Origin of the sequence: Streptomyces cadmiisoli (genome assembly GCF_003261055.1) — a bacterium.
Classification (GTDB): Bacteria; Actinomycetota; Actinomycetes; order Streptomycetales; family Streptomycetaceae; genus Streptomyces; species Streptomyces cadmiisoli.
Genome location: NZ_CP030073.1, coordinates 2,184,602 through 2,299,521 on the forward strand (window position 1 = coordinate 2,184,602; position 114,920 = coordinate 2,299,521).

A 114,920-nucleotide genomic window follows, 5' to 3' on the forward strand; every position below is an offset into this window, starting at 1 on the left:
CCGCGTCCACCAACTGGAGCCGTACGCCGGGGAACCGGGCCAGCAGCGCGGCCACCGAGCAGCCGACCATGCCGCCGCCGACCACGGCGATCCGGTCGCCGATCAGGGGCGCCGCGTCCCAGAGCGCGTTGACGGCGGTCTCGACGGTGCCGGCGAGCACGGCGCGCGCGGCCGGCACGTTCTCCGGCAGCACGGTGACGGCCGCCGCGGGGACGACGTAGCGCGTCTGGTGCGGGTAGAGGCAGAACACGGTACGGCCGACCAGTTCCGCCGGGCCCTGCTCCACCAGACCGACGTTGAGGTAGCCGTACTTCACCGGACCGGGGAAGTCGCCCTCCTGGAACGGCGCCCGCATCGCCGTGTACTGGCTCTCGGGCACCTGGCCGCGGAAGACCAGTGTCTCCGTGCCGCGGCTGACCCCGGACCACAGGCTGCGGACCAGCACTTCGCCCTCGGCGGGGTCCGCGATCGGGACCTCCCGGATCTCGCCGCGGCCGGGTGCGCGGAGCCAGAAGGCGTGTGCGGTGCGGGACATCGGCGAGGTCCTCCTGAACGATCGGGAAGTTGTTCACGTACCGAGGGATGCACAGGCCGCGCACAGTACGCGGCGATGATCGACTCTGTCACACGGCCGGAGGGTGTTCGGTGGCCCTGAACAACACTTACGACGCGAGGCTGGTCCAGCAGGAGACCGCGGTGGGCGCGGGCGTGCAGGTCCTGCTGCTGGTCCTGCTCGGCACGGCGATCGGCATGGGACCGGCGGGCTGGCTCACCGGCCTGGCCTTCGCGATCGCCACCTGGGCGGTGCTCTCGCGGGCCCTGCACCGGTCCCGGCCGCGCTCCTTCGGCGCGGCGAACAGGGTCACCCTGGGCCGCGCGATACTCGTCGGCGGAGTGACCGCGCTGGTCGCCGACTCCTTCCAGAGCTCGCCGCCCGTCACCCTGTTCGTCGGACTGACGGCGGTGGCGCTCATCCTGGACGGCGTGGACGGCAAGGTGGCCCGGCGCACCGGCACGTCGTCGGCGCTCGGGGCGCGCTTCGACATGGAGGTCGACGCGTTCCTGATCCTGGTGCTGAGTGTGTACGTGTCGATGTCGCTGGGCCCGTGGGTGCTGCTGATCGGCGGGATGCGGTACGTCTTCGTCGCCGCCGCGCGGTTCCGGCCGTGGCTGAACGCGCCGCTGCCGCCGAGCACCGCCCGCAAGACGGTGGCCGCGGTGCAGGGGGTGTTCCTGCTGGTGGCGGGCGCGGACCTGCTCCCCCTGTGGGCGAACGCCGCGGTGGTCGCACTGGCGCTGGGCACACTGGTGTGGTCGTTCGGCCGGGATGTGCTGTGGCTGTGGCGGACGTCGCGGGACGGCCGGACGGCCGCGGCGACGTCCGAAGGGGCCTCGGCGGTATTGCCCGAGAGGGCTCCGAAGGCGGCTTCCGGGACGGCTCGCGAGGCGGCGGAGGACGTGCGCGCCGAGAAGTCCGGGCGGACGGGGCGCGTGCTGGAGCCGGTCGCCGGGTGACGCCCGGCCTCGCCGGGGCCACGCCGACGGCTTGAACGGCCTTCGTCTGAGCGCGACCTCAAGTGGGCAGACAGAGCGCAACAGGCCTGAGCTGACCGCCTCTAAAGTTCTGGCCACGGCTCACCCGTGCCCGCGACAGCGCGCAACGTCCCGATGAGGAGTCCCCGACATGGCCGACAGCACCGACAGACCGGAGACGGCGCCCCCACCGCCCCCGTTCCCTCCCGCGCCTCCTGCTGCTCACTGGCCGTACCCGCCCGCACCTCCTCGGCGGCGCGGCAGAGGCCTGCTCATAGCCGCCGCCGTCGTCGCCGCGCTTCTCGCCGGCGGCGGTGCGACCTGGTGGGTGCTGGCCGGCAAGGACGACGCCGACGCGAACGCCATGGACCACGTCGACGTCTCGGGCGGCAAACTCGTCGTGGACGACAGCGACTCCGGGCTCGGCGAGTACTGCGACGACACCGACGACTTCACGTACAACGACTGCGACACGGACACCGACGAGACCTTCGAGTTCGTGTACAAGATCACGAACAAGGGGGACGCCCCCGCCAACTACTCGGTCGTCGTCAACGCCTTCGACAAGGACGGCGACTTCGTCGCGCAGACCTTCATCGGGGTGACCCATCTGGAGCCCGGCAAGACGGACTCGGACAAGGGCGAGTTCAACGAGTACAGCACCCTCGAGGACGACCGTGACCTGTCCGACATCGAGACGGTGAAGACGGCGTACGTCGAACGCGTGGCTCTGGCCAACTGACGCAAGCGGAACGGGGCCCGGTGCGTGCGTCGCACCGGGCCCCGTTCGTCGCGCCTCGGCGGGTTCAGCGCGGAGCGGCGATCCGCAGGAAGCCGGTCCAGGCTTCGGGGCCGAACGCGAGCGTGGCCGCTTCGGGCTGCTTCGAATCCCTGACGAGGACGGCATCGGAGGCTGCGGCGACCTCGACGCACTCACCACCGTTGCCCGTGCTGTAGCTGCTCTTGATCCAAGCGGCCTCGGGCACAGCCGCCTTGCTGTGCTGCACGCTCATGTGTCTCCCATCAGATGCTCGATGAACGCCACTGACTCGCTCGGTGTCAGCGCCTGTGAGCGGAGGATGCCATAGCGCGCTTCAAGCGTGCGCACGTACGCAGCGTCGGTGTAGATGCGGCTGTGATTCTGTACTTCCGCGTACGCAAGGCGCTGCCCCTTGTTGGTGTCGATCAACGAGAAGGGGCCGCCCAATGCGGCGTTGTCCTCCCGGTCGATCGGCATGACCTGCACCTCCACGTTCCTAGACTGGCCGGTCACAAGGATTTGTTCCAGCGTCTCGCGCACAACTTTCGGACCACCGATCGGCCTGCGCAGCACTGCCTCCTCGATCACGAAGCTCAGCAAGGGAGCAGGCCGTCGGCACAAGATCTCCTGCCGCACCATGCGGGCCTCGAGCCGCTGCTCGATCACGTCGTCCTCCAGCAACGGCCGCTGCATATGGAAGACGGCACGCGCGTAGGCCTCTGTTTGCAGCAGACCGGGCACGGCGTACACCGCATATACGTTCAGCGCCGTGGCTCCCGCCTCCAGGCGAGCCATGTCCCGGAAGAACGCCGGATACTGAGCCCGCCCCACCTCCTCCTTGAGCGCCGTGAGGACCCCGCCGGCACGCAGCACCTCGTCCGCCTTCTCGATGAACCGGGCCTGGGGGATCCGTCTCCCCTGCTCGATGGACGCCACCGTGTCCGCCGAGTAGCCGAGCCGCTTGCCGAACTCGGCCCGTTCCAGTCCCGCCCGCGTCCGCAGCAGCTTCAACTGCCGCCCGAACGCGGTCACCACGCCCGTCCCGGGCTCGTCCTCCGGCCGCTGCTGCCGCCGCTCCGGCTCCTCGTCACCCACCACGGTCACCGCCTCGCCGCCTCCCCGCGTACCACCGCGTACAGTGCCCGCGCCCGCCCCGTACGAGGGGCCGACGTCAGCGCGTCACCACTGGTCACGCTATGCCACAGGACACCACCCTGAGTGCATGACCGCAGCACAATCACCCCTCACACTGCGCAGGTTCGCGATGCGCTTCAGCTCCACCCCGCGCGGCGCCCGCCTCGCCAGACGGCTGTGCGGGCACCGGCTCGACGCCTGGGGAGTCCCGTACGGCGGTGACACACACGGGGCCATCACCCTCGTCGTGTCGGAACTGTGCGCCAACGCCGTACGGCACGGGCACGTCGCCGGCCGCGACTTCCACCTGCTCCTCGTCGCCGACCCGGCCGCATGCACGGTCCGGATCGAAGTCGGTGACGCCCGCGGGGAACACGTCCCCCGCATCCCCGTCACCGCACAGGGGGACGGCGACGGCGGGCGCGGGCTGCTGCTCGTCGAGGCGCTGGCCGACCGCTGGGGCTGCTCGCCCCGGGAAGGAGGCGGACCGGGCAAGACCGTCTGGGCGGAGTGCGCCGCTCCCGGCCTCATCTGATCGCGGCATGCCGAGCCGTACGGCCGTGGTGGACGCGGACTCCCGCGTCCGCGCCCACCACGGGTTCCCCCGGAGAGCCGCCTACGCGGCCTTGCTCGCCCGGCCCTGGTGGTCGCGGACGATCTCCGCGTACCGGTGGCCGGAGCCCTTGATGGTGCGGACCTGGGTGGCGTAGTCGACGTGGACGAGGCCGAACCGCTTGTCGTAGCCGTACGCCCACTCGAAGTTGTCCAGCAGCGACCAGGCGAAGTAGCCCGCGAGCGGGGCCCCCTTGCGGGCCGCCGAGGCGCACGCCGCCAGGTGCTGCTCCAGGTAGGCGCGGCGCTCGGGGTCGTCGATCGTCCCGTCGGGGCGGACCACGTCCGGGAAGGAGGAGCCGTTCTCCGTGACGTACAGCCGGCGCGGGCCGTACTCCGAGGTCAGGCGCAGCAGCAGTTCCTCGATGCCGCTCGCGTCGATCTCCCAGTCCATGCCGGTGCGCGGCACGCCGTCGCGGCGGACGGTGCGGACGAACGGGGCCGGGGCGGAGGGATCGTCGGCGACGGTCTGCGGGAAGTAGTAGTTCAGGCCCAGCCAGTCCAGCCGGGCTCCGATGACGTGGGCGTCGCCCGGCTGCTCGGGGAGGTCGACGCGGTACACCTCGCGCATGTCCTGCGGGAAGCCCCGGCCGTGCACGGGGTCCAGCCACCAGCGGTTGGTGTGGCCGTCCATGCGGCGGGCCGCGGCCAGGTCCTCCGGCCGGTCGGTCGCGGCGTGGATCGTGGAGAGGTTGTTGACGATGCCGACCTGGGCGTGCGGCGCCGCGGCCTTGATCGCCTGCATCCCCAGGCCGTGGGCCAGGAGCAGATGGTAGGAGGCCCGGACCGCCGCCGTCAGGTCCGTCCAGCCGGGGGCCATCGTGCCTTCGAGGTGGCCGATCCAGGCCGAGCACAGGGGTTCGTTGAGCGTCGTCCAGTGCGTCACGCGGTCGCCGAGGCGCTCGGCCACCACGGCGGCGTACGCCGCGAAGTGCTCGGCCGTCTCCCGCTCCGGCCAGCCGCCGCGGTCCTGGAGCGCCTGCGGCAGGTCCCAGTGGTAGAGCGTGACCGACGGGGTGATGTCCGCTTCCAGCAGGGCGTCGACCAGTTCGTCGTAGAAGGCCAGGCCCTTGGCGTTGACCGCGCCGTCGCCGCCGGGGACGACGCGCGGCCAGGCGACGGACAGCCGGTAGGCGTTGGTGCCCAGGCGCCGCATCAGGGAGACGTCCTCACGCCAGCGGTGGTAGTGGTCGCAGGCGATGTCGCCGTTGTCGCCGTTCGCGATCCTGCCGGGGGTGTGCGAGAAGGTGTCCCAGATCGACGGCGAGCGGCCGTCCTCCGCCACGGCTCCCTCGATCTGGTAGGCCGCGGTGGCCGTGCCCCACAGAAAGTCGTGCGGGAGTGCGGCGAGGTCGATGGTCACGGAAGTCCCTTCGGATACGGATGCGTTGGTCACTTGACGGCTCCGGCCGTCAGACCGGCGACGAGGTAGCGCTGGAGCAGCAGGAAGCCCGCGACCACGGGGACGCTCACCACGAGCGAGGCGGCCATGATCTGGTTCCAGTACACGTCGTTGAGCGTGGAGTAGCCCTGGAGGCCGACCGCCAGGGTGCGGGTGGTCTCGTTGGTCATCACCGACGCGAACAGCACCTCGCCCCAGGCGGTCATGAACGCGTAGACGGCGACCGCGACGATGCCGGGGATCGCGGCCGGCACGACGACCTGGAACAGGGCGCGCAGCGGGCCGCAGCCGTCCACCAGCGCCGCCTCGTCCAGGTCGCGCGGCACCGAGTCGAAGTAGCCGATCAGCATCCAGATCGAGAACGGCAGGGAGAACGTGAGATAGGTGAGGATCAGGCCGCCCCGGGAGCCGAACAGGGCGATTCCGGTGGCGTTGCCGATGTTGACGTAGATGAGGAACAGGGGCAGCAGGAAGAGGATGCCGGGGAACATCTGCGTCGACAGCACGGTGACCGAGAAGACCCGCTTGCCGGGGAAGTCGTAGCGGCTGACCGCGTAGGCGGAGAAGACCGCGATCACCACCGAGCAGACCGTGGCCGCGCCGGCCACGATCAGGGAGTTCACGAAGTACTTCGCGAGCGGGACCGTCGACCAGATGTCGATGTACGGCCGGATCGTCAGCTCGCTGGGCAGCCAGCGGAACTTGCCGGTGACGTCCTGGAGCGGCTTCAGGGAGCTGGAGACCATCACGTACACCGGCAGCAGGACGAAACCGGTGAGCAGGGTCAGGAAGATCCGGCGGGTCCACAGGAAGGAGCGGGGGGCCGCCATCGGGGACCTATGCATGGGTGGACCTCCGGCCGCGCGACGTCAGCAGCAGGTACACGCCCGTCACCACGAGCAGGAACAGCAGCAGCAGTACCGACATGGCGGAGCCGGTGCCGAAGTTCCAGGTGACGAACGACGACTGGTAGATGTGGATGGAGATGAGGTCGGCCGCCGCCGGGGCCGCCTTGCCGAACAGGACGTACGGCGTGTTGAAGTCGTTGAAGGTCCACAGGAAGAGGACCAGGATCAGCACCTGGTTGACCGGGCGCAGCGACGGCAGGGTGATCCGGCGGATCTGCTGCCAGACGCCGGCGCCGTCCAGGGCCGCCGCCTCGTACAGGTCCTTGGGGATGTTCTGGAGGCCGGCCATGACGATCAGGAAGGCGAACGGCCAGCCCTTCCACACGGAGACGACGAGCAGGGCGACGAAGCTGTTGTCACCGATGAGCCAGAAGGAGGGCTTGTCGGTCAGGCCGAGCTGGTCGTGCAGGACGTGGTTCACCAGGCCGTTGTCGTGCTGGAACATGAACGCCCAGGTGATGACGGCGGCGTAGACCGGCAGCGCGTACGGGACCAGGAACAGCGCGCGCAGCAGGCCCCGGCCGCGGAAGGCGTCCTGCATGCAGATCGCGGCGGCGGTGCCGACGAACCAGCACAGGCCGACGGACAGCACGGTGAATCCGCAGGTGATCAGGAACGAGTCGAGCAGTGCCCGTCCGACGGGGGCGTCGAAGTCCACCGACATGCGGTAGTTGTCGATACCGGTCCACGGGGCCGTGCCCCAGTCCCGGATGTAGAACTGGGTGAGTTCCTTGAAGCTCATCACGATGCCGATGACCATCGGCACGAGATGGACGAGGAGTTCCAGGGCCAGGGCGGGCAGGAGCAGCAGGTAGGGCAGGCCGATCCGGCGGATCCGCCCGGTGCGGCGGCGGGGTCCGCGCGCCGCACCGGGGGAGCTCTTGCCGACCGTCCGCTCCTCGGGCCCGGCCGAGGCGGTCGTGGTGGTCATGGGGGTGTCCGTGCTCACTTCGTCGGCATCTGCTGCTGGGCCTTTTCGAGCTTCGCCTTCACCGACTCGGTGGTCACCGGCCGGCCTGCCGCGGCGTCGGCGAAGAGTTCCTTGACCGCCGTGCCGACGGCCGTCTCGAACTGGGACTCGTCGGGGACCTGGGGCAGCGCGGTGGCGCTGGCGGCGAGGGTGTCGCGCAGGACGGCGGTGGCCGCGGAGTTGAACGCCGGGTCGGACTGGGCGGCCTTGACCGGCGGGATGGAGCCGTAGGCCTTGTTGAGGATCTTCTGCTCGGCGTCGCCGGTCATGAACTTCACGAACTCGGTGGCGCCGTCGATGTTGTCGCTGTTCTTGAAGACCGCCATGTTGATGCCGGCGACCATGGAGTTGGTGCTGGCCCCGGTACCGGGCGCACCGGACTGGACGGGGGCGGGCGCGACACCCCAGTCGTCCTCCTTCATGCCCATCGACGCGAAGGTGGCCGAGGCGGTCTGCCAGAGCACCATCGCCGTCTTGCCCTTGGCGAAGTCGCTCAGCGACTGGTTCTGCGCGTACTCGGCGTTGCCCGGCGCGATGATCTTGTCCTTGGCCATCATGTCGACGTACTGCTTGACGGCCGCGACCGCCCCGTCGGACGTGAAGTCGGGCTTGCCGTCGGCGGTGAAGAAGTCGGCGTCGTGCTGCTTGCCGAGGACGAAGACCTGGTGGATGTTGTTCGACAGGTTCGAACCCTCGGCGCCGAGGCCCCACTTGCCGTCCTTGGCGATCTTCCGGCCGGTCTCGACCAGCTCGTCCCAGGTGGCCGGCGGCTCCGTGATGCCCGCGTCGGCGAACATCTTCTTGTTGTAGTAGAGCGCGTACGCCATCGAGTACAGCGGCACGGCGGCCGGGTCCTGGCCCTGGACGCCGGTCGAGCCGAGCGCGGACTCCACGAAACGGTCCTTGCCGCCGATCTTGCCCAGGTTCTTCTCGTCCCAGGGCAGCAGGGCGCCGGTCGCCTGGAGGGAGGCGCTCCAGGTGTTGCCGATGTTGAGCACGTCCGGCCCCTGGCCGGAGGTGGTGGCGGTGAGGATCCGGTTGAGCAGGTCGGACCAGGGCACGACCTCCAGCTCCACCTTGATGCCGGTCTCCTTCTCGAACTTGTCGAGCTCGGGCTGGAGGACCTTCTTGTCGACCTCGACGCTGGCGCCCTGGTTGGAGGCCCAGTAGGTCAGCGTCTTGGGCGAGTCGTTGGACCCGCCGCCCGAGGCGGAACCGCCTCCGCAGGCCGAGGCGGTGAGAGCGAGAGACAGGGTGACGGCGCCTACGGCCGCGGCTCGGATGCTGCGCATGGCTCCTGGTGTCCCTTCCGGGAGTCGAGAAGTCCGAGGACGGTCCGAAGGCGCGCGACGCCCGTTCGCGTTCACACCCCGAAAGCCCTCATGGCTTAATTTAGGACGTGAGTTAAACCTCAAGAGAAAGACCCGTCAAGATGTGCGGCACAGTCTCTTGGCGGGTGCGCCGGCTCGCGCGGCGACCGGACGACCGCGGTCGCCGGACGCACCGGCCATGACCTGGGGCGACGGTCCTCACACGGACGAGACGGGCCGCGACGGCGTTGTGCAACGGTTGGGTATCGGCCGGGAGTCGGGCCCTGGTCGGGACACACAACCTCTGTAGTCCCGCGACCGCGCCGCCCCGCCGGGCCGCGCGGGGAGACACGGGGGTGCGGGCCGCGCGGGGCGGGCCGGCGGCCTCCCCCGCCCGGTGCCGGTGCACCGGGCGGGGTCGGGCCGCTAGCGTTCCGCCGGCGCGGGCGCGTAGCCGGTGGGGCGGGCCGTGAAGGTGCCCCGGCCCTGGGTGCGGCTGCGCAACCGGGTCGCGTAGCCGAACAGTTCGGCCAGCGGCACGGTCGCGGTGACGACCGCCGCCCCCGCCCGCACCTCGGAGCCGCCGACCCTGCCGCGCCGCGCCGCGAGATCGCCGAGCACACCGCCCACGGCGTCCTCCGGCACGGTGACCGTGACCTCGACCACCGGTTCCAGGACCGCCATCGCGCAGGCGCGCAGGGCGCCTTGCAGCGCGAACCGGCCGGCCGTGCGGAACGCCATCTCGGACGAGTCCTTCACATGCGTCGACCCGTCGGTGAGCGTGACGCGCAGCCCGGTCACCGGGTGCCCGCCGGCCGGCCCTTCGGCCAGGGCGTCCCGGCAGCCGGCCTCGACCGCCCGGACGTACTCCTGCGGCACGCGCCCGCCGGTCACCACGGAGCGGAACGCGAAGCCGCCGGCGCCGGACTCGTCCGCGAGGGGTTCCACATCGACGACGACATGCGCGAACTGCCCCGCCCCGCCGTCCTGTTTGACATGCCGGTGGACGTGCCCGGACACACCGCGGACCACCGTCTCGCGGTACGTCACGGTCGGCCGGCCGACGTTCACGTCCAGACCGTGGGCCCGGCGGATCTTCTCCACCGCCACCTCCAGGTGCAGTTCGCCCATGCCGGACAGGACCGTCTGCGCGGTCTCGGGATCGGTCCGCACGACCAGCGACGGGTCCTCCTCCACCAGCCGCGCGAGCGCCGTCGCCAGCCGGTCCGTGTCGGTGGACCGTGCGGCCTCGACGGCCACGGTGACGACCGGGTCGGCCACGCTCGGCGGTTCGAGGACGAGCGGCGCGCGGGGCGCGCACAGGGTCGAACCGGCGCGGGTCGACTTCAGCCCGACGACGGCCACGATGTCACCGGCGACGGCCCGCTCCACCTGGGCGTGCCGGTCGGCCTGCACGCGCAGGATGCGGCCGATCCGCTCACTGCGCCGCGCGCCCGCGTCCCACACGGTGTCCCCCTTCTCGATCGTCCCCGCGTACAGCCTCAGGTAGGTCAGCCGGCCCGTCGGCGTGGCGTTCACCTTGAACGCCAGTGCTGCGAGCGGAGCCTCGGGGTCGGCGGCCCGCTCCTGCTCCTGGCCGTCGTGGCTGCCGCGCACCGCCGGTACGTCCAGCGGTGACGGCAGATACGACACGACGGCGTCGAGCAGCGGTTCGATCCCGCGGTTGCGGTAGGCCGAGCCGCACAGCACGACCACGCCGTCGCCGCTGCGGGTCAGGTCGCGCAGCGCCACGGTCAGAGTCGGGGCGGACAGGGCCGAGGCGGTGCAGAACTCCTCGAACGCGTCGGGGTGGAGCTCGGCGACCGCTTCCTCCAGGAGGCGGCGACGCCGGAGTGCCTCGTCGCGCAGGTCCGGCGGCACCGGTTCGACGGCGGGGCGCTCCGCGCCGTCGGCCCACACCAGCGCCCGCATGCCCACCAGGTCCACGACGCCGGTGAAGCCGTCCTCGCTGCCGATCGGCAACTGCACGACGAGCGGTGCCGGGTGCAGCCGCTCCCGGATCGAGCGGACGGCCGTGTCGAGGTCGGCGCCCGCGCGGTCCAGCTTGTTGACGAAGGCGATCCTCGGCACGCCGTGCCGGTCCGCCTGCCGCCACACGGACTCGCTCTGCGGCTCGACCCCGGCGACGGCGTCGAACACCGCGACCGCCCCGTCGAGCACCCGCAGGGAACGCTCCACCTCGTCGGCGAAGTCGACGTGCCCGGGGGTGTCGATCAGGTTGATCCGGTGCCCGTCCCAGTCGCAGCTGACGGCGGCGGCGAAGATGGTGATGCCGCGGTCGCGTTCCTGGGAGTCGAAGTCGGTGACGGTCGTGCCGTCGTGGACCTCGCCGCGGCGGTGGGTGGTCCCGGTCGCGTAGAGGATCCGTTCCGTCACGGTGGTCTTGCCGGCGTCGACGTGGGCGAGGATGCCGAGGTTGCGGACGGTGGTCAGTCGGTGAACGAGTGCGGTTCGCACGGCGCGTGGCCTTTCGTGTGCTGCGGTGAAAGGGCGTGCGCGATTCCCGGACGGAACGGGTGGGCGTGCGCGAGGCGTCGGTGGTGCGCCTGGCTCAGTCGTTCGTCACGGGTCTCCGGTACCGGCCGCGCAGCGGGCACCGGGCGGCCGGGGACACGAGGATCACCTCGTAGCGGGAGCGGGAGGCGACGACGGCGTTGCGGTCACGCACGGCCCGGCCCCCCTCACTCGACTCGCTGATCGGAATGACGCGAGTGTAGGGAACCGGGCCGGTGCGGGGCACGGCATTTTCCGGTGTGCCCGGCCGTCCCGGTCGTGCCGGGGGCATACGGGTCAGGCCGGGGGTGCGTACGGGGTGTAGAAGTGGGCGCGGACCCGCCGCAGCCACGCGTCGGCCGCCGCCTCGTCGGGGTGCTCGGGCAGCGCGCTGGGCGTCTCGTCGAAGGCGGCTTCGACGCGGCGCAGCAGCGACAGTGCGGCGTCGGGGTCGACCGCGACCCGTTCGCCGAACCGGTGGTGCTCGTCGGGGTCGTCGACCCGGATCGTCAGGCTGCCGGTGGCGTACAGCTCGTGGCCCTGGTGGCACAGCCGCTTGAGGTGGCGGGCGTGCTTGGCCGCGCGGCGGCGTCCCTCCGGCGACGGTGCACCGCTGCGCGACCGGAGCTTTCTGAACTGCTGGCCGGCGTAGCCGAGGTAGGCGGCGCGGACCCGGGACGCGCTCAGGAACGTGGAGCGGATGCCGATCAGCTCGTCGCCGAGCGGTGTGCGCACCTCGTACAGCTCGTCGGGCAGCCAGACGAGTTCCGTGACGGTCGGGTTGCCGCCGAGGGCGAGCCGGCACCACTTGGCCGCCTCGTGCAGGGTGCGGTCGGGTGCCGTGCTGACGTGGGACTCCTGCGGGCCGCGCAGACCGTGCAGGGTCTCGGTGGGCGCGGCGAACACGCCGAGCCGGTCCACGTCCGAGCCCTCCCGGGCCAGTCCGTACGCCGTGGAGCCGACGACGCCGGACAGCAGAACGTTCGTCACGGTCACGGAGGTCCCCCGGTGTTCGGCGCGGCGCCCCGGTGACAGGAGCGATGGCGGACCGTCATGATGCCGTGCGTCCCGTGCGCCCGGCCTGCCATTTTCGGGCCAGGGGCGCCTCGGTGCGGAAGTGGCGTCCGTCACCGGCGTGCCCCGTGGGTTCGTCGAGCGTTCACCACCGGATCACACGCAGGCCTTCAGGTGCGCCGGACATCGAACTAGCGTCCTGATGCGTCACAACCGAACAAAAGAGGTTTCGATGTCCGCACGACGTATCCTCGCCTGCCTGGCCATGGTGCCGGTGCTCGCGTTCCCGACCGCAGCCCACGCGACGACCGACGACGGTCCCGCGGACCGGCACCAGAAGACGCGCTTCGACCTCCAGGCGCACCGCGGCGGGCTCGGCATGACCACCGAGAGCACCCTGCAGGGCTTCGGCAAGGCGCTGCGGCTGGGCGTCACCACCCTGGAGCTGGACACGCAGGTCACCAAGGACCACAAGGTCGTCGTGACCCACGACCGTCAGGTCAGCGCCCAGAAGTGCCGGGACACGGCGCCGGTCGTCCCGGGCGACACGATGTACCCGTACGTCGGCAAGTACATCAAGGACCTGACGCTGGCGCAGATCCGCACGATGGACTGCGGCTACCAGCAGCTGCCCGGCCACCCTGAGCAGGAGCAGATCAAGGGCGCCCGGATGGTGGAGCTCAAGGAGGTCCTGAACCTCGTCAAGAGCTACCGCGCCAAGCAGGTCACCCTCAACATCGAGACGAAGGTCGAGGCGGGGGCGCCGGAGCAGACCGCGCCGCGCGAGCTGTTCGTCCGCCGGGTGTTCGAGGAGATCCGCGCCTCGGGCATCGAGCGCCAGGTCAGCATCCAGTCCTTCGACTGGGGCGCGCTGAAGGAGATGCACCGGCTCGCCCCGAAGTGGCCGCTCGTGGCGCTGACGAACTACGACTTCCTCCAGGTCGGCAAGCCCGGCGCCTCCCCGTGGCTCGGCGGCATCGACGCCGACGACTACGACGGCGACTTCGTGAAGGCCGCCGCGACGATCCCCGGTGTGAAGGCGCTCTCGCCCAACTACGGGTTCCCGCAGAACGGCACGATCGCCGACCCGGCCTTCCGCTTCTACCCGGACCGCAAGATGATCGCCGACGCGCACGCCCGGGGCCTGAAGGTCGTCCCGTGGACCTGTGACGACCCGGCGACGGTCGCGGCGCTCATGGACATGGGTGTCGACGGCATCATCACGAACTACCCGGACCGCGTCCGGGACCTCATGGCCGACCGCGGCATGCGGCTGCCCAAGCCGTACTTCCCGCGCCACTGACGCACACACGGACAAAGCCCCCGGCCGCACCCGGCCGGGGGCTTTGTCGTGGCCTATGAAAACGACTCGTGCGGGCCGGGCTTTTCGCCCGACCCGCACGAGTCGTTGTGATGTGGTGTCCGAGGGGGGACTTGAACCCCCACGCCCGATAAAGGGCACTAGCACCTCAAGCTAGCGCGTCTGCCATTCCGCCACCCGGACAAGGTGTCCGCCGCCTTGTGCGGGGGTGTTCCCCGCGGCGACAGGACAACAATACCAAGGTTTCGGAGCGCCCTTCACCTGCGTTTTCCGCCCTCCGGGGCGGCCTCACGACCCCCACGGGCGCACATACGGAGAGCGCATCTTTCGGCACTTTCCGTGTCCGCGCCGGCGGTCACGGCATGAGCTGGTACTCCGGGAAGTTCCCGGGCAGCCGCTCCCCCGTCGGGCCGTGCGTCACCGCGCGGACCAGAAGCTCGCCGCCGACGAACGCGCCGCGCCAGGACTCGCCGAAGCCGCCGAACAGTTCGTCGCGATCGCCGCGGGAGCGTGGTGTGCCGTGGCCGACCTTGAAGGCGCGGATCTGCGGGGCGAGCCGGTCGAAGGTCGCGCGGTCGTCGGTGGACAGCGTGGCGACGAGGGCACCGTTGGAGGCGTTCATGGCGGCCAGCAGTTCGGCCTCGGTGTCGACCAGGACGATGGTGTCGACCGGGCCGAACGGTTCGGCGTGGTGCAGCGGGGACGACGGCGGCGGGTTCAGGAGGGTGACCGGCTGGACGTACGCGGAGGTGTCCTGGCCGGGCAGGAAGCGCGCGTCGCTCAGCCTGCCGCGGTGCAGCGGGACGGCGCCGCGGTCGATCGCCTCGGCCACCTGGTCGTGCAGTTCCTTGGCCTTGGCGGCGTTGATCAACGGTCCGAAGTCCAGTGCCGGGCAGGGGTCGTCGCGCTTGGCGACCGCGAGCGGGTGCCCGACCCTGAGTGTGCGGACCGCGGGGAGGTAGGCCGTCAGGAACGCGTCGAACAGCTCGCGCTGGACGACGAAGCGCGGGTAGGCGGTGCAGCGCTGCTTGCCGTAGTCGAAGAGTTTGGGCACGACCGCGGTGAGCGCGTCCCAGTCCGTGAAGTTCCAGATGCCCCAGGTGTTGAGTCCCTCCTGTTCGAGGATGTGCCGCTTGCCGAGGTCGGCGACGGCGGTGGCCACCGCGGCCCCGGTGTCGCGGCCGCCGACGAAGGAGACGCAGCCGATCTCCGGCGCCCGCACCAGCGCCTGGGACAGCTCTCCCCCGCTGCCGCTGAGCAGGGTGACGGGGAGTCCCTCGCGGGCGGCGAGCGCCGCGGCCAGGGTCAGACAGGCGACACCGCCGTCGGTCGGGGTCTTGGCGATGACCGCGTTGCCGGCCAGGGCCTGCACCAGCATGGCGTGGACGAGCACGCTCATCGGGTAGTTCCAGCTGGCGACGTTGGAGACCGGGCCGTCCAGCGGGGCGCGGCCGGCGATCATCGGCTCGATGCCGTCGACGTACCAGCGCACCCCGTCGATGGCCCGGTCGACGTCCGCCTGGGCGAGGCGCCAGGGCTTGCCGATCTCCCAGACGAGCAGCAGCGCGAGGAGTTCACGGTGCTCGGTGAGGGCGTCGAGGGCGGCGGCGACACGGGCGCGGCGCTCGTCGAGCGGAATGTGCCGCCAGGCGCGGTGCTGGTCGAGCGAGGCGCGTACCGCCCGCTGGGCGGCGGCGGCGTCGAGTCGTGGCGGGCCCGCGATGGGGGCGCCGTCGACGGGTGAGGTGGCGGGCAGGGCCCGGCCGTCGGCCTGCCAGGCGCCGTTCCAGAGGTTGAGGACGCGGTCGTCCCGGAAGGCCTCGGGGGCGACGGCGAGGCAGCGCTGCCAGGCGTCGGCCCACGAGGTGCCCGTTTTCAGGGTGAGGGTCTGGGTGTTCGAGGTGAGGGTGGGTGCCATCGTCGGGCTCCGCTCTCGGTGCACGGTCGGGGCGGGAGGTGCATGGCTGGTCCCGGGCACGGCTCGCACCGCCGTGCGCGGAACGTCGTACGAAGGAGGACAGTAGGGGTCATAACAGGGCAGATTGGGATGGGGAGGAGCGGTGCCGGTGACGCGCGGTGGTCACCGGGTGGGGGGCCGCGACCGGGGTCATCCGGCTCGGCGCAGCGCCTCCATCACGAGCCGGGCCGTCTCGGTGGGCGTGCTGCCCACCCGGACCCCGACGGCCTCCAGTGCCTCCTTCTTCGCCTGTGCCGTCCCGGACGAACCGGAGACGATGGCGCCCGCGTGCCCCATGGTCTTGCCCTCGGGCGCGGTGAAGCCGGCGATGTAGCCGACGACCGGCTTGGTGACGTGGTCGCGGACGTACGCGGCGGCGCGTTCCTCCGCGTCGCCGCCGATCTCGCCGATCAGCACGATCAGCTCGGTGTCCGGGTCGGCCTCGAACGCGGTCAGGCAGTCGATGTGCGTCGTGCCCACGACGGGGTCGCCGCCGATGCCGACACAGGTCGAGAAGCCGATGTCCCGCAGTTCGTACATCAGCTGGTAGGTGAGCGTGCCGGACTTGGACACCAGGCCGATGGGGCCGGGCTTGGTGATGTCGGCCGGGATGATGCCGGCGTTGGACTGGCCGGGGGTGATCAGGCCGGGGCAGTTGGGGCCGATGACACGGGTGCCCCGGGCCCGGGCGTACGCCGTGAAGGCCACGGAGTCGTGCACCGGGATGCCCTCGGTGATGACGACCGCGAGGCCGATGCCGGCGTCGGCGGCCTCGACCACCGCCGCCCTGGCGAAGGCGGGCGGTACGAAGACGACCGTGACGTCCGCCCCGGTCGCCTCCATTCCCTCGTGGACGGTGCCGAAGACCGGCACGGCGCGGTCGTCGAAGTCGACGGTGCGGCCGGCCTTGCGCGGGTTGACGCCGCCGACGACGTTCGTGCCGGACGCCAGCATGCGCCGGGTGTGCTTCATGCCCTCGCCGCCCGTCATGCCCTGGACGAGGACCTTGCTCTCCTTGGTGAGGTGGATCGCCATGTCCGGTCTCCTTAGCCTGCGTTGGCGAGCTGGGCGGCCTTGCGTGCGGCGCCGTCCATGGTGGTGGCCTGCTGGACCAGCGGGTGCGCGAGCTCGTCGAGGATCGCGCGGCCGCGTACGGCGTTGTTGCCGTCGAGGCGGACGACCAGCGGTTTGGTCAACCGGACGGTGTCCAGCGCCTGCACGATGCCGTCGGCGACCGCGTCGCAGGCGGTGATGCCGCCGAAGACGTTGACGAACACCGACTTCACGGCCGGGTCGGAGAGGATGACGGACAGGCCGTCGGCCATGATCTGGGCGGAGGCCCCGCCGCCGATGTCGAGGAAGTTGGCGGGGCGGGCGCCGCTGCCGGCGACCACGTCGAGCGTCGACATGACGAGTCCGGCGCCGTTGCCGATGATGCCGACCTCGCCGTCCAGCTTGACGTAGTTGAGACCCTTCTCTGCGGCCCGGGCCTCCAGGGGGTCGTCGTGCTCGGCGCCCCCGGCGCCCCACCTCGCCTGCCGGAAGCTCGCGTTGTCGTCCAGGGTGACCTTGCCGTCCAGGGCCAGGATCCGGCCCTGTTCCGTCCGCACGAGCGGATTGACCTCGACGAGGAGGGCGTCCTCGCGGACCAGCACCTCCCACAGGCGGACCAGTACGTCGACGGTCTGCTGCGGCAGTCCGGCCGCCTCGGCGATCTCACCGGCCTTCGCCGAGGTGACCCCGACGGCCGGGTCGATGTGCACGCGCGCCACGGCCTCGGGCCGGGTGGCGGCGACCTCCTCGATGTCCATGCCGCCCTCGGCCGAGGCGATCGCGAGGAAGCGGCCGGCCGCGCGGTCCAGGACGTACGAGACGTAGAACTCGCTGTCGATCTCCACCGGTTCGGCGAGCATCACCCTGCCGACCCGGTGGCCCTTGATGTCCATACCGAGGATCTGTCGCGCTGTCAGTTCGGCGGCGGCCGGGTCGGCGGCGAGCTTCACGCCGCCGGCCTTGCCCCGGCCGCCGGTCTTGACCTGTGCCTTGACCACCACCCGGCCGCCGAGGCGGCGGGAGATCTCGCGCGCCTCCTTGGGCGAGTCGGTGACCTCCGCCCGCGGCACCGGGATGCCGTGGTCGTCGAAGAGTTCCCTTGCCTGGTGCTCGTACAGGTCCATCTCGGCTCCTGTCTGGAAAGTGCCGCACGCCCCCTGGACACCACCCACCGGATGCGGGATAACAAGCTTCATACAGTATTCGTCGACTGTATGCAATGTACTGCGAGAGCGTGCCAACCCCCGATGAAGGGACAGGACTTCGCCATGCCCGACGACACCCAGGACGTGATCTCCGGCGGTCACCTGGTCGCCAAGGCCCTCAAGGCCGAGGGGGTGGAACGCATCTACACCTTGTGCGGCGGCCACATCATCGACATCTACGACGGCTGCGTCGACGAGGGCATCGAAGTCGTCGACGTCCGTCACGAGCAGGTCGCCGCCCACGCCGCCGACGGTTACGCCCGCATCACCGGCAAGCCCGGATGCGCGGTCGTCACCGCCGGCCCGGGGACGACCGACGCCGTCACCGGAGTCGCCAACGCCTTCCGCGCCGAATCGCCGATGCTTCTGATCGGCGGCCAGGGCGCCCTCACCCAGCACAAGATGGGGTCCCTCCAGGACCTGCCGCACGTCGACATGATGACGCCGATCACCAAGTTCGCGGCGGCGGTGCCGGACACGGCCCGCGCCGCGGACATGGTGTCGATGGCGTTCCGCGAGTGCTACCACGGCGCGCCCGGACCCTCCTTCCTGGAGATCCCGCGCGACGTCCTCGACGCCAAGGTGCCGGTGGACAAGGCGCGGGTGCCGAGGGCCGGCGCCTACCGGGCCTCGACCCGCTCGGCCGGCGACCCCGAGGCGATCGAGAAGCTCGCCGACCTCCTCGTGCACGCCGAGAAGCCCGCGATCCTGCTGGGCAGCCAGGTGTGGACGACCCGCGGCACCGAGGCGGCCATCGAGCTGGTGCGCGGCCTCAACATCCCCGCGTACATGAACGGGGCCGGCCGCGGCACCCTCCCGCCGGGCGACCCGCACCACTTCCAGCTGTCGCGCCGGTACGCCTTCTCCAACGCCGACGTCATCGTCATCGTCGGCACGCCCTTCGACTTCCGGATGGGCTACGGCAAGCGGCTGTCGCCGGCCGCGACCGTCGTCCAGATCGACCTCGACTACCGGACCGTCGGCAAGAACCGCGACATCGACCTGGGGATCGTCGGCGACGCCGGGCTGGTGCTCAAGTCGGTGACCGAGGCGGCCTCCGGCCGGGTCAACGGCGGTGCGTCCCGGCGCAAGGAGTGGCTCGACGAACTGCGCGCCGCTGAGCAGACCGCGCTGGACAAGCGGCTGCCCCAGCTGCGCTCGGACGCCTCGCCGATCCACCCCTACCGGCTGGTCAGCGAGATCAACGACTTCCTCACCGAGGACTCGATCTACATCGGCGACGGCGGCGACATCGTCACCTTCTCCGGTCAGGTCGTACAGCCCAAGTCGCCCGGGCACTGGATGGACCCGGGCCCGCTGGGCACCCTCGGCGTCGGGGTCCCGTTCGTGCTCGCCGCCAAGCAGGCGCGGCCCGACAAGGAGGTCGTCGCCCTGTTCGGCGACGGCGCCTTCTCCCTGACCGGCTGGGACTTCGAGACCCTGGTGCGCTACGACCTGCCCTTCGTCGGCATCGTCGGCAACAACTCCTCGATGAACCAGATCCGCTACGGCCAGGCCGCCAAGTACGGCAAGGAGCGCGAGCGCATCGGCAACACCCTCGGCGACGTCCACTACGACAAGTTCGCGCAGATGCTGGGCGGTTACGGCGAGGAGGTCCGCGACCCCGCCGACATCGGCCCCGCGCTGCGGCGCGCCCGGGAGTCCGGGAAGCCGTCGCTGATCAACGTCTGGGTCGACCCGGACGCGTACGCCCCCGGAACCATGAACCAGACCATGTACAAGTGAGGTGATCCGGTGACCGCAAAGGCTCTCGAAGGCATCCGTGTCCTCGACATGACCCACGTCCAGTCCGGGCCCTCCGCGACCCAGCTGCTCGCCTGGCTCGGCGCGGACGTCGTCAAACTGGAGGCGCCGACCGGGGACATCACGCGCAAGCAACTGCGCGACCTCCCGGACGTCGACTCCCTCTACTTCACGATGCTCAACTGCAACAAGCGGAGCATCACCCTCAACACCAAGACCGAGCGCGGCAAGGAACTGCTGACCGAGCTGATCCGGCGTTCCGACGTGATGGTCGAGAACTTCGGACCGGGCGCGATCGACCGCATGGGCTTCACCTGGGACCGCATCCAGGAGATCAACCCGCGCGTCGTCTACGCCTCCATCAAGGGGTTCGGCGACGGCCCGTACACCAAGTTCAAGGCGTACGAGGTCGTCGCGCAGGCGATGGGCGGGTCGATGTCCACCACCGGCTTCGAGGACGGGCCGCCGCTGGCGACGGGCGCCCAGATCGGGGACTCGGGCACCGGTGTGCACGCCGTGGCGGGCATCCTCGCGGCGCTGTTCCAGCGGGAGCACACCGGGCGCGGGCAGCGGGTGAACGTGGCCATGCAGCACGCCGTGCTCAACCTGTGCCGGGTGAAGCTGCGCGACCAGCAGCGCCTGACGCACGGTCCCCTCGCCGAATATCCCAACGAGGACTTCGGCGACGAGGTTCCCCGGTCCGGCAACGCCTCCGGCGGCGGCCAGCCCGGCTGGGCGGTCAAGTGCGCCCCGGGCGGCCCCAACGACTACGTGTACGTCATCGTGCAGCCCGTCGGCTGGCAGCCCATCAGCGAGCTGATCGGCCGGCCCGAACTGGCCGACGACCCCGAGTGGGCGACGCCGGAGGCCCGGCTGCCGAAGCTGAACAAGATGTTCCAGCTCATCGAGGAGTGGTCCTCGACCCTGCCCAAGTGGGAGGTGCTGGAGCAGCTCAACGCCCACAACATCCCGTGCGGGCCGATCCTGTCCACCAAGGAGATCATCGAGGACGCCTCGCTGGCGGACAACGAGATGGTCGTCCGGGTGCCGCATCCGCAGCGCGGCGAGTTCGTGACCGTCGGCAGCCCGCTGAAGCTGTCCGACTCGCCGGTGGACGTGCAGAGTTCACCGCTGCTGGGCGAGCACAACGCAGAGGTCTACGTCGGTGAGCTCGGTCTCGGTGACGAGGAACTGCGCCTGCTCAAGTCGAACGGAGTGATCTGACGTGATGGCCGAAGACCGGACGCTGAGGGTGCGCACGCTCCTCGACGCGGTCCGGGCCGAGGGCCGGACGGCGCTGACCGCGCCCGAGGGCAAGGTGATCGCCGACGCGTACGGGATCGCCGTACCGGGTGAGGAACTGGCGCGGGACGTCGACGAGGCGGTGGCGTACGCGGCGCGCTTCGGCGGGCCCGTCGTGATGAAGATCGTCTCGCCGGACATCCTGCACAAGACCGACGCCGGCGGTGTCGTCGTCGGCGTCGAGGGCGCCGGCGACGTACGGGCCGCGTTCCACCGGATCATCGACAACGCGCGAGCGTACAACGCCGACGCCCGGATCGAGGGCGTCCAGGTGCAGGAACTCCTCCCCGAGGGGCAGGAGGTCATCGTCGGCGCGGTGACCGACCCGACGTTCGGGAAGGTGGTGGCCTTCGGGCTCGGCGGAGTGCTCGTCGAGGTCCTCAAGGACGTCACGTTCCGGCTCGCGCCGGTCGACGCGGACGAGGCGCTGTCGATGCTGGACTCGATCCGCTCGGCGGAGATCCTGCACGGGGTGCGCGGCGCGCCGGCCGTGGACCGCTGGGCCGTCGCCGAGCAGATCCGCCGGGTGTCCCAGCTCGTCACGGACTTCCCCGAGATCGCCGAGGTGGACCTCAACCCGGTGATCGCCACTCCGGAGGGGGCGGTCGCCGCGGACATCCGCGTGATCCTGTCCGACGCGCCGGTGAAACAACGCCGCCGCTACGGGCGCGACGAGATCCTCACCTCGATGCGGCGGCTGATGCAGCCGAGCTCCGTCGCGGTGATCGGCGCCTCCAACGAGCAGGGCAAGATCGGCAACTCGGTGATGCGCAACCTCGTCGACGGCGGCTTCTCCGGGGAGATCCACCCGGTGAACCCCAAGGCCGATGACATTCTGGGCCGCAAGGCGTACAAGAGTGTCACGGACGTTCCCGGTGAGGTGGATGTGGCCGTGTTCGCCATCCCCGCCAAGTTCGTGGCGGCGGCGCTGGAGGAGGTCGGACGCAAGAAGATCCCCAACGCCGTGCTGATCCCGTCCGGGTTCGCGGAGACCGGTGAGCACGCGCTCCAGGACGAGATCGTGGAGATAGCCGAACGGCACGGCGTGCGGCTGCTCGGGCCGAACATCTACGGCTACTACTCCACCTGGCAGGACCTGTGCGCCACGTTCTGCACGCCGTACGACGTCAAGGGCGGGGTCGCGCTGACCTCGCAGTCCGGCGGCATCGGGATGGCCATCCTGGGCTTCGCCCGGACCACGAAGACGGGCGTGTCGGCGATCGTCGGCCTCGGCAACAAGTCCGACCTGGACGAGGACGACCTGCTGACCTGGTTCGGCGAGGATCCGCACACCGAGTGCATCGCCATGCACCTGGAGGACCTCAAGGACGGGCGCGCCTTCGTGGAGGCGGCGCGCGAGACGGTGCCCAAGAAGCCCGTCGTCGTCCTGAAGGCGGGGCGTACGGCGGCCGGCGCGAAGGCCGCGGGCTCGCACACCGGGGCCCTCGCGGGCGACGACGCCGTGTACGACGACATCCTGCGGCAGGCCGGGGTCATCAGGGCACCCGGGCTGAACGACATGCTGGAGTACGCGCGCGCGTTGCCGGTACTTCCCGCACCCGGGGGTGACAACGTCGTGATCATCACCGGGGCCGGCGGCAGCGGTGTCCTGCTGTCCGACGCGGTGACCGACAACGGCCTGCGGCTGATGGAGATACCGCCGGACCTGGACGAGTCGTTCCGGAAGTTCATCCCGCCGTTCGGGGCCGCCGGCAACCCGGTGGACATCACCGGAGGGGAGCCGCCGTCGACGTACGAGGCGACCATCCGGCTCGGTCTGGAGGACCCGCGCATCCACGCGCTCGTCCTCGGCTACTGGCACACCATCGTCACCCCTCCCATGGTCTTCGCCGAGCTGACCGCGCGCGTGGTGGCGGAGTTCCGGGAGCGCGGGATCGAGAAGCCGGTGGTGGCGTCGCTCGCGGGCGACGTCGAGGTCGAGGAGGCCTGCCAGTACCTCTACGAGCGGGGGGTCGTGGCCTACCCCTACACGACGGAGCAGCCGGTGGCCGTGCTCGGTGCGAAGTACCGGTGGGCGCGGGCGGCAGGGCTGTTGGGGGGCGGCTCATGAGGTGAGCGAGGGAGGAGTCGGCCGACGGTGCGCGTCGGCCGGCTCCGGGACCCGTGCGCGCACGAAAGGCATTGGACAGGGGGCGCTGGCCAGAACTTTCGACGCAAGGGGTGCAAAACGACATGACAACGACCGATCTGCCAACATCGGTTGCCTATCGAGAGGTGACCGACAAGAACGGACGCGTCTACCGGGTCGGCGAGTCCGACATCGACATCATGGGGCGCAAGCGCAAGTGGATGGTGATCCTGCCCTGGGTGGGCATGATGGGCATCTCCTCCGCGGAGTATGCGTTCGCGTCCGCCGAAGAGACGATCCACCAGGCCCATCACTGGTCCGAGAGCAGCATCTTCTGGATGCTGTCCGTCTGGGTGTTCTTCCAGGCCGCGGTGGCCTTCCCGGCGGGACGGCTGCGTGAGACCGGCAAGCTGCCCGCGCGCTGGGCGATGATGCTGGGCGCGCTCGGCACGCTGATGGGCTATCTGTCACTGGCCTACGCACCGCACGTCATACTCGCCTTCATCGGCTTCGGTATGTTCAGCGGCATGGGCGCGGGCATGGTGTACGCCACCTGCGTCAACATGGTCGGCAAGTGGTATCCGGAGCGGAAGGGCGGCAAGACCGGCTTCGTCAACGGCGGTTTCGCCTACGGCTCGGTGCCCTTCGTCTTCGTCTTCTCGACCATGATGGACATCTCCAACTTCAAGGTCATCCTGGTCACGGTCGGCTGCTTCCTCGCGCTGACGGTTGCCGTCGCCGGCTTCTTCTTCCAGGACCCGCCGAAGAACTGGTGGCCCGCCGACATCGACCCGCTCAACCCGCCGGACGACCCTCGCGCACGCCGTTCCCTGGAGAGGAACCCGCCGGCCGTCCACCAGTACAGCCCCGTGGAGGCCTGGAGGACCGGCCGGGTGGCGCTCATGTGGTTCTGTCTCGCCTGCACCTCGGGCGTGAACATCTTCGGTATCGCCTTCCAGGTCGAGATCGGCGAGCACGCGGGATTCGCCGCCGGAATCGTGGCCACCGCCATGTCGCTCAAGGCGATCGTCAACGGCACGGGACGCGGCGTCATCGGCTGGCTCTCCGACCTGTACGGCCGCAAGCAGTGCCTGCTGTACGTCTGCGTCATCCTCGGCCTCGCCCAGTTCGGCATCATCTGGTCGGCCGAGATCAAGAACCTGCCGCTGTTCCTGATCTTCTCCGCGGTCTCCGGCTTCGGTGGCGGCGCCATCTTCCCGATGTTCGCGGCGATGACCGCGGACTACTTCGGGGAGAACAACAACGCGACCAACTACGGCATGGTGTACAGCTCCAAGCTGGTCTCCGGCCTCGGCTCCGGCATGGGAATCGTCGTCGTGACGGCCTGGGGCCTCAACGGCGCCTTCATACTGGCCGGCTGCATCTCGTTCTTCGCCGGCTTCGTGGCGCTGTTCCTCAGCCCGCCCGGACGGCCCAAGGACAAGCGCATCACCCCCAACCCGCAACCCCTGGGCGAGGAGACGGCCTGACATGACACGTGGCCCGCGAGGCCGCACGAAACGCCACGAACGGACCGGGCGGTCCTTCCCCCACCAGGGGAAGGACCGCCCGATTCGCGTGGTGGATCAGTGCCGCCGCTTGCGCAGCGCGGCCATGTTGTCGTAGCTGATCTTGGCCTCCCGCAGCGACTGCCCGGGGTCGGTGGCGCTCGGGGAGTTGTCGTCCTCGACCATCGGGTTGTGGTAGTTCCGCTCCCCGATCCGTGAGAAGAACGTCGTGTAGTCGATGACCCCGGTTCCGAAGGGCACCATCTCGTAGCCCATGCCGTTGGTCGTGCTGACGACGCCGTCCTTCGCGTGGAACAGCGGGTAGCGCTTGTTGTTGCGGGCGACCAGGCGGGCCGGGTCGAAGACGTTCTCGCGGGTGGAGCCGTCGTGGGCGGTGTAGGTGTGGAACTTGTACTGAGCGACGTGCGCCCAGAAGATGTCCATCTCCAGCCAGACGACCCTCGGGTCGGTGACCTTGAGGAAGTACTCCAGCTTCCGGATGCCCGAGCTGCGGGTCGGCCGGCCCTGGGAGTCCAGCGGGCCTCCGTCGAGCAGGAAGCCGTAGGCGCCGTCGTGGTTGTGGGTGTAGAGCTTGATGCCCTCGCGACGGGCGATCTCCCCGAGGGCGTTCCACTTGTCGGCGGCCACGTCCCAGTCGGCACGGTAGGAACTGCCGGTGGGGTCGCCGCCGGTGCCCATGTGGTCCATGCCGATGATGTTGGCGATCTCCAGGTGCTTCTTGAAGGTGTCCAGGTCCGCCGTCGACAGCGGCCAGGACGACGGTATGAAGCCGTGGTTGCCCTGGGCGCGCAGACCGTAGTCGTCGAGCCAGGCGCGCAGCAGCTTGGCGCCCTGCACGGATTCCAGGTCGGCGCCGCCGGGCGCGTTCGCGTGCTGGCGGTAACCCGCGAACTCCACCTGCCGGTAACCGTGGCGGGCCAGTTGCTTGAACACCTCGCGGAAGCCGGAGGGCAGGTCGGTGGAGAGCGGGTCGCGGGCGGTGGCGTCACGGACGGTGTAGAGGATGATGCCGCGCTTGTGCGGCGGGACGAGCACCTGCCCGCCGTGGCCGTGGTCGTGATCGTGGTCGTGGCCTCTGCCGCGGTCCTGCGCCAGGGCGGGGGCGGCGCCGAAGACCGGGGCCGCGACGGCTCCGGCCGCCACGGCGGTGCAGGTGCTGAGGAAGCTGCGCCGGCCCACACCGAGGGTGCGGCGCAGTCCCTCGTCGGGGGTGTCGGTGGTGGCGGCATCGGTGCGGGAAGGGGCGGAATGCTCCGGATACAGGGTCACGAATGGCCTGCCTTCTCGGTCGTGGTCGGTTCCGGCGCCACCGGGACCGGCCGTTGTCAGTGCCGTGTGTTTCACTCTCAGTGGTCGGATCTCGCAAGTGGTGCGTCAGCCGAGTCCGGCGAGCTGGAGCAGGAGTTGTTTCACATCGGTGGCCGCCACGCGGTCGCCGACGGCGCGGGGGGTGGAGCAGATGAGGAGCGGACCGTCGTCGTCGCTCGTGGGAAGGCGGCCGTGGCTGCCGCGAACAGGTGAGGGATCCAGAGGGACGACCGCCATGCGGTACCGCATACCGAGTTTCTTGCGGGCCAGAGCGGTCGCGGCCTTGACCTTGACGTAGGGGTCGAGGGGGTCCATGAAGAGTTCGACCGGGTCGTAGCCGGGTTTGCGGTGGATCTCGACGAGTTGCGCGAAGTCGGGCGCGCGGGCGTCGTCGAGCCAGTAGTAGTACGTGAACCAGGCGTCCGGCTCGGCCACGGCGACGAGTTCGCCCGAGCGCGGGTGGTCCAGGCCGTGGGCCTTCTTGCCCTCGTCGTCCAGGAGTTGCTCGATGCCGGGCAGCCCGTCCAGCGCGGCCCGGGTCGCGTCCATGTCCTCGGGGCGGCGCACATAGACGTGCGCGATCTGGTGGTCGGCGACCGCGAAGGCACGGGAGGCCATCGGGTCCAGGTACTCCATGCCGTCCTGGGTGTGCACCTCCAGCAGGCCCGCCCGGCGCAGCGCGCGGTTGATGTCGACCGGCCGGCTCACCGGGGTGATGCCGTACTCGGAGAGCACGACCACGGTGCGGCCCAGTGCCCGCGCGTCGTCCAGGAGCGGTGCGACGGCCGTGTCCAGGTCGGCGGCGGCCTTCCGGGAGCGCGGGTCGTCGGGGCCGAAGCGCTGCAGGTCGTAGTCGAGGTGGGGGAGGTAGCAGAGCGTCAGGTCGGGCTGCCGGGTGTGCAGGATGTGGCGGGTCGCGTCGATGATCCAGCGGCTGGAGACGAGATCGGCGCCCGGCCCCCAGAAGTGGAACAGCGGGAACGTGCCGAGTTTCTCGGTGAGTTCGTCGTGGAGGGCCGGCGGCCTGGTGTAGCAGTCGGGTTCCTTGCGGCCGTCGGCGTAGTAGACCGGACGGGGGGTGACGGTGTAGTCGGTGTCCGCGCCCATGGCGTACCACCAGCAGATGTTGGCGACGGTGTAGCCGGGGTGCGCGCGGCGGGCGGCGTCCCAGAGCTTGTCGCCCGCGACGAGGCCGTTGTGCTGGCGCCACAGCAGGACGTCGCCGAGTTCGCGGAAGTACCAGCCGTTGCCGACGATGCCGTGCTCCGCCGGGGTCGTGCCGGTCAGGAACGTGGACTGGGCGGCGCAGGTGACGGCCGGCAGGACGGTGCCGAGCGGAGCGTGCGAGCCGGACCGGCTCAGGGCCTTGAGGTGCGGCATGTGGTCGAGGAGCCGGGGGGTGAGTCCGACGACGTCGAGGACGAGCAGCGGCGTCGGACCGGTGCCGGGGGTGGTCCGCGCGGTGCCGGCGCTCATGGCAGCTCCTTCAGTCCGAGGTCGGTCAGCAGGTCCCGGGCGAGGGTGAGTTCGGCGGCGATGCCGTCGACGAGCTGGGCCCTGGCACGGGGCCGCAGCTCCGGCGGGAGCGCCTGCCAGGTGTACGTCTCCACCTCCAGGTGGTGGGTGAGCGGCCGGGGACCGCCGACCATCCGGGTCAGGGCGGCCTTCAGTACGGCGAGAGTGGAGGTGAGGGGCGCGGCGGGGGCCGCGTGCAGGGGGACGTGGAAGTGGGCGCGCCAGGGCGAGGCGTCGGGAAGCGCCTCGCCCCGGAGTGCCTCGCCCAGGTCGTCGGTGCCGCGCAGTCCGGCGGCGGTGGCGGTGCGGGTCTGGTGCAGGAAGCGGGGTTCGTCGAAGGCGGCGAGGGCCTCGCGGACCTCGGGCAGATGGGGGTGTTCGGCGTGCAGGGCGGCCGAGAGCTGGCTCTTGACTACGGGGACGCCCGCCCGGGTGAGGGCGTCCAGAGCGGTGTGCGGATCCTCGAAGGAGGTGGCGAGATGGCAGGTGTCGACACAGATGCCGATCCGGTCGTGACCGATCGCGGTCAGCGGGGCGATGGCGTCACCGGTGGTCTCCACGAGGCAGCCGGGTTCCGGTTCCAGGCCGACGCGGATGGACCGGCCGGTGAGGTCCCGCAGCGCGTCCAGGCGCTGGCCGAGGGTGCGCAGCGCGGTGTGCGCCGATTCGGCGCCGCGGGTGCGCCAGGCGAGGGGGAGGGTGGAGATGCTGCCCTCGGTCACGTCGTCGGGGAGGAGGCCGGCCAGCAGCCGGGCGAGTGCCGTGGTGTGGTCGAGGCGCTCGGGGTCGTCCCAGTCCGGCCTGTAGACGCGGTACTTCACCTCCTCGGCGCCGAAGCCCTCGTAGGGGAAGCCGTTGAGGGTGACGACCTCCAGACCGCGCGTGTCGAGTTCGGTGCGCAGACCGCGCAGCGCCGACGGGTCGGAGACCAAGGCGTGGGCGGCGTCCTTGGCGAGCCACAGGCCGATGCCGAGACGGTCGCGGCCGAGGCGGCGGCGGACCGGTTCGCAGTGGTCGCGGAGCTGGGCGAGGACTCCGTCCAGGGTCTCGGCGGGGTGGACGTTGGTGCAGTAGGCGAGATGGACGGTGGAGCCGTCGGGGTGGCGGAAGCGCATCGGTCACTCCCCGCCGCGCAGGATGGAGTTGCCCTCGTGGGTGGTGTCGGTGGTGTCGACCCGCAGGTTCAGCCGGCCGCTCAGCCCGTAGAAGGCGACGGGGTTGCGCCACAGCACCCGGTCGACGTCGTCCTCGGTGAAGCCCTCGGCCAGCATCAGGTCGGCGACCTTGCGGGTCTTGAGGGGATCGCTGCGGCCCCAGTCGGCGGCGGAGTTCACGAGGACCCGTTCGGGGCCGTGGGCCCGGAGGATCGCGACCATCCGCTCCTCGTCCATCTTGGTGTCCGGATAGACGGAGAAGCCCAACCAGCAGCCGCTGTCCTTGGCCTCCTTGACGGTGGTCTCGTTGAGGTGGTCCAGCAGGACGCGGTCCGGCGACAGAGCCGACTCGCGGACGACGTCGACGGTCCGCCGCAGTCCGGCGAGCTTGTCGCGGTGCGGGGTGTGCACGAGCGCGGGCAGCTCGTGCTCGGCGGCGAGCTGGAGCTGGGCGGCGAGGGCGGCGTCCTCGGCCGGGGTCATCGAGTCGTAGCCGATCTCACCTACCGCGACGACCTGGTCCTTGACGAGATACCGGGGCAGTTCGTCGAGGACCGGGAGGCAGCGCGGGTCGTTGGCCTCCTTGGGGTTCAGCGCGAGGGTGCAGTGGTGGGCGATGCCGTACTGGGCGGCGCGGAAGGGTTCCCAGCCGAGGAGCGAGTCGAAGTAGTCGAGGAAGGTGGTGGGCGAGGTGCGGGGCTGGCCGAGCCAGAAGGAGGGCTCGACGACGGCACGGACGCCGGCGGCGTACATCGCCTCGTAGTCGTCGGTGGTCCTGGACGTCATGTGGATGTGGGGGTCGAAGATGCGCATCAGGACTCCTTGCCGTGGGGGGTGCCCGTGCCGTGCGGTGGTGCGGCGGACTCGGTCAGGGCCAGGACGCGGTACAGGTCCTCGGGTACGGGACGGCCCGCGGCGCTGCGTTCGGCGGCGTAGTCGCCGAGCATGCGGGCCAGCTCGCCGTCCGCGCGGGCGCGCTCGCCGAGATCGCCGACCGCGTCGACGGAGACACCGGTGAACAGGCACTTCAGCACGGCGTGACGCCAGTTGTGCGGATCGAGGTGCCGGGCGGCGTAGGGGCCGACGGCGGCGGCGAGCAGCCGGGTGTCGTTGGTGCGCAGGGCGTCCTCGATCAGGGGGACGGCGTCCGGCCCCGGCACCAGGTGGGGCAGGGCGTGCAGGACGGCGCGGCGTTCGGCGGCGGTGCCCTGGCGGTAGACGCGGGTGAGTGCGTCGAGGTCGGCCTGCGCGGCGTGCAGGATCAGTACCCGGGCGGCGTCGGCGTGCTCGTCGCCGCAGCGGCGTCCGGCCTCGGCCAGGCGCAGTTCCCACGCGGAGATCGGGCCGTGTGCGCCGGGGTGTTCCCTCGCCTCGGTGAGGGCCCGGTCGAGCCAGTCGCGGGCCGGCCCGGCGAGCTGGGCCGCGACCTCGTCGCGGAGGGCGTCCGGCGGGATGCCGCCGGGGGTGGCCTCGGTGGTGTCGTGGCGGGTCAAGGGGTTCTCCCTTCCGGGGCGGCGGAGGGCTCGCCGGGGGGTGCGACGGGCGCGGCGGGGGGTGGGACCGGCCCGTCCGGTCGTGGGGAGGCGGGTGCCGCGGCGCCGCGCAGGAAGGGCAGGGAGCGTTCGGCGTGCTCGGGTCCCGCGTGGGAGTGGCGGGGCAGTTCGACGACCGTCAGGCCCTGGTAGCCGGTGGCGGCGAGGGCCTCGAGGACGGGCGGGAAGTCGATCTCTCCGTCTCCGAAGGGGAGGTGTTCGTGGACACCGCGGCGCATGTCCTCGATCTGCACGTGCCGCAGCCAGGGCGCCGCCTCGCGTACGCAGTCGGCGGGAGAGAGGGGTTCGAGGCACTGGCAGTGGCCGATGTCGAGGGTGAGTCCGAGGGCCTCGGGGTCGCCGAGTTCCCGGCGCAGGCGGTGGAAGCCGTCGAGCGTGCCGAGGAGATGTCCCGGTTCGGGTTCCACGGCGAGCGGGATGCCGGTGGCGGTCGCGGCGTCCAGGACGGGGGCGAGGCTCTCGGCGAGACGCTTCCACGCCGTGTCCTCGTCCGTGCCGGCCGGGAGGGTCCCGCTGAAGCAGTGCACGGCGTGCGCGCCGAGGTCGGCCGCGACCCGGACGGCGCGGATCAGCAGGGCCACGCGGCGGGCGCGGTCGCCGGCGTCGGGGTCCAGCAGGGAGGGTCCGTGCTTGCGGCGCGGGTCGAGCACGTACCGGGCTCCGGTCTCCACGGTGGCGGTCAGCCCGAGTTCGGCGAGGCGCTGCGCCACCTTGCGGGTGCGCGACGCCAGGTCGGGTGCGAGCGGGTCGAGGTGCATGTGGTCGAGGGTGAGTCCGACGCCGTCGTAGCCGAGGTCGGCGAGCAGGGCGAGGGCGTCGTCCAGCCGGAGGTCGGCGAGGCCGTTGGTGCCGTAGCCGAAGCGGAGCGGGAGCTGCGAGGGCGTGGTGTGCGGGGGCTCGGGTGCGGTGGGCCGGGGGCTCATGTGACGCTGACCTTCCTCGCGTACTTCCGTCCGATCGGGGCCAGCGCGGCGATGACGGCGGCGGTGACGCCGGCTCCGGCGCGGGCCGAGAGCGCCGCCTGGAGGGGGATGGTGGCGCGGATGCCGCCGCCGACGGCTCGCCGGGTGAGCGGGGGTGAGGGGTTGAGGGCGGCGTGGGTGTAGGGGCGGGCGGCGGTCACGGCGTAGGCGGTGGCGAGGGCGGCCCGCAGGGCGGTGTCGGCGGTGAACCGTGCCGGGGCGGTGCTCCCCGGACGCGGCACCGGGACGGGGCGGCTGCCGGGTCCGGCGGGGTCGGCGGCCGCCGGTGTCCGGGCCGGGGGCGTGCGGGTCGGGAGCGGGGGGCCCGCGCTGTCCGCCCGGTCCGCCGGGGGAAGGCGGCGGCGTGTCACCAGGCTGGTGAGGAGGGCGGTGGTGGCGAGGGCGACCAGGGGCGGCACGGACGTCCCGCCGGTGGTCTCCCGGCGGGAGACGAGGGTGACCGCCAGGGTGTGGGTGCCGAGGAGGGCGGCGGACGGCAGCGCCTCGCGGGTGCGGCCGGTGGTCGCCGCGGCGCCGAGGAGCAGGTCGAGACCGCGGGCGGCGGCCATGGCCACCGGTCCGGCGGGTGTGTGTTTCAGGGCGAGGTCGTACGCCCAGACGGTGGCCGCGAGGGGTGCGGCCACGGTGAGGGCGGGACGGCCGGCCCGGGCGGCGAGGACCAGTCCCGCGCCGGTGAGCGCGCAGGCCGCCGCGAGGGCGGACCCGGGCCGGACGCGGCCGGACGGGAGCGGGCGTTCGGGGCGCTCGGCGGCGTCCTCCTCGCGGTCCGCCCAGTCGTTGAGGACCATTCCGGCCTCGTAGAGGCACACGGAGGAGCCGATGGCGTACAAGGTGCGGGAGTTGGGCCGGGTGCCGGTGGCGGCGGCGCCGCTGAGGGTGTCGCCGGGGACGGTGAACAGGGCGGGCAGCCGCAGGAGTTCGGCCCAGGCGCGGGCCCGTCCCGCCCCCCGGGCGCCCCGGCCCCCGGCAGGTGGGGCCGGGACGCTTCGCGCCGTCACGACCGCTCGCCCGGCGCCGCGTCCCCCGGAGGCCGCGCCGTCGACGACGGCGCCCGCAGCCGCTCGCCGAACGCGACCAGCGCCGCGTACTGCTCCCCCAGGGCCGCCGGCCCGTCCCCCACCGGGTCCTTGAAGAAGAAGCCCAGGTCGGTCAGGGGGCCGCTGACACCGGCCTCGTGGGCGCGGGCGGTCAGCCGGGCCAGGTCCAGCACGAGGGGTGCCGCGAGGGCCGAGTCGCAGCCCTGCCAGATCGTCTGGAGGACCATGCGGGTGCCGAGGAAGCCGTCGAAGGCGATGTGGTCCCAGGCGGTCTTCCAGTCGCCGAGCGCCGGGACGTCGTCGATGTGGACCTCGCCCTCGGGAACGGTTCCGAGGGTGTCGGCCAGGACGCGTTCCTTGCCGGCGTTCTTCGCCGCCGCGGCGGCCGGGTCGGCGAGGGCCGCGCCGTCGCCGCCGCCGAGCAGGTTGGTGCCGGACCAGGCCCGTACGGTCAGCGCCCGCTGGGCGAACATCGGGCCCAGCACGGCCCGCAGCAGGGTCTGTCCGGTCTTGCCGTCCCGGCCGGCGTAGGGCAGGCCGCTCCGCTCCGCCTCGCTGGCGGCGGCGGTGTGGTGCATGCCCTCGGACGGGGTGAAGTTGACGTAGGGGCAGCCCGCGCGCAGGGCGGCCAGCGCGTACAGGGTGCTGGCCGGCAGCGGCGCGTCGGGCCCCTGGGAGGCGGGTTCGGTGGAGGCGACGTTCACCACCACGGCCCGCGCCAGTTCGTTGCGGTGCACGAAGTCGCGTATGTCGTCGGCGAAGGCCACGATCAGTTCGGCCTCGGTCCGGGTGTCGCCCGAAGTGGGGCCGCCGGGCCTGATCTCTCGGTCGGCGGCGGCGAGTTCGGCGCCGACGGCGGTGGCGACGCCGGGCGGGAGGACTCCGCCGGCGGTCAGGGTCTCGGCGCGTTTGGGCAGGGGGCAGTCGAGGGTGTCGTGGCCGCCGAAGACGAGGTCGGACAGCGCGGGCAGGCCGCTGCCGGTGAACGACGGGTGCTCGGTCACCATGCCGGTGGGCGGGTGCAGTCCCGCGGTGACGGCGGCGCACCCCGTGACGACGGTGGTGGCGACGGAGCCTCGGGCTCCGACCAGCCACACCCCCACACGCGGTCGGGAGAGGGACGCGGACATGGGCAGCCTCCTTGACGTGCGCGAACCCCGGGGGGAGGGACAGGACGGCGGGCGGGGGTCCGGCGTCCCCCGCCCGCCGCCGTTCAGTCGCCCGTGCCGGGCAGTTCCTTCAACTGGATGTTGCGGAAGGAGACCTGGTCGTCGGCGCCGTGGTTCTGCAGGCCGATGTGACCGTCGGTCAGGCTCCGCTGGGGGTCCTTGTTGGTGAAGTCGTTGATCTTGACTCCGTTGAGGAACACCTGGAGGCGTTCGCCCTGGACCTTGATCTCGTAGGAGTTCCACTGGCCGGGCGGCCGCAGAACCTGGTCACGGGCCTTGATGTTCGCCGACTTGAACGAGTAGACGGAGCCCGTGGTGCGGTCGGGCGCGTCCGTGGCGTCGATCTGGATCTCGTAGCCCTTGTTCACCGCGGACCAGGGGTCGTCGGAGGCCGGGAAGCCCACGAAGATCCCGGAGTTGTCGTCGCCCTGCATCTTCCAGTCGAGCTTGAGCGAGTACGACTTCAGCTCCTTGGCCTGGTACCAGAGCAGACCCATGCCGCCCTCGGACTCCAGGCTGCCGTCCTTGACGTTGAACTTGCCGGGGCCGGCCTGCTTCCAGCCGTCCAGGGTCTGGCCGTTGAAGATCTTCCGGTGGTCCTTGCTCGGCTTGCAGTCCGCCTTCACCTGGCCGGTGGCGTACTGCAGACCGCCGAGCAGGTGGGCCCGGAAGGCCTCCTCGGCGTAGGACTCCTTGGTGTGGCCGCCGCCGGTGTAGAAGGACCGGCCGCCGCCGTAGCTCTGGCACCAGGCGATCGGGTGGTCGCCCTTCATGGTGCCGCCCTGGTAGGTCGTCTCGTCCAGGGTGGCGAGGACCTTGGCCTGCTCACGCGGGTTGGTGCGGTAGTTGTACCACTCGTCGGTGCGCTCCCAGGTGTCGCCGAGGTGCGCGGTGGAGGGGTGGTCGTGGTCCTCGACGCGTACGGTGGCCTTCTGGATGGCCGGGTGCGAGTCGAAGTAGGCGCCGACGAGGCCGCCGTAGAACTCCCAGCCGTACTCGGTGTCGGCGGCGGCGTGGATGCCCAGGTATCCGCCGCCGTTCTTGACGTAGTTCTCGAACGCCGTCTGCTGGGCGGCGTTGAGCACGTCGCCGGTGGTGGACAGGAAGGCCACGGCGTCGTACTTGGCGAGGTTGGCCGTGGTGAACTGCCCGGCCTCCTCGGTCGCGTCGACGGTGATGCCGGCCGGGGCGCCGAGCTCCTTCAGGGCGGTGATGCCGGCCGGGATGGAGTCGTGCCGGAATCCGGCGGTCTTGGAGAAGACCAGGACCTTCTTGCCGCCCTTGAACGGCTCCTTGGAGAACTCGAAGTCGTCCACGTCGTACAGCGCGCCCTCGCCGCCCTTGAAGACCAGGTAGATCTCCGTGGTGCCCTTGGGCAGCGACCGCAGCGGCACGTCGACGTTCTGGAAGGTCTCCCAGCTGCCGGTCGGCGGGATGTGGGCCGAGCCGTGCAGCGGTCCGTCGGGCGAACCGGTGCGCAGCTCGATGAAGCCGCCCGCGCCGCCGGAGGAGACCCGTACGGTCATCTTCTTCTGCCCGTCGAACCGGTAGGGCGTGAAGGAGATCCAGTCGCCGTCGTTGATGTCGCCGACGGTCTTGCCGCCGTTGGCGGCGGCCTTGTCGTAGGTCCGGATGCCCGACTGGGTGGTGAAGTGCTCGGCCTGGCGGTGCAGCGGCTGGAGCACGGTGCGGGCGGTGCCGGTCAGGGTCTCCTGGCCGTTGGCCCCGCCGTCGGTGTAGCTGGCGCCGACGACGCCGTAGATGTTGGCGTTGGGGTCGTGACCGCCGTCACCGGGGGGCGGCGTCAGGGTGCCCTCGCAGCCCATCTCGCTGGTCAGCTCGTGGGCGTGGGAGTCGTGGCCGAGGCTGTAGGCGACCTTGACCTTGGAGCAGTCGACCGTCTCCTCGGGGTCGGTGACGGTCACCTTGAACGGGACGGGCTCGCCGAAGGCGGCCAGGGCGCCGTTGCCCGGGATGTCGATCTTCACCTTGGGTTCGGTGTTGCCGACCACGATCCGGACGCTGGCGTTGCCGGTGTTGCCCTCGGGGTCCTTGGCCGTGAAGGTCGCGGTGTAGGTGCCGACCTTCTTGTACTTGTGGGTGGGGGTGAGACCCTCGCCCGTGGTGCCGTCGCCGAAGTCCCAGCTGTAGGTCAGGTCCGGGGAGTCCGCGTCGGTGGCGGAGCCGGTGAACGCGACCTTCAGACCGGCCGCGCCGGACGTCTTGTCGGCCTTCACCTCGGCGATCGGGGAGAAGCCGTCCTCGGCGTACTCGATCCGGTACAGCGCGGAGTGCTCGTCGCCCTGGAACCAGGAGATGCCGTAGTCGAGGACGTAGAGCGCGCCGTCGGGGCCGAACTCCATGTCCATGATCTGGGTGCCGGTCCACGGGAAGTCGTTGATCTTCGCGACCGAGCCGTCCTCGTTCTGCTCGATCCGCTTGATCCAGCGCCGGCCGAACTCGCCGGCGAAGAAGTCGCCGTCGTAGGCCTCGGGGAACTTCACGCTGGAGTCGAGCTCGGCGTCGTAGCGGTAGACCGGGCCGCCCATCGGGGACTCGGAGCCGCTGCCGAACTCGGGCACGGAACCGCCGTCGTACGGGATCCAGGCGGCCTGCGCGGGCGGCAGGTCGACCAGGCCCGTGTTGTGCGGCGAGGTGTTCTTCGGGGCGGCGCAGTCGAACTTCTCGCCGGAGGTGCCGCTGGCGAAGTCGTAGTCCAGGTAGGCGTCGTTGTTCCCGGTGCAGAACGGCCAGCCGAAGTTGGCCGCCTCGGTGACCTTGGCGAACTCGACCTGACCCGCCGGGCCCCGGGTCGGGCTGGCGGAGCCCGCGTCGGGACCGTAGTCGCCGACATACACGATGCCGGTCTTGTCGTCGACGCTCATCCGGAACGGGTTGCGGAAGCCCATCGCGTAGATCTCGGGACGGGTCTTGTCCGTGCCCGGGGCGAAGAGGTTGCCCTCCGGGACGGTGTACGAGCCGTCCTCGGCGACCTTGATACGCAGGATCTTGCCGCGCAGGTCGTTGGTGTTGCCGGAGCTGCGGCGGGCGTCGAAGGCGGGGTTGCGGCCCTCGCGGTCGTCGATCGGCGTGTAGCCGTCGGAGGCGAAGGGGTTGGTGTCGTCGCCGGTCGACAGGTAGAGGTTGCCGTCCGCGTCGAAGTCGATGTCGCCGCCGACGTGGCAGCAGATGCCGCGGGAGGCCGCGACGTCGATGACCTTCTTCTCGCTCGCCGTGTCCAGTGTCCCGTTGGGGTTCAGGACGAAGCGGGAGAGGCGGTTGACGCCGTCGAACTTCTCGAAGTCGGCTGCGGTGCCGGTCTCCGGGGCGTCGCCCGCGGGGGTGTCGAGCGGCGGGGCGTAGTAGAGGTAGATCGCCCGGTTGTTCTCGAAGTCCGGGTCGATGCCGACGCCCTGCAGGCCCTCCTCGTCGTGGCTGTAGACGGGTATCTTGCCGGCGACCTTGGTGACGCCGCCCTGGTCGGTGAGGCGCAGTGTGCCGTCGCGCGAGGTGTGCAGCACGCTGCGGTCCGGGAGTACGGCGAGCGACATCGGCTCGCCCGTCTCGGGTTCGCCCTTGGCGAGCGGCACCTGCTGGAACTGCCCCTCGGCGACGGGCGGTTCGTCGTGCTCCGGGTGTCCGGGGTGGGCCCCGGCCACGGTCGCCGGGGTGCCCACGGCCAGCAGCAGGCCGGTGAACAGGGCGAGGGTGGTGCGTAGCCTGGGGCGTCTGGGTGTGCGGGCGCTTCTGAGACTGGTTCTGTGCACGAGGTCCCTCCGGGAACGGGGTGGGGCCGTACGGGATGGGTCGTAGACGTGCCGTGCGGGCGCCGGGGTGCGCCGTCACCCCGGAGGTGTCTGTCCTGAACACTTCAGGGACGGTAACCGCGTCCGTCCGCGGCCAACAGCCCTTGCGTCAGGATTGGTAGAACTTTCTCCCATCACAGGACAAAGCAGAATCCGGGCAGGTCGGAGGGGGGACCGGCGGTTGTTCCGGCCCCCGTCCCCGACCTGCTGCCGGGTGCGTGGTTCAGCTGTTGAACGCGGCGTCGAAGGACGCGCTGGGCGGCTCGAAGTCGTACGCCTTCAGACGGGTCAGCGCCTCGGGGGCACCCTGGAGCCGGTCCATGCCGGCGTCCTCCCACTCGACCGAAACGGGTCCCTGGTAGCCGATGGAGCGCAGCATCCTGAAGACGTCCTCCCAGGGGACGTCGCCGTGGCCGGCGGACACGAAGTCCCAGCCGCGCCGCGGGTCGCCCCAGGGCAGATGTGAACCGAGCCGGCCGTTGCGGCCGTCGAGGCGCTTGCGGGCCTCCTTGCAGTCGACGTGGTAGATGCGGTCACGGAAGTCCCACAGGAAGCCGACCGGGTCGAGGTCCTGCCAGACGAAGTGCGAGGGGTCGAAGTTCAGGCCGAAGGCCGGACGGTGGCCGACCGCCTCCAGCGCCCGCTGCGTGGTCCAGTAGTCGTAGGCGATCTCGCTCGGGTGGACCTCGTGCGCGAACCGCACGCCCTCGGCGTCGAAGACGTCCAGGATCGGGTTCCAGCGCTCGGCGAAGTCCTCGTAGCCGCGGTCGATCATCGACGCGGGGGCGGGCGGGAACATCGCGACCAGGTGCCAGATGGCGGAGCCGGTGAAGCCGATGACGGTGTCGACGCCGAACGCCGCGGCGGCACGCGCCGTGTCGGCGATCTCGGCGGCGGCCCGCTGCCGCACGCCCTCGGCGTCGCCGTCGCCCCAGATACGGGCCGGCAGGATCGCCTGGTGGCGCTCGTCGATGATGGCGTCGCAGACCGCCTGGCCCACCAGGTGGTTGGAGACGGCCCAGCACTTCAGACCGTACTTGTCCAGGAGCTGATGACGGGACTCGATGTACGACGGGTCCGCGAGCGCCTTGTCGACCTCGAAGTGGTCGCCCCAGCAGGCGAGTTCCAGTCCGTCGTAGCCGAAGTCGCGGGCCAGGCGGCAGACCTCTTCCAGCGGGAGGTCGGCCCACTGGCCGGTGAAGAGGGTGAAGTTGCGGGGCATGTCCGGGACTCCTCGGGGATCAGACCGCTATCGGGGTGTAGACGGAGTTCTTCTCGGCGCTCTCCTCGACCGCGGCGAGGACGCGCTGCACCTGCAGCCCGTCGGCGAAGGAGGGATCCGGCCGGCGGCCCTCGGCGACGGCGTGGACCAGGTCGCGGGCCTGGTGGACGAAGGTGTGCTCGTAGCCGAGGCCGTGGCCGGGCGGCCACCACGCCTCCACGTAGGGGTGGTCGGGTTCGGTGACGAGGATGCGGCGGAAACCGGCGTGCGTGTCGGGCTCGGTGCCGTCGTGGAACCACAGTTCGTTGAGGCGCTCCAGATCGAAGGCGAGCGAGCCGCGGGCACCGTTGAGCTCCAGGCGCAGGGCGTTCTTGCGTCCGGTGGCGTACCGGGTGGCCTCGAAGGAGGCGAGCGCGCCGGAGGCGAAGCGGCCGGTGAACAGGGCCGCGTCGTCGACGGTGACCTGCCCCGTGCCGGCGGCGGTGGCCGCGGACAGGCCCCGCGCGGCGCCGCCGGGCAGCGGGCGCTCCCGTACGAAGGTCTCGGTGAGCGCGGAGACCCCGGCGAGCGGCTCGCCCGCCAGGTACTGCGCCAGGTCCACGATGTGCGCCCCGAGGTCGCCGAGCGATCCGGAGCCGGCCAGTTCCCTGCGCAGCCGCCAGGTCAGCGGCGCCTGCGGGTCGACGAGCCAGTCCTGGAGGTAGCTGACCCGGACGTGCCGCAGGGTGCCGATCCTGCCGTCGGCGACCATCTGCCGGGCCAGCGCGGTGGCGGGCACACGCCGGTAGTTGAAGCCGACCATCGCGAGCTGACCGCGCTCGTACGCCGTCTCCGCGGCCGACGCCATCGCCTCGGCCTCCTCGACGGTGTTCGCGAGGGGCTTCTCGCACAGGACGTGCTTGCCGGCGGCCAGCGCGGCCAGCGCGATCTCCGCGTGGCTGTCGCCGGGGGTGCAGATGTCGACCAGGTCGACGTCGTCGCGGGCGATCAGGTCACGCCAGTCGGTCTCGGCCGCGGCCCAGCCGTGCCGGTCGGCGGCCGCCCGTACGGCGGCCGCGTCCCGCCCGCAGATCACGGCCAGCTCCGGGCGCAGGGGCAGGTCGAAGACACGGCCCGCGGTGCGCCAGCCCTGGGAGTGGGCGGCGCCCATGAAGGCGTAGCCGACCATGCCGACGCGCAGGGGCGGCCGTTGGGCCCCGGTGCTCTCCTCGACGCCCTCCGGCTGCTCGGGCTGTCCCATGATTGTCCTCCTCGTCGTCGTGGCGCGGTGGGGGGCTGTGGGCCCGGCCCGGTCGTGCCGGGCCGGACCCGTCGAGCGGAGCGCCTCACTCGAAACCGGTGGACATGTACTGGTCGACGTTCGCCTTGTCGACGACGGCCGAGTACAGGGTCAGCGACGCGGGGATCTCGAACTCGGCGAGGCCGCCGACGCCCTTGCCCTGGCCCAGCGCGCGGGCGAGGTCGATGGCGGACGCGGCCATCGTGGGCGGGTAGAGCACGGTCGCCTTCAGTACGCCGTCGTCCTGCTTGATGGCCTGGAAGGCGGACAGGGCGCCCGCGCCGCCGACCATCAGGAAGTCGTCCCGGCCGGCCTGCTCGATGGCGCGCAGCGCGCCGACGCCCTGGTCGTCGTCGTGGTTCCACAGGGCGTCGAAGTTGGACTGCGCCTGGAGGAGCTGGGCCATCTTGGCCTGTCCGGACTCGACGGTGAACTCGGCGGCCTGACGGGCCACCTTGCGGATGTTGGGGTAGTTCTTCAGGGCGTCGTCGAAGCCCTGGGTGCGCTGCTTGGTGAGCTCCAGGTTGTCGAGCCCGGCCAGTTCGATGACCCGGGCGTTCTGCTTGTCCTTGAGCCGCTCGCCGATGTAGTGGCCGGCGTTGAGCCCCATGCCGTAGTTGTCGCCGCCGATCCAGCAGCGGTACGCCTGCGGGGTGTTGAAGATGCGGTCCAGGTTGACCACCGGGATGCCCGCCCGCATGGCCTTCAGGCCGACCTGGGTGAGCGCCTTGCCGTCGGCGGGCAGGATGACCAGGACGTCGACCTTCTTGTTGATGAGGGTCTCGATCTGGCCGATCTGGGTGGCGGTGTCGTTGGAGCCCTCGGTGATCTCCAGCGTCACCTCCTCGTACCGCTCGGCGCGGCTCTTGGCGTTGGAGTTGATCGCGGCGAGCCAGCCGTGGTCGGCCTGCGGTCCGGCGAAGCCGATGGTGACCGGCTTGCCGGGCTTGTCGTCCGCGGCCGGCTGCGGGTCGGCGGCCTGCTCCTTCTCCTTCGGCTCGTTGCTCGTGCAACCTGCGAGGAGGGCACCGGCCGAGACGGCGGCGGTCCCGAACAGCAGTCCTCTGCGTGTGGGCAGTTGTGTCATGGCGGTGAACCCTTTCCTCAGGTCGTGCTCGCGGTACGGCGCTGGACCAGCACGGCGGCGACGATGATCGCGCCCTTGGCGATCTGCTGAACGTCGCTCTGCAGGTTGTTCAGGGCGAAGATGTTGGTGATCGTGGTGAAGATCAGGACGCCCAGCACGGAACCGACGATGGTGCCGCGGCCTCCGCTGAGCAGGGTGCCGCCGATGATCGCGGCGGCGATGGCGTCGAGCTCGTAGAGGTTGCCGTTGGTGTTCTGACCGGAGCCGGACAGGATGATCAGCAGGAAGGCGGCGATCCCGCAGCACAGCCCGGAGAGCAGGTACAGGTACAGCCGCTGGCGGCGTACGTCGATGCCCGCCAGCCGGGCCGCCTCCGAGTTGCCGCCGACGGCGACGGTGCGGCGGCCGAAGGTGGTGCGGTTCAGCAGCAGCCAGCCGATGATCGTGACGACCGCGAAGACCAGGACGAGCGGCGGGATGCCGAGCACGTACGCGTCGCGCTCACCGAGGTCGAGGACGCCGTCCACGGTGACGATCTGCGTGCTGCCGTCGGTGATCTGGAGCGCCAGGCCTCGCGCCGAGGCCAGCATGGCGAGGGTGGCGATGAACGGGACCATCCCGCCGTAGGCGATGAGCAGACCGTTGACCAGGCCGCAGCCGACGCCGACCAGCACCGCGGTGAACAGGATGCCGGCGAAGCCGTACTCCTGGGTGGCGACGGTGGTCGCCCACACCGAGGCGAGGGCGACGATCGCGCCGACGGAGAGGTCGATGCCGCCGGAGGTGATGACGAAGGTCATGCCGACCGTGACGACGCCGATCACGGAGGCCTGGGTCAGGACGAGTTGCAGGTTGCGGGTGTCGAGGAACTCGTCCGGTTTGGTGATGCCGCCGATGAGGACGAGCGCGGCGAGCACGCCGAGCAGGGACAGCGTGCGGACGTCGGCACGGAACAGCATGCCGCGCCAGGCAGGGGGTGTAACGGCCGACGGCACCTTGTCGGCGCTGTCCCGCGGCGGAGAGACGGGCTGCGTCATGTCGCCGGGCTTCCTTCCATCACGAGGTCGAGTACGCGGTGTTCGTCCAGCTCACGGGCGGGAGCGGTGTGTACGACACGGCCCTCCCGCAGCACCAGCACGCGGTCGGCGAGGCCGAGCACCTCGGGCACTTCGCTGGAGACCAGCAGAACGGCGAGGCCCTCGTCGGCGAGGCGCCGGACGACCGCGTACAGCTCGGCGCGGGCGCCGACGTCGACGCCGCGGGTGGGTTCGTCGAGCAGCAGGACGCGGCAGCCGCGCAGCAGCCAGCGGGCCAGCACGGCCTTCTGCTGGTTGCCGCCGGACAGGGTGCGGATCGGCACGGAGGGGTTGTCGGGGCGCAGCGACAGCTCCCGGGTCGCCGCCCGTGCCGCACCCAGCTCCGCGCCGCGGTCGATCCAGCCGGCCCGCGAGAAGCGGGACATGGAGGAGACCGAGACGTTGCGGGTGACCGACTCCAGCATCAGCAGGCCCTGGGCCTTGCGTTCTTCGGGGGCGAGCCCGAGTCCGGCGCGGACGGCGGCCCGTACGCTGCCGGGCTTCAACGCCTTGCCGCCGACGAGCACTTGACCCGCCGTGGGCCTGCGGGCGCCGTAGATGGTCTCCAGGATCTCGGAACGGCCGGAGCCGACGAGTCCCGCGAGGCCGACGATCTCGCCGGGCCGCACGGCCAGGTCGAGGGGCTCGAACTCGCCGGCCCGCGCCAGTCCCCGCACTTCGAGCAGCGGTTCCCCCTGCCCCGGCGAGACCGGCCGGTCCGGGAAGACGTACTCGACGTTGCGCCCCGTCATCAGCGCCACGACCTCGCGGGTCGGTGTCGACTTCGCGGGCAGCCCGCCCGCCACCGCCCGTCCGTCCTTGAGCACGGTGACCCGGTCGCCGATGCGGCGGATCTCCTCCAGGCGGTGCGAGATGTAGACGACGGCGACACCCTCGGAGGTGAGGTCCGTGACGATCCGGAAGAGGTTGTCGACCTCGTCGGGATCGAGGGCGGCGGACGGCTCGTCCATCACGATCAGCCGTACGTCGTGGGAGAGCGCCCGCGCCATGGAGACGATCTGCTGCTGGGCGGCCGACAGTTCGCCGACCAGCCGCGCGGGGTCGATCTCCGGGTGGCCGAGCCGCTTGAGCAGCTGCGCGGTGGTGGCCCTGGCCTCCTTGCGCCGTACGACGAAACCGGCGGACGTGGGTTCGTGGCCGAGGTGGACGTTCTCGGCCACGGACAGGTGCTCGACCAGGTCGAGCTCCTGGTAGATGGTGGCGACGCCGAGGCGCATGGCGGCGATCGGCGACCGCAGGGTGACCGGTTCGCCGCGCCAGCGGATCGTCCCGTCGTCGGGCTGGTGGGCGCCGGCCAGGACCTTGATGAGTGTGGACTTCCCGGCACCGTTCTGGCCGAGCAGGCAGTGCACTTCGCCGGCCTGGACGTCGAGGTCGACGCCGTCCAGGGCGCGGACGCCGGGGAACGACTTGGTGATGCCGGACATACTGAGCAGCGGTGCTTCTGGTGCCATGTGGGTTCCCCTCGGCGGACGTGCGGGCCGGTCTCAGGGTGATCTCGCGTGCCGGTGCGGCGTTTTCGGGCAGGGCGGGGCAGAGCGCGGTGCTGGTGGTGCGGTGCAGGTGCGGTGGTGCGCGGTACGTGCGTGCGGTGCGCGGTGCGTGCGGTGGTGCGCGGTGCTTGCGTTCGAAGCGCCGTACGTGTGGCGGTGGTGCGCGATGCGTGCCGGTGGTGCGCGGGACCTACTGCTTACGCGGGTGAGAACAGGTGGTCGCTGATCAGCCGGGCCGCACCGATGACTCCGGCGGTGGGGCCCAGCTCCCCCAGGACGATGGGCAGGTTGCCGGTCGCCAGGGGCAGCGACTGGCGGTAGACCTGGGTGCGGATCGCGGCGAGCAGGGTGTGGCCGAGGCCGGTCACCCCACCGCCGATCACCACCAGGCCGGGGTTGAAGAAGCTGACCAGGCCGGCGATGACCTGGCCGGTGCGGTTGCCGCCCTCACGGATCAGTTCGAGGGCGGTGGCGTCGCCCGCGGCGGCCGCGGCGGCGACGTCCACGGCGGTGAGGTCCCCATGGGTCTCGAGCCGCGTCGCGAGCTCCGGTGAGAGCCCCTGCTGGGCGGCCTCGACGGCGTCGCGGGCCAGCGCGGCGCCGCTGAAGTGGGCCTCCAGACAGCCCCGGTTGCCGCAGGCGCACGGCCTCCCGTCGGGCACGGCCTGGATGTGCCCGATGTCGCCCGCGGAACCGGTCGTGCCCCGGTGCACGGCACCGCCGACGACGATGCCGCAGCCGATACCGGTACCGATCTTGACGCAGAGGAAGTCGCCCACGGAACGGGCTACCCCCGCGTGCATCTCCCCCATAGCCATCAGGTTCACGTCGTTGTCGACCATGACCGGGCAGCCGAGTTCCTGGCTGAGCGCCTCCCGCACGGGGAAGCCGTCCCAGCCCGGCATGATCGGCGGCGCCACGGGGACGCCCTCGGGGAACCGGACCGGGCCCGGGACCCCGATGCCGGCGCCGTCGAAGCCCTCCGCGAGCCCCGACGCCCTCAGCTTGGCGGCCATGGCGAGGACCTGCTCGAAGACCGCGACCGGGCCTTCCCGCACCTCCATGGGCTGGGTGATGTGTCCGAGGATCTCCAACTCGGCGTTGGTGACCGCGACGTCGATGGAGGTCGCGCCGATGTCGACACCGAGGAAGCGCAGGTTCGGCGCGAGCCTGATGTTGTGCGAGCGCCGCCCACCGCGCGAGGCGGCGAGCCCGTCCGCGACGACCAGACCCGTCTCCAGGAGCCGGTCCACCTCCACGGCCAGCTTGGACCGCGACAGATCGACCTGGTCGCCCAGCTGGGCGCGGGAGTTGGGCCCGCCGTCACGCAACAGCTTCAGCAGTCTGGCCTGGTGAGCGTTAGCGGGTCGTGCCGTCATCCGTCTCACGAACCCCTCCCCGCCTCGAATCGGCCCTCGCTGTCCGGCTTTCGAGGGGAAAGTAGCAGCGGCTGCCGGAGGTGGGAAGAAGTCTCACAGGAATTCGTGCAGACTTTTTCCACTGACAGGACAAAGCGCTGGTCCAGGCCATGCCGATCCACCGTCCGACGGGCCGAACGGGGCTGAAAACGGCTGGTGTTGGCTACCCTGTTACCCCTGACGCACGTGCAAGGGGGAGCACGGATGACCCAGGAACCCGCACCGCAGGTCACACCGACCGCGGCCACCGGCGCTCAGGACGGCCGCGCGCGCAGCACCGAGCCCACCCGAAAGTGACGAACGGCCATGGCGACGGCCCGACGAATCCCCACGTACTTCAGCCACAGCTACCGTCGCGAGGACCGCGACGTGAACGAGTTCTTCTGGCGCACCTTCGACGCGCACCGCTTCGGGTTCACCGTCGATCCGCAGTCGGGCCCGCTCTCGACCTGTCACCTGGAGATGGTGATGCGGCGCAGCGCCTGCTTCGTCGCCGTGGCGACACTGCGCCCGGAGCAGCGGCGCTACAAGTGCTCCCCGTTCATCGCCTACGAGTACGACCTCGCGGTCCGGGCGCGCAAGCCGCGGCTGGTGTTCGTGGAGAAGGGCGTACCGGCGCATCTGTTCCCCGACTCCGACGAGCGGCTGGTGTTCGACCGGGAGGAGCTGGACACCTACGAGGGGTTCGGGCAGCCGATCCGCCGGCTCCTCCTCCAGTCGCAGGGATATTCGTCGGCGGGCGACCACCTGCTGGGCGAGGTGGGACTGGCCCTTCCGGACACCCCCGCTTACCGGCAGGCGGCACCGCTGCTGACGGAGACGCTGCGGAAGTTCGGCTACACGGCGAGCCGGGTGGACCTCGACGCCACCGATCCGGGGCGTATCCCCTTCCAGCTGGACCGCTTCGACTTCGTCGTGATCGACGTCGCCTCCCCGCGTGTCCCGCGCTGGCTCTATCCGATGATGTTCGGCCGCTTCGTCCCCACCCTCAACCTCATCCACGAGGCGGCGGGACGCGGTACCGGCCGGAGCACCCCCGACCTGGTCGTGGGTGAGTCGCTGCGGGACGCCACCGACTCCCGGCAGCCCGTGCTGTGGTGGACCGACCCGGCGAAGCTCGCGGTCGCGGTGGAACGGCAGTTGGAACGGTTCGACCTGCCGCGCCAGCAGTTCCGGTCCCTCGAAGAGGGCATCGGGTACATCAGGAGCACGGGGCGGGAGGAGGGCAGCATCTTCCTCAGTACGACGGGAGCGGACAACGAGCTGTCCCGCGAGGTCGGACGGGCGCTGAAGCTCCAGAACTTCACGTTCTTCCACTACGTGTACAACAACACGTTCCCGAAGGGCTCCAAGTGGCAGGACCGCCTGGAGGAGCAGTTGGCCGCGACCCAGGTGTTCGTCCCCCTGCTCAGCGAGTCCTACTGGCGCAGTGACTGGTGCCGGCTGGAGCTGGAGACCGCGCGTCGACTCAGTGACGAGGGGCAGCTGACGATCATCCCCTACTTCCTGGACGGAAGTTCCGGCGACTCGGTCCCCGAGCAGGGCACCGACATCACCGACCTGCCGCAGCACGACCGGGTGGCGCGGATCGTCGGTGACATGGACCGTCATCTGGCCCGGCGCCCGGCCGCGGACGACTCGGGGGTGCGGCCGTGACGGAACCCGGCGTCTGGGAGCCGAAACCCGTGGACACCAGCGGTGTCCGGCTCGGCCCGGATCTTCTCGCGCTCGTGGAGCGACTGGCGGAGAACGCACACGACCACTGGGGCATGCGCCGGCTGGCGGAGGGCTGGCGTCCCGGCCCGTCCCGGGACGACGCACTGCGGACGCATCCGCTGCTCGTCCCCTACGCCGACCTGCCGGAATCGGAGAAGGACTACGACAGGGAACTCGCCGTGGAGACCATCAAGGTCGTCCTCGGCCTGGGCTACCGCATCGTCGGACCGCCGTCGCAGGAGTAGCGCGCCGGCGGGAAGACCTCGGGCCGGCACGGAGGCCTTCCGCCGTATGAGGACGGGGGCGGACCGGGGCGGTCGGGGCCGGGCCGTCGGCGGCGGGGCGTCGTCCGGTCGTGCTACTTCGCGCGCTGGTGGTACGAGCGGCGTGTGTGCTCCGTGTGCTCCCGCATCAGCTGGGTGGCACGCTGCTCGTCCCGGTCCGTGATCGCGGCGATCAGGGCACGGTGCTCGATCCAGGACTGCTTGCCGCGCTGCCGGGCGATCGGCGTGTAGTACCAGCGCACCCTGCGGTCGACCTGGGCGGCGAGTTCGGCGAGGACCGCGTTGCCCGCGAGCTCCATGATCTTCGTGTGGAAGCGGGCGTTGAGCGCGACGGCGCCGTCCACGTCGTCGGCGGCCACCGCGCGCTCGCCCTCGGCGCACAGTTCCTCCAGGGCCGTGACGCCGGCGCTGGCCGCGTTGGCCGCGGCGAGCCGGGCGGCCTCGGCCTCCAGGAGCGTGCGGACCGTCAGGAGCTGGTCCGCCTCCTCCTCGGTCGGCTCGTGCACGAACGCGCCCTGGGCGGGGCGCAGATCGACCCACCCTTCCGTGTTCAGCCGTTGCAGCGCCTCGCGCACCGGCTGCCGGGAGACCCCGAGATGCCCGGCGAGTTCACTCTCGACCAGGTGCTGGCCGGGCTGGAGGGCGCGGGTGGTGATGAGTTCGAGCAGCGCCTCGTAGACCCGGTCCCGCAGCGGACCGGGCCGTTCGAGCTTGGGTACCGCCCCCTGCGGCAGTCCTGTCGACAACATCGGTCCCCTCCTAGGCAGGGCTGTCACAGCAGCTGTAAACAGCGGAGTCGTAAAGCCCCTGGAAAGACAGTATCAATTGCCTTTTGTCTACAGTCTACGGCGCACAGTGGCCAGCGGAACGGGGAGTTGACCTCGTCACACGCCGAAAGCCCCGCCGCCCGTCACGGACACCGGACCACGTGACCCGCGTAGGACAGGTTCCCGCCGAAGCCGAACAGCAGCACCGGGTCCCCGGTGGAGATCGCGCCCTTCTCCACCAGCTTGGAGAACGCGATCGGAATGCTGGCCGCGGAGGTGTTGCCGGACTCGGAGACGTCGCGGGCGACAATGGCGTTGACCGCGCCGAGCTTCTCGGCGAGCGGCTCGATGATGCGCAGGTTGGCCTGGTGCAGCACGACGGCGGCGAGGTCCTCGGGGGCGAAGCCGGCGCGTTCGCAGGCCTGCCGGGCCAGCGGCGGCAGCTGGGTGGTGGCCCAGCGGTAGACGCTCTGCCCCTCCTGGACGAACCGCGCGGGCTCGCCCTCGATGCGCACGGCGTGCCCCATCTCGGGCACGGAGCCCCAGAGCACCGGGCCCACGCCCGGCTCGTCCGCGGCCTCCACGACGGCGGCCCCCGCTCCGTCGCCCACGAGCACACAGGTCGAACGGTCCGACCAGTCGGTGACGTCGGACATCTTGTCGGCGCCGATGACCAGCGCCCGGGTGGCCGCGCCCGCGCGCACGGTGTGGTCCGCGGTGGCGAGGGCGTGCGTGAATCCGGCGCACACCACATTGACGTCCATCGCGGCGGGCCGCGGGATGCCGAGCCGGGCGGCGACCCGGGCGGCCATGTTCGGGGAGCGGTCGACGGCCGTCGACGTGGCGACGAGCACCAGGTCGATGTCGTCGGGCGCCAGCCCGGCCGAGGCGAGTGCCTTCGCCGCGGCGTGCGCGGCCAGCTCGTCCACCGGCTCGTCGGGGCCGGCGATGTGCCGGGTCCGGATGCCGACGCGGCTCCTGATCCACTCGTCGCTGGTGTCGACCATGCCCGCCAGTTCGGCGTTCGTCAGCACTCTGGCGGGCTGGTAGTGGCCTACGGCGGCGATCCGCGAGCCCTTCATGATGGTCCCCCTCCTTGCAGCGGTCAGCGGGGATCACCAGTCTGAACAGTGACTCGCGGGTACGCGGACAGGTGAGGCGACAGGATTGGGGCGTGGGTTTTGTCGGCTTCCATCAGGGCGGCGACCGCCTCCGCCCCGCCGGGACTCAGCCGGTGAACAACTGGGTGGCCTTCTGCACCAGTTCGTACACACCGTATCCCAGGGGAATACCCACCCACACCCAGGCGAAGGCGATCAGCGCCCGCCGGTCAGGCGGACTCTGGCTGCTGTCGTCGGACATCGTCGGCCTCCCTCTGAGCGGGGACGTGGTGGTGACGGGGATGGACGGGACGGACCAGCTCGTTGGCGACGAAGCCGACGACGAGCAGGCCGATCATGATGCCGAAGGACGTGCCGTACAGGGCCGCGCCGTGTTTGCCGGCCTCCTCCTGCCGGTCGGCGATCCAGTTGACGATCAGCGGACCGAGCACACCGGCGGTGGACCAGGCCGTGAGCAGCCGGCCGTGGATCGCGCCGACCTGATAGGTCCCGAAGAGGTCCTTCAGATAGGCCGGGACGGTCGCGAAACCGCCGCCGTAGAAGGAGAGGATCACCAGGGCGCACAGGATGAACAGCGGCTTGGACGAGTCGCCGAACAGGGCGATCAGCAGGTACATCAGGGCGCCCGCGCCCAGGTAGACGCGGTAGATGTTCTTGCGTCCGATCAGGTCGGACGTCGAGGACCAGCCGATGCGGCCCGCCATGTTCGCCGCGGAGAGCAGCGCGACGAAGCCCGCGGCGGCCGTCACCGACACCGGGGTGGAGGTGTCGGCGAAGAAGTCGGTGATCATCGGGGCGGCCTTCTCCAGGATGCCGATGCCCGCGGACACGTTCATGCAGAGCACGACCCACAGGCACCAGAACTGCGGGGTGCGTACCGCGCTGCGCGCCGACACCTGCACGCCCTCGCTCACGTCCGGCCCCGCCGCGACGGGCTTCGCGGTCCGCGGCACCCGGACGAGCAGCACACCGAGCAGCATGAAGACGGCGTACGTCAGTCCGTGCACGAGGAAGGCGAGCGCGATGCCGCAGCTGTCCGAGCCGAAGGACTCGAGCATCTGCGCCGACCAGGGCGAGGCGATGAGCGCGCCGCCGCCGAAGCCCATGATGGCGATGCCGGTGGCCATTCCGGGCCGGTCCGGGAACCATTTGATCAGGGTCGAGACGGGCGATATGTAGCCGATGCCGAGGCCGATCCCGCCGACGAAGCCGTAGCCGAGGACGATCAGCCAGTACTGCTCGGTCGCCGCGCCGAGGGCGGAGAGCAGGAAGCCGGACGAGAAGCACACCAGCGCCACGGTCATCGCCCAGCGCGGTCCGTTGCGCTCGACGAGCGTGCCGCCGAACGCGGCGGACAGACCGAGCATGACGATGCCGAGCTGGAAGGGCAGGGCGCTCTGGGTGCCGCTGAGCCCGAGCGCCGATTCGAGCGGGGGCTTGAACACGCTCCAGGCGTAGGCCTGGCCGATGGAGAGATGGACGGAAAGCGCTGCGGGCGGGACCAGCCAGCGGCTCCATCCCGGGGGTGCGACGGGGGGACTCATGATCCCGAACGGTAGGAACGCGGTCGGTGGTTGAGAAGCGGTCGGTCGACCGTATGCGGTGAGCGGTATCCAACGGGCGACGAACGGTCGCACCCCGGGACGGCGCCGCCCGGTCGTGCGGTCACCTCACTCGCGTGAGGGCCGTCGTGTCACCCCGCGGGGGCGGCAGGGGGACTCGCGCGGCCCGGTGCGCCCGCCGTCGGGCGCGGGGCCGGGCCCTGGGCGGCGGCGAGCACCGCGAGGACGGCCATGACCACCAGGACGAGGCCGACGACCAGGGCCACGGCACCGACCGTGGGGAAGTTCCACAGCAGCAGGGCGAGCACCCCGCCCCCGATGACGATGCCGTTCGTCCACGACCGGTGCGTGTCCAGCCACCGTCCCGCCGAGCCGGTGCGCAGCCCGGCGCGGGAGAGCGCCTGCCCGCCCGCGCCGGTGCCGCGCCGGGCCAGGTCGCGGGTGCCGCGGGCCACTCGGCTCGGGCCGTACAGGAACGCGGCCAGCGCCGTGATCACGGCGACGACCAGCAGGGTGCGCGTGCTGTCGCGCAGGAAGCGTACGAAGGTGTCGTAGATCGACGCGGCCGCGTCGGCTGGCAGCGTCGACGCCGGTACGGCGTCCAGGTAGAGGCGGCGCGCTACGGCCAGCGCGACGAGCAGCACCACCATCATCACGGCGACGCCGACGCCCGCGACCAGCAGCATCGTGCGGTGTGCGGGATTCGTCCACACGGCGAGGCCGGCGAGCAGGACGGTCAGCACGGGCAGCCAGGTGCCGACGATGTCCAGCAGCCGCATGCCCGCCTGCGCCTTGGACAGTTCGTCGCTTTGGAACAGGGTGATCTGCCGGTCCACGGACGGAATGGCGGAGGCCTTCTCGAAGCCCGCGTCGACCAGGCGCTGTTTGACCTGGTCGATCACGGTGCCGAGATCGAGTTTCACGGTGTCGCCCTCGGCGCGCAGGGCTCCCTTGTCGGACCCGGTGAGCACGTTCACCACCGCCGCGTGCGCGCGCCGGTTCGCGGCGTCCCAGGCCTGCGCGAAGAAGTCGCTGGTGATCACGCGGTTCACGATGCGGTGCACCACGTCCGTCACGGCGGCGCGCAGCGGCCCGGAGAGGGCCTGTGACTTGTCGACCACGGCCTGTGGTGCCCCCGCTTTGGCGAGCGCGTCGCCCAGCGACTTGGTCACCGCGTCGACGTCCACCTCGGCCACGACACGGTCGGTGAGCCGGTCGGTGACGGCGTTCTGCACCGACGGGTCCTTGGCCAGCGGGGCGACGGTCTGGACGTAGCGGTCGGTGTCGGTGACCTCTTCGTTCAGCCACACCGCCACCACGGACACCGGCGCCAGCAGCAGGGCGAGCAGCAGCAGGACGGAGGCGCCGGCGTAGCGCGTCCTGCGGTGGTGCACGGAGGCGGCCTTGCGCAGCCGCCGGTACTCGGCGCCCTCCTCGGCGGTCAGGACGACCGGGGGCTCCGCGTCGCCGCCGGAACCCGGGGGTGCGGGGGTGTTCATCGGGGCCATGCGGTCTCCTCGGTCGTTGACGGCGCACAGGCTCCGTGCGCGGCGCGCTCTCGTGCCGTGGCACCGGCGAGCGTTCCGGGAGGGTGCGGCAGAGCCCGTCGGCCCGGCCGCGCGGGCCGCGGCCGGCCGGGCGAAGGCGATCCGGCCCCCGTCCGGCCCGGACGATGCCGCGTACGGGCGCGGCGACCGGGTCGGAAGGGGGCCGGATCGGTCGGCGGGGCCGGCGCCACCACGCCCGCGACCAGTTCGCGCGCGCCGGCCCCGTCGGCACCCCACGTGTACAGCGTCGCCCTGCCTCCGCTGCCCCGCGTCACCCACGAGGGGTGATCCGCGGGCGGCAGGTCACGATGCGCGGGGTGGGGGGACGCGGGCGGCGGGCTCAGTGGGTGACCAGGATCTTGAACACGACGATCAGCAGTCCGAGCAGCAGGTTCACGGCGGCGGTGCCCGCCACCATGCCCGCGCTCGCCCCGGCCCGGCGGGCCGCGGCCACGGACCAGCCCACCTGGCCGGCCACCGCGACGGACAGCGCCAGCCACACCGTGCCGGCCAGGTCCAGCCCGAGCAGCGGGCTGACGGCCACCGCGACGGCGGGCGGGACCGCGGCGTTGACGATCGGCCACTCGTCCCGGCACACCTGCCAGACCACCCGGCGGTCCAGCGGCTGCTGTGCCAGACGTGTGCCGAACAGCTGGGCGTGCACGTGCGCGAACCAGAACACCACGCCGGTGACCAGCAGGAGCAGCACCAGTTGCAGGCGTGGGAACGAGCCGAGGCCGCCCGCCCCGATCACGACGGAGGCGGCCAGCATCGATCCGTAGACGCCGCCGGTGTAGTCGCTGCGCGCCCTGCGCTCGGTGGTTCCCGCCACGAGGTCCATGGCACCGGTCCGGCCGCGGCGGCACATCACCCCGTACGGGCGAGGACGCGGCGGCACCCGCGGGAGGGGTGCGCGGTCCTCCGGTCGCCGCCGCGGGGAGGAGGCACGCTCGTCCGGTCGCCGCAGTGGGAAGGGCGCGCGCTCCTCCGGTCGTCGCCGCGGGCCGGGATCGCGGGTTCGGGTGCTGCGCGGACCCTTGCTGACCCAACCTCCATACTGTAGACAATATTTCGTCGACATACTTCAACGGTCGCGGCCGTGCTCTCGGCCGCGACCGCCTCGTCCTTCGACCACCTCCGCGGTATCCCTCAAACCGAACGGAGTGTTTCCGTGAAAGTCGCAGTCCTCGGCGCCGGAGCGATCGGCGCCTATGTCGGTGCCGCGCTCCACCGCGCGGGCGCCGACGTGCACCTCATCGCCCGTGGACCGCATCTGGCGGCCATGAGGCGGCACGGAGTGCAGGTGCTCAGCCCGCGCGGCGACTTCACCGCGCACCCCCGTGCCACCGACGACCCGGCCGAGATCGGCCCGGTCGACTATGTGTTCCTGGGCCTGAAGGCCAACTCGTACGCGGCGTGCGGGCCGCTGATCGAGCCGCTGCTGCACGACACCACGGCGGTCGTGGCCGCCCAGAACGGCATCCCCTGGTGGTACTTCCACCGGCACGGCGGCCCCTACGACGGGCACCGCGTCGAAAGCGTGGACCCGGACGGCGCGGTCAGTGCGGTGCTCGCGCCCGAACGCGCCGTCGGCTGCGTCGTCTACGCGGCGACCGAGCTGGAGGGCCCGGGTGTGGTCCGGCACCTGGAAGGCACCCGGTTCTCCATCGGCGAGCCCGACCGCTCGGTGTCCGAGCGGTGCGTGGCGCTCAGTGAGGCCATGCAGGCCGGCGGTCTCAAGTGCCCGGTCGAACCCGACCTGCGCAACGACATCTGGCTGAAGCTGCTGGGCAACATCTCCTTCAACCCGATCAGCGCGCTGGCCCGGGCCACCATGCGGCAGATGTGTCTGCACGGCGGCACCCGGCGGGTCATCGAGATCATGATGACCGAGACGCTCGCCGTCGCCGCCGCGCTCGGCTGCGAGGTCGGCATCTCCATCGAACGACGTCTCGCGGGCGCCGAGAAGGTCGGCGACCACCGCACCTCCACGCTCCAGGACCTGGAGCGCGGCAAACCGCTGGAACTCGACGTACTGCTCGCCGCCGTCGTCGAGCTGGCGGACATCACCGGCGTGGACGTGCCCACCCTGCGCACCGTGCACGCCATCTCGGACCTGCTCGCGCTGAGGAGCGCCGCATGAGGAAACGCCAGCCGAAGACGTACACCCGGCTCACCCATCCGCTCGTCAGGGACTCGCGCGACGAACCCTTCCGCCGGGCCACCTGGGACGAGGCCCTCGACCGTGCCGCCCGGGGCCTGTCGGCGGCCCGCGGCGCGTTCGGCATGTTCTCCTGCGCCCGCGCCACCAACGAGATGAACTACGTGGCGCAGAAGTTCGCCCGGGTCGTGATGGGCACCAACAACGTCGACTCCTGCAACCGCACCTGTCACGCCCCGAGCGTCGCGGGCCTGTCCGCCGCGTTCGGCTCCGGCGGGGGCACCTCCTCGTACGAGGAGATCGAGCACACGGACGTCATCGTGATGTGGGGCTCCAACGCCCGCTTCGCGCACCCGATCTTCTTCCAGCACGTGCTGAAGGGGATCCACAACGGCGCCCGGATGTACGCCGTCGACCCGCGGCGCACCAGCACCGCCGAGTGGGCGGAGAGCTGGCTCGGCCTGAACGTCGGCACGGACATCCCGATGGCGCACGCGATCGGCCGCGAGATCATCCACGCGGGGCTGGCCAACGAGGCGTTCATCCAGCGGGCGACCAGCGGCTTCGAGGAGTACCGGCAGCTCGTCGAGCCCTGGACGCCGTCCCTCGCGGAGAAGGTGACCGGCGTGCCGGCCGCCGCGATCCGGGAGCTGGCGCACGCCTACGCCCGCGCCGAACGGGCCCAGCTGTGCTGGACGCTGGGCATCACCGAGCACCACAACGGCACCGACAACGTCCGCGCGCTGATCAATCTGTCCCTGCTGACGGGCCATGTCGGCCGCTTCGGTTCGGGGCTCCAGCCCCTGCGCGGCCAGAACAACGTGCAGGGCGGCGGCGACATGGGCGCCATCCCCAACCGGCTGCCCGGCTTCCAGGACATCCTCGACGCGGACACCCGGCTGAAGTTCGAGTCGGCCTGGGACACCGTCATCCAGCCGCACTACGGGATGAACCTCACCGAGATGTTCGAGGCGATGGAGGAGGGCACGCTCAGGGCCGTGTACTGCATCGGCGAGAACCCGGCGCAGTCGGAGGCGGACAGCGAGCAGGCGGTCCGCCGGATGCAGGCCCTCGACTTCCTCGTCGTGCAGGACATCTTCCTGACCAGGACGGCCGAACTGGCCGATGTCGTCCTGCCCGCCACCGCCGGCTGGGCGGAGACCGACGGCACCACCACCAACAGCGAACGCCGGGTCCAGCGGGTGCGCCGGGCGGTGACCCCGCCCGGCGAGGCGCGCGAGGACATCGACATCATCTGCGACCTCGCGGGCCGGCTCGGCCACGACTGGAAGTACACCGACGCCGAGGCGGTCTGGAACGAACTCCGGTCCATCTCGCCGGACCACTACGGGATGACCTACGAGCGCCTGGAGGAGCACCAGGGCATCCAGTGGCCCTGCCCGAGCACCGAGCGGCTCGAACCGTCCTATCTGCACGGCCGGCTGTGGCAGACCGACCCGGCCGCGCGCGGGCTCGCCGCGCCCTTCGGGCTGGTGCAGCACGATCCGCCCGTCGACCTCACCGACGAGGACTACCCGGTCCGGCTGACCACCGGGCGGCGCCTCGACTCGTACAACACCGGTGTGCAGAGCGGGAGTTTCGCCTCCCCGCTGCGGCGCGGCGAGTACGTCGAGCTGAGCCCGGAGGACGCCGAGCGGTACGGGGTCGCGGTGGGCGAGGAGGTCCAGGTGACCTCCCGGCGGGGATCGGTGGTCGCGCCGGTGTGGGTGGACCCGGCGCTGCGGCCCGGGCTGGCCTTCATGACCATGCACTTTCCCGACGAGGTGGACACCAACCAGCTGACGATCGAGGCGAACTGCCCGATCGCGGGGACGGCGGAGTTCAAGGCGTCGGCGATCCGGATCGAGAAGCTCCCCGTTGCGACCATCGTGAGGTGACGTAAGTGGACCTGCACTTCGGCGACAGCAAGCCGACGGACGAGGAGCGGGCGGCGGTCGACGCGCTGCTCGGGCCTCCGGAGTCCTCGTGGGAGGGCGCCGACCGCGACGAGATGCGGGCGGCCGATCTGCGCTGGGCGCGCGGTGGGCGGGAGGCCCGGGACCGCCGCGACCTGCTGTTGCCGGGGCTGCACGCGATCAACGACCGGATCGGCTGGATCAGCGAGGGCGCCCTCGACTACCTGTGCCGGCGGCTGACGGTGCCGCCGGCGGAGGCGTACGGAGTGGCCACCTTCTACGCCATGTTCTCGGTCCGGCCGCGGCCCGCGACCGTGCTCCATGTGTGCACCGACCTCGCCTGCGCGGCCGCCGGGGCGAGCGAGCTGTGTGCCGCCGTCGAGCAGCGGACGGGCCCGGGGATCCGGGTGGAGCGCAGCCCGTGCCTCGGCCTGTGCGAGCGCGCCCCGGCCGCGCTCGCGATCCGGGCCGGCGACCCGGTGCGCACCGCTGTGTCGGCGCCGGCCACCGCCGAGGCGGCCGTCCTCGCCGCGAGCGCGCCGGACTCCGCACCGGAGGAACCCCCGGCGGCGCTGGCCGTGCCCCAGGCCGGGTCACCGGAGCTGACGCTGCTGCGCCGGGTCGGCGTGGTCGACCCGGAGAGCCTGGACGACTACCGCGCGCACGGCGGTTACGCCGCGCTGCGCCGCGCGTTCGTGCTCGGCCCCGCCGCGGTCATCCGCGAGGTCACGGACTCGGGCCTGGTCGGGCGCGGCGGCGCCGCCTTCCCGACCGGGCGCAAGTGGCAGGCCACGGCCGCGCAGCCGGACCGTCCGCACTACCTGGTGTGCAACGCCGACGAGTCCGAACCGGGCACCTTCAAGGACCGCGTCATCATGGAGGGGGACCCGTACGCGCTGATCGAGGCCATGACCGTCGCGGGGTACGCGACCGGCGCGCACCGGGGCTACCTGTATCTGCGCGGCGAGTACCCGAGGGCCCTGCGGCTGCTGGAGAACGCGATCGGGCAGGCACGCGCGCGCGGTCTGCTCGGCGACGACGTGCTCGGCCAGGGCTACGCCTTCGACATCGAGATCCGGCGGGGCGCGGGCGCGTACATCTGCGGCGAGGAGACGGCCCTGTTCAACTCCATCGAGGGCTACCGGGGCGAGCCGCGCTCGAAGCCCCCGTTCCCCGTGGAGAAGGGGCTGTTCGGCAGACCCACCGCGGAGAACAACGTCGAGACGCTGGTCAACGTGCTGCCGATCCTGACGATGGGCGCCCAGGCGTACGCGGCGATCGGCACCGGGGGGTCCACCGGGCCGAAGCTGTTCTGCGTGTCGGGCAGTGTGGAGCGCCCCGGCATCTACGAGTTGCCGTTCGGCGCCACGCTCGGTGAGCTGCTGGAGCTGGCGGGGGTGCGCGACGGGCTGCGGGCGGTGCTCCTCGGCGGGGCGGCGGGCGGCTTCGTACGCCCCGACGAACTGGGCATCCCGCTCACCTTCGAGGGCACCCGCGAGGCCGGCACCACGCTGGGTTCGGGGGTCGTCATGGCCTTCGACGACACCGTTGCGCTGCCCCGTCTGCTGCTGCGCATCGCCGAGTTCTTCCGCGACGAGTCGTGCGGGCAGTGCGTGCCCTGCCGGGTCGGCACCGTACGCCAGGAGGAGGCGCTGCACCGGATCGTGGAGCGCACGGGCGCCGCGGCCGCGGACGACATCGCGCTGCTCAGGGAGGTGGGGCGGGCGATGCGGGACGCCTCGATCTGCGGTCTGGGACAGACCGCCTGGAACGCCGTGGAATCCGCAATCGACCGTCTGGGGGCGTACGAATGACCATGACACCGCTCGGGATCCCGCGCCGGCTGCTGGAGTGCACCGTGGACGGGGAGCCGGTACGGGCGCCGGAGGGCGCGACCGTCCTGGACGCCTGCCGGAGCGCGGGCAAGGACATCCCGACCCTCTGTCAGGGCGACACCCTGCGCCCCAAGAACGCCTGCCGGGTGTGCATGGTCGAGGTGGAGGGCGCCCGTACGCTCGTCCCGGCCTGCTCCCGCGAGGTCGAGCCCGGCATGGAGGTGCGCACCGACACCGAGCGCGCCCGGCACAGCCGCCGGCTGGTCCTCGAACTCCTCGCCTCCTCGGTCGACTTGTCGACGACGCCGCGCGCCGCCGAGTGGATCGAGGACTACGGGGCCGAACCGGACCGCTTCGGCCCGGACGCGGCCCGCCTGGGCGAGGAGCCGAGGATCGACAACGAGCTGTACGTGCGCGACTACGACAAGTGCATCCTGTGCTACAAGTGCGTCGACGCCTGCGGCGACCAGTGGCAGAACTCCTTCGCGATCTCCGTGGTGGGCCGCGGCTTCGACGCCCGGATCGCGGTCGAGCACGACGGCCCGCTCACCGACTCGGCGTGCGTCTACTGCGGGAACTGCATCGAGGTGTGCCCGACCGGGGCGCTGTCGTTCAAGTCGGAGTTCGACATGCGCGCGGCCGGCACCTGGGACGAGTCGCAGCAGACCGAGACGACCACGGTGTGCGCGTACTGCGGCGTGGGCTGCAACCTCACCCTGCACGTGCAGGACAATGAGATCGTGAAGGTCACCTCACCGCACGACAACCCGGTGACCCACGGCAATCTGTGCATCAAGGGCCGGTTCGGCTATCAGCACGTACAGAACCGGGACTGACCGGAACGAGGGACACGGGACATGGGACGAGTCACGGAACGACGCAGGGTGATCCGTGTCCGCGGCGGGGAGGTCTCCGCGCGCCCGGACACGCTCGTCGCCGAGGAACCCCTGGAGATCCGGCTCAACGGCAAGCCGCTCGCGATCACCATGCGCACCCCCGGCGACGACTTCGCGCTCGCCGCCGGGTTCCTGGTGAGCGAGGGCGTGCTGGCCGAGCGGCCGGATCTGCAGAACATCGTCTACTGCGCGGGAGCGACGGTGGACGGTTCGAACACCTACAACGTGGTGGACGTGCGGACCGCCCCGGGCGTCGTGATCCCCGACATCACGCTGGAGCGCAACGTCTACACGACCTCGTCCTGCGGCCTGTGCGGCAAGGCCAGCCTGGACGCGGTCCGTACGACGGCCCGCTGGCCGATCGCCGACACTCCCCCGGTCCGGGTGACACCCGAGCTGCTCGCCGGCCTCCCCGACCGGCTGCGTGCGGCCCAGCGGGTGTTCGACCGGACCGGGGGTCTGCACGCGGCGGCCCTGTTCGACGAGGACGGGGAGCTGCTCGACGTGCGGGAGGACGTCGGCCGGCACAACGCGGTCGACAAGCTGGTCGGGCGGGCGCTCCAGAACGGCGGCCTGCCGCTGTCCCGCGCGATCCTGCTGGTGTCCGGGCGCGCCTCGTTCGAGCTGGCGCAGAAGGCCGTGATGGCGGGCATCCCGGTACTGGCGGCGGTCTCGGCGCCCTCGTCGCTGGCCGTGGACCTGGCGGCGGAGACCGGGCTGACCCTGGTGGGGTTCCTGCGGGGCAGCTCCATGAACGTGTACGCGGGCGAGGACCGGATCGCTCTGCGGGCCGCGGCCGTCCAGGGCTGAAACGGTCCCCCGCGGCACGGCGGCGGGACCCCGAACGGCGGGGAGCGCCCCCTGCGCCGCAGGGGTCCCGCCTCAGGTCCGGGGCGTGCCGCCGGGCGGTGTTCCGGCCGCCCGGCTCACGCGCCCGTGCCGGAGATCCTGGCCAACAGGCCCATGAACTGCTCGCGTTCGGTCGCCGTGAGGGGGGCGAGGAGGGCGTCGTTCGCGTCGCAGGCCGCCTTCTCGCAGCGCTTGAGCAGCCGGGCGCCCCGCACGGTGAGGGACACGGCGTTCTTCCGGCGGTCCCGCGGGTCGGGTTCGCGCACGACGAGGTCGGCCGACTGGAGGTCGTCGAGGACGCCGACCAGATCCTTGGGGTCGAGGCGGATGCTCCGGCCGAGCTCCGCCTGCGCGACCGGTCCGAGGTCGCGGACGGCGGAGAGCGCCACGTGGTGCCACATCCTCAGGCCGTGTACGGCGAGCGCCTCTGTCACGAGTGCGCGCCCCCGGGCCGCGGCGCGGCCCAGGACCCAGCTGGGCAGCGCGTGAATCGCGGAGAGCGGTGCTTCGGCCATGTGGACAGCGTAGTGCGAATTTCGTTGGATTTCCCAATGAACTGACTTATCGTTGGATCTCCCAACGATCTGTGGAGGTCCGGCCCATGCGGCGCGCCCGGCACGACAGCTCCGACGACTCCTCACCCCCCGAGCGGGCACCCGTCCCGCGGCAGGCGTCCGAGGAGGACCGACGGCGCGCGCCGTGGGCCATCCGGCCCAGCCGACGGCCGCGCGGGACCACTCTTCCCGGGTCGCGCCCACCCAGCCCATGACGGTGCGTCAGACGATGAGGGCGGCCCGGCCGTGGAGGGCGCGCCCGAGCAAGGCCCCTGACGCCGCCTCAGCCGACACTTGAGCTGGTTCGTGCTGTCCTGCCCCCCTTTCTTGTGGTGTGTCGCTACGCTCAACTACCCTCTGTGACGCGTAGGTTCGGACGTGGGATGTCCAGATGTTCAGACAAACGAAGGGCGGGTCACCCCATGCCGTCGAGGCCTCGCGCACGCCTGAGAGCCATCCTCGCCACAGGCGTGGTCATGGCGGCCGCAGCCGTCCTGCCGCACTCCGCCCATGCCCAACTGGCGACCGCGGCCGCGGAGTTCGACCAGCAGGTGATCTTCAAGGTGTCGCAGGACCCCGGCTACGCCTGCTTCCGGATCCCGGCGATCGTGGAGACCACCCGGGGCACACTGCTCGCGTTCGCCGAGGGCCGTGTCCTCAACTGCGGCGACGCGGCCGACATCGACATCGTGATGAAGCGCTCCACCGACGGCGGCCGCACCTGGGGCCCGCTCCAGGTCATCAACGACGGAGCGGGTGACACCCACGGCAACCCGGCCCCGATGGTCGACCGGAGGACCGGCCGGATCCTGCTCGCGCAGACCTACAACACGGGGCGCTCGGACAGCGGGAGCTGCGAGGTCCCCTGCGACCGCAGGCCCCACCTCCAGCACAGCGACGACGACGGCCGCACCTGGTCCACGCCGCGCGACCTCAGCCCGCAGATCATGCCCCCGCACTGGAACTCCTGGTACGCGACCGGTCCCGTGCACGGCATCCAGCTCACCCGGGGCAGCCACGCGGGCCGGCTGGTCTTCGGCGTCAACACCGAGACCTGGGACGGCACCAGGGTGACCGGCAATCACGCCGCCCTGATCGTCAGCGACGACGGCGGCGGGACCTGGCGGGTCGGGGCCAACGACAGCTGGCCGATCGCGTTCGACGGCACCTTCCGGCAGAAGCCCTCCGAGGTGACGGTGGCCGAGCACACCGACGGATCGATCCTGGTCAGCGGGCGCGAGCAGGACGGCACCGACCTCGGCCACCACAGCCAGGCCGTCAGCCGCGACGGCGGCAACAGCTTCGCGGCCCCCTTCCGGCCCGTCCCCGACTTCTACGCCCCCCAGGTGCAGGGCGCCACGCTGCGGCTGGGCAACCGCCTGCTGCTGTCCTGCCCCGGCGACCCCGACCGCCGCCGGACGATGATGATCCGCTCCTCCTACGACGGCGGCCGCACCTGGGACAGCGTGGACCGGGGCACCGTCGTCAGCACGGACTGGTCGGGCTACTCCGACCTGGCCCCGATCGGCACCGGCGCGGTCGGCCTGCTCTACGAGGCCGGCACCGCCGACGCCCGCGACGAGATCCGCTTCGCCCGCTTCACGGAGGACTGGCTGCGCCCGCGCCGGGGCGCGGACCCGACCACCGCCGACCGCGCCCCGTTCGCCCGGCCCGCCGCGGTGCTCGGCGGCGCCGCCACCACGCCAGGTGTACTCGGCCGCGCGCTGGCCTTCGACGGCGCCGACGACGCCGTACGCCTGCCCTACCGCAGCCAACTCCCCCTCGACACCCGGGACTTCACCGCCTCCCTGTGGTTCCGCTACACCGCGCGGTCCGGTGAGCAGCCGCTGCTGTGGATGGGCGGCTCGGGCACCAGCCAGCCGCAGGTCTGGCTGCGCGGCGAACCCGCCGCCGACCGGGTGCGCGCGCTGATCACCACCCGGCAGGGCGCGACGAACGTCCACTCGGCGTCGGTGAGCACCGCCTCGGCCCACAACGACGGCGCGTGGCACCACCTGGCGCTGCGCCGGGGCGGCGGCCGGCTGACCCTGTTCCTCGACGGCACACCCGTCGGCAGGGCCGACGTGCCGGGGTCGGTCAGCCGCAACTCGCCGTTCGGTGTGCACATCGGCCAGCGGGTGGACAGCCGGGCCTTCTTCACCGGCGCCATCGACGAGGTCCACGTCTGGGACCGGGCACTGACGGACGCCGAGCTCGACGGTGTGCGCCGGACCCACCTCGGCCCGCCGCTGGGCAATGTCCTGTGGCTTCCCATGGACCAGGTGGCCGCAGCCAGATAGCGTCCGAATGTGTCCGACGACGTACGCGCACGACATCGGGCGGGAGCCGGGGTCGGACTGCTGCTGGCCCTGGTTCTCGCCGCCGTGCTGCTCACCGCCCTCCCGGACGATGACCGGGAGGGCGGCGGCGCGTGCGGGGCCCGTACGGTCGCGTCGTGGTCGGCGGACGAGGCGCTGACCGGCGAGTTCACCCGTTACGGCGATGACGGTGCCCGCACGGACGACTGGACCGGCGGCGACGGCACCCACTCCCTGCGGCTGCCGGACGGCCGGGTGCTGTGGCTGTTCTCGGACACCTTCCTCGGCGCCGTGCACGCCCCGCCCAACCCGTCGGGCGAGGCCCACGCCTGGCGCGACGGCACCGCGCCGATGGTGCGCAACTCCGCGGTGGTGATGACGCGGGGTCGCCTCACCTCGACGCTGCCCGCGCCCCTGTTCGGCGACCCGGCGCCGAACCAGTGGCGCTGGCCGGTCGCCGCCCGGGTCGAACCGCGCTCCCCCGGCTCCTCGGAGCGGGTCGTACGTGTGCTGCTGTGGACGCGCGAGGCGGGCCGGGCCCCGTGGATCTACGGTGTGCCCCTCGCCACCGAGGTGGCCACCCTCTCCCTGCCGGACCTGCGCGTCGAGAGCATCGTCAAGGTGTTCGACCAGCAGCGGGTGCCGGATCCGTCCCGGCGCGTGCTGTTCGGCACGACGCTGCTGGCCCGCGACGGCTGGACGTACGTCTTCGGCGGGAACGACGGACAGGCCGTCTCCCGCGCCACCTCGTCGGTGTACGTGGCCCGGGTCCCGGCGGGCGGGCTGGCCGATCCCGCCGCGTGGGAGCTCTGGAACGGCTCCGAGTGGGTCACCGCGGCCCGCCCGTCCCCGGTGCTCGGGGACGAGCGGCGCACCGGCGTCGGCAGCGCGTTCTCGGTGGTGCGGGACGGCGACACGTACGTGCTGTTCACCATGGCGGCCGGAACACGCGCGCTGACCACGATCACGTCGTACTGGGCCTGCTCCCCCACCGGACCGTGGCACGGCCCGGCGCGCGGCTTCAGTCCGCCGCTGCCGCCCGGCCGGCTCGCCGCCTACAACCCTCAGGCGCACCCCGACCTGAGCGGCCGCGAGCGCCTGGTGCTGAGCTACGACGTGAACTGGCTGGAGACGGTCAGCGCCTCGGCGCAGATCACCGGGAACGTGTCCCTGTACCGACCGCGGTTCTTGAGCCTGCGGCTGACGCCGGCGGGGTGAGCGTCTCGCGGGGGTCGCGGGCGCGGCGCTTGGCGATCACCGCGCCCACCATCAGCTGCATCTGGTGGAAGAGCATCAGCGGCAGCACGGCCAGCGAGGCCTGCGGCCCGAACAGCACGCTCGCCATGGGCAGCCCGGCGGCCAGCGACTTCTTCGAACCGGCGAACTGGATCGCGATGCGGTCGGCCCGGCCGAAGCCCAGCGCCTTGGAGCCGTACCAGGTCAGGGCCAGCATGACGGCGAGCAGCACCGCCTCCACGGCGAGCAGCCCGGCCAGCCGGACGGGGTCGACCTGGTGCCAGACGCCCCGCACCATGCCCTCGCTGAAGGCGGCGTAGACGACGAGGAGGATCGATCCGCGGTCGACCAGGCCGAGGGCCTTCTTGTGACGGGTGACGAATCCGCCGATCCAGCGGCGCAGCAGTTGCCCGGCCAGGAACGGCACCAGCAGTTGCAGGACGATCCGCAGCATCGAGTCGAGGTCGAAGCCGCCGGAGCTGCCGCCGAGCAGGACCGCCGCCAGCAACGGGGTGACGACGATGCCCGCGAGGGAGGAGAAGGAGCCCGCGCAGATCGCGGCGGGCACATTGCCGCGGGCGATCGAGGTGAAGGCGATCGACGACTGGATGGTCGACGGCACGAGGGTCAGGAACAGCAGCCCCGTCCACAGGGAGTGGGTGAGGACGACCGGCACCAGACCGCGGGCCGCCAGGCCGAGCAGCGGGAAGACGGCGAAGGTGCACACCAGGACGGTCACGTGCAGACGCCAGTGCTTGAGTCCGTCCAGCGCCTCACGGGTGGACAGCCGGGCGCCGTAGAGGAAGAACAGCAGCGCGATCGCGGCGGTGGAGGCACCGGAGGCGACGTCGGCGCCCGTACCGCGCGCCGGGAGGAGCGCCGCGAGGCCCACCGTCCCCAGCAGCAGCAGGATGTACGGGTCGATCGGCAGCCAACTCGGCCATCGCAGGCGTTTCACGGTGCTCCACTGACGTGTGCTCGGGTGGTCCGGGAGCCAAGAGCTCCCCGCCCCATCGTGCTCCTTCGACGGCCGATCGGGAATCCGGCATACCACTCTGACTGTCATCACGATCCGCGATAAGCTGGCACGCGTGTACGACCCCTCGCACCTGCGGACGTTTCTGGCGGTGGCCCAGACGCTGAGTTTCACGCAGGCGGCGCGGCGGCTCGGACTGCGGCAGTCGACCGTCAGCCAGCACGTGCGCCGGCTGGAGGACGCGGCCGGCAGGCAGTTGTTCAGCCGGGACACCCATTCGGTGGAGCTGACGGAGGACGGCGAGGCGATGCTGGGCTTCGCGCGCCGGATCCTGGAGGTGCACGAGCAGGCCACCGCGTTCTTCACCGGGACCAGGCTGCGCGGCCGGCTGCGCTTCGGCGCCTCGGAGGACTTCGTCCTGACCCGGCTGCCGGAGATCCTGGAGGCCTTCCGGCACGACCATCCCGAGGTCGATCTGGAGCTCACGGTCGAACTGTCGGGAACGCTGCACGAGCAGCTGGCCGGCGGCAAGCTGGACCTGGTGCTGGCCAAGCGGCGGTCCGAGGATCCGCGCGGGGAACTGGTCTGGCACGACCGGCTGGTCTGGATCGGCTCGGAACGCCTCCGCATGGACACCGAGCGCCCCGTCCCGCTGATCGTCTACCCGCCGCCCGGCATCACCCGGGCCCGGGCCCTGCGGGCCCTGGAGCGGCAGGGGCGCGAATGGCGCATCGCCTGCACCAGCGCCAGCCTCAACGGGCTGATCGCGGCCGCCCGCGCGGGCCTCGGCGTGATGGCGCACTCCCGGGGCTTCGTCCCGCCGGGCCTGGTCCGGATGCCCGACCGGTTCGGTCTGCCCGAGCTCGGCCAGGTCGACTTCGTCCTCCTCCACGGCCGTCGCCGGCCCTCGGCCCAGGGGCCGGCCGACGCCCTGGCCGCGGCGATCCTGGCGGCCGGCGACCGACTGCACCGGCGCTGACGACCCCGTACGGGCCGCCGTCCGGGGCCGCGGGCGGGTCGTACAGATTCCGTGGAGATTACGGCACCGAAACTTACTCCTCCGTCAGGAATCTGTCCGACCCTTCCCCATGTGCGATATTTCTCCCCCGCTGACCAGGGCGTACGTGAGCACCGTTCGGGTTTCGCACCCCTCCCGTCACGATGGCGCGTGGGGTAGCTTTCACGGCCTGTGCGGAGCGTCACAGGGAGGCGTCACAGAGAGCGGGGAGTGGGTTTGCGCGAGTTCACCAGTCCTCCGTTGGCGTTGCCACCCCAGGTGGGCGGACTGGCCGACGCCGTCTTCGAGCACGCCCGGCAGGATCCGCTGCGCATCGCGCTCGGCCGCAAGGACGACTCCGGCCGGTGGCGGGACGTCACCGCCGCCGAGTTCCGCGACGAGGTCCTCGCCCTCGCCAAGGGGCTGCTCGCCCACGGCATACGGTTCGGCGACCGGGTCGCCGTCATGTCCCGCACCCGCTACGAGTGGACCCTGTTCGACTTCGCCCTGTGGAGCATCGGCGCGCAGGTGGTGCCGGTGTACCCGACCTCCTCCGCCGAACAGTGCTTCTGGATGCTGTACGACGCGGAGGTGACGGCCGCGATCGTCGAGCACGAGGACCACGCGATGACGATCGCCACCGTCATCGACCGGCTGCCGCGGCTGCGCCGGCTCTGGCAGCTCGACGCGGGCGCGGTCCGCGAGCTGTACGACGCCGGCGCCCACCTCGACGACGAGGTGGTGCACCGGCACCGCAAGGCCGTCACCCCCGACTCGGTCGCGACGGTCATCTACACGTCGGGCACCACGGGCCGCCCGAAGGGCTGTGTCATCTCGCACGGCAACTTCATGTACGAGGCGGACACCGTCAAGGAGCGCTGGGAGCCGGTCTTCCACTCCAGGAAGGGCGACGAGGCGGCGACCCTGCTCTTCCTGCCGCTCGCCCATGTGTTCGGCCGCATGGTGGAGGTCGCGGCGATCCGCGGCGGCGTCCGCTTCGGCCACCAGCCGCAGCTCAACGCCGCCGCCCTGCTGCCCGACCTCGCCGCCTTCAAGCCGACGTTCATCCTCGCGGTGCCGTACATCTTCGAGAAGGTCTTCAACGCCGCCCGGCGCAAGGCCGAGCGGGAGGGCAGGGCCGGACCGTTCGAGAAGGCCGTCGACGTCGCGGTGCGCTACGCGGACGCGGTGGAGAACAGGGCCTGGGGGATCGGGCCGGGCCCGTCGGCGGGTCTGCGCATGCAGCACCAGCTTTTCGACAAGCTCGTCTACTCCAAGGTCCGCGAGGCGATGGGCGGCCGGGTGCGGCACGCGATGTCCGGCGGCTCCGCGATGGACCGGCGGCTCGGCCTGTTCTTCGCGGGCGCGGGCGTGCAGATCTACGAGGGGTACGGCCTGACCGAGTCCAGCGCGGCGGCGACCGCCAACCCTCCCGAGCGCACCCGCTACGGCTCGGTCGGGCAGCCCGTCCCGGGCGTCACGGTGCACATCGCGGACGACAACGAGATCTGGCTGCGCGGCCCCGGTGTCTTCCAGGGCTACCTCAACAACCCGAAGGCCACCGACGAGACCCTGCACGACGGCTGGCTGGCCACCGGTGACCTGGGCTCCCTCGACGAGGACGGCTTCCTGACCATCACCGGCCGCAAGAAGGAGATCCTGGTGACCTCCGGCGGCAAGAGCGTGTCCCCGGGGCTGCTGGAGGAACGCGTCCGCGATCACCCGCTGGTCGCCCAGTGCATCGTCGTCGGCAACGACCGCCCCTTCGTCGCCGCCCTGGTCACCCTCGACCAGGAGGCCGTCGACCACTGGCTCCAGATGCGCAACAAACCGCGGATGACACCGGCCGAGCTGGTGCGCGACGAGGATCTGGAGACGGAGGTGCGGCGCGCGGTGGTCGCCGCGAACACCCTCGTCTCGCAGGCCGAGTCGATCCGCACGTTCCGCATCCTGGCCCAGCCGTTCACCGAGGAGCACGGGCTGCTCACCCCGTCGCTGAAGCTGAAGCGCAAAGCGATCGAGAACGCCTACGCGAACGAGGTCGAGGCCCTCTACCAGACGTGAGCGGACGCCGGTGAGCCGAGCGGCGCACGGCGGAAATCCGGACGGATTCTCCGGTCAGGAATGCATCACGGCCCGTGATCGTTGACCATGGGAGTATCACCTGACGACAACCGAAGGATCAAGAGCTCGTGAGCAGCAAGGTCCCCCCGATCATCCTGAACAACGGCGTCGAGATGCCCCAGCTCGGTTTCGGCGTCTGGCAGGTGCCGGACGACGAGGCGGAGCACGCGGTCGCCACGGCGCTGGAGGCCGGGTACCGCAGCATCGACACAGCGGCGATCTACGGCAACGAAGAGGGCACCGGCAAGGCGGTCCGGGCCTCCGGTCTGCCCCGCGAGGAAGTCTTCGTCACCACCAAGCTCTGGAACGGCGACCAGGGATACGACGCCACGCTGCGTGCCTTCGACGTCTCCCTCGGCAAGCTCGGCCTGGACTACGTGGATCTGTACCTGATCCACTGGCCGATGCCGTCCAAGGGCAAGTTCGTCGACACGTACAAGGCCTTCGAGAGCCTCCTCGCCGACGGCCGGGTGCGCGCCATCGGTGTCTCCAACTTCCTTCCGGAGCACCTGGAGCGGCTGATCGACGAGACGTCGGTCATCCCGGCCGTCAACCAGATCGAACTGCACCCGCACCTCCAGCAGCACGCCGTGCGCGAGTTCCACGCCGAGCAGGGCATCGCCACCGAGGCCTGGTCGCCGCTCGGCTCGGGCCGCGGTCTGCTGGAGGTCCCCGCGATCGTGGCGATCGCCCAGAAGCACAACCGCACCCCCGCCCAGGTGGTGCTGCGCTGGCACCTGCAGCTAGGCAACGTCGTGATCCCGAAGTCCGTGACGCCGTCCCGGATCAAGGAGAACATCGACGTCTTCGACTTCACCCTGGACACCGAGGACCTCGCGGCGATCAGCGCGCTCAACGAGGACCGCCGGCTGGGCCCGGACCCGGCCGCGTTCGAGGTGGACTGACCCGGCGTCGTACACGGAAGCGCCCCGGAACCGCGCGGTTCCGGGGCGCTTTCGCATGGTCGGCCGCGTCACCGGCGCACGCCGAAGCCCGCCGGCGGACGCAGCGGTGAACCCCTACGGCGTCCTGGTCGCGGTGTGCACCGTGTGCGCGGCCAGGACGAAGACGTCCGGTCTCCGGTGGACGCTCGCGGCGTCGTCGGGGTCGAGCAGCCGGTCCAGGGCGGCGCGGTCGTCGGCGTCGAGGCGGTCGCCGAAGCCGTCGCGCAGCCGGGACAGGGTGTCGGCGACGTGGTCGCGGGCCCGGTCGGTGGCCGGCGCCGGCAGGTCCAGCAGGAAGCTGCGCGTGCCGGTCGGCTTCAGGCCCGCGGCGGTCATGAGCGCGGGCCAGTCCTCCGTCTCCGCGACGGAACCGGGCAGGGAGGAGCGCATCTGCGCGAACCACTCCGCCTCCAGCGCGTCCAGCCGGGTCTGAAGTCCGGGGCGGCCCACCCCGATGTCCCGCGGCAGGAACCGCGTGGGCAGCCCGCCCTCCATCAGGGCGAGGGTGCCGCCGGGCGCCAGGTGCTCGGCGAAGACGGCGAGCGCGCCGCGCTGGTCACCGAGGTGGTGCAGGCTCCGGCCGGCCCACAGCAGGTCGGCGGGATAGTCCAGATCGGCGAGCGCCCCGGGCAGCTCGCCGTGCAGCGTGGCGAAGCGGTCGGCGACGCCCAGCCGGCCGGCCCGCGCCCGGGCCCGCTCCAGCAGCGGCCCGGCGCTGTCGACCGCGAGGACCCGGGCGCCCGGGAAGGTCTCGGCGAACAGACCCGCGATCACACCCGGGCCGCTGCCCGCGTCCACGATCAGTCCCGGCTCGGTCTGCCGCTGGGCGAGCCAGGCCAGGGCGCGCTCGTACAGCGGGGCGAACAGCTCCGCCTGTGCCTCCAGCTGCGGGCCCATCTCGGCCCAGTCGACATCGGCGGTGTCGTGGTGGCCGTGGCCTTCGCCGTGCCGGTGATGGCCTCCGCCGTGCGAGTGCCGGTCATCGCCCCCGCCGTGCTGGTGGTGGCCGTGGTCGTCGCCGTGCGGGTGCCGGTCGTCGTGGTCGTGCGCCATGGTGGTCAGCCTCTCTCCGGATGCGGTCAGGGTGCGACGACGTACCCCGACGGGGCAAGTGACCTTGCCGGTACCGCAAAAGGGTCGGCGGCTGACGTGCGGCGGAGTGAGGCCCCCCGCGGCACAGCGTCACGCTCCGGCGCCCGGTCGCCGCGGCGGGCGTCGGCGCGGGCCCTCAGCCGAGGGGCGGTTTGCGGAACGCCCGGAGCGTGAACCACGGGTCGGGGCGCGAGCGGTCCTGGTCGGGGAGGCGCGCCAGCCGGGTGGCGAAGCACTCGGCGAGGGGCTCACCCGGCGGCAGCGTGACGAACCAGCCGCGCCGCAGGTCGGCGACCGTGCGGAGCGGACTGCGGCCCTGGCCGCGACCGGCGAACCGGGCCCGGCCGGCCGGGATCAGACCGTGCTCGACGGCACTGGCCTCGACCACCGACGCCTCGTCCCGGGCGGGGCGGCGGGGCCGGGAGGCGAGCACGGCATCGATGTCACTCCCCACGTTGTGCGAGGCCGCCTTGTCGACCGTGGTGATCCACACCCCGCCGGGCCGCAGCACCCGCGCGCACTGCGCGACGACCGTCCCGACGTCCGCGGATCCGGGCAGCAGGTGCAGCAGCCACACGCTGCTGACGGCGTCGAACTCGCAGTCCCGGAACGGCAGCCGGCGGCTGTCGGCGAGGACGACGGCGCCGGGCAGCCGGGCGGCGGCGTGCCGCGCCATCGCGTGCGTGAGGTCGACGCCCGTCACCCGCATCGCGGGCCGGCCCGCGGCGAGGCGCCGGGTGACGATGCCGGTGCCGCAGGCCACGTCGAGCAGGCTGCGCGCGGTCGGCGGCACCAGACCGAGCACGGCGTCCGCCGCGGCCGCGGCACGGGGCTCCCCGCCGCGGGAGGCGTCGTAGCGTTCGGCCTCCTCGCTGTAGTCCAGCACCGCGGGCTCAACTCGCGCCGTGGGACGGGGCCAGCTCCGCCACACGCCGGGCCAGCTCGAAGTCCAGCTCGGTCAGCCTGCCGCCCACGCTGTGCGTGTTCACCGAGAGGGACACGCTGTGGTAGCCGAGGGTGAGGTCGGAGTGGTGGTCCAGTTCCTCCTGGACCTGGGCCACGTGCACCACCATGGCCGTCGCGGCGAAGTGCGAGCCGAGCCGGTAGGAGCGGGTGAGGCGGTCCGCGTCGACCGACCAGCCCGGCAGCTCGGCGAGACGGTCCTCGATCTGCTTCTGCGACAGCGGTTCGACGGGCATGGGGCCGCTCCCTTCCCCTCAGGGTCGCGTGCGGGGTCGCGTACCCGTTCAGCGTGCCACAGGCGGGCCGCCGCGGAGCTGGTCAGACGGGGTCGCCGGGGTCGGAGGGGGCGCATTCGGCGGCCAGGTCGTCCGCGAGGGCCGCGATCCGGTCCCGTTTCTCCACCTGCGCGACCCACTCGTGCGGCAGGGCGACGTCCCCGTACCGGGCGCCGAGGATGTTCCCGCAGAGGGATCCGGTCGAGTCGCTGTCCCCGGAGTGGTTGACGGACAGCAGCAGCGCGTCCGCCACCCGGAGCCGGGCCAGGGCGCAGTACACGCCGATGGCGAGGGCCTCCTCGGCGACCCAGCCCGCGCCGAGCTTCTCGACCTTCTCGGCGGTCGGGTCGCCCTGTGCGGCCAGGTCGAGGGCGGCCTCCAGGGCGGCCGTGGTCTCCTCGTGGCCGGGGTGGCGCCCCAGCAGGCGCAGCGCGCGCAGCACCGCGCCCTCGACGGAATCGCCCGACAGCAGGTGCGCGACGATCGCGGCGAGCGCGCCGGCCGCGTAGTACCCGGTCGGGTGGCCGTGGGTGATCTGGGCGCAGCGCGCGGCGAGCCCGAAGGCCGACTCCGCCGATGCGCCCGTGAGTCCGAAGGGGGCCGACCGCATGACGGTGCCGCAGCCCTTGGAGCCGGAGTTGACCGGGCCGGGCGGGCCCAGCTCGGCCGACGGCAGCGGTACGTGGTCCTCGGCGAGACCGCTCAGACAGGCGTTCCCTGGGGCACGGCGGGCGTAGAGCCAGTGCTCGGTGACCAGGCCGCCGGTGGGTCCGGTGTGCGCCGGGCCCGGTCCGTGCTCCTGCTGGGTGCGCAGCCAGTCGCGGTAGGCGTCCCGCACCAGCCGGGGCGCGGCCTCGCCGAGGCCGTCGAGCCCGTCACGGCGGTGGGCGCGCACGAGACCCTCCACGGTGAACAGGGTCATCTGGGTGTCGTCGCTGACGCGTCCCACGACGTTCTGCCCGTCGGCCACCAGCCCGGTCGCACCGAGCGGCCCGTGGTCCCGGCGAATCCGGTACAGGGAGGAGAACTCCACCGGGTAGCCGAGGGCGTCGCCCAGGGCACCGCCGAGGATGCAGCCGCGCACCCGCGAGCGGTACACCGCCCCGGCCGCCAGGGACGACTTCCACGGCTCGTTCATACACAACTCCTCGACTACGGTCGTCAGCATGACCATTGTCCCGTCCGCCCGCTCCGGGCCCGCCGCCGCCCCCGGCGAGCAGAACGTCGGTCGGCTGCTGCGGGCCTGGCGGGAGCGCCGGCGGGTCAGCCAGCTGGAACTGGCGCTGCGGGCCGGCTCCTCCGCCCGGCACATCAGCTTCGTCGAGACGGGTCGTTCGCGGCCCAGCGAGGAGATGGTGCTGCGGCTGGCCGAGCACCTGGACGTGCCGGTCCGGGAACGCAACGCCCTGCTGCTGGCGGCCGGTTACGCCCCGCGCTACCCGGAGACGCCGCTCGACGACCCGGCGCTGGCGGCGGTGCGCGAGGGCGTGGAGCGGCTGATCCAGGGCTACGAACCGTATCCGGCGCTGGTGGTGGACGCGACGTACGACGTGGTGGCCGCGAACCGGGGGGTCGCGATGCTGCTGGAGGGTGTCCCGGAGTCCTTGCTGAGCCGGCCGCCGAACGCGATGCGGCTGACGCTGCACCCCGACGGCCTGGCCCCGCGCATCCGCAACTTCCGTGCCTGGCGCGGCCATCTGCTCGACCAGATGGAGCGGCAGATCGCGCTGCACCGCTCGACGCGGCTGAGGGCGCTGTACGAGGAGGTGGCCGCGTATCCGGTGCCCGAGTCGGCCGCGGACAGCGAACCCGCCGAGCCGTTCGTGCACTTCGCGCTGCCGATGCGGATCGAGCACGCCGGGCGGACGCTGTCCTTCGTCTCGTCGATCTCCACGTTCAACACACCCATGGACGTGACCGTCGCCGAGCTGGCCATCGAGACGCTGCTCCCGGCCGACCCCGCGACGGTCAAGTACCTTCACTCACTGCTGTCCTGACGAGCCTTCAGCGCCACGTGCTGGAGCAGTGCGAAACCGGCCACCGTGAGGGCCTGGAGCACCCCCCACACGGCGCCCGCCGTGCTCGGCGTGAGCCACAGGGCCAGGGCGACGAAACTGAGCACCGCCCAGGCGAGGTTGGTCTCGATCACCGCTCGCACGGGCAGCGCGGGCGGGTGCCTGCGGGCGGCGAGCAGCCCGACGGCGGCCGCGTAGGCGGCGAGGACCGCGCCGAGGACGAGCAGCAGCCCGGAGCCGACGCCGAGCAGCCGGCCGAGCGGCCCGGAGGCGGCGAGGTAGGCGAGGCCGTTCACGCCGGTCACCGCCGCGTCCAGGGCCAGGAAGCGGCGCAGCATGGTCTGCGGCTCGGTGGTGCGGGCGAGGGCGGCGAGCTGGGATGCGGACATGGCGGATCAGCCTCCGTCGAGGTCGGGGTGGAACCGGGGGCCGGTGTCCGGGCCGGAGTGCGCCGGCCCGGACCCCGGTACGACCACGATGGCGCGTACCGGCGAACCGGTCGATTACCCCGGGGGTAATGACGGCGGCCGCGCTCCGGGGCGCCGCGCACCCGGCCTCGGTGGCGGGACCGGAACATGGCAGACTGCACGGCGTACTTCCGGCCCCTGGGGGAGGCGTGGCGTGAGCGAGCGGCGTCCGGCGCCCACCGTCGGCCAGGTGGTGCTCGGCAAGCGGTTGCAGGAGCTGCGGGAGGCGGCCGGCCTCAGACGCGAGGAGGCCGCCCAGGTACTGCGGGTGGCCCCGGCGACCGTGCGGCGCATGGAGATGGCCGAGGTCGCGCTGAGGATCCCGTACCTGCAGATCCTGCTGCCCGCCTACGGGCTGGCCGAGCACGACGTCACCGCGTTCGTCACGTTGGCGGAGGAGGCGAACAGGCCGGACTGGTGGCAGCGGTTCCACGATGTGCTGCCGGACTGGTTCAGCCTGTTCGTCAGTCTGGAGGGCGCCGCCGCGATGATCCGCTCCTACGAGCCGCACTTCGTGCCCGGCCTGCTGCAGACCGAGGGCTACGCGCGTGCCGTGCTCAGGGCCGGGACGATCGGGCAGGACGGCGCGGCGGCGACGATCGACCGGCATGTGTCGCTGCGGATGGCGCGGCAGGAGCTGCTGTGCCGCGAGGATCCGCCGCACCTGTGGGTGATCATGGACGAGACGGTGCTGCGGCGTCCGGTGAGCGCCCGCCCGGAGGTCATGCGCGACCAGCTGGACCGGCTGCTGGAGGCGGCCGGGAGCGACCGCGTCACCCTCCAGGTCGCGGAGTACCGCAAGGGCCCGCACCCGGGGACGTACGCCCCCTTCTCCCTGTTCCGGTTCGCCGAGCCGGAGCTGCTCGACATGGTGTTCACCGAGTACCTGACCGGCGCGCTGTACCTGGACTCCCGGCGCGAGGTCTCGGTGCACCTGGAGGTGCTGGACCACTTGACCGCGCACGCCGCGTCCGCGCAGCACACCAAAAAGATCCTCCAGGAGTGCCGCGCGGCCCTCTAGGGCAGCCCTGGGGCAGCGCGGGCACCGCCGTGCGCCCTGACCCGTACGGGTGCCGTGGAAAGGTGCGCTCCCGGGCCCGCCCCTAGGTTCGAGTCACGGGGTGAGCCGGACTCCGGCCGGGCTGCCGGTGCCGTCGGAGAACTTCCACGTGCCGCGCAGGCGGCAGACCGCGGACGACACGGAGGAGGCCCGATGCCCTCGGACGAGGTCCTGTACCAGGCGGCGGCGCTGTGTCTGACGTGTCCCGACGAGGACTTCCGCGCCCGTCTGCCGCTGTTGCGGGAGGCGGCCCCGCAACTGCGGGAGTTCACCGACCACGCGGCGCTGACCCCGCTGCCGGAGCTGGCCGCGCACTACGCCGAGGTCTTCGGCTCCGGCGACCGGCACAGCCTGTATCTGAGCCGGTGGCGGGGCGGAGCCATCCGGCACGGCAGGTCGCCGGCCCGCTTCCAGGAGGCCTACCGCGCCCACGGCCTCCGGGTCAGCGACGAGGAACTGCCCGACTTCCTGCCCGCGGTCCTGGAGTTCGCGGCGCGCACCGGTGACACCGGTCTGCTCACCGAGCACCGCGACGGCCTGGAGCGGCTGCGGATCGAGCTGCGCGACCACGGCACGCCGTACGCCTGCGTCCTGGACGCCGTGTGCGCGACCCTGCCGCCCGCCCCCACCGAGGCACCCTCCTGACGGCCGCCGCGCGCGGAACGAACGCCCGGTACGGACGCCCGGAAAGAAGGGGACGGAAAGGGAAGGAAGGGGAGCCGGCCGTCGACCGGCCCCCTCCTAGGCCGCGCCGCCCTTGGCGTCCCTGTCCTGGCTGCCGTCCCGGTCGTCGTCCACGATCTCCGCGTCGACCACGCCCTCCTCTTCCTGCGGCGGGGTGTGCGGCTCACCCGCCCCGGCGGAGGTCTGCTGGGCCTGCGCGTACATGGCCTGGCCCATCCGCTGGCTCACGGTGGCCAGCTTCTCGACGCCCGCGCGCAGTTCGTCCGTCGCCGCGTCGCGCTCCAGCGACTGCTTCAGCTCCGTGATCGCCGACTCGACCTCCGACCGGGTCTCGGCCGGTACCCGCTCCTCGTTCTCCCGGACGAACTTCTCCGTCTGGTAGACGAGTTGCTCGGCCTGGTTGCGGGTCTCGGCCGCCTCCCGGCGCCTGCGGTCCTCGTCCGCGTACTGCTCGGCCTCCCGCATCATGCGGTCGATGTCGTCCTTGGGCAGCGCCGAACCGCCGGTCACGGTCATCTTCTGCTCGCGGCCGGTCGCCAGGTCCTTCGCGGAGACGTGCATGATGCCGTTGGCGTCGATGTCGAAGGCGACCTCGACCTGCGGGACGCCGCGCGGGGCGGGCGGCAGGCCGGTGAGGTCGAAGGTGCCGAGCTTCTTGTTGTAGACGGCGATCTCCCGTTCGCCCTGGTAGACCTGGATGCCGACCGAGGGCTGGTTGTCGGTGGCGGTGGTGAAGATCTCCGAACGCCGGGTCGGGATCGTGGTGTTGCGCTCGATGAGCTTCGTCATGATGCCGCCCTTGGTCTCGATGCCGAGGGACAGCGGGGTGACGTCGAGGAGCAGCACGTCCTTGACGTCGCCGCGGATGACACCGGCCTGGAGGGCGGCGCCCACGGCCACGACCTCGTCCGGGTTGACACCCTTGTGCGGGTCCTTGCCGGTCAGCTCCCTGACCAGTTCGGTGACGGCCGGCATACGGGTGGAGCCGCCGACGAGGATGACGTGGTCGATCGCGGCGAGCTTGATGCCGGCGTCCTTGACCGCCTGGTGGAAGGGGGTCTTGCAGCGGTCGAGCAGGTCGGCGGTGAGCTCCTGGAACTGGGCCCGCGTCAGCTTCTCGTCCAGGTGGAGGGGGCCCTCCGCGGAGGCGGTGACATAGGGGAGGTTGATCGATGTCTCCGACGAGCTGGACAGCTCGATCTTCGCCTTCTCTGCACCCTCACGGAGCCGCTGGAGCGCCATCTTGTCGTTGCCCAGATCGATACCGTACTGGCCCTTGAAGCGGGTGACGAGGTGTTCCACGATCCGCTGGTCCCAGTCGTCGCCCCCGAGGTGGGTGTCACCGTTGGTGGCCTTGACCTCGATCACCCCGTCGCCGATCTCCAGCAGCGAGACGTCGAAGGTGCCGCCGCCCAGGTCGAAGACGAGGACGGTCTGCTCCTCACCGCGGTCCAGGCCGTAGGCGAGGGCGGCGGCGGTCGGTTCGTTGATGATCCGCAGCACCTTCAGACCCGCGATCTCGCCGGCCTCCTTGGTGGCCTGGCGCTGGGCGTCGTCGAAGTAGGCGGGCACGGTGATCACCGCGTCGGTGACGTCCTCGCCGAGATAGGCCTCGGCGTCCCGCTTCAGCTTCTGCAGGACGCGCGCCGACAGCTCCTGGGCGCGGTAGCGGGTGCCGTCCACGGAACCCTCGTCCGGGAAGCGCCAGTTCGCGTCGCCCATGTGCCGTTTGACGGAGCGTGCCGTGCGCTCGACGTTCGTCACGGCCTGCCGTTTGGCGACCTCGCCGACGAGTACCTCGCCGTTCTTGGCGAACGCCACGACCGAGGGCGTGGTCCTGGCGCCTTCGGCATTGGCGACGACGGTGGGTTCGCCGCCCTCCAGGACGGCCACCACCGAGTTCGTCGTTCCGAGGTCGATCCCTACCGCGCGTGCCATCGCTGTCCCCTTCCGCCAGGGAGCCTCCCCAAGTCCAGCACAAAACTTGAGTGGGCTCTTGTCAATGGGGACCGCCGTCCGTCACCGGGGACCGTCGTCGCTGCCGCGCAGGGCCACCGCGCGCCGGGGCCGGTCGGTGATCAGTACGTCCACCCGGGTGTCGGCGAGGAACGTCCGCAGACCGGCGTCGTCGTTGACCGTCCACACCATGCTGAACAGACGGTGCCGGGCGGCCTCGCGCAGCACATTGGCGCGGGCCAGCCGCTGGTGCACGGCGACCCCGTCCGCCCCGCAGGCGCGCACCCGCCGCAGCGGGAACAGCTCGCTCGCCCGGGTCGCCGCCAGCCGCCCGGCCGCCACCTGCGTCCGGTCGCGCCCCAGCGACAGGGCCGCGCGCACTGCGGGGAACGCCTGCTTGATCGCGGCGACGGAACGATCCTCCAGAGTGGTGGCCACGAATCCGTCCGGGCCGAGCAGGGCGGTGGCCCGGTCGATCAGCTCGCGTTCGTGGCCGGTCTCCTTCAGGTCCAGATGCCCGACGAGCCGGCCGGCGATCAGCTGCATGACGTCGTCCACCACCGGCACGGGATAGCCGGCCCGGTCGCTCAGCTCGGCGTGGGTGATCCGGGACAGCGGCGGACCGGCGTGCCGCACCCGCGGATCGTGGTGGACGACGAAGACACCGTCGGCCGTCCGCCGGACGTCGAACTCGACGTACTCCGCGCCCGACCGCAGCGCGTCCTCGTACGCCTGCCAGGTGGCGGCGCCGAACCGCTCGGTTCCGCCTCGGTGGGCCGAGACGGCGGGGTGGTGCGTCATGGGCGGGCTCCCGGGCGGGAAGGCGAGCGGGCCGCCCCGGAAGGGACGGCCCGTGCGGTGAGTCCGCGCGGCTCAGGCGAGCTTCGCGGTGAGCGTGATGGTCGTGCCGGTGAGGGCCTGGCTGACCGGGCAGTTGGCCTTGGCCCCCTCGGCGGCGGCGACGAACGTGTCGTTGTCGATGCCGGGGACCGTGCCCTCGACGGTGAGGTGGATGCCGGTGATGCCCTCGCCGGGCTGGAACGTCACGTCGGCCGAGGTGACGAGCTTGGTGGGCGGGGTGCCGGCACCCGCGAGGCCGTGCGACAGCGCCATGGAGAAGCAGCTGGAGTGCGCGGCGGCGATCAGCTCCTCGGGGCTGGTCTTGCCGTTGGCCTGCTCGGCGCGCGACGGCCACGACACCGGCTGCTGGCCGATGCCGGAGGAGTCGAAGGTGACGACGCCGTTGCCCTCGAGCAGGTTGCCTTCCCAGACGGTGTGTGCGGAGCGCGTGGTTGCCACGGTTCTTCCTTTCACATGCTCTCAATACGACCCCGTCTCCGGGGTTCTCGGCCCTATCCGATCACATTCCGGCTCACCTCACGCGGAACACCGGCCCACGTGCGGTGAACGGCGGGCGGACGCCCCGGAGAACGGGGCGACGTGCTCGCGCCGCACCCGGTGGGCCCGCGCCCGCGGCGGGGCGGATACCGCTCAGGCGGCCCGTTCGCTCGGCTCGTCCTCGATCGGGACCTGCGGGCCGTCCGTCTCGCGCAGCCAGCGGCGCAGTACGCGGTGCACGTGCTCGGCGCCGACCAGGGCCTCCCCGTCGTCGACCGGGTCGGAGAGGACGATCGGCGACAGCAGGAACGGCTTGGCCTGGGCGCCGCCGAGACCGCCGTGCGAACCGATCTGCTCCTCGAAGGCGAGGACCTCGCCGTCGGCGGGGTCGTGGAAGGAGTTGACCATGATGTCGGCGGTGTGCGGGAAGGAGTGCGTGCGACGGACGGCGTCCGCGGCGCCGGGCCCGAAGGCGGCGAGCGGCCCCGGGTCGGCGTCGAGTTCGTCCACCGGTATCTCCGCGCCGTACGCGCCGAGCACCACACCGCCGTGCCGCTCGCTGCGCACCAGCAGGAAGCCGATACCGGGATGGTTGGCGAGGGTCGGCAGCAGCGCGGGATGGCGGGCGTCGATCTCCTCCTTGCTCATCCGGTGGTGCACGTCCGGGAAGGAGACCAGGCCGAGATTGCCGGAGGCCAGCACGATCGGCTCCGAACGGCGGTCCGGGCGGCGCTGTCCCGGCTCCTCCTCCACGGGCCGGCGCAGCGCGGCGCGGACCGCCGCGCGGGCCTCCGCGCCGCTGCGGGTGCGTCCTGCCCGGCGCGGCACGGGCAGCCCGCAGCCGGCCCGCACCAGGTCGGCGAGGGTCAGGCCGTAGCGGGCGCGGAAGGTCTCACCGGGGCTCTGGCCGTGGTCGGACAGCACGACGATCCGGTACGGCCGCGGCGCGTGTTCGGCGACCTTCTCGATCAGCGCCAGCGCGCGGTCCAGGCGGGCGAGCACCTTCTCGGCGTCGCGGCTCATCGGCCCGGAGTGGTGCGCGACCTCGTCGTACGCCACCAGGTCCGCGTAGACGGCGGTGCGGCCGGCGAGCATGTCGCCCATCACCGCGGCGACCACGACGTCGCGCTCCACGACGGTGGCGAAGGCGCGGACGAAGGGGTAGAGGCCGCCGCGGGCGACCCGCGGGCGGACCTTGCTCGTCCGGGCCCGGGTGGACTGGCCGATCTCGCGGCAGACCTCGGCGACGAACGACAGGGCGGTGCGCACGGCGTTGGCCGGGTCGGAGAAGTAGGCGAAGTAGCCCGCCCGGGAGCGGTTCTCGCGGCTGCGCCGCCGGGTGGCTATGGACAGCACCAGGGCCTGCTCGTCGGCGCCGCCGCTGAAGAGGTTGCCGCGGCTCGCGCCGTCGAAGGTGAGCAGGCCGCCGTCGCCGGTGCGCTCGACCGCGCGGCGCTGGAGCTCGGCGGCGCTGGTCGGCCGGTTGCTGACGACGACCTCCTGGTGGTCCTTCTCGTACCAGCGGAACGCCGGCACGTCGAAGGTGCTGCCGTGCAGGATGCCCAGCTGGCTGGCGCCGGTCTGGCTGGACCAGTCGGTGCGCCACGGGGTGAGCCGGTGGGTGGGCTCGGCCCCGGGGGCGCCGGGCGGGCCGTCGCCGAGCCAGCGGGCGGCCGTCGGCATCAGGCCCTTGGCCATGGCGCCGGTCAGCACGTCGTGGCCGACACCGTCGAGCTGGACGAAGACGGTGCCGGGACTGACGGGTCCGGGCAGCGGCCGGCGCCGGCGGGCGGAGAGGCGGTACAGCCGGCGCCGGTAGGCGTCGTCGTCGCGCACGGCCAGGGCGGCGCCGGTCGCGGAGGCGACGGCGGACATCGCCGCGGCGACGACGACCGCCGTCTCCGGGTCGACGGCTCCGCGCTCGGCGGGGTTGAGGCGCAGCGCGACCAGCAGCAGCGCGCCGTTGAGGAAGAACACCAGCAGCCCGAGGACGAGCGCCGGCACCAGCAGCAGGAGCCTCACGAGTACGGGCCAGACCAGCGCCGACAGCAGACCGAAGGCGCCCGCGCCGAACGCCGCCGTCACGGCGATGGTGGTGGCGCTGTCGCCGTCCGCGCTCTGCAACTGGAAGTCCGGCAGGATCCCGGCGAGCACCAGCATCGTGACCGTGCTGACGCCCCACACCGCGACGCTTCGCCCGATCTGGCTGGCGACCCGCCGCCAACGCCCTCCTAGCACGCCCCGCACACCTCACGTCCCCGCCCGCCGCCGGAGCGGGCACGGGTCCAGATTGTCACAACGCGTACCGAACCCGACGGGTCCCGGGGGCGCAGCGGGCGGTCAGCGCCCGTCGTACCCGGCCGTCGGCATCGACAGCCGCCGATGGACCCGGGCCTTCATCTGCGCGTCGTACGACGGTTCGGCACCGCCCACGGTCTCGACCCGCACCCCGCGCCGCGCGCACTCCTCGGTGAACTCGTCGACGGACGCCAGCGCGGTCTCCAGGACCCGGCGGCTGGGCGCCACGAACAGGTCGACCCCGGGCCGGACCCCGTCCCACAGCGCGCTGTGATCGGGGCGCAGTCCCCGGACCAGCAGCTGCCGGGCGACGACGTACCCCTGCTCGGCGGCCCAGTTGGCGCACATGGCGTGCTGGCTGCGGGAGTCCACCAGGAAGGGGTCGGCCTCCAGCTCGCGCAGCGGCGTCAGACTGGCGATCGCCGTGACCCGCGGTTCTCCCATGGCGTCCCCCCTCACCTCCGGGTTTCGCCGCCGACCCTACTCCTGCCCGTAGGCTTCGGGGAGTCGCGCGAAGGAGGCAAAGAGGTGCCGGTGGAGATCACCTGGTGGGGTCACGCCACCTGCGCGGTCACGGATTCGGACGTACGCGTGCTCACCGATCCCCTGTTCGCCCGCCGGCTCGCGCATCTGCGCCGGCGGCGCGGTGCGCTGCCCCCGCCGGAGGCACGGAGCGCGGACGTGGTGCTGGTCTCGCATCTGCACGCCGACCATCTGCACGTGCCGTCACTGGCCCGCCTCGCGCCCGGCACCCGCCTGATCGTGCCCCGGGGCGCGCCCCGGGCGGTGCCGGGAATGCGCCGGCTCGCCCACCTGCGCCTGACGGAGGTGGCTCCCGGCGACGTGATCCGGATCGGCCCGCTGACCGTGCGGGCCGTGCCCGCGCTGCACGACGGACGGCGCCTGCCCGTGGGCCCGCACCGTTCACCGGCCCTCGGCTACGTCATCGAGGGCGAGGCGCGGACCTACTTCGCCGGGGACACCGGGCTGTTCGACGACATGGCGCGGGAGGTCGGGCCGGTCGACGTCGCGCTGCTGCCGGTGGGCGGCTGGGGGCCGTACCTCGGTGACGGGCACCTCGACGCCGGGCGGGCGGCGCAGGCGCTGGCCCGGCTGGCGCCGCTCAGCGCGGTGCCGGTGCACTACGGCACGTACTGGCCGGTGGGCCTGGACGCCGTGCGCCCCCACGAGTTCCACGCGCCCGGCGACGACTTCGTGCGGTTCGCCGCGCAGCGGGCGCCGCGGGTCGCGGTGCACCGGCTCGGGCACGGCGAGAGCATACGGCCGGAGGTCGCGCGGTGAGCTGGCTCGCGGCCGCGTCGACGGTGTCGCCGGAGGCGACGCAGCAGGCGATCGGCTATCCGACGCTGTTCCTCCTCGTACTGGTCGGGGCGCTCGTGCCGGTGGTGCCCACGGGGGCGCTGGTGAGTTCGGCGGCGGTGGTCGCCTTCCACCAGACGGCGCCGTTCTCGCTGGCGCTGGTGTTCGTGACGGCTTCGCTGGCCGCGTTCCTCGGTGACGTCTCGCTGTACTGGCTGGGCCGGCGCGGCATGGGTTCGAAGAACGGCTCGCGCTGGCTGGAGGCGATCAGGGCGCGGGCGCCGGAGGACCGGCTCGCCCAGGCGCAGTCCAAGCTCGCCGAGCACGGCGTCGCGGTGCTCGTGCTGTCCCGGCTGGTGCCGGCGGGCCGGCTGCCGGTGATGCTGGCCTGTCTGCTGGCGAAGTGGCCGATGCGCCGCTTCGCCCGGGGCAATCTGCCGGCCTGTCTGGCCTGGGCGGTGACGTACCAGCTGATCGGGATCCTCGGCGGCTCGCTGTTCTCCGAGCCGTGGGAGGGCGTGGTCGCCGCGGTCGCGCTGACGTTGCTGCTCGGTGTGCTGCCGGGCGTGTGGCGGCGGCTGCGTCAGCGCCCCGCCGGGTGAGGCCGGGACCCCGCTGCCCGCGGGGCGCCGCTCAGCGTCCGTGAGCCTCCCACCGGCAGGTCCCACAGGTCGTCGCGGTCCAGGCCCGCCGCGTCCCAGGCCGCCCGCACCCGGGTGAGGGGTTCCAGGACCGGCTCCGCGGACAGCACGAACGTCGCCCAGTGCATCGGCGCCATGCGGCGGGCGCCGAGATCCTGGACGGCGCGCACCGCCTCCTCCGGGTCGCAGTGGACGTCGCTCAGCCACCAGCGGGGGTCGTACGCGCCGATCGGCATCAGGGACAGGTCGATACCCGGGTAGCGGCGGCCGATCCGGGCGAACCAGTGGCCGTATCCCGTGTCGCCGGCGAAGTGGACGCGGCCGCCGTCGGGGGCGGTCAGCACCCAGCCGCCCCACAGGCTCCGGCAGCTGTCGGTGAGGGTGCGCTTGGACCAGTGGTGGGCGGGCACGAAGTCGAAGCGGACCCCGCCCAGTTCTGCCGCCTCCCACCAGTCCAGCTCCGTGACACGGGTGAACCGGCGGCGGTGGAACCACGGGCCCAGCCCGGCCGGTGCGAACACCGGGGTGTCGCACGGCAGCCGGCGCAGGGTGGGGGCGTCCAGATGGTCGTAGTGGTTGTGGCTGATCACGACGGCGTCGACGCGCGGCAGTTCGTCCCAGTCCACGCCGACGGGCGTGATGCGGGCCGGGGTGCCCAGGATGCGGCGGGACCATACCGGGTCGGTCAGGACGGTGAGCCCGCCGATGCCCAGCACCCAACTGGCGTGGCCGGCCCAGGTGACGGCGATGGTGCGCGCGTCGACGCGGGGCAGCGGAGCGGGTGCGAACGGCAGGCGCGGAACGTCGGCGAGCCCTTCCCGGCCGGGTCGCACGGCGCCCTCGCGGGCGAACCGGGCGAGTGCCTTGATGCCGGGCAGCGGTGCGGTGAGCCGGTCGTGGAAGGTCCGCGGCCACACCCGCCGCTCGCCGAGCGGACGCGGTTCGGCGAGCGGCGGGAACGGCGACGGGTGCGGGGCCTGAAGGGGTGCGACGACCGTCGGATCGCCGGCCTCCCGGGTGTTCGTGCCGGTGGTCGACTCGGACTGCTGCGTCATCGTGAAGGCTCCCATCGCTGGGCGTCGTCGCGGAGATCGTCGAAGACCGACCTCAGATTGATCAGCGCGCGCTGCACATGCGGCAGTTCCGACGGCTCGGGCGAACCGAGGCATCGCGCGCGCTCGGCGTCGGTGTGGCCGAGCAGCGGACCGGTGGCCAGCCGCACGCGCAGCTCTCCGAGGTCGTCGCCGAAGCGATGGCCGCCCGGCGCGGGCATGCCGAGCCGGGCGGTGAGGAAGTCCTCCAGTTCCTGCGCGTCGCCCACCCCCCGGGAGGCCAGCGCGGAGCGCAACGGACCGAGGTCGACGTACAGATGCCGGCCCGCCTGCGGCGGCAGCGACAGCGCGCCCGCCGTCACGACGACGTCGTGCGCGGCGCGCGCCACGTCCGCGTGCAGACGGGCGGTGGCGGCGACCCGGGCCGCGACGGGCCGCGGTTCACCGAGCGCGTAGGCGGCCGCGGCGGCGACGGGGGCCGCCACCTGCGCGCCGAGCGCGGTCAGTACGTCCAGCACGCGCGCGTGCAGTTCCCGCCCTTCGTCGCCCGCGGGGAAGCGGGCGACCGCGGCCGGCCAGCCGGACGGCAGCAGCGCCCCGGCCAGGTCGCCGACGACGGTGACCCGGTCGGGCAGCATCTCGGCGGGGCTGACCAGCACGGTCTCGTGCGGCTCGTGCAGCGTGTCGCGCCAGGTCTCGTCGCTGACCAGGTGCAGCCCCTCGCCGGCCGCGGCCTCCACGGTCTCGTGCAGCACCTCCGGCGGCGCCACCGTCGCCGTCGGGTCGTCCGCGACGGACAGTACGAGCAGCCGCGGGTCGCCGCCCTCGGCGCGCACCCGGCGCACGGTCTCCAGCAGGGCGTAGGGATCGGGCACGCCGCCGCACTCGGCGGGTGTCGCCACATGGAACACGGGTCTGCCCAGCAGTCGCACGTACGGCGCCCACCAGGCGGCGCACGGCCGCGGCGCCAGGACGTCGCCGCCGACGGCGGCGGTCAGCGCGAGCAGCAGGGCGTGCGTGCCGGGAGCGGCCACGGCGCGTTCCGGTCCGGCGGCCGGGCCGCGCCGCTGCCAGTAGCCCGCCGCCGCGTCCAGGAGGGCGGGTCCGCCGCCGACCGGCTCGCCGTGCGCGCGGTGCGCGGCCCCGGCGAGCACGTCGGCCAGTTCCGGCAGCACCGGCAGCCCGTCGTCGGGGAGGGCCGGTCCGTAGCGGACGGGTCCGTGGCCTTCCGGGTCCGACCGCCGCATGCGTACCTCCCGTGCCGGTCGTCTCTCGCGCTCTGCGTACCCAGCCCGCCCCACCTCAGGCGTCCGACGGCGGGTCCCTGCGCCACAGCCGGTACACCGCCGCGCCGAGCGCGCCGACGACCAGCACGCCACCGGTCACGAGGGCGGGCACGGACACGCCGTAGGACCCGCCCTGGCCGGCCCGTACGCCGTGCTCGACGGTGGCGGGCCGCTCGCACTCGCGCCCGGTGCACTGCCGGCCGTGGCTGCCGCCCGCCTGGGACACGGTGAACTTCGCGCTGAACGGTTTGCCCTTCTTGCCGGGCGCCGCCGGGCAGGTCCCGTCGACCGTCCAGGCGGAGGTCTTGCTCAGGGCGTTCGGGACGCCCTCGAACCGGGGTGGGGACGCGATGCGGGCGTTGCCCCGGTACACGGGCCCCGCCTTCGTGTCCTGCGCGCCGGGCACCAGCAGCAGCGTCACCCGGTCCCCGTCGAACGCCTTCGACTTCGCCTCCAGGGCCTCGGGCAGCAGACCGCCGACGGGATCGCAGGACACCGACACGGTGACGGGGTCGCCGGGCCGGTCGAGGGCGGGACTGACCACCGCGGCCGGCTTGGCGGCAGCGGCGGCGCCCGGGACCGTCGCGGTGCCGGGGACGGGCGCCGCGCCGGGGACGGTCCCGGTACCGGGGACGGGGGCGGTGCCGCCGGGGACGGTCGCCGTACCGGGCACCGGCGCGGTGCCGGGGACGGCGGCCGCGTCCCCGGCGTCCGGCACCGCGGCAGGCGGCTCGGCGGCCGCGCCGGCCTCCGCGGGGGGTTCGGGGGCGAGTGGATCGGCCTCCGCCGGCGGGTCCGGGACGGCGGGATCGGCCTCGACGTCCGCGAGCGGATCCGGTACCGCGGGATCGGCCTCCGGCGCGGGATCGGCCTCCACCTCCGCCAGCGGGTCGGGGACGGCGGGATCCGCCTCGACGTCCGCGAGGGGGTCCGGGACCGCGGGATCGGCTCCCGCTTCGGCCGGCGGCTCCGCCGCGGGGTCGGCCGCCACGTCCGTTCGCGCGTCCACGGCGGCGCGGCCGGCTCCGGCGACCGGTTCCGCGAAGGCGGTCGGTCCGATGCCGAGCAGGGCGGCACCGGCCAGGGCGGCGGCGGGCAGGACACGGACGGTGCGGCGCATGGGGACGGGCTCCTTCGAGCGGCGACGGGGGAACGAGGGCCGTACCCCCGCAGCCATCACAGCCCGCCTGTCACGCCGACGCGCGCGGCCGGACCCCATTGGCCGCAATCCGGTACCCGCGCGGGTGACACGGCCCGGCGGGAGAAGTGCCGCTCCGGTGCGGCCGGGGCCGTGTCGCGTTCCGCCGCCCGGGTACGCGGTCTGCACCCCCGAAGATCTGGAGCAAGAGATGCAGCGAGGCAGTGACCGGCTCAGCGTCCACCGGGACGATGAGATGAAGCACGAACTGCAGGGGCTGCTCAGGTCGGGCCATCCCACCCGCACGGAGGAGTGGTACGACCCCGAGCCCACCGCCGAGGACGACCCCCGGATCGCGGGCGGCCCGGTCATGCCGGGCTCCCTTCCGGAAGCCCGGTTCGAGCTGGCCCGCCTACTGGGCCGCAGCGCGTTCCCCGCGGGTCCGGGCGAGCTGATGACGGCGCTGCGGCGCAAGAACGCGCCCGACGCCCTGATCGAACCGCTGCGCCACCTGCCCCGTTCCGCGCGCTACGACAACGTCCAGGAGCTGGCGGAGGCCGTGACACGCAAGGGCGCGGGACGCCGGGAGGCGCGATGACGGCGGATTACGTGAGGGAGGTGATGACTCCGGGCGTGGTCGCCGTCCGCCCGGACGCCTCCGTGGCGGAGGCGGCACGGCTGATGCGCGCGCAGGACGTCGGTGACGTGGTCGTGGCCGACGGCGAGCAGGTGGTCGGCGTGCTGACCGACCGTGACATCGCCGTGCGTGCCGTGGCCGAGGGCCTCGATCCGTCGGGCGTGAGCGCGCGGTCGGTGTGCACACCGGACCCGGTCGTGGTGTCGCCGCAGGACCCGGTGTCCACGGCGGTCGCGCTGATGCGGGAGAAGGCCGTACGCAGACTGCCGGTGGTCGAGGACGGTCTCCCGGTGGGCGTCGTCAGCCTGGGCGACCTGGCGCTCGCGCAGGACCCGGACAGCGCACTCGCCGACATCAGCCGTGCCGCCCCGGACGAGAACGCGACAGCGCCCGGCCGCCGCGGTCCGGCGCGGGCCGGGTGACGGAGCGAGGCGGGCAGCGGATCCCGGAAGGAGGGTGAATCCGTGGCAGCCGATCGCCTCACGGCCGTCGCGCCGACGGGATCATTCACCCGGGTCCGGCCCGGAGCACGGGGCCGGACCCGGGGTCTGCCGGTCGGGCCGTGTCCCGGGCCGCCGCGGGCGCTCCGCGGGCCGGGTTCCCGGCCGCCTCAGGCGCTCGGGGTGCGGTCCGGGCCGGGGTCGGCCACGGCGGTGCCCCGTCCCCACTTGCCGACCGGGGTCCTCGGATCACCGCCGCACGCGGCCCGGCCCCGGGCGCCCTCGCGCGTTCGGCCGGAGGAGACGAACCGGCGCGGATTGCGGCGCAGGTACTCGCCCTCCAGCTGGGCCATGCGTTCGTTGTGGGCGCGCAGCGCGTCGTTCGAGCCGTACAGCAGAGTGTCGTGGCGCGTGCGGTGGATGGTCTCCAGCTCTCTCATGAGCTGCTGGTCGTCCAGCCGACCCGGTTCGACTCCGGTCATCTTGTCGCCCCGCTCGTCGTGGTCAGTGATGAGGTTCGGGTACCCGCTCGGCGGGCGGTGCCCCCGAGCGGCAATCGGGAGGGAGCCAGGAAACCCGCGTTCCTGAGTCCACTGTACGAAGATCCCGGCCCCCGGGCCTCCGCGTGCCGCCCGGCGCGACGTCCCGCAGGGCGGCTTTCCCTGCGGGAAGCGTGCTCGCGAGGCCGCCGCGACAGCGGGCGACGACCGTCGGACAGGCCCTAGCGGGACCGCTCCACCCGGCGTTCGTCCCACACCGGCTCCGAGGTCTCGCGGACCCGGCCGTCGCTGCCGAAGACCAGGTACCGGTCGAACGAGCGGGCGAACCAGCGGTCGTGCGTGACCGCGAGAACCGTGCCGTCGAACGCCTCCAGCCCCTCCTGGAGGGCTTCGGCGGACTCCAGGTCGAGGTTGTCCGTCGGCTCGTCCAGCAGCAGCGCGGTGACACCCTCCAGCTCCAGCAGGAGGATCTGGAAGCGGGCCTGCTGGCCCCCGGAGAGCCGATCGAAACTCCGTTCGGCCTGGCCGGTGAGTTCGTAGCGGCGCAGCCGGGACATGGCGGCGCCCCGGTCCTGGGCGTGCTCCCGCCACAGGATGTCCAGCAGGGGCCGTCCGGCCAGCTCCGGATGCGCGTGCGTCTGGGCGAAGTGCCCGGGCACCACCCGCGCGCCCAGCTTCCACTGGCCGGTGTGCGCGACGTCGTCCCCGGCCAGCAGCCTGAGGAAGTGCGACTTGCCGGAGCCGTTGGAGCCGAGGACGGCGACCCGTTCGCCGTAGAAGACCTCCAGGTCGAAGGGTTTCATCAGGCCGGTGAGTTCCAGGGCCTGGCAGGTGACGGCGCGTACGCCGGTGCGCCCGCCCCTGAGCCGCATCCTGATGTCCTGCTCGCGCGGCGGCTCGGGCGGCGGTCCGGCCTCCTCGAACTTGCGCAGCCGGGTCTGCGCCGCCTGGTAGCGGGACGCCATCTCGTGGCTGACGGCGGCGGCCTGACGCAGGTTCAGCACGAGCTTCTTCAGCTGGGCGTGCTTCTCGTCCCAGCGTCGGCGCAGCTCCTCGAAGCGGGCGAAGCGTTCACGCCGTGCCTCGTGGTAGGTGGCGAAGCCGCCGCCGTGCACCCAGGCGTCGGCGCCGGCCGGGCCGGGCTCCACGGAGACGATCTTCTGGGCGGCGCGGGAGAGCAGCTCGCGGTCGTGGGAGACGAACAGGACCGTCTTGCGGGTCTCCGCCAGGCGTTCCTCCAGCCAGCGCTTGCCGGGGACGTCGAGGTAGTTGTCCGGCTCGTCGAGCAGCAGCACCTCGTCGGTGCCGCGCAGCAGCGCCTCCAGGACCAGCCGCTTCTGCTCGCCGCCGGACAGGGTCCGCACCTGCCGCCACTGCGCCTTGTCGTACGGCATCCCGAGCGCGGCCGTGGTGCACATGTCCCACAGGGTCTCCGCCTCGTAGCCGCGTACCTCGGCCCAGTCGGCGAGCGCCTGCGCGTACGCCAGCTGGGCGGCCTCGTCGTCGACGGTCATGATGGCGTGCTCGGCCGCGTCGACGGCGGCGGCGGCCTCACGGATGCGCGGCGGGGCGACGGACACCAGCAGGTCGCGCACGGTCGTCTCGTCCCGTACGGAGCCGACGAACTGCCGCATCACACCGAGGCCGCCACTGACCGTGACGGTGCCGCCGTGCGGCTTCAGCTCGCCCGAGATCAGCCGGAGCAGGGTCGTCTTGCCGGCACCGTTGGGGCCCACGAGGGCGACCACGGCCCCTTCGCCCACCCGGAAGGACACGTCGCCGAGCAGCGTCCGTGCGTCGGGGAGGTGGTACTCGAGGTGCGCGGCTTCCAGATGTCCCATGGGGTCGCATTGTGCGGGCCCCGCGCGACCTGCGGCAAACGCATATCACGCCGTCCCCGTCCCGTCCGCCGCCCACCCGTCCGTCGGACGGGGTCCGGCCGGGACGGACGAGCAGCAGGCGCGTCGAGGTCCTGCGGGTACCGGTCACCGCCGATCGGACAGGAAACAGCCACTTGAGGGTACCCACACCTACATGAGCCCAGATGTCGACCTCACCGCCCTGTATCCCGGCCGTCATGCCGTGCGCGACCGGCTGCTCGCCTGGGACAGCCGTCTGTTCGAGTTCGCCGCGGCGCGTGACTGGCCGGCCGCCGAGCCCGTCCTGCCGCGGCTGAGCCGGAGCGCCAACCACGGTGTGCTGTGGTTCGCGACGGCGGGACTGATCGCCGCGAGCCGCACCCCGCGGGCCCGCCGGGCCGCCGTGCGGGGGATCGCGTCGCTGGCCCTGGCGTCGGCCGCCATCAACACCGTCGGCAAGCGCAGTGTGCGCCGGCCCCGGCCGGTCCTCGACACCGTGCCGAGGGTGCGGCAGCTGAAGCGCCAGCCGGTCACCACATCGTTCCCGTCCGGCCACTCCGCCTCCGCGGCGGCCTTCGCGGCCGGGGTGGCGCTGGAGTCCCCCGCCTGGGGTTCCGTCGTGGCCCCGGTCGCCTTCTCCGTGGCGATGTCGCGCGTCTACACCGGCGTCCACTTCCCGAGCGACGTCCTGGCGGGCGCCGCGCTCGGGGTGGGCGCGGCGTTCGTCGTGCGGGCACTGGTGCCGAGCCGGTCGCAGACCGCGCCGCCCGCCCGGGCACGGGCCGAGGCGCCGCCGCTGCCGGAGGGCGAGGGCCTGGTCGTCGTGGCCAACACGGCGGCGGGCAGCGCGGACCGGGTGCGGGCGCTGCGGGACGCGCTGCCGCGGGCGGAGATCGTCGAGTGCGCGCCCCAGGACATGCGTGAGGAACTGGAGAAGGCGGCGGCCCGCGCCGAGGCGCTGGGTGTGTGCGGCGGCGACGGCACGGTGAACACGGCCGCCGGGATCGCTCTGCGCCGGGGTCTGCCGCTCGCGGTGCTGCCCGGCGGCACGCTGAACCACTTCGCGTACGACCTGGGGGTGGAGGACGTGCGGGCGCTGAGCCGCGCGGTCAGCCGGGGCGACGCGATGCGGGTGGACGTGGGCCGGTTCACCAGCGGAGAGAAGCGGGGCGTCTTCCTCAACACGTGCAGCCTGGGTGTCTATCCGGAGCTGGTGCGCGAGCGGGACCGCTGGGCGCACCGGATCGGCGGCTGGCCGGCCGGGGTGCTGGCGGCGCTGCGCGTGCTGCGCGCGGACCGGCATCCGCTGGAGGTCGAACTCGGCGGCCGGTCGCATCCGCTGTGGCTGCTGTTCGCCGGGAACGGCACCTACCACCGGCTGGGTCTGGCGCCGGCCCGCCGGCTCGACCTCGCCGACGGGCGGCTCGACGTGCGGGTGGTGCACGGCGGCCGCAGGCCGGCCGTGCGGCTGCTGGCCGCCGCTCTGGCGGGCCCGCTGACCCGCTCCCCGGCGCACGCGGCGGTCCAGGTGAGCACGTTGCGGCTGAAGGGCGTCGAACCGGGCACGCTCCTCGCCTACGACGGCGAGGTGACCGAGGTGGCGGGCGACGTCACGTTGGAGAAGCAGGCCGAAGCGCTGGTCGTGTACCGGCCGGGCCCCGATGACTGACGAGGTATCTGCCCGCATCGCGGAACGATCTGTCTCAGCATGCGGTTGGTGCGTACGGTGAGGGAGGACGTGAACCCGTACGACGAGAAAGAGGTACCGCCATGCCGCAAGCGCGGGAGACCGCCGTCTACACGCACGGGCACCACGAGTCCGTGCTCCGTTCGCACACCTGGCGGACCGCGGCCAACTCAGCGGCGTACCTCCTCGGCTCGCTCGAGCCCGACATGCGGATCCTGGACATCGGCTGCGGGCCCGGCACCATCACCGCCGACCTGGCCGCGCTGGTCCCGCACGGCCGGGTCACCGGTGTCGACCGCGCGCCGGACATCCTGGACCGGGCGCGGGCCACCGCGGCCGAACGCGGGCTGACGAACGTCGACTTCGCGGTCGGCGACGTGCACGCCCTGGACTTCCCCGACGGCACGTTCGATGTGGTCCACGCGCACCAGGTGCTCCAGCACGTCGGCGATCCCGTGCGGGCGCTGCGCGAGATGCGGCGGGTGGCGGCACCGGGCGGCCTCGTCGCCGTCCGCGACTCGGACTACGCGGCGATGACCTGGTACCCCGCGACACCCGGGCTGGACGACTGGCGCGACCTCTACGACCGGGTGGCCCGCGCCAACGGCGGTGAGCCGGACGCCGGACGACGGCTGAAGTCCTGGGCGCTGGAGGCGGGCCTGACCGACATCACGGCCACCTCCGGCACCTGGACCTTCTCGACGCCGCAGGAGCGGGCCTGGTGGAGCGATCTGTGGGCGGAGCGCACCCTGGCGTCCGCCTACGCGGAGCGGGCCGTGCAGGGCGGCCACGCGACCGACGGGCAGCTGCGCGCGGTGTCCCGGGCCTGGCGGGAGTGGGGCACGCACGACGACGGCTGGTTCAGCGTTCTGCACGGAGAAATTCTCTGCCGCAAGGAAGTCTGAAATTCAGCTTTCGGGAAACTCGCACGGCAGGAGGTTCACATTATGGTTCCGATCCTGCTCGTATTGCTTCTCGCATTGATTCTCTTCGGCGCCGGATTCGCCGTCGAGTTGCTCTGGTGGATTGCTGTGGTGGTCCTGGTCGTGTGGCTTCTGGGATTCCTGCTGCGCGGTACGACGGCGGCCGGATCCAGGGGGCGCTGGTACCGGTGGTGAACAAGCCCGGGAATTCGTTCCCGGGGCAGTAGCGAGCCCAGCGGCCCGAGGCCCGGATTCAGGTCCTCGGGCCGCGGCCCGTAGCGCGTCCGATCACCGTCACGGTTTCTCCCCCGCGAAGGAATAGGCGGCCCAGGGACCGGTCAGCTCCACCCGGATTCCCGGCGCCTCGCCCTTCGTCCGGTCGACGATTTCCACGAACTCCTCCGACTGGACGCGTGGCACCAGATAAGCGGAATTCAGTACATTGCGCTCCGAGGGGCCGGACAGTGCCGGATTCTGCGGAGTGTGCAATCGTGAGTCCTCGGCGTGTGCGGCAAGCTTCTCGTGCAGCCGGGCGGCGTACTCCTCCGCCTGCCGTGGACCGTCCTCGTGCTCCCCGGCACGGCGGCGCAGCCGGTCCCGTCCCGGCACGGCCGTCCCGGGCGGCGGCTCGTTCTCGGCGGTGTCCTCGGGAGCGGATTCGACGTACACCTTCACACCCCATTCCACCCGCCCCTCCAGACGGTCGAGGGTGCGCCGGAAGTCCCCCTCCCGGGCCTCCAGCATCGTCCGTACGCCGCTGTCGTCGCGGAAGACGGTGGCCAGCCTCAACGGCAGGGGCGTGGTGACCGTCGTCAGCGCGTCGATCACGCCCTGGTGGGCCCGCGCGGTGGCGGTGAGCCACTCGCCGTCCTCCAGATGCGCCCGCAGCGGCTCCTCCGCGAATTCGCCCTCGGGCACCGCGCTCACCACGGCGACCAGATCGCCGTGGTGGAGCAGCTTGGGCGGGGCGCCCGCCACTCCGGTCAGCTGGGACTGCAGCGCAGCGCCGAAAGGGCGGCACACGGCGTACACGTACCGCAGTCCGGTCATGAAGCCTCCTCCTGAGTGCGGCCGGCCGCGGGTTCCGCCGGCCGCGCGCGCAACCCGGCGTTCTCCCGGTCCGGTTCCGAGCGCCGGGCACGCGACGACAGGCCCGGTTCGTCCTCCCACCAGTCGATGCCCATCTCCTTCGCCTTGTCCACCGACGCGACGATCAGCCGCGGCTCGATGGTGAGCGGTTCGATGTCGAGCAGGTCGACGTCGAGCGGGTCGATCCGCGTGTCGCCCGCGACGACGACGCCCTTGTCGGGCACGCGCTCCAGGAGGTCGGCGCCCCGTCGTGGCCGTAGGGGTCGGACAACCGGCTGGGCGACGTCATCGGCGGCTCCCGGCGGTGTGGTCGTCCCGGTACTCGTCCTCGGTGTCCTTCTCCGCTTCGCGCTCGTCCGCTCCTCGGGTTTCCTCCACCTCATATTCTTCTTCGGATTCCTCGTCCTCGCCGTACGCCTCGGGTTCCCCCTCTTCCCCGTATTCCTCGTCGTACTCACCGTGGTCGTCGTGGTCGTCGTGGTCGTCGTGCTCGTCCCGGTCGCCGGCCTCCCGGTCGTCGGCCTCCTCCTGCTCGGCGGCCTCCTCCTCGGCGACGGCGTCCTCGTGCCCGAGCACGACCTCGCCGTCGTGGATCTCACCGCGCCAGCCCTCCTCCGCCTCGCCGCGGAGCGTGATGTGGCGGGCGTAGTTCTTCAGGTCGAGCCGGGCGCGGCGGCCCTGGGCGCGCCAGAGGTTGCCGGTCTTCTCGAACAGGCCCTTGGGGTAGTACTCGATGACCAGCAGGACGCGGGTCAGGTTGTCGGCGAGCCGGTGGAAGGAGACGACGCCCTTCGTCGTTCCCTTGGCGCCCTCGGAGGTCCACACGATCCGGTCGTCGGGCACCTGCTCGGTGGTGCGGGCCTTCCAGCTGCGGTTGGACCAGAAGACCTTCAGCTGCCAGTCCGAGGACGTGTCGTCGGCGCGCGAGGCGCTCTTGACTCCCTTGGCGAAGGTGCTGAAGTCCTGGTAGCGGGTCCACTGGTCGTAGGCGGTGCGCAACGGCACGCCCACGTCGATGTACTCCATGATCACGGTCGGCCGGTGCCCGGAGCCGCCCTTGCCGCCGCCCTTGCCGCCGAACAGGTTCTTCACCGCGCCCATCACGTTGTCCTTGACGCGCGAGGCGCCGAGTTCCAGCGCGGTGCGCAGCGGGCTCTTGCCCTCGGCGAGCTTGCGGCCGCCGTCCAGGGCGAGCCGGGCGAAGCCGGGGCTGCCGCCGTCGGCGATGTCGTTGAGCTTGACCGTGGTCTCGCCGAGCTTGCGGCCGAGGTCGGTCAGCAGACGGGTGGCCTGCGCCGCCAGGTACTCCTGCGCCTCCGCCTTCAGCCGGTCGGCGGCCTCGCTGTGGGCCACCTCGGTGAGCGGGTTGGAATGCCGGTCGGCCACGGAGGCCGCCGATCCGATCGTGTCGGTCATCGCTCGTCGCCTCCCTTCGGGGTGCGGCCGGACGCCCGTGCGGGCGTCGTACGGCGGGCCGCGGTCTTGGCGGAGGCCGTCCCGGCCGAGGCGGCCCTGGCGGACGCCGTCCTGCGCGCGGCCGTCCGCTCGGCCGCCGTCTTCTTCTTGGCGGGCGCCTTGCCTCCGGGTGCCTGGCCGGCCGCCTTCTTCGCAGGGGCCTTCTTCACGGCGGCCTTCTTCGCGACGGCCTTCTTCGCGGGCGCCGCCCGTCCCGGCGCCGACCGTCCCGGCTCCGACCGTGCGGACTCCCGCTCGGCCCCGGCGTCCCGCTCCGCCGTCCCCGGCTGGTCGTCCCCGTACCGCCGCTGACGGTCCTCGTCGGCGTGGTCCAGGCGGTCCTCGTCGTCGTAGCGGCCGTCGGCCTGTCCGGGCACCACGCCGCCGAGCCGGTCGCGGACCCCGGCAGTGCGGTCGTGCAGACGGTCGGCGAGCGTGTCGAGCTGCCGCTCGACCAGCGCGCCCGTCGCCGCGCCGCCCACGCCGCGCAGGTCCTGGCGCAGTTGGTCCCCGATCTCCTTGAACTGCGGATTGTTCGCCAGTTGCCCGGAGACCAGCTCCGCGAGCGCCCGCGGGCTCAGCTGCATGCGCCGGCCGGCCACGAGCGTGCCGACGGCGAACGCCAGTCTCAGTTTCCTCGTGCGTCCGAGGACGTATCCGGCCCCTACCGCGAGGCCCAGTCCCACTCGGTTCATCGTGTCGTCCCGTCGTTCGTCACCACGGCCGTCGCAGCCGGGCCGCCGCACAGCCGGTCTGCTGTGCCGGGACCACGGTCGTGCCGACCGCTCCTCGTCGTGAGTCGTGTCGATCCGTTCTGTTGTGCTGCTCCGGTGTGCTGTGCTGCTCCGGTGTGTTGTGCTGCCGCGGTCCGTCGGTCCGCCGCCGGTCCGCCGCGTCGTCCCGGGTCCGTCCGCCCGTGCGCGACGCGTCAGGCCCGCGCACGGGTGGCACAGGTGTCACTTGCGCAACCCTTCGAGCCGGCGCCGGGCCGGCCCCAGGGCTCGGGCCCGGCCCAGTACGCCGGACCAGGGTTCGGTGCCGGCCTGCTCCACGGCGTCGGCGATGGTCCATCGGCGCGGCCCGAAGTCCGGATCGTCCAGCTGGTCCCACGCGACCGGGACCGCCACCGGCGCGCCGGGCCGGGCACGCACGCTGAACGGGGCGACGGCGGTCTGCGCGTAGCCGTTGCGCCGCACGTCGAGGTAGAGCCGGTCGCCGCGGTCCTGCTTGCGGACGGCCGTGGTCAGCCGGTCGGGGTGGGCGGCGGCCAGGGTGTCCGCGACGTCGTGGGCGAACGCGCGCACCTCGTCGAAGTCGTGGCGCCCGTCGAGCGGCACGATCACGTGGACTCCGCGTGAGCCCGTCGTCATCAGGGCCGACGGCAGCCTCAGCCGGTCCAGCAGGTCGGCGAGCAGCCAGGCCGCCTCGCGCACCGGTGCGAAGGAGTCGCCCGCGGGGTCGAGGTCGAAGACCAGCCGGTCCGGCCGGTCGAGTTGGCCGGCCCGCGACAGCCAGCGGTGCAGCGTGACGCAGGCCTGGTCGGCGAGGTGGATCAGGGTGGCGGCGTCGTCGCACACGGTGTGCAGGACCGTGCCGCCCTGCTTGGGCACCTCGACCCGGTTGATCCCGTCCGGAGCGGAGTCCGGGGTGTTCTTCTGCATGAACGCCGGCCCGTCGAGGCCGTCCGGATGCCGCTCCAGCATCAGCGGCCGGCCGCGCAGATGGGGCAGCATGTGCGCGGCGACAGCCCGGTAGTAGTCGGCGAGGTCGCCCTTGGTGTACTCCTTGCCGTCCCCGTCCCCGTCCCCGTTCCCGGGGAAGAGGACCTTGTCCGGCCGGTGCACCTCGACCGTGCGCCGGCCGGCCCGCACGGCCCGGGCGTCGTCGCTCACCGCACGACCGCCTGTTCCACCAGCAGTTGCACGGCGGCGGCGATGGAGTCGGCGTCGATCCCCGCGGCGTGCAGTTGCTCGTCGGGGGCCGCCGAGCCCGGCATGGTGCGCACCGCGAGGCGGACGAACCGCGGCACGGGCCGCCCGTCCTGGAACGCCTCCAGCACCGCGCCGCCGAGGCCGCCCTCCGGATGGTGGTCCTCCACCGTCATCAGCAGTCCGGTGTCGTCGGCGGCCTGCCTCAGGGCGAACCGGTCGACGGGCTTGACCGAGTACAGGTCGATCACCCGGACCTGGATGCCCTCACGGCCGAGCGCTTCGGCGGCGGCCAGGGCCTCGGGCACGGTCACCCCGGCCGCGACGACCGTCACCCGGTCCTGTTCGGAGAAGCGCAGCACCTTGCTGCCGCCCACCGGGAACTCCTCGTCGGGGTCGTAGATCACCGCGTTCTTGCCGCGCGAGGTGCGCAGGTAGCGCACGCCGTCCAGGTCCGCCATGGCCGCCACGAGGTGGGCGGTCTGGTTGGCGTCGCACGGGTACAGCACGGTCGAGCCGTGCACCGCGCGGAACATGGCGAGGTCCTCCAGGCCCATCTGCGAGGGCCCGTCCTGCCCGATCGCCACGCCCGCGTGCGAGCCGACCAGATTGATCCCGGCGCCGCTGACCGAGGCCATCCGGACGAAGTCGTGGGCCCGGGTCAGGAACGCGGCGAACGTCGAGGCGTACGGCACCCAGCCGCGGGTCGACAGGCCCACCGCGGCGGCGACCATCTGCTGCTCGGCGATGTAGCACTCGAAGAACCGCTCGGGGTGCTCCTCGGCGAAGAACTGCGCGCGCGTGGAGTCGCTCACCTCGCCGTCGAGGGCGACCACCTCGCCGCGTCCGGTGCCGAGCGCCGCGAGCGCCTTCCCGTAGGCGTCCCTCGTCGCGACCTCCTCGCCCCTGCTGAAGCGGGGCAGTTCCACCCGCCCGTCGGGCACGGCGTGCAGGGCGCGGCGGGCGTTCGGTTCCTGCACGCGCACGTTCAGGTCGCGGGGGCCGCCGAGTTCGGCGACGGCCGCCTCGGGGTCGGGCAGCGGCTTGCCGTGCAGGCCCTCGTGGTCCTCCACGGCCTTGACGCCCTTTCCCTTGAGGGTGCGGGCGAGGATCACGGTGGGCGCCCCGCTCGTGGAGACGGCCTCGTCGTAGGCGCGGTCGATCGCGTCGACGTCGTGCCCGTCGACCTCGACGGTGTGCCAGCCGAAGGCCCGGAAGCGGCGGGCGTAGGCGTCGAGGTCGTGGCCGTGCCGGGTGGGGCCGCGCTGGCCGAGCCGGTTGACGTCGACGATCGCGGTCAGGTTGTCCAGCCGCTCGTACGCCGCGTGCTCGGCGGCCTCCCACACCGAGCCCTCGGCGAGCTCGCTGTCGCCGCACAGCACCCACACCCGGTAGTCGGCGTGGTCGAGGCGCTTGCCGGACAGCGCGATGCCGACACCGATCGGCAGTCCCTGACCCAGCGACCCGGTGGCCGTCTCGACCCAGGGCAGCCGCCGCGGCGTGGGATGCCCTTCGAGGCGGCTGCCCAGTTTGCGGAAGGTCAGCAGTTCGGCGTCGTCGACGACGCCGGCCGCCTTGTAGGCGGAGTACAGCAGGGGCGAGGCGTGCCCCTTGGAGAGCACGAAGCGGTCGTTGGCCGGGTGATCGGGGCGATCGAAGTCGTAGCGCAGATGACGGGCGACGAGTACGGCCATGAGCTCGGCGGCGGACATCGACGAGGTGGGGTGCCCGGAGCCGGCGGCGGCGGACGCCCGGACGCTGTCCACCCGCAACTGCTGGGCCAGTTCGCCGAGTCCGCGGGTGCTCGGTGCGCGCGTGTTCATCGGTCTCCTTCGGCGGGGATGTCGTTGCGCTTGACGGGGCCGGGCGAGAGGTGGTGGCTCTCGTCGGGGGCGGACGGGCTGCGGACGGGTTCCGGGGCCGCCTGCTGCGGGGCTGCCCCGGAGCCGGGCTGATTCCTCGCGGACAGCGCGGTAGCACCGGTGTCGGCCGCGCCCGGACCGGGCCCCGCTGCTGCCGTCGGCGTCCGCGGCAGTTCCGGCGCGGCCGCGTCGAGCGGTACCGACCACGCCCGTACGAGCCCCAACTGGACTGCCTGGCGCGGCAGTACGGCGTCCAGGAGCCAGTCCGCGGCCACCCGGACGCGGTTGCCGGGCATGGCGGCGAGGTGGTAGCCGCGGGTGACCGCTCCGGCGGCGAGCCCGGACAGCGGCACGCCGAGCGGGTTGGCGGCCGCCTTGGCGCCGCCCAGGTCCACCACGAACCCCAGGTCCCGATGGCGGTAGGCGCGCCGCTCCCCGTCCCCGAACGACGCGGCGATGTTGTGCGCGCAGACCTTGCCCTGCCGCCAGGCGTGCTGCGCCGTCATCGGCGTGTACTGCCCCGGGCGTTCGAGGTCGGGCACGGCGGCGGCGTCGCCGCACGCGAACACCTCGGGCCGGCCCGGCACCTGGAGGTGGGGGTCGACGAGCAGCCGGCCGCGTTCCAGGGGCTGGCCCAGCGCCTCGACCAGCGGATCGGGGCGTACGCCCACGCACCACACCAGCGTGCGGGACTCCACGAACTGCCCGTCGGTGAGCAGGACTCCCCCGTGCACGGCCTCCTTCACGGAGGTCCCCATCCGGACGTCCACGCCGCGCTGCCGCAGGACGCGGTCCGCGGTGCGGGAGAGCCGTTCGTCCAGCTCGGGCAGGACGCGCGGCGCGACGTCCAGCAGTATCCAGCGGGGCCGCATGCCCTGCCGCAGGGGGTGCTTGCGGACCTGCGCGTCGGTGAACATCTGCCCGTGCGCGGCGACCTCGGTGCCGGTGTAGCCGGCGCCGACGACCACGAAGGTGCAGCGCGCGGCGCAGCCGGCGGGGTTGCCCTCGGCGGCGGCGAGCTCCACCTGACGGGTCACGTGGTCGCGCAGATAGAGCGCCTCGGGCAGGCCGCGGAAGCCGTGCGCGCGCTCGGCGATGCCGGGGATCGGCAGCAGCTTGTTGACACTGCCGGCGGCCAGGACGAGGCGGTCGTACCCGAGGGTGCCGCCCCCGCCCTCCGGATCGGAGTAGTGGACCATGCGCCCGTCGAGGTCGATGCCGTCGGCCTCGCCGAGGACCAGGCGCACCCGGGGCAGCGTGTCGGTCAGGGAGACGGTGACCCGGCGCGGCTCCAGGATTCCGGCGGCGACCTGCGGCAGCAGGGGCAGATACAGAAAGTAGTCGGTCGGGTTCAGCAGGGTGACGTCAGCCCTGTCCCGGGCCAGGCGCGACAGGACGCGGGCGGTCCGGTAGCCGGCGAACCCGGCTCCGACGATCACGATGCGGGGTCGACTCACGGTTCGCCTCCCACGGGTGTGTCTCGTACGAGGTTCACCGCGTCCCCCTGGCCAGGGCGCCCAAACACGGCCGGTGGCGGCGCCGCCGGACGGCCTGCGACCGGACCCGGTACCGGACGGACGGGCGCGCGACCCCATGCCGTACGGGCGGACAGGCGGACCGGCGGACCGGCGGACCGGCGGACCGGCGGACGAGACGACCTGGTGCCGGACCGGCGGGGGCCCGCGGTGTCACTTCCCCGCGGGTCACTCCCGGTGACGCGCGTCCCCGGACGCGTCGCTCTCGGCGGGGGACGCCGGGCGCTGCGCGGGCGGGGCCGGCGGCGGGCCGCCGGCCGGCACACCGGTGGCCGTGGGGACACCGGGTGCGGTCGGCGGCTCGGGCGGGTATGCGCCGACGCCGGGTGCACCCTCCCGCCGCGTCGGGGCCGCGTCGCCGCCCGGGCCGTGCGCCGGACGTGCCGCGCCGCGCAGCAGGTGGGCGGCGATGCCGAGGATCACCGCGGTGATCAGCGCGGCGGCCCAGTCCGGCATCCCGGCGGCCAGGGCGAGGCCCACGGCCAGTGCCAGGGCCGCGCCCGCGTAGAGGGCGACGGCACCGGCCGCGGCGTACAGCGCGGCGGTGCGGCGCTGTTCGCGGGTCTGCCGACGCAGTTCGTCACGGATCGCCTCACGCGCGACCTGCGCCAGTTCGTCGGCCAGTCGCCTGTCCGGATGCTCACGCTGATCCAAGCGGTTCATCGGGTGCGGGTACCCGGCCGCCCGCCCGGGTAACGCCTCGGCGGCGCACGGACGGCCCATGGGCGGGCCGGGTCGTGGAGGTGGACGGGGGGCGGGCGGGCCGTGGACGTCAGACGGTGGGCGGGCGGGCCGGGTCGCGGGCGTCAGGTCGTGGGAGGGCGCATCCGGAAGTCGTGGCGCGCGGGCAGCGGTCCGCCGTCGAGCCGCTCCCACAGCCGGCCGATGGCCTCGTCGCCCTCCCGCAGGTCGGCGACCTCGAAGCCCGTGTCGAAGACGGCTCGGGCCTCCTCGCGCCGTCCCTCCGCGAGCAGCAGCGCCGCCTCCAGCAGCCGGAACCGGCCGCGTGCCCGGGTCACCGGGCGCAGCCGCTCCCACACGGCACGCGCGTCGGTGGTGCGCCCCACGGCGAGCAGCGCCTCGACCGCCTCCCGGCCCAGCGCCGCCGTGGCCGCGGTCCACAGCTCCCCGTCGTCGCGCCGCTCCCGGCACAGGTCGTCGAAGGCCTCCGCGTACCGGTCGGCGGCCCGTTCGTGGTGGCCGTGCTCCCGGTCCGCGACCGCCAGACAGCGCAGCAGCGGCCACTGGGACGGGGCGAGTTCCAGGGCACGCTCCCAACTGCGCACCGCCTGCGCCCGGTCACCGGCGTGCCACTGTGCGACGCCGAGGTGGTACTCGGCGAGCGGTGTCGCCGGCGCGGTCTCCAGCATGTCCCGCCAGTGCGGGGCGACCAGGGTGCAGCCGGGCGGGCGGACCCGGCGCGGTTCGGGGACGGAGCCGGCCCGCAGCAGGTGGAGCCAGGGTTCCTGCGCCTCGCCGAGGTCCGCCTCGGCGAAGGGGGTGCCCGGGAGCTTCCAGCCGGCCCGCAGCACTTCCAGCGCTCCCCAGCCCGAGCCGGCCGCGAGGATCTCGACCGGCTCGGCGTCGGCGTACGGCGTCCAGGCCCGGTGGGCCGCGTCGACCGTCTCGCGCGGCAGCAGCGCCTCGAGCCGTTCCCCGGCCTCGCGCAGCGCTGCGGACCACTCGCCGTCCGGCGGGGTGCTCAGCGGCCCGTACGCCTCCAGCCAGCTCACGTCGCTCTCCGCGTCCAGCCGTACGTGCTCCAACTGGGTGCGGGCGAGTCCGGCCTGGATCTCGCAGTAGCCGCCGGTGCCGGGTTCGGTGAGCCACTCCTGCCAGCGCCGGCCGCCGCGCCCCGAGCCCCAGACGAACAGCTTGCGGCCGCGCAGGACGTCGGTGGAGGTCTGCACCAGGCCGTGGCCGCCGCCGTCGAGGGCGGCGATCCACGGCCGTTGCCCCTCGGGCAGGTCGTAGAAGTAGTCGGCGGGGTGGGTGCTGTTCGGCGGGTAGGTCCGGTCGACGCCGTCGTACTCGGGGACCGGGACCCGGCGCAGCCGGCGCTCGTAGCCGAAGTGGAAGGCCTCGTGGGCCGGGGCGAGCACCCGGCAGTCCTCGGGTACGGCGATGTTGGACCACCAGTACGTCGGTACGGGCCGCTCGTGCGGGTTGCGGATCCGGACGCCGACGTACAGGAAGTCCGAGCCGTCCGGCAGCCACAGGTCGACCTGGAAGGGCAGGTCGCGCAGCCGTTCCCACTCCCACAGGCGCAGCATCTCGCCGCCGTCGGGGGCGGGGACGCGCGCGGCGTGCAGGGGTGAGCAGGACAGGGTGGTGTGCCCGGTCGCGCCGATGTTCCACTCCACGCCGCCGGAGAACCAGGCGCCGTTGAGCGCGAAGTTGGCGGGCTGGAACACCGGGTTGCGGTAGAGGAGTTCGCGGTCGGACGGCTTGTGCACGAGGGAGACGAGGCGTCCGCCCAGGCCGGGCAGGACGGTGGCGCGCAGCCGGTCGTTCTCGATCACGAGGGCTGGTGTCGTGCGGGGTGCGCGCCCGCGGTCGTAGCCGTCGCGCACCGGCACCGGCAGCAGGCTGCGCAGCGGCTCGTAGCCGACCTGCCGGGCCATGTCGCGCGGCAGGTCGTCGCGGTCGCGGTCGTCGATGCGGTGCACCTCGTCGAGCGGGCGCAGCGCGGGCAGGGGGTTGTCGGGTCCCGGATCGGCGGCGGGCAGGGTCACCGTGTCACGTCGGATCGTGGTCACGCTCCCCATGGAACCCGGCGACCGCCGCTCCGGCCAGGGGCGGTGCCGGTCAGGATTGCGCAAAGGCGTCCACGACGATGTCGGCGAGCAGTTCGCCCGCGGTGCCTTCGGGGTCCAGATCGGGGTCGTAGATGGTGACGTTGAGGCCGACGCAGTGCGGTGCGGCGAGCAACGGGCGCAGCAGTGCGACGAGTTCCTCGGGGAGCAGTCCGTCCGGGTCGGGGCTGTCGACGGCGGGCATCACGGACGGGTCGAGGACGTCGGCGTCCAGATGCACCCAGAAGCCGTTCAGTTGGGGGACGGCGAAGGCGTCGGCGGTGGCCCGGGCGAGGGTTTCCGCGCCCCACCGGCGGATCTCGCCGACCGTGACGACCGGGATCCTGAGGGCGGCGAGTTCGCGCACGTCGTCCTCGAAGCAGTCGCGGATGCCGAAGAGTCGCACGTCCTCGTCCCGCAGATAGGGTTCGAGCCCTTCGAGGTCCGTCAGGTCCGACTGCCCTCGTCCGGTGGCCAGCGCGAGTTCCTCGCCGCCCGCCGCGCCGACGTGGTCGGAGTTGCCCGGGTGGCGGAAGTCGTGCGAGGCGTCGACGGCCGCCAGCCCGTACCGTCCGATGCGGCGCAGCGCGAGGGAGGCGCCGAGCTGGATGGAGCAGTCGCCGCCGAGCACGACGGGGAAGTCCCCGGCGCGCACATGATGCTCGATCCGGTCGGCCAGTCTCGGGGTGTACGCGGCGATGGCGGCGGCGTTGAAGACGCCGTCGCCCGGCTGCCATTCCCCGCGGTCGTAGCGCGGCGGCACGACGACTCCGCCCTCCAGCGCGTTCAGCCGCTGCACGATCCGCCGTTCGCGCAGGGCGCCGGCGAGCTTGTAGCAGCCGGGCACCGTGCCGGGGGCGGGCGGGCGCAGGCCCAGGTTGGACGGGGCGTCGATCACGACTGTGTTCCGTGTGTGCCGCATGTTCCGCATCCTCGCCGACGGGGCGCCGGGTCTTCAACGGAAATGCGTCTGCCGCGCAAGGGCGGTCAGGGGCGCGGCGGGCGGCTCACCGGCGTGCCCGCATCTCGGTGGTGAGCGCCCAGCGTTCGTGGTCCCGCCAGGCCCCGTCGATGTAGAGCATGTCCGGCGAGAAGCCCTCCAGCCGGAATCCGCAGGCGCGGGCGAGGGCGATCGACGCGGTGTTGGCCGGCTGCACGTTGATCTCCAGCCGGTGCAGCCGCAGGGGTCCGAACGCGTGGTCCACGACCAGGGTCAGGCCCTCGCGCATCAGCCCGCGCCCGGCGGCGTGCGCGAAGGCGCCGTAGCCGAGCGCCCCGCTCTGGAAGGCGCCGCCGACGATGTTGTTGATGTTGATGAAGCCGGCCAGGGCTCCGGTGTCGCGGTCGCAGACCAGGAAGCCCGCCTTCGTCGGGTCCTGGATCAGCCGGTCGGCATAGCCGGCGTACGCCTCGACGCTCTCCGGGGGAAAGAGCCAGGGGCGGTGCAGCTCCCGGCTGCCGCGGGCGCACTCGGTGAACTCGGCGGCGTCGTCATGGGTGAAGTGGCGTATGCCCACGCGGGGGCCTTCGGCGAGATGGCGGGACACGGTGTGCGGCACCCGGCCACCCTACGACGGGCCCGGCTGCGGCGCCGCGCGAGTCACGCCGCCCCGAACAGCGCGCCCACCGGGCCGCGTGCCGAGCGGGGCCGCCCGCTCGCGGCCCGTTCCCGGCGCGGGCCTGCCGGGGTCAGTGCCGCACCACCGGCAACTCCAGCACCCCGGGGTTCCCCGGCGCGACGGACACCGTCACCGGCTTGACGCCGCGGTTGCCGAGGTACGCGCCGTCGCTCGCCGCGATCACGAAGCGCAGGCGGTGGCCCTTGCCGAAGCGGTGCACGATCCCCGGCAGGGTCACGGTGAACGGCTCGGTCACATCCGGTACGCGCACCGGCGCGATCAGCCGGTGGGCCAGGGTCGCGGTGCCGTCGGGGGCGACGTCGTACAGCTTGGCGAAGAGCACGAGCCGGTCGGCGGCGTCCCCCGAGCCCTGGGTCCGCTCGGCCGCCGGGGAGAGCACCTTCAGCGTGGCCAGCGGGGCGCCCACGACGTCGACGGCCCGCCCGAGGGGCTGGCTCGTCCAGCCCGCGTAGGTGCCCGCGGTGTCGTACGGCGCCGGGTCCGGCAGTCGGAGGACTCCGGTCACGGAGGTCTCCGAGTGACTGGTGGGGGTCGGCCGGTTGGTGTACGAGAGGCTGCCGCGTACCGCCTTCGCGCGGTGGTCGACGAGGGTGCCGTCGCCGGAGAGGTACAGCTTCAGGCCGGGTGCCGGGAGCCGTTCGGCCGTGGCGTACCGGCCGGCGGGATCGCGAACCCAGTCCCGGTAGTAGGCGAAGGCGGGTCCGGTGTCGACGTTCCTTCTGTGGAGGTGGCGGTCGAACCAGGCAAGGATCCGCCGGCCGACGTAACTGCTCTCCAGGTCGCCCCGGCGGAGATCGAGTTCGCCGGCCGCCGGATCGGTGACACCGCCGCTGTGCCCCCCGGCCTGCCAGATCATCTTCACCGGTGTGCCGTGGGCCCTGAGCGTCCGGTACGTCGCGGTGGCCTCGTTCAGGTTGAACAGGGTGTCGGCCTGTCCCTGGACGAGCAGGGTGGGCGCCTCGACCCGGTGGAGGTAGGACACGGGCGAGACCTTGCGGGCGTAGGACAGCAGCCCGGCGCTCCGGTCGGCGGGGTAGCGGCCGGAGTTCAGGGTGCGGATGGTGTCGCACGCGTCGCTGACGAAGTGCCGGCAGGTCAGGGAGCGGACGCGGGACGGGGCCAGGCTCGGCCCGAGCGGCGGCCGGCTCTCGCCGGCCAGGTAGAAGCCGTTGGTCCACTGCCATTTGAAGGCGCCGGGGAGGTCGCGGGCGCCCACGGCGTTGTTGGGGACGAGCGAGTACGCCAGGTCGTGCCAGGTGATCATGGGGACGAGCGCGTCGACGCGGTGGTCGACGGAGGCCGTGGCCAGCTGGATCGCCCCGCCGTAGGATCCGCCGATCATGCCGACGCGCGGGTCGCCGGGGCCGTCGAGGATGACGTGGTCGACGCCCGTGCCGTCGTCGGCGGTCCGCCGACCGGCCAGGAAGTCCAGCAGGTGGGCCGCGGCGCGGCCGTCGACGGCCGGGTCGTCGAGCGAGATGGGGCAGTCCGAGCTGCCGAAGCCGAGTCCGGAGTAGACGAGCCCGACGTAGCCGCGCCGGGCGAAGGCCTTGCCGATGGCGTCGGTGGAGCCGTCGTCCTTGCTGCCGCCGAAGCCGTTCGTCGCCAGGACGGCGGGGGCGGGGCGGGCGCTGTCCACGCCCGCGGGCCGGTAGAGGTCGGCGTCGATCGTGCAGGTGCGCCCGCCCGCCCGCACGGTGAACTTCAGCGCGGTGACGTCGTACTCGCCGTTCGCGGTGGCGGGAGCCGGGCCGGCGAGGGCGAGGGGGGCGGCCAGCACGGCGCCGAGGACGGCGGCGAGGACGGCACGGGGTCGGGGCGCGCGTCGGGACACATGGACCTCCAGGCTGAGGACAACCCGAGTACCGACCGGTCGGTACCGGCCGGGGTGTCATGGTGTGACACGTGTCAAACAAGGTCAAACACCATGACCGGGGTTTCCGCCGGGAAGTTGACCGATTTTCACAAAACCGGTCATCGGTTGTTCGACGCCGCGCCGGTCAGCGAAGGGCGGGCTCCGACAGGGTCAGCGTGCCCGCGTCGGCGTCGAGTTCGGCCGCGACACCGAACGGGATCGTCAGCGCCCCCTCGCCGTGCCCGAACCCGAACTCCTCGGCGACCGGGATCCCGAGGCCGCCGAGCCGGTCGGCGAGGACCGGGCGCAGCTTCTCGTACGGGCCGCAGTCGTGCCAGGAGCCGAGCGCGATCCCCTCGACACCGTCGAGCCATCCCGCGCGCAGGAGCTGGGTGAGGATCCGGTCGAGCCGGTAGGCCTCCTCACCGACGTCCTCGATCATCAGCAGACCGCCGCGCGCGCCGGGCCGGGCATGGGGTGTGCCGAGGTCGGCCGCGAGCAGGCTCACGCACCCGCCGAGGGTCACGCCCCGGGCCCGCCCGGGAACCAGCGCGGTGCCGCCGGAGGCGATGGTGCGGACCGTCTCGGGCGCGAACAGTGTGGCCCGCAGGTGCTCCTGCGCCCGGGCGTTCTTGATGAAGTCGACGCCCGCCGCCATCGGCCCGTGCAGGGTGACCAGGCCCAGCCGGGTGGCGAACGCCTCGTGCAGCGCGGTGACGTCGCTGAAGCCGACGAGCACCTTCGGGCCGGCCGCCCGCAGCGCGTCCCAGTCGAGCAGGTCGACCATCCGCTGCGCGCCGTATCCGCCGCGGGCGCACAGCACCGCGTCCACGGCCGGATCGCACCAGGCGGCCTGGAAGTCCGCCGCCCGGTCGGCGTCCGTGCCGGCCAGGTAGTCGAACCGGTCGTGCCGCGACAGCACGTGGGGTGCCGTCACCGGGTCGAGGTCCCAGCCGCGCAGCACGTCGAGACCGGCCTCCAGCCGCTCCTCCGGTACCGGTCCGCTGGGCGCGACGACCGCCACCCGGGCGCCGGGGGCGAGCCGGGCGGGTCGCAGGAGTTCCCTCACTTGGCCAGCTCCAGCGTGGGCACGTCGGCCCGGTCCAGCCCGAAGACCTGGGTGTACAGGGACAGTTCGGCCTCCAGGGCGCGGATCATGGTGTCCGCCCGCCGGAACCCGTGCCCCTCCCCCTCGAAGGCGATGTAGGCGTGCGGCACCCGCCGGCCCTCCATACGGGCCAGGAACCGTTCGCACTGCGCGGGCGGGCAGATCACGTCGTCCAGGCCCTGCAGCAGCAGGAACGGCGCGGTGATCCGCTCGGCGTGCTCGGACGGCGAGCGCTCCGTGTACCGTCCGGGCACCTCGGCGAGCGGCCCCACCAGGCTCTCCAGGTACTGGGACTCGAAGTCGTGCGTCTCCCCCGTCCCCCAGGCGGTGAGGTCGAGGATCGGGTAGATGATCGTGCCGCAGGCGTAGACGTCGGTCGTCGCCAGGGACGCCGCCGTGGTCCAGCCGCCGGCGCTGCCGCCGCGCACCGCGAGCCGCGAGCGGTCGGCGGTGCCTTCCTCGGCCAGGGCCAGCGCGACGGCCGCGCAGTCCTCGACGTCGACGACACCCCACTGCTCGCGCAGCCGGTCCCGGTAGGCGCGGCCGTACCCGGTGGAGCCGCCGTAGTTGACCTCGGCGACCCCGATGCCGCGCGAGGTGAAGTAGGCGATCTGGAGGTCCAGGACGAGCGGGGCGCGTCCGGTGGGGCCGCCGTGCGCCCACACGACGTACGGCGGCAGCTCGGCGCCGGGGGCCGTGCAGCCGGGGTTGTGCGGCGGGTAGACGTGCGCGTGGATCTCGCGCCCGTCCGGGCCGGTGAAGGTACGGATCTGCGGTTCCGGGTAGTACACCGGATCCACGGCGTCGTCGTGCTCGGCGCCGATCACCCGGGCCCGGCCGGTCCGGGTGTCCAGCTCCACCACCTCGTAGGCACTGCGGGGGCTGGCTCCGACGCCGACCACCCGCTCACCGTGCACCGCGAGGGTGGGCGCGAACTCGGTCCAGGGACCCGCGGTGTCGACGACCTCGCCGGTCTCCGGGTCCAGGATGCCGAGCGCGCTCGCGCCGCGCCCGTGCACCACGGCGACGAGTCCGCCGGCCAGCGGGGCGAACCAGCGGTGCCCCACCTTCCACAGCGGCCCGCCGAACTCCTCCTCGCGCGGGCACAGCGGGATGCCGTCCCGGTAGAGGTTCCACCAGCCGGTGCGGTCGCCGGCGTAGAGCAGGGAGCCGTCGGCGGCGAAGTCGACCTGGGCGATCGACTCCTCCGGTCCGCCGGCGACCGTCCGGGGCGTGCCGAGCGTGCCGTCGGACCCGACGTCGGCGAGCATCAGCTCCGTGCCGTCCCACGGCATCCGCGGATGGTCCCAGGCCAGCCAGGCCGCGCGCCGCCCGTCGGGCGACAGACGGGGGCCGGTGACGAAGCGGTGCCGGTCGTCGGTGAGTTCGCGCACGGCGTCCCGGTCCTCGGCGGCGGAGCCGTCGAGCGGCACCGCCGCCAGGACCCGCCGTACGTCGGTGGGTCCCTCGCCGGTGAACTCCTCCAGCACGCACCACACCTCGCCGCGTCCGGTCCGCAGCGTGGGATCGACCCAGCGCAGCCCGCCGCCGACCGGCGACACGGGCGTCAGCGGGCGCGGTTCGGTGCCCGGCTCGTACCGGTAGAGGCGCTGGTCGGGGAAGTGCACGAACACCACCAGCGGCCGGCCGTCGACGAGGTCGCCGGCCCACGGCTGCCCGCCGTACTCGATGACGCGGCTGCGCACGTTCCACGGCGCGGGCAGCACGGACTCCTCCGTGCCGTCGGCGTGCCGCCGCATCAGGGTGCGGCGGCCCTGCTCGGCGGGCCGCGGTTCGGTCCACCAGACCTCGTCGCCGACGAAGCCCACGTATTCGGGATGCCCGTCGTGCGCGGCGGCGAGGGCCGCGTCGATCGGCGAGGGCCAGGAACCGTACGCCAGGGTCTGCACCGTCTCCCCCATCGGTCAGGCGTTCCGCAGGAACCGGTCGAGGACGTTCACGCCGAAGTGGAGCGCCTCGACCGGGACGCGCTCGTCGACGCCGTGGAAGAGGGCCTGGTAGTCGAAGCCCTCCGGCAGTTTCAGCGGCGCGAATCCGTAGCCGGTGATGCCGAGCCGCGAGAACTGCTTGGCGTCGGTCCCGCCCGACATGCAGTACGGCACCACGTGCCCCTCGGGCGCGAACTCCTGCACGGCCGCCCGCATCCTCGCGAAGGTCGGCGAGTCGACCGGCGCCTGGAGGGCCACCTCGCGGTGCTCGAACTCCCACTCCACGTCCGGTCCGGTCAGCAGGTCGAGGGTGCTGCGGAACTCGTCCTCGCCGCCCGGCAGATAGCGTCCGTCCACATGGGCCACGGCCTCGCCCGGGATGACGTTGATCTTGTAGCCGGCGTCCAGCATCGTCGGGTTGGCGCTGTTGCGGACGGTGGCCTCGACCAGCTTGGCGGCCGGGCCGAGCTTCTCCAGCAGCCCGTCGACATCGCTCAGGTCGGGGTCGATGCCGTACAGGGCGGACAGCTCGGTGAGGGCCGCCCGCACCGTCGGGGTCAGCCGCAGCGGCCACTCGTGACCGCCGATCCGGGCGATCGCCGCCGCGAGCCGGGTGACCGCGTTCTCGCGGTTCACCTTGGAGCCGTGCCCGGCCCGCCCGTGCGCGGTCAGCTTCAGCCAGCCCGTGCCGCGCTCACCGGCGGCGACGGGGTAGATCTGCCGGCCGCCGCCGTCGTGGAAGGTGAACGCCCCGGACTCGCTGATCCCCTCCGTGCACCCCTCGAACAGCTCGGCGTGCCGGTCGGCGAGGAACCCGGAACCGTCCGCGGCGCTGGCCTCCTCGTCCGCGGTGAACGCGATCACGATGTCCCGCCGGGGCCGCACTCCCTGCCGCGCCCAGGCCCGGACGACCGCGAGGATCATCGCGTCCATGTTCTTCATGTCGACCGCGCCCCGGCCCCAGACGACCCCGTCGCGGATCTCCCCGGAGAACGGGTGCACGCTCCAGTCGGCGGCCTCGGCGGGTACGACGTCCAGGTGCCCGTGGACCAGCAGCGCGTCGGCCGACGGGTCGGTGCCCTCGATACGGGCGACGACGTTGGTGCGGCCCTCGGTGCGCTCCAGCAGCACGGGCTCCAGCCCCGTGTCCGCGAGCCGCGCCGCCGCGTACTCGGCGGCGGGCCGCTCCCGGCAGTCGCCGCCGCCCCGGTTGGTGGTGTCGATGCGGATGAGGTCGGAGGTGAACTCCACGACCTCGTCCATCGCCTGCTGGTCAGCCATACTGCTCCTCCACGGCAGCCGAGACGACGGTGGTGACCGCCTTGAAGGTGCGGATCCCCTCGTACATGGTCTCGCTGGTGTACGTCACTTTCCGTTCCCCGCTCCGGCCGACGCCCGGTACGACGGTCGCGGCCATGGCCAGGTGCTCCGCGTCGAACTCGACCGCCACGGTGTACGGTCCGCCCGCGACGGGCTCGTACCGCACGGCCAGCGCGACCGCCTCCTTCGCGGCGGCCCGGATGTCCGCGGCGGTCCTGGCCGGTGTCCGGCACACGGCCGCGTAGCGCGACACGTGGTCCTTGACGGCGACCTTCAGCGCCTCCGGCGCGTAGCCGAGCGCGTCCTCGCAGGCCACGTCGTCACCGGTCACCAAAATCACCGGGACACCGTACTCGGCGACGACATGCGCGTTGAGCAGACCCTCACTGGCGCGAACGCCGTTCAGCCACACCCCGGTGATCGAGTTCGCGAGATAGGTGTGCGCGAGCACGCCCTCCGCCCCGGCACCCGCGTGATAGCCGATGAACGCGATCCCGTCCACGTCCCCGTGCTGCACGCCCTCGACCATGGACAGCGATTTGTGCCGGCCGGTGAGCATTTCCACCCGGTCGTCCAGCTGTTCCAGCAGCAGGTTCCGCATGGTCCAGTGGGCCTCGTTGACGAGCACCGCGTCGGCGCCGCCGTCGTGGAAGCCGAGCACGGCGGCGTTGACGTCCGAGGTGAACATGGACCGGCAGCGTTCCCACTGCGGCGTCCCCGGCAGCACATCGGCCGGCCAGGTGACACCGGTGGCGCCCTCCATGTCGGCGCTGATGAGGATCTTCATGATGCGCCACGTTACGCGGAGAACGTGAAACCGACCAGGACGGCCGCCCCGCCCCCGCGACCACCGGTCGGTCCAGCTCCGCCCCGGGGGCACCGCGGGCCGCGCTCCGTCCGCGCGCTGGTTGCCGGGACTCGGCCGCCGGGCTCGCTCCGGCGCGCGGGCGGGGGCGGGGAGGCGACGGGCCGGACGGTCCGCGGGGAGACGCCCCGCCGGACGCCGGGGTGAGGCCACACCGAACGCACCTGGCACACCCGCCGGGACGACGAAGACACGCCGTCCCGAACGCACCTGACACACCCGGCCGGACGACGGAGACACGCCGTCCCGAACGCCGGTGGCACACCCGCCCGGACGACGGCGCCGCGCCCGTCCGGAACCGCCCCTCCCCCGGGTCGCCGAGCAAGCGAACGGCGCCGTGCCCGGCACCGGCCGCGCACCGTCGCACTCGGGCACCCCGCACCGTCACTCGCGTACGCCCCACCGGCACACGCGGGCGCCCCTCACCGTCACACGTCCGCCACCCGGCTCCTCACATGTGACGAGCCGCCACCACCCACTTCGACGGCAGTTCGATCCTGATGCCGTCCGGGCCGCACTCGGTGGTGATCAGCGGCAGTTCGCCCGCGGCCAGCACGGTCAGCCCGGCCGCCCGCAGATGGTCGTGGACCGCCGCGTCGGCCACCTCGCCCGGAGCGATGCCGTGCCGGAACACCGGTGCGAGCTTGGCCGGCGGTCCGTCCGGGTTCTGCGCCAGACCGCGCAGCACGGCCCCGGCGGCTTCCGCGAGCTCGACGAGGAAGACCCGGCCCCGGGTGCCGACCAGTGTGGCGATCCCGTCCACCAGCGGCTGCCGGTCGTCCGGTTCGCACTGGTGCAGCACGCCGCGCACATAGACGTTGGCGTCCCCGAGTTCCGCGTGCAGCGTCTCCGTCTCGGTCTTGTCGGCGGCGTCCAGGCACCGGTAGCCGGCCTGTCCGGCCGGATCCGCGTTCCGGGCGTGCTCCACGGCCGCCTCGGCCAGGTCGACGCCGAGCACGTGCGGGAAGCGGTCGGCCAGGAAGCGGGTCTGGGTGCCGTTGCCGCAGCCGAGGTCGATCATCGGCAGCGCGGGATGGGTCAACTGCGGCTCGAACAGGGCGAGGTGCCGGCCCGCGGTGAGCACCGGCTCGGCGTCCCAGAGGACGGCGCCCCGCTCGGGGGGCGCCTCGCGCCAGAAGCCCTCCCAGGCCTGCCGGTACCGATTCGTCACGCTCATGGCCAACTCCCCCGGTCCGACGCGGTCCCGCCGCGACCGGCGGGCGAGTACGGTCTACCGCGCCCGGCGCACGGCCACAAGCGCGCGGCGCGTTCCTTCACGGGTCGTTCGACGGGCGTGCGCCCCTCGCGCACGCGGGCCGATTCAGCGGCGGGGCAGGGTCAGTTCGAACCAGACGGTCTTGCCTTCGCTCGTACGGCTGGCACCCCACTCGCGGGCGAGGGTGCTGACCACGCGCAGTCCGCGGCCGGCCTCGTCGTCGGGCCCGGCGCTGAGCAGTGTGGGCAGGTCGTGACCGTCGTCGTCGACCTCGCACAGCAGGGTGTCCGCACGTACCAGGCGCAGTTCGACTGGGCGGCGACCGGAGTGCCGGACGGCATTGGTGACCAGTTCGCTCACCATCAGCTCGGCGTTGTCCGCCAGCCCGGCCAGGCCCCAGGTGTGCAGCTGCTCGCGCACCGCCGTGCGGGCCCGGCCCACCTCGGCGGGTTCGCGGGCGAGCCGCCATGCGGCGACGTCGTCGGGTTCGATGCCGGTCAGGCGGGCCATCAGCAGGGCGACGTCGTCCTTGCGGCCGCCGCGGGTGTTGAGGGCGCGGATGATCGTGTCGCAGGCGTCGTCCATGGAGGCTGCCGGGTGCGCGGCGGACTCGCACAGCGTGGCGAGGCCGACACCGATGTCTTCACCGCGCACCTCGACCAGCCCGTCGGTGCACATCACCAGCCGGTCACCGGGCCGCACACGCACCCGTACCTCTTCGAAGGGCACACCGCCGACGCCGATGGGCGCGCCGGTGGGCAGGTCGAGCAGTTCGCTGCGGCCGTCGTCGGCGCGGACGAGCACGGGTGGGATGTGGCCCGCGTTGCCGATGCGAAGTTCGCTCGCGACCGGGTCGTAGACGGCGTAGAGGCAGGTCGCGAGGTAGGAGTCGCCGAGCCGCTGGGCCAGGTCGTCGAGGTTGCGCAGCAGTTGGGCGGGGGGCAGGTCGAGGGCGGCCATGGTCTGCACGGCCGTCCGCAACTGGCCCATCATCGCCGCCGAGTTGAGGCCGTGGCCCATGACGTCGCCGACGACGAACGCGGTGCGGGCGCCGGGCAGTTTCACCGAGTCGAACCAGTCGCCGCCGACCCGTCCGAGCAGGGTGCCCGGCAGATAGCGGGTGGCGATGTCGCAGCCCGCCATGTGCGGCGGGATGTGCGGCAGCATGCTGTCCTGGAGGGTCTCGGCGACACTCTCCTGGTAGGTGTACATACGCGCGTTGTCGAGCACCAGGCCCGCCCGGGCGGCGAGTTCGGCGCCGGTGACCCGGTCCATGTCGTTGAACTCGGCCCGCTCGGGGTGCCGCAGCAGGATCATGAAGCCGAGGACCACCTGGCGCGCCTTGAGCGGCACGACGAGCATGGAGCGGCCGGTGATCAGCGGCCGGATGTCGCGCTTCTCGAACTGCGAGGCGATGGCGTGGCCCAGCTGCTCGCTGATGCGCGGCACCAGGACGGGCTCCCCCGTGGTCATGCACTGGAAGAACGGCGTGTGGGCGGGGAACGGCATGGCCTCGCCGACCGGCACGACGTCGTCCCACCGGCCCGGCTCGTCGGTGTGCTCCAGCGCGACCCGGTGCCACAGGGTGGTGGTGTCCGGCACGCCGTCGGGGAATCCCTCGCCGGCGACGACCTGTTCACGCAGATAGGTGCCGGCGACATCGGTGAAGCGCGGTACGACGGCCTTGCTGACCTCGACGACGGTGCGCGCCAGATCGAGCGAGGTGCCGATCCTCCCGCTGACCTCGTTGAGGAACTCCAGCCGCTCGCGCACGGCGGCGTACTCCAGGTCCTCCGCCTCGTCCCGCAGTTCCTCCGGGACGGTCCCGCCGGCCGCCACGGCCCTGGCCAGGCGCTCGCGCCGGGCCCGGCGCTCGGCGCGGCGGGGCACTCCCCAGTCGGGGGTGACGGGCACCCGTTCGTTCTGGCTGAACTCGAGGACCGGGTAGCCCAGTTCGAGGACCTGCCCGACGATCCGGGCGCTCTCCCCGACGCTCATGCTGGGCAGGATCTCGGGGAGCCTGCGGGCGAGTTCGTCGGCGCCGGGGAAGTCGGTGTGCAGGGCGAAGGCGGGTGCGATCCGTTCGACGGAGGTGTCGTCCCGCGCGTCGGCCCGGTGCAGCGCGGTTGCGTCGGCGGCGAGCACGAGCAGCCGCTCCGCGCCGGGGCCGACCAGCGGGTACGCCCACCAGAGCACGTCGACCCTGGCGCCGTCGGACGCGCTGATCCGGGCCCGGCCCGCGGCCGGGTAGGACAGCCCTCCGTCGAGGGACGATCCGAGGTCGGGGCCGAGCCCCTCGGAGGTCCCGTAGGGTCCGTACGGGGTGTCCTCCGGGGCCCCGGGATCCTCGGGGAGCGCTCCGGAGACCGGC

General features: G+C 72.5%; 97 protein-coding genes, 1 tRNA gene and 2 pseudogenes (2 of these 100 running past the window's edge). 30 read left to right on the forward strand and 70 right to left on the reverse strand.

The features are described from left to right. Positions 1–535: the 5' portion of a zinc-dependent alcohol dehydrogenase gene (locus DN051_RS09070; RefSeq protein WP_112438460.1), read on the reverse strand. The gene continues 449 nt to the left of window position 1, outside the view; only the first 535 of its 984 coding nucleotides appear in the window; the start codon lies at positions 533–535; its stop codon lies off the left edge, out of view. Positions 536–645: 110 nt separating this feature from the next. Between DN051_RS09070 and DN051_RS09075 the strand changes: the two genes are divergently transcribed. Both DN051_RS09075 and DN051_RS09080 read left to right on the forward strand, forming a co-directional pair. Beyond that, complete coding sequence (locus tag DN051_RS09075) at positions 646–1,515, forward strand: CDP-alcohol phosphatidyltransferase family protein (RefSeq protein WP_079000913.1); 870 nt, start codon at positions 646–648, stop codon at positions 1,513–1,515. Positions 1,516–1,684: 169 nt separating this feature from the next. Beyond that, the gene (locus DN051_RS09080) at positions 1,685–2,275 is read left to right on the forward strand and encodes a hypothetical protein (protein WP_159054057.1); all 591 of its coding nucleotides are present in this window, start codon (positions 1,685–1,687) and stop codon (positions 2,273–2,275) included. Positions 2,276–2,339: 64 nt separating this feature from the next. Here the strand turns inward: DN051_RS09080 and DN051_RS09085 are convergent, their stop codons facing one another. Together DN051_RS09085 and DN051_RS09090 are read right to left on the reverse strand one after the other, a co-directional pair. Beyond that, entirely contained in the window at positions 2,340–2,546 is a 207-nt protein-coding gene (locus DN051_RS09085) for a DUF397 domain-containing protein (protein ID WP_053759107.1), read from the reverse strand. Then, entirely contained in the window at positions 2,543–3,397 is an 855-nt protein-coding gene (locus tag DN051_RS09090) for a helix-turn-helix domain-containing protein (protein ID WP_112438461.1), read from the reverse strand. The genes DN051_RS09085 and DN051_RS09090 overlap by 4 nt, the downstream gene beginning before the upstream one ends. Before the next feature lie 118 nt (positions 3,398–3,515). On the opposite strand from DN051_RS09090, the gene DN051_RS09095 reads away from it, so the two are divergent. Then, on the forward strand, positions 3,516–3,962 hold the full coding sequence (locus tag DN051_RS09095) for an ATP-binding protein (RefSeq protein WP_234388799.1): 447 nt from the start codon (positions 3,516–3,518) through the stop codon (positions 3,960–3,962). 81 nt (positions 3,963–4,043) lie between these two features. Here DN051_RS09095 and DN051_RS09100 read toward each other — a convergent pair whose 3' ends face one another. The 6 genes from DN051_RS09100 to DN051_RS09130 all read right to left on the reverse strand — a co-directional run bounded on the left by DN051_RS09100 (position 4,044) and on the right by DN051_RS09130 (position 12,139). Further along, on the reverse strand, positions 4,044–5,402 hold the full coding sequence (locus tag DN051_RS09100) for a GH1 family beta-glucosidase (protein WP_112438462.1): 1,359 nt from the start codon (positions 5,400–5,402) through the stop codon (positions 4,044–4,046). Between the two features lie 29 nt (positions 5,403–5,431). After that, positions 5,432–6,271 carry a carbohydrate ABC transporter permease gene (locus tag DN051_RS09105; protein WP_053759110.1) on the reverse strand — a complete coding sequence of 280 codons (840 nt, stop codon included), beginning with the start codon at positions 6,269–6,271 and terminating at the stop codon, positions 5,432–5,434. A 7-nt stretch (positions 6,272–6,278) separates the two neighbouring features. Then, positions 6,279–7,280, reverse strand: coding sequence for a carbohydrate ABC transporter permease (locus DN051_RS09110; RefSeq protein WP_053759111.1), 1,002 nt, complete (start codon positions 7,278–7,280; stop codon positions 6,279–6,281). A 14-nt stretch (positions 7,281–7,294) separates the two neighbouring features. After that, complete coding sequence (locus DN051_RS09115) at positions 7,295–8,611, reverse strand: ABC transporter substrate-binding protein (protein WP_053759112.1); 1,317 nt, start codon at positions 8,609–8,611, stop codon at positions 7,295–7,297. A gap of 444 nt (positions 8,612–9,055) precedes the next feature. Further along, positions 9,056–11,107 carry an elongation factor G gene (fusA, locus tag DN051_RS09120; protein ID WP_112438463.1) on the reverse strand — a complete coding sequence of 684 codons (2,052 nt, stop codon included), beginning with the start codon at positions 11,105–11,107 and terminating at the stop codon, positions 9,056–9,058. Between the two features lie 333 nt (positions 11,108–11,440). Further along, entirely contained in the window at positions 11,441–12,139 is a 699-nt protein-coding gene (locus DN051_RS09130) for a nucleotidyltransferase domain-containing protein (protein WP_112438464.1), read from the reverse strand. A 250-nt stretch (positions 12,140–12,389) separates the two neighbouring features. Here DN051_RS09130 and DN051_RS09135 point away from each other — a divergent pair, with 250 nt between their 5' ends. Further along, positions 12,390–13,460 (forward strand): glycerophosphodiester phosphodiesterase family protein, encoded by a 1,071-nt coding sequence (locus DN051_RS09135; RefSeq protein ID WP_112438465.1) that lies wholly within the window; start codon positions 12,390–12,392, stop codon positions 13,458–13,460. Between the two features lie 113 nt (positions 13,461–13,573). Here the strand turns inward: DN051_RS09135 and DN051_RS09140 are convergent. The 4 genes from DN051_RS09140 to sucC all read right to left on the reverse strand — a co-directional run bounded on the left by DN051_RS09140 (position 13,574) and on the right by sucC (position 17,612). Then, positions 13,574–13,661 (reverse strand) — tRNA-Leu (locus tag DN051_RS09140). A 172-nt stretch (positions 13,662–13,833) separates the two neighbouring features. After that, positions 13,834–15,396 carry an aldehyde dehydrogenase family protein gene (locus DN051_RS09145; RefSeq protein WP_112438466.1) on the reverse strand — a complete coding sequence of 521 codons (1,563 nt, stop codon included), beginning with the start codon at positions 15,394–15,396 and terminating at the stop codon, positions 13,834–13,836. 189 nt (positions 15,397–15,585) lie between these two features. After that, positions 15,586–16,470, reverse strand: a complete 885-nt coding sequence (gene sucD, locus DN051_RS09150; protein WP_053759118.1) for a succinate--CoA ligase subunit alpha — start codon at positions 16,468–16,470, stop codon at positions 15,586–15,588. Positions 16,471–16,481: 11 nt separating this feature from the next. Next, positions 16,482–17,612: an ADP-forming succinate--CoA ligase subunit beta gene (gene sucC, locus DN051_RS09155; protein ID WP_053759119.1), complete on the reverse strand. Its 1,131-nt coding sequence runs from the start codon at positions 17,610–17,612 to the stop codon at positions 16,482–16,484. 144 nt (positions 17,613–17,756) lie between these two features. On the opposite strand from sucC, the gene DN051_RS09160 reads away from it, so the two are divergent. The 4 genes from DN051_RS09160 to DN051_RS09175 all read left to right on the forward strand — a co-directional run bounded on the left by DN051_RS09160 (position 17,757) and on the right by DN051_RS09175 (position 24,338). Then, a complete protein-coding gene (locus tag DN051_RS09160; RefSeq protein WP_053759195.1) occupies positions 17,757–19,439 on the forward strand; it encodes a thiamine pyrophosphate-binding protein in 1,683 nt (560 codons plus the stop codon). A gap of 9 nt (positions 19,440–19,448) precedes the next feature. Next, the gene (gene frc, locus DN051_RS09165; RefSeq protein ID WP_112438467.1) at positions 19,449–20,681 is read left to right on the forward strand and encodes a formyl-CoA transferase; all 1,233 of its coding nucleotides are present in this window, start codon (positions 19,449–19,451) and stop codon (positions 20,679–20,681) included. Positions 20,682–20,685: 4 nt separating this feature from the next. Continuing rightward, positions 20,686–22,830 (forward strand): acetate--CoA ligase family protein, encoded by a 2,145-nt coding sequence (locus DN051_RS09170; RefSeq protein WP_112442175.1) that lies wholly within the window; start codon positions 20,686–20,688, stop codon positions 22,828–22,830. A gap of 122 nt (positions 22,831–22,952) precedes the next feature. Next, entirely contained in the window at positions 22,953–24,338 is a 1,386-nt protein-coding gene (locus tag DN051_RS09175; RefSeq protein ID WP_053759120.1) for an OFA family MFS transporter, read from the forward strand. A 96-nt stretch (positions 24,339–24,434) separates the two neighbouring features. Here the strand turns inward: DN051_RS09175 and DN051_RS09180 are convergent, their stop codons facing one another. The 15 genes from DN051_RS09180 to DN051_RS09250 form a co-directional block, all read right to left on the reverse strand. Next, positions 24,435–25,640 carry a sugar phosphate isomerase/epimerase family protein gene (locus DN051_RS09180; RefSeq protein WP_199314980.1) on the reverse strand — a complete coding sequence of 402 codons (1,206 nt, stop codon included), beginning with the start codon at positions 25,638–25,640 and terminating at the stop codon, positions 24,435–24,437. Positions 25,641–25,751: 111 nt separating this feature from the next. Next, on the reverse strand, positions 25,752–27,161 hold the full coding sequence (locus tag DN051_RS09185) for an alkaline phosphatase family protein (RefSeq protein WP_112438469.1): 1,410 nt from the start codon (positions 27,159–27,161) through the stop codon (positions 25,752–25,754). After that, a complete protein-coding gene (gene eboE, locus DN051_RS09190) occupies positions 27,158–28,315 on the reverse strand; it encodes a metabolite traffic protein EboE (RefSeq protein ID WP_053759123.1) in 1,158 nt (385 codons plus the stop codon). The genes DN051_RS09185 and eboE overlap by 4 nt, the downstream gene beginning before the upstream one ends. 3 nt (positions 28,316–28,318) lie before the next feature. Further along, the gene (locus DN051_RS09195; RefSeq protein WP_053759124.1) at positions 28,319–29,167 is read right to left on the reverse strand and encodes a TatD family hydrolase; all 849 of its coding nucleotides are present in this window, start codon (positions 29,165–29,167) and stop codon (positions 28,319–28,321) included. Next, complete coding sequence (locus DN051_RS09200; RefSeq protein ID WP_112438470.1) at positions 29,167–29,847, reverse strand: EboA domain-containing protein; 681 nt, start codon at positions 29,845–29,847, stop codon at positions 29,167–29,169. Before DN051_RS09200 ends, DN051_RS09195 begins: the two co-directional genes overlap by 1 nt. Next, positions 29,844–30,830, reverse strand: a complete 987-nt coding sequence (locus DN051_RS09205; RefSeq protein ID WP_112438471.1) for a sugar phosphate isomerase/epimerase family protein — start codon at positions 30,828–30,830, stop codon at positions 29,844–29,846. The genes DN051_RS09200 and DN051_RS09205 overlap by 4 nt, the downstream gene beginning before the upstream one ends. Beyond that, positions 30,827–31,888, reverse strand: coding sequence for an SCO3242 family prenyltransferase (locus DN051_RS09210; protein ID WP_112438472.1), 1,062 nt, complete (start codon positions 31,886–31,888; stop codon positions 30,827–30,829). Before DN051_RS09210 ends, DN051_RS09205 begins: the two co-directional genes overlap by 4 nt. Continuing rightward, entirely contained in the window at positions 31,885–33,057 is a 1,173-nt protein-coding gene (locus DN051_RS09215) for an inositol-3-phosphate synthase (protein WP_112438473.1), read from the reverse strand. Before DN051_RS09215 ends, DN051_RS09210 begins: the two co-directional genes overlap by 4 nt. Before the next feature lie 83 nt (positions 33,058–33,140). Further along, on the reverse strand, positions 33,141–36,863 hold the full coding sequence (locus tag DN051_RS09220; protein WP_112438474.1) for a ThuA domain-containing protein: 3,723 nt from the start codon (positions 36,861–36,863) through the stop codon (positions 33,141–33,143). Between the two features lie 262 nt (positions 36,864–37,125). Then, complete coding sequence (locus DN051_RS09225) at positions 37,126–38,124, reverse strand: sugar phosphate isomerase/epimerase family protein (protein WP_053759130.1); 999 nt, start codon at positions 38,122–38,124, stop codon at positions 37,126–37,128. 19 nt (positions 38,125–38,143) lie between these two features. Continuing rightward, complete coding sequence (locus DN051_RS09230) at positions 38,144–39,364, reverse strand: Gfo/Idh/MocA family protein (RefSeq protein WP_112438475.1); 1,221 nt, start codon at positions 39,362–39,364, stop codon at positions 38,144–38,146. Positions 39,365–39,449: 85 nt separating this feature from the next. Then, the gene (locus DN051_RS09235) at positions 39,450–40,490 is read right to left on the reverse strand and encodes a substrate-binding domain-containing protein (RefSeq protein WP_053759132.1); all 1,041 of its coding nucleotides are present in this window, start codon (positions 40,488–40,490) and stop codon (positions 39,450–39,452) included. Between the two features lie 17 nt (positions 40,491–40,507). Continuing rightward, complete coding sequence (locus DN051_RS09240; RefSeq protein WP_053759133.1) at positions 40,508–41,527, reverse strand: ABC transporter permease; 1,020 nt, start codon at positions 41,525–41,527, stop codon at positions 40,508–40,510. Continuing rightward, positions 41,524–43,041, reverse strand: a complete 1,518-nt coding sequence (locus DN051_RS09245; RefSeq protein ID WP_112438476.1) for a sugar ABC transporter ATP-binding protein — start codon at positions 43,039–43,041, stop codon at positions 41,524–41,526. The genes DN051_RS09240 and DN051_RS09245 overlap by 4 nt, the downstream gene beginning before the upstream one ends. 236 nt (positions 43,042–43,277) lie before the next feature. Beyond that, positions 43,278–44,459, reverse strand: coding sequence for an ROK family transcriptional regulator (locus tag DN051_RS09250; RefSeq protein WP_053759135.1), 1,182 nt, complete (start codon positions 44,457–44,459; stop codon positions 43,278–43,280). 345 nt (positions 44,460–44,804) lie between these two features. On the opposite strand from DN051_RS09250, the gene DN051_RS09255 reads away from it, so the two are divergent. Both DN051_RS09255 and DN051_RS09260 read left to right on the forward strand, forming a co-directional pair. After that, complete coding sequence (locus DN051_RS09255) at positions 44,805–46,154, forward strand: toll/interleukin-1 receptor domain-containing protein (RefSeq protein WP_053759136.1); 1,350 nt, start codon at positions 44,805–44,807, stop codon at positions 46,152–46,154. After that, a complete protein-coding gene (locus DN051_RS09260; RefSeq protein ID WP_112438477.1) occupies positions 46,151–46,459 on the forward strand; it encodes a RyR domain-containing protein in 309 nt (102 codons plus the stop codon). The genes DN051_RS09255 and DN051_RS09260 overlap by 4 nt, the downstream gene beginning before the upstream one ends. A gap of 113 nt (positions 46,460–46,572) precedes the next feature. Here DN051_RS09260 and DN051_RS09265 read toward each other — a convergent pair whose 3' ends face one another. The 6 genes from DN051_RS09265 to DN051_RS09285 form a co-directional block, all read right to left on the reverse strand. Further along, on the reverse strand, positions 46,573–47,247 hold the full coding sequence (locus DN051_RS09265; protein ID WP_053759138.1) for a GntR family transcriptional regulator: 675 nt from the start codon (positions 47,245–47,247) through the stop codon (positions 46,573–46,575). A gap of 161 nt (positions 47,248–47,408) precedes the next feature. Next, on the reverse strand, positions 47,409–48,347 hold the full coding sequence (locus DN051_RS09270) for a beta-ketoacyl-ACP synthase III (protein WP_112438478.1): 939 nt from the start codon (positions 48,345–48,347) through the stop codon (positions 47,409–47,411). Positions 48,348–48,492: 145 nt separating this feature from the next. Next, complete coding sequence (locus tag DN051_RS47255; protein WP_267890877.1) at positions 48,493–48,627, reverse strand: MFS transporter small subunit; 135 nt, start codon at positions 48,625–48,627, stop codon at positions 48,493–48,495. Beyond that, on the reverse strand, positions 48,596–49,930 hold the full coding sequence (locus DN051_RS09275) for an OFA family MFS transporter (RefSeq protein ID WP_112438479.1): 1,335 nt from the start codon (positions 49,928–49,930) through the stop codon (positions 48,596–48,598). The genes DN051_RS47255 and DN051_RS09275 overlap by 32 nt, the downstream gene beginning before the upstream one ends. Before the next feature lie 149 nt (positions 49,931–50,079). Continuing rightward, positions 50,080–51,456, reverse strand: a complete 1,377-nt coding sequence (locus DN051_RS09280) for a hypothetical protein (RefSeq protein WP_112438480.1) — start codon at positions 51,454–51,456, stop codon at positions 50,080–50,082. Positions 51,457–51,835: 379 nt separating this feature from the next. Next, complete coding sequence (locus DN051_RS09285; RefSeq protein ID WP_053759142.1) at positions 51,836–52,336, reverse strand: hypothetical protein; 501 nt, start codon at positions 52,334–52,336, stop codon at positions 51,836–51,838. 330 nt (positions 52,337–52,666) lie between these two features. On the opposite strand from DN051_RS09285, the gene DN051_RS09290 reads away from it, so the two are divergent. The 5 genes from DN051_RS09290 to fdhD are packed head-to-tail and all read left to right on the forward strand — an operon-like array spanning position 52,667 to position 59,113. Further along, positions 52,667–53,638: a 2-dehydropantoate 2-reductase gene (locus tag DN051_RS09290; protein WP_053759143.1), complete on the forward strand. Its 972-nt coding sequence runs from the start codon at positions 52,667–52,669 to the stop codon at positions 53,636–53,638. Then, positions 53,635–55,554: a molybdopterin oxidoreductase family protein gene (locus DN051_RS09295; protein WP_112438481.1), complete on the forward strand. Its 1,920-nt coding sequence runs from the start codon at positions 53,635–53,637 to the stop codon at positions 55,552–55,554. The genes DN051_RS09290 and DN051_RS09295 overlap by 4 nt, the downstream gene beginning before the upstream one ends. A gap of 5 nt (positions 55,555–55,559) precedes the next feature. Then, positions 55,560–57,386: an NADH-ubiquinone oxidoreductase-F iron-sulfur binding region domain-containing protein gene (locus tag DN051_RS09300; protein ID WP_112438482.1), complete on the forward strand. Its 1,827-nt coding sequence runs from the start codon at positions 55,560–55,562 to the stop codon at positions 57,384–57,386. Further along, the gene (locus tag DN051_RS09305) at positions 57,383–58,243 is read left to right on the forward strand and encodes a 2Fe-2S iron-sulfur cluster-binding protein (RefSeq protein ID WP_112438483.1); all 861 of its coding nucleotides are present in this window, start codon (positions 57,383–57,385) and stop codon (positions 58,241–58,243) included. The genes DN051_RS09300 and DN051_RS09305 overlap by 4 nt, the downstream gene beginning before the upstream one ends. A gap of 21 nt (positions 58,244–58,264) precedes the next feature. After that, entirely contained in the window at positions 58,265–59,113 is an 849-nt protein-coding gene (gene fdhD, locus DN051_RS09310) for a formate dehydrogenase accessory sulfurtransferase FdhD (protein ID WP_053759147.1), read from the forward strand. Positions 59,114–59,229: 116 nt separating this feature from the next. On the opposite strand, the gene DN051_RS09315 is transcribed toward fdhD, so the two are convergent. Continuing rightward, entirely contained in the window at positions 59,230–59,667 is a 438-nt protein-coding gene (locus DN051_RS09315) for a MarR family winged helix-turn-helix transcriptional regulator (protein WP_053759148.1), read from the reverse strand. A 461-nt stretch (positions 59,668–60,128) separates the two neighbouring features. Here DN051_RS09315 and DN051_RS09320 point away from each other — a divergent pair, with 461 nt between their 5' ends. Next, positions 60,129–62,006: a sialidase family protein gene (locus DN051_RS09320; protein ID WP_112438484.1), complete on the forward strand. Its 1,878-nt coding sequence runs from the start codon at positions 60,129–60,131 to the stop codon at positions 62,004–62,006. A gap of 9 nt (positions 62,007–62,015) precedes the next feature. Next, the gene (locus DN051_RS09325; RefSeq protein WP_112438485.1) at positions 62,016–63,242 is read left to right on the forward strand and encodes a DUF4185 domain-containing protein; all 1,227 of its coding nucleotides are present in this window, start codon (positions 62,016–62,018) and stop codon (positions 63,240–63,242) included. Here the strand turns inward: DN051_RS09325 and DN051_RS09330 are convergent. Continuing rightward, on the reverse strand, positions 63,178–64,218 hold the full coding sequence (locus DN051_RS09330) for a bile acid:sodium symporter family protein (RefSeq protein ID WP_112438486.1): 1,041 nt from the start codon (positions 64,216–64,218) through the stop codon (positions 63,178–63,180). The two genes, DN051_RS09325 and DN051_RS09330, sit on opposite strands and share 65 nt — an antisense overlap. Positions 64,219–64,351: 133 nt before the next feature. Here DN051_RS09330 and DN051_RS09335 point away from each other — a divergent pair, with 133 nt between their 5' ends. The 3 genes from DN051_RS09335 to DN051_RS09345 all read left to right on the forward strand — a co-directional run bounded on the left by DN051_RS09335 (position 64,352) and on the right by DN051_RS09345 (position 68,262). Then, complete coding sequence (locus tag DN051_RS09335) at positions 64,352–65,215, forward strand: LysR substrate-binding domain-containing protein (protein WP_053759152.1); 864 nt, start codon at positions 64,352–64,354, stop codon at positions 65,213–65,215. 255 nt (positions 65,216–65,470) lie between these two features. Beyond that, complete coding sequence (locus DN051_RS09340; RefSeq protein WP_112438487.1) at positions 65,471–67,297, forward strand: AMP-dependent synthetase/ligase; 1,827 nt, start codon at positions 65,471–65,473, stop codon at positions 67,295–67,297. A 128-nt stretch (positions 67,298–67,425) separates the two neighbouring features. Continuing rightward, positions 67,426–68,262, forward strand: coding sequence for an aldo/keto reductase (locus DN051_RS09345; protein WP_053759154.1), 837 nt, complete (start codon positions 67,426–67,428; stop codon positions 68,260–68,262). Between the two features lie 114 nt (positions 68,263–68,376). On the opposite strand, the gene DN051_RS09350 is transcribed toward DN051_RS09345, so the two are convergent. The 4 genes from DN051_RS09350 to DN051_RS09365 all read right to left on the reverse strand — a co-directional run bounded on the left by DN051_RS09350 (position 68,377) and on the right by DN051_RS09365 (position 71,769). Next, entirely contained in the window at positions 68,377–69,354 is a 978-nt protein-coding gene (locus DN051_RS09350) for a class I SAM-dependent methyltransferase (RefSeq protein WP_112438488.1), read from the reverse strand. Positions 69,355–69,529: 175 nt separating this feature from the next. Continuing rightward, positions 69,530–70,279: a class I SAM-dependent methyltransferase gene (locus DN051_RS09355; RefSeq protein ID WP_112438489.1), complete on the reverse strand. Its 750-nt coding sequence runs from the start codon at positions 70,277–70,279 to the stop codon at positions 69,530–69,532. Between the two features lie 7 nt (positions 70,280–70,286). Further along, complete coding sequence (locus tag DN051_RS09360) at positions 70,287–70,592, reverse strand: 4a-hydroxytetrahydrobiopterin dehydratase (RefSeq protein ID WP_053759157.1); 306 nt, start codon at positions 70,590–70,592, stop codon at positions 70,287–70,289. Between the two features lie 82 nt (positions 70,593–70,674). Next, positions 70,675–71,769 (reverse strand): ADP-ribosylglycohydrolase family protein, encoded by a 1,095-nt coding sequence (locus tag DN051_RS09365; RefSeq protein WP_112438490.1) that lies wholly within the window; start codon positions 71,767–71,769, stop codon positions 70,675–70,677. Between the two features lie 28 nt (positions 71,770–71,797). Here DN051_RS09365 and DN051_RS09370 point away from each other — a divergent pair, with 28 nt between their 5' ends. After that, positions 71,798–72,628 (forward strand): helix-turn-helix domain-containing protein, encoded by an 831-nt coding sequence (locus DN051_RS09370; protein ID WP_112438491.1) that lies wholly within the window; start codon positions 71,798–71,800, stop codon positions 72,626–72,628. Here the strand turns inward: DN051_RS09370 and DN051_RS09375 are convergent. Then, complete coding sequence (locus tag DN051_RS09375) at positions 72,610–73,035, reverse strand: hypothetical protein (RefSeq protein WP_112438492.1); 426 nt, start codon at positions 73,033–73,035, stop codon at positions 72,610–72,612. The two genes, DN051_RS09370 and DN051_RS09375, sit on opposite strands and share 19 nt — an antisense overlap. Positions 73,036–73,267: 232 nt before the next feature. Here DN051_RS09375 and DN051_RS09380 point away from each other — a divergent pair, with 232 nt between their 5' ends. Then, positions 73,268–74,134: a helix-turn-helix domain-containing protein gene (locus DN051_RS09380; protein ID WP_112438493.1), complete on the forward strand. Its 867-nt coding sequence runs from the start codon at positions 73,268–73,270 to the stop codon at positions 74,132–74,134. A 192-nt stretch (positions 74,135–74,326) separates the two neighbouring features. Beyond that, entirely contained in the window at positions 74,327–74,818 is a 492-nt protein-coding gene (gene narJ / locus DN051_RS09385) for a nitrate reductase molybdenum cofactor assembly chaperone (protein WP_053759162.1), read from the forward strand. A 96-nt stretch (positions 74,819–74,914) separates the two neighbouring features. Here the strand turns inward: narJ and dnaK are convergent, their stop codons facing one another. The 5 genes from dnaK to DN051_RS09410 form a co-directional block, all read right to left on the reverse strand. Beyond that, a complete protein-coding gene (gene dnaK / locus DN051_RS09390; RefSeq protein WP_053759163.1) occupies positions 74,915–76,795 on the reverse strand; it encodes a molecular chaperone DnaK in 1,881 nt (626 codons plus the stop codon). Positions 76,796–76,876: 81 nt separating this feature from the next. Further along, entirely contained in the window at positions 76,877–77,614 is a 738-nt protein-coding gene (locus DN051_RS09395) for a glycerophosphodiester phosphodiesterase family protein (RefSeq protein ID WP_053759164.1), read from the reverse strand. A gap of 72 nt (positions 77,615–77,686) precedes the next feature. Further along, positions 77,687–78,112 (reverse strand): OsmC family protein, encoded by a 426-nt coding sequence (locus tag DN051_RS09400; RefSeq protein ID WP_053759165.1) that lies wholly within the window; start codon positions 78,110–78,112, stop codon positions 77,687–77,689. A gap of 192 nt (positions 78,113–78,304) precedes the next feature. Next, positions 78,305–80,398: a phage holin family protein gene (locus DN051_RS09405; protein WP_112438494.1), complete on the reverse strand. Its 2,094-nt coding sequence runs from the start codon at positions 80,396–80,398 to the stop codon at positions 78,305–78,307. 93 nt (positions 80,399–80,491) lie between these two features. Next, positions 80,492–80,893 carry a hypothetical protein gene (locus tag DN051_RS09410; protein ID WP_053759167.1) on the reverse strand — a complete coding sequence of 134 codons (402 nt, stop codon included), beginning with the start codon at positions 80,891–80,893 and terminating at the stop codon, positions 80,492–80,494. 84 nt (positions 80,894–80,977) lie between these two features. Between DN051_RS09410 and DN051_RS09415 the strand changes: the two genes are divergently transcribed. Both DN051_RS09415 and DN051_RS09420 read left to right on the forward strand, forming a co-directional pair. After that, positions 80,978–81,751, forward strand: coding sequence for an MBL fold metallo-hydrolase (locus DN051_RS09415; RefSeq protein ID WP_112438495.1), 774 nt, complete (start codon positions 80,978–80,980; stop codon positions 81,749–81,751). Beyond that, positions 81,748–82,371, forward strand: a complete 624-nt coding sequence (locus tag DN051_RS09420) for a DedA family protein (RefSeq protein WP_053759169.1) — start codon at positions 81,748–81,750, stop codon at positions 82,369–82,371. Before DN051_RS09415 ends, DN051_RS09420 begins: the two co-directional genes overlap by 4 nt. Here the strand turns inward: DN051_RS09420 and DN051_RS09425 are convergent. From DN051_RS09425 to DN051_RS45770, 3 genes are read right to left on the reverse strand one after another with little or no spacing between them, the layout of a single operon-like run. Continuing rightward, positions 82,353–83,465: an MBL fold metallo-hydrolase gene (locus DN051_RS09425; protein ID WP_112442177.1), complete on the reverse strand. Its 1,113-nt coding sequence runs from the start codon at positions 83,463–83,465 to the stop codon at positions 82,353–82,355. The two genes, DN051_RS09420 and DN051_RS09425, sit on opposite strands and share 19 nt — an antisense overlap. Next, complete coding sequence (locus tag DN051_RS09430; protein ID WP_053759170.1) at positions 83,462–84,709, reverse strand: aminotransferase class I/II-fold pyridoxal phosphate-dependent enzyme; 1,248 nt, start codon at positions 84,707–84,709, stop codon at positions 83,462–83,464. The genes DN051_RS09425 and DN051_RS09430 overlap by 4 nt, the downstream gene beginning before the upstream one ends. 55 nt (positions 84,710–84,764) lie before the next feature. Continuing rightward, positions 84,765–85,868, reverse strand: coding sequence for a hypothetical protein (locus DN051_RS45770; RefSeq protein WP_053759171.1), 1,104 nt, complete (start codon positions 85,866–85,868; stop codon positions 84,765–84,767). A 229-nt stretch (positions 85,869–86,097) separates the two neighbouring features. Here DN051_RS45770 and DN051_RS09440 point away from each other — a divergent pair, with 229 nt between their 5' ends. Then, positions 86,098–86,484: a DUF2795 domain-containing protein gene (locus DN051_RS09440; protein ID WP_112438496.1), complete on the forward strand. Its 387-nt coding sequence runs from the start codon at positions 86,098–86,100 to the stop codon at positions 86,482–86,484. After that, entirely contained in the window at positions 86,481–86,945 is a 465-nt protein-coding gene (locus tag DN051_RS09445; protein WP_112438497.1) for a CBS domain-containing protein, read from the forward strand. The genes DN051_RS09440 and DN051_RS09445 overlap by 4 nt, the downstream gene beginning before the upstream one ends. Positions 86,946–87,133: 188 nt before the next feature. Here the strand turns inward: DN051_RS09445 and DN051_RS09450 are convergent, their stop codons facing one another. After that, positions 87,134–87,475, reverse strand: a complete 342-nt coding sequence (locus DN051_RS09450) for a DUF6158 family protein (protein WP_234388806.1) — start codon at positions 87,473–87,475, stop codon at positions 87,134–87,136. A gap of 209 nt (positions 87,476–87,684) precedes the next feature. Then, complete coding sequence (locus DN051_RS09455; RefSeq protein ID WP_112438498.1) at positions 87,685–89,304, reverse strand: ATP-binding cassette domain-containing protein; 1,620 nt, start codon at positions 89,302–89,304, stop codon at positions 87,685–87,687. Between the two features lie 193 nt (positions 89,305–89,497). On the opposite strand from DN051_RS09455, the gene DN051_RS09460 reads away from it, so the two are divergent. From DN051_RS09460 to DN051_RS09470, 3 genes are all read left to right on the forward strand, one after another. Then, positions 89,498–90,991 carry a bifunctional phosphatase PAP2/diacylglycerol kinase family protein gene (locus DN051_RS09460; RefSeq protein ID WP_053759175.1) on the forward strand — a complete coding sequence of 498 codons (1,494 nt, stop codon included), beginning with the start codon at positions 89,498–89,500 and terminating at the stop codon, positions 90,989–90,991. Between the two features lie 101 nt (positions 90,992–91,092). Continuing rightward, a complete protein-coding gene (locus tag DN051_RS09465; protein WP_112438499.1) occupies positions 91,093–91,914 on the forward strand; it encodes a class I SAM-dependent methyltransferase in 822 nt (273 codons plus the stop codon). Between the two features lie 42 nt (positions 91,915–91,956). Further along, complete coding sequence (locus DN051_RS09470; RefSeq protein WP_053759177.1) at positions 91,957–92,127, forward strand: hypothetical protein; 171 nt, start codon at positions 91,957–91,959, stop codon at positions 92,125–92,127. Between the two features lie 17 nt (positions 92,128–92,144). On the opposite strand, the pseudogene DN051_RS46455 reads toward DN051_RS09470, so the two are convergent. The 19 genes and pseudogenes from DN051_RS46455 to DN051_RS09565 all read right to left on the reverse strand — a co-directional run. Next, positions 92,145–92,219, reverse strand: a pseudogene (locus DN051_RS46455) (gas vesicle protein K); the annotation flags it as partial. Between the two features lie 7 nt (positions 92,220–92,226). Beyond that, positions 92,227–92,982, reverse strand: a complete 756-nt coding sequence (locus DN051_RS09480; protein WP_053759178.1) for a GvpL/GvpF family gas vesicle protein — start codon at positions 92,980–92,982, stop codon at positions 92,227–92,229. Further along, positions 92,979–93,310, reverse strand: a pseudogene (locus DN051_RS09485) (gas vesicle protein). Before DN051_RS09485 ends, DN051_RS09480 begins: the two are co-directional and overlap by 4 nt. Further along, a complete protein-coding gene (locus DN051_RS09490) occupies positions 93,307–94,437 on the reverse strand; it encodes an SRPBCC family protein (protein ID WP_053759179.1) in 1,131 nt (376 codons plus the stop codon). Before DN051_RS09490 ends, DN051_RS09485 begins: the two are co-directional and overlap by 4 nt. Further along, positions 94,434–95,171, reverse strand: a complete 738-nt coding sequence (locus DN051_RS44995; protein WP_162624897.1) for a DNA primase — start codon at positions 95,169–95,171, stop codon at positions 94,434–94,436. The genes DN051_RS09490 and DN051_RS44995 overlap by 4 nt, the downstream gene beginning before the upstream one ends. A gap of 261 nt (positions 95,172–95,432) precedes the next feature. Next, positions 95,433–96,368, reverse strand: a complete 936-nt coding sequence (gene ligD / locus DN051_RS09500) for a non-homologous end-joining DNA ligase (protein ID WP_246040983.1) — start codon at positions 96,366–96,368, stop codon at positions 95,433–95,435. Then, entirely contained in the window at positions 96,365–98,227 is a 1,863-nt protein-coding gene (locus tag DN051_RS09505; protein ID WP_112438500.1) for a transketolase, read from the reverse strand. Before DN051_RS09505 ends, ligD begins: the two co-directional genes overlap by 4 nt. Continuing rightward, positions 98,224–99,723, reverse strand: coding sequence for an NAD(P)/FAD-dependent oxidoreductase (locus DN051_RS09510; protein ID WP_079000921.1), 1,500 nt, complete (start codon positions 99,721–99,723; stop codon positions 98,224–98,226). Before DN051_RS09510 ends, DN051_RS09505 begins: the two co-directional genes overlap by 4 nt. Before the next feature lie 246 nt (positions 99,724–99,969). After that, complete coding sequence (locus tag DN051_RS09515; RefSeq protein WP_053759183.1) at positions 99,970–100,464, reverse strand: phage holin family protein; 495 nt, start codon at positions 100,462–100,464, stop codon at positions 99,970–99,972. A gap of 143 nt (positions 100,465–100,607) precedes the next feature. Further along, positions 100,608–102,569 carry a DUF5107 domain-containing protein gene (locus tag DN051_RS09520; RefSeq protein WP_112438501.1) on the reverse strand — a complete coding sequence of 654 codons (1,962 nt, stop codon included), beginning with the start codon at positions 102,567–102,569 and terminating at the stop codon, positions 100,608–100,610. 40 nt (positions 102,570–102,609) lie between these two features. Continuing rightward, positions 102,610–103,518 carry an arginase family protein gene (locus DN051_RS09525; RefSeq protein WP_112438502.1) on the reverse strand — a complete coding sequence of 303 codons (909 nt, stop codon included), beginning with the start codon at positions 103,516–103,518 and terminating at the stop codon, positions 102,610–102,612. An 85-nt stretch (positions 103,519–103,603) separates the two neighbouring features. Further along, positions 103,604–104,155, reverse strand: coding sequence for a GNAT family N-acetyltransferase (locus DN051_RS09530; RefSeq protein WP_053761188.1), 552 nt, complete (start codon positions 104,153–104,155; stop codon positions 103,604–103,606). 130 nt (positions 104,156–104,285) lie between these two features. Then, on the reverse strand, positions 104,286–106,070 hold the full coding sequence (locus DN051_RS09535; protein WP_112438503.1) for a CocE/NonD family hydrolase: 1,785 nt from the start codon (positions 106,068–106,070) through the stop codon (positions 104,286–104,288). A 166-nt stretch (positions 106,071–106,236) separates the two neighbouring features. After that, positions 106,237–107,160, reverse strand: a complete 924-nt coding sequence (locus tag DN051_RS09540) for a S66 peptidase family protein (RefSeq protein ID WP_053761186.1) — start codon at positions 107,158–107,160, stop codon at positions 106,237–106,239. Further along, positions 107,157–109,121 (reverse strand): prolyl oligopeptidase family serine peptidase, encoded by a 1,965-nt coding sequence (locus DN051_RS09545; protein ID WP_112438504.1) that lies wholly within the window; start codon positions 109,119–109,121, stop codon positions 107,157–107,159. The genes DN051_RS09540 and DN051_RS09545 overlap by 4 nt, the downstream gene beginning before the upstream one ends. Positions 109,122–109,124: 3 nt before the next feature. Next, positions 109,125–110,429: a M20/M25/M40 family metallo-hydrolase gene (locus DN051_RS09550; protein ID WP_053761184.1), complete on the reverse strand. Its 1,305-nt coding sequence runs from the start codon at positions 110,427–110,429 to the stop codon at positions 109,125–109,127. Further along, positions 110,422–111,255: a M55 family metallopeptidase gene (locus tag DN051_RS09555; protein WP_053761183.1), complete on the reverse strand. Its 834-nt coding sequence runs from the start codon at positions 111,253–111,255 to the stop codon at positions 110,422–110,424. Before DN051_RS09555 ends, DN051_RS09550 begins: the two co-directional genes overlap by 8 nt. Before the next feature lie 529 nt (positions 111,256–111,784). Beyond that, positions 111,785–112,510, reverse strand: coding sequence for a class I SAM-dependent methyltransferase (locus tag DN051_RS09560; RefSeq protein WP_053761182.1), 726 nt, complete (start codon positions 112,508–112,510; stop codon positions 111,785–111,787). 144 nt (positions 112,511–112,654) lie between these two features. Next, positions 112,655–114,920, reverse strand: partial view of an ATP-binding SpoIIE family protein phosphatase gene (locus tag DN051_RS09565; RefSeq protein ID WP_162624898.1) — the 3' portion only. The gene runs 206 nt beyond the window's last position; the window shows 2,266 of its 2,472 coding nt (coding positions 207–2,472); its start codon lies off the right edge, out of view; its stop codon occupies positions 112,655–112,657.

What these genes read in the sequence shown, in the direction of transcription:
- DN051_RS09360 (WP_053759157.1), bottom strand. Translation starts at nt 70,592, where the DNA reads ATGCCCGTCGAACCGCTGTCGCAGAAGCAGATCGAGGACCGTCTCGCC.
- DN051_RS09455 (WP_112438498.1), bottom strand. Translation starts at nt 89,304, where the DNA reads ATGGGACATCTGGAAGCCGCGCACCTCGAGTACCACCTCCCCGACGCA.
- sucC (WP_053759119.1), bottom strand. Translation starts at nt 17,612, where the DNA reads ATGGACCTGTACGAGCACCAGGCAAGGGAACTCTTCGACGACCACGGC.
- DN051_RS09545 (WP_112438504.1), bottom strand. Translation starts at nt 109,121, where the DNA reads ATGGGGGAGACGGTGCAGACCCTGGCGTACGGTTCCTGGCCCTCGCCG.
- DN051_RS09440 (WP_112438496.1), top strand. Translation starts at nt 86,098, where the DNA reads ATGCAGCGAGGCAGTGACCGGCTCAGCGTCCACCGGGACGATGAGATG.
- DN051_RS09490 (WP_053759179.1), bottom strand. Translation starts at nt 94,437, where the DNA reads ATGACCGACACGATCGGATCGGCGGCCTCCGTGGCCGACCGGCATTCC.
- DN051_RS09410 (WP_053759167.1), bottom strand. Translation starts at nt 80,893, where the DNA reads ATGGGAGAACCGCGGGTCACGGCGATCGCCAGTCTGACGCCGCTGCGC.
- DN051_RS09425 (WP_112442177.1), bottom strand. Translation starts at nt 83,465, where the DNA reads ATGACGCAGCAGTCCGAGTCGACCACCGGCACGAACACCCGGGAGGCC.
- DN051_RS09280 (WP_112438480.1), bottom strand. Translation starts at nt 51,456, where the DNA reads ATGGCCCCGATGAACACCCCCGCACCCCCGGGTTCCGGCGGCGACGCG.
- DN051_RS09135 (WP_112438465.1), top strand. Translation starts at nt 12,390, where the DNA reads ATGTCCGCACGACGTATCCTCGCCTGCCTGGCCATGGTGCCGGTGCTC.
- DN051_RS09465 (WP_112438499.1), top strand. Translation starts at nt 91,093, where the DNA reads ATGCCGCAAGCGCGGGAGACCGCCGTCTACACGCACGGGCACCACGAG.
- DN051_RS09285 (WP_053759142.1), bottom strand. Translation starts at nt 52,336, where the DNA reads ATGGACCTCGTGGCGGGAACCACCGAGCGCAGGGCGCGCAGCGACTAC.
- DN051_RS09160 (WP_053759195.1), top strand. Translation starts at nt 17,757, where the DNA reads ATGCCCGACGACACCCAGGACGTGATCTCCGGCGGTCACCTGGTCGCC.
- narJ (WP_053759162.1), top strand. Translation starts at nt 74,327, where the DNA reads ATGCCCTCGGACGAGGTCCTGTACCAGGCGGCGGCGCTGTGTCTGACG.
- DN051_RS09170 (WP_112442175.1), top strand. Translation starts at nt 20,686, where the DNA reads ATGGCCGAAGACCGGACGCTGAGGGTGCGCACGCTCCTCGACGCGGTC.
- DN051_RS09430 (WP_053759170.1), bottom strand. Translation starts at nt 84,709, where the DNA reads ATGCGGCGGTCGGACCCGGAAGGCCACGGACCCGTCCGCTACGGACCG.
- DN051_RS09085 (WP_053759107.1), bottom strand. Translation starts at nt 2,546, where the DNA reads ATGAGCGTGCAGCACAGCAAGGCGGCTGTGCCCGAGGCCGCTTGGATC.
- DN051_RS09250 (WP_053759135.1), bottom strand. Translation starts at nt 44,459, where the DNA reads ATGACGGCACGACCCGCTAACGCTCACCAGGCCAGACTGCTGAAGCTG.
- DN051_RS09115 (WP_053759112.1), bottom strand. Translation starts at nt 8,611, where the DNA reads ATGCGCAGCATCCGAGCCGCGGCCGTAGGCGCCGTCACCCTGTCTCTC.
- DN051_RS09550 (WP_053761184.1), bottom strand. Translation starts at nt 110,429, where the DNA reads ATGGCTGACCAGCAGGCGATGGACGAGGTCGTGGAGTTCACCTCCGAC.
- DN051_RS09470 (WP_053759177.1), top strand. Translation starts at nt 91,957, where the DNA reads ATGGTTCCGATCCTGCTCGTATTGCTTCTCGCATTGATTCTCTTCGGC.
- DN051_RS09560 (WP_053761182.1), bottom strand. Translation starts at nt 112,510, where the DNA reads ATGAGCGTGACGAATCGGTACCGGCAGGCCTGGGAGGGCTTCTGGCGC.
- DN051_RS09315 (WP_053759148.1), bottom strand. Translation starts at nt 59,667, where the DNA reads ATGGCCGAAGCACCGCTCTCCGCGATTCACGCGCTGCCCAGCTGGGTC.
- DN051_RS09105 (WP_053759110.1), bottom strand. Translation starts at nt 6,271, where the DNA reads ATGGCGGCCCCCCGCTCCTTCCTGTGGACCCGCCGGATCTTCCTGACC.
- DN051_RS09245 (WP_112438476.1), bottom strand. Translation starts at nt 43,041, where the DNA reads ATGGCACCAGAAGCACCGCTGCTCAGTATGTCCGGCATCACCAAGTCG.
- DN051_RS09095 (WP_234388799.1), top strand. Translation starts at nt 3,516, where the DNA reads ATGACCGCAGCACAATCACCCCTCACACTGCGCAGGTTCGCGATGCGC.
- DN051_RS09480 (WP_053759178.1), bottom strand. Translation starts at nt 92,982, where the DNA reads ATGACCGGACTGCGGTACGTGTACGCCGTGTGCCGCCCTTTCGGCGCT.
- DN051_RS09520 (WP_112438501.1), bottom strand. Translation starts at nt 102,569, where the DNA reads ATGGGGAGCGTGACCACGATCCGACGTGACACGGTGACCCTGCCCGCC.
- DN051_RS45770 (WP_053759171.1), bottom strand. Translation starts at nt 85,868, where the DNA reads ATGCGCCGCACCGTCCGTGTCCTGCCCGCCGCCGCCCTGGCCGGTGCC.
- DN051_RS09395 (WP_053759164.1), bottom strand. Translation starts at nt 77,614, where the DNA reads ATGACGCACCACCCCGCCGTCTCGGCCCACCGAGGCGGAACCGAGCGG.
- DN051_RS09195 (WP_053759124.1), bottom strand. Translation starts at nt 29,167, where the DNA reads ATGCGCATCTTCGACCCCCACATCCACATGACGTCCAGGACCACCGAC.
- DN051_RS09305 (WP_112438483.1), top strand. Translation starts at nt 57,383, where the DNA reads ATGACCATGACACCGCTCGGGATCCCGCGCCGGCTGCTGGAGTGCACC.
- DN051_RS09515 (WP_053759183.1), bottom strand. Translation starts at nt 100,464, where the DNA reads ATGAACCGCTTGGATCAGCGTGAGCATCCGGACAGGCGACTGGCCGAC.
- fdhD (WP_053759147.1), top strand. Translation starts at nt 58,265, where the DNA reads ATGGGACGAGTCACGGAACGACGCAGGGTGATCCGTGTCCGCGGCGGG.
- DN051_RS09205 (WP_112438471.1), bottom strand. Translation starts at nt 30,830, where the DNA reads ATGAGCCCCCGGCCCACCGCACCCGAGCCCCCGCACACCACGCCCTCG.
- eboE (WP_053759123.1), bottom strand. Translation starts at nt 28,315, where the DNA reads ATGCGCTTCCGCCACCCCGACGGCTCCACCGTCCATCTCGCCTACTGC.
- DN051_RS09240 (WP_053759133.1), bottom strand. Translation starts at nt 41,527, where the DNA reads ATGACGCAGCCCGTCTCTCCGCCGCGGGACAGCGCCGACAAGGTGCCG.
- dnaK (WP_053759163.1), bottom strand. Translation starts at nt 76,795, where the DNA reads ATGGCACGCGCGGTAGGGATCGACCTCGGAACGACGAACTCGGTGGTG.
- DN051_RS09185 (WP_112438469.1), bottom strand. Translation starts at nt 27,161, where the DNA reads ATGAGCGCCGGCACCGCGCGGACCACCCCCGGCACCGGTCCGACGCCG.
- DN051_RS09265 (WP_053759138.1), bottom strand. Translation starts at nt 47,247, where the DNA reads ATGTTGTCGACAGGACTGCCGCAGGGGGCGGTACCCAAGCTCGAACGG.
- DN051_RS47255 (WP_267890877.1), bottom strand. Translation starts at nt 48,627, where the DNA reads ATGTCCGACGACAGCAGCCAGAGTCCGCCTGACCGGCGGGCGCTGATC.
- DN051_RS44995 (WP_162624897.1), bottom strand. Translation starts at nt 95,171, where the DNA reads ATGAACCGAGTGGGACTGGGCCTCGCGGTAGGGGCCGGATACGTCCTC.
- DN051_RS09270 (WP_112438478.1), bottom strand. Translation starts at nt 48,347, where the DNA reads ATGAAGGGCTCGCGGATCGCCGCCGTAGGCCACTACCAGCCCGCCAGA.
- DN051_RS09555 (WP_053761183.1), bottom strand. Translation starts at nt 111,255, where the DNA reads ATGAAGATCCTCATCAGCGCCGACATGGAGGGCGCCACCGGTGTCACC.
- DN051_RS09460 (WP_053759175.1), top strand. Translation starts at nt 89,498, where the DNA reads ATGAGCCCAGATGTCGACCTCACCGCCCTGTATCCCGGCCGTCATGCC.
- DN051_RS09445 (WP_112438497.1), top strand. Translation starts at nt 86,481, where the DNA reads ATGACGGCGGATTACGTGAGGGAGGTGATGACTCCGGGCGTGGTCGCC.
- DN051_RS09505 (WP_112438500.1), bottom strand. Translation starts at nt 98,227, where the DNA reads ATGAACACGCGCGCACCGAGCACCCGCGGACTCGGCGAACTGGCCCAG.
- DN051_RS09350 (WP_112438488.1), bottom strand. Translation starts at nt 69,354, where the DNA reads ATGGCGCACGACCACGACGACCGGCACCCGCACGGCGACGACCACGGC.
- DN051_RS09275 (WP_112438479.1), bottom strand. Translation starts at nt 49,930, where the DNA reads ATGAGTCCCCCCGTCGCACCCCCGGGATGGAGCCGCTGGCTGGTCCCG.
- DN051_RS09375 (WP_112438492.1), bottom strand. Translation starts at nt 73,035, where the DNA reads ATGTCCGCATCCCAGCTCGCCGCCCTCGCCCGCACCACCGAGCCGCAG.
- DN051_RS09525 (WP_112438502.1), bottom strand. Translation starts at nt 103,518, where the DNA reads ATGCGGCACACACGGAACACAGTCGTGATCGACGCCCCGTCCAACCTG.
- DN051_RS09225 (WP_053759130.1), bottom strand. Translation starts at nt 38,124, where the DNA reads ATGCCCCGCAACTTCACCCTCTTCACCGGCCAGTGGGCCGACCTCCCG.
- DN051_RS09370 (WP_112438491.1), top strand. Translation starts at nt 71,798, where the DNA reads ATGACCATTGTCCCGTCCGCCCGCTCCGGGCCCGCCGCCGCCCCCGGC.
- DN051_RS09230 (WP_112438475.1), bottom strand. Translation starts at nt 39,364, where the DNA reads ATGGGACAGCCCGAGCAGCCGGAGGGCGTCGAGGAGAGCACCGGGGCC.
- DN051_RS09365 (WP_112438490.1), bottom strand. Translation starts at nt 71,769, where the DNA reads ATGAACGAGCCGTGGAAGTCGTCCCTGGCGGCCGGGGCGGTGTACCGC.
- DN051_RS09215 (WP_112438473.1), bottom strand. Translation starts at nt 33,057, where the DNA reads ATGTCCGCGTCCCTCTCCCGACCGCGTGTGGGGGTGTGGCTGGTCGGA.
- DN051_RS09320 (WP_112438484.1), top strand. Translation starts at nt 60,129, where the DNA reads ATGCCGTCGAGGCCTCGCGCACGCCTGAGAGCCATCCTCGCCACAGGC.
- DN051_RS09145 (WP_112438466.1), bottom strand. Translation starts at nt 15,396, where the DNA reads ATGGCACCCACCCTCACCTCGAACACCCAGACCCTCACCCTGAAAACG.
- DN051_RS09080 (WP_159054057.1), top strand. Translation starts at nt 1,685, where the DNA reads ATGGCCGACAGCACCGACAGACCGGAGACGGCGCCCCCACCGCCCCCG.
- DN051_RS09295 (WP_112438481.1), top strand. Translation starts at nt 53,635, where the DNA reads ATGAGGAAACGCCAGCCGAAGACGTACACCCGGCTCACCCATCCGCTC.
- DN051_RS09110 (WP_053759111.1), bottom strand. Translation starts at nt 7,280, where the DNA reads ATGACCACCACGACCGCCTCGGCCGGGCCCGAGGAGCGGACGGTCGGC.
- DN051_RS09255 (WP_053759136.1), top strand. Translation starts at nt 44,805, where the DNA reads ATGGCGACGGCCCGACGAATCCCCACGTACTTCAGCCACAGCTACCGT.
- DN051_RS09175 (WP_053759120.1), top strand. Translation starts at nt 22,953, where the DNA reads ATGACAACGACCGATCTGCCAACATCGGTTGCCTATCGAGAGGTGACC.
- sucD (WP_053759118.1), bottom strand. Translation starts at nt 16,470, where the DNA reads ATGGCGATCCACCTCACCAAGGAGAGCAAGGTCCTCGTCCAGGGCATG.
- DN051_RS09235 (WP_053759132.1), bottom strand. Translation starts at nt 40,490, where the DNA reads ATGACACAACTGCCCACACGCAGAGGACTGCTGTTCGGGACCGCCGCC.